The following is a 115,343-nucleotide window of genomic DNA, read 5'->3' as shown; positions in this document are numbered from 1 at the left end:
GCACCGCGGCGAGCGCGGCCGAGGCGCGTTCGAGCTGTTCGAGCACGGCCTGGGCGTGCTCGACCAGCAGGTGACCGGCGGGCGTCAGCGCGACGGTGCGGCCGGTACGCTCCAGCAGCGGCACCCCAGCCTCCCGCTCCAGGGCACTGAGCTGCTGGGACACCGCGGACGGCGTGAACATCACGGCCTCGGCGACGGCCGCGATCGTGCCCCGTCGGGCGAGTTCGCGGAGCAGGTGGAGCTTACGAGGGTCGAGCATCAGCCCAGCTTAAGCTCGACCGAAGAAATCTGCGCTGGACCTAACGGGTGCTGCCGCGTCAGGCTCGACGCATGCTGAGAGGAATCCACGTACCCCTGATCACTCCGTTCGACGTCACCGGCGAGGTCGCGTTCGGCGCGATCGAGAAGCTGGCCGGGCGCGTGCTCGACGAGGGCGCCTCCGGGCTGGTCGCGCTCGGCACCACCGGGGAGGTCGCGGCACTGACACCGGACGAGCGGGCCCGGGTGATCGAGGTGTGCGCGCGGATCTGCGGAGAGCGTGGGGTGCCGCTGACCGTGGGCCTCACGGGCAACGACACGCGTTCGACGGCCGAATCGCTCAAGGCCCTGCCGCCGGGGGTCGCCGCCGCGCTGGTGACGGTGCCGTACTTCCTGCGGCCGTCGGAGCGGGGGGTGATCGCGCACTTCGAGGCGCTGGCTGAGGAGACGCCGGTGCCGCTGGTGATCTATCACATTCCCTACCGGACGGGGCAGGCCGTGAGCGCGGCCACGCTGCGTCATCTCGGCGGGCATCCGATGATCGCCGGGGTGAAGTACGCGACGGGCGGGATCGACCAGGACGCGGTCGACCTGCTGGGCGACCTGCCCGAGGGGCTGGCGGTGCTGGGCGGGGACGACGCGTTCGTCTCGCCGCTGCTCGCGCTGGGCGCCTCCGGCGGGATCCTGGCCTCGGCGCATCTGTTCACCGGCCGGTTCGCCGAGCTGGTCGACGCCTGGCAGGCGGGCGACGTGGCCCGGGCCCGGGAGCTGGGACACCGGCTGGCCAGGGTGTCGACGGCACTGTTCGCCGAGCCGAACCCGACCGTGATCAAGGGCGTGCTGCACGCCCGGGGGCTGATCCCGACCCCGGACGTGCGGCTGCCGCTGCTGCCCGCGAGCGAGCGGGCCGTGTCACAGGCCGACCTGGTGGCGGCACATGCAGGTATGTGATCCCTGTGGCAGGCCCATGACGCCCGCTTGGATCGGCCGGTGTTCGTTCTCGTGTGCGCGGCTCGTGCAGGGGCGGTGCACCCCCGCTTGGATCAGCCGGTGTTCGATTCCGCGTGCGCGGCTCGGGTACGAGAGGCGACGAGGACGACGGCCGCTGTCGCGGCCAGGGCGGCGCTGACCCACGCGGCGTGCCGGTAGTCGTGCGTCGTCTCCGTGGCGATCCCGGCGAGCAGCGGTCCCAGGAAAGCGCCCGCGTTCAGCGCGACCGTGGCGAACGACCCGCTCAGTGATGGGGCGCGGGACGCGACGAACATGACGCGATGGACGAGCATCGATCCGATGCCGAACGACAACCCGCCCTGGATGACCGTCACGATGAACAACGGGACCGGGTGGGTGCTGGTCGCGGCCAGCACCGCCCATCCGGCGGGCAGGACGCACAGCGTGATGACCAGACCGCGCCCCAGTCGTCCGTCGCCGATCCGACCGGCCGTGGTGACCCCGATGAACGCGCCCACGCCGAACGCGGCGAGCAGCCCGGGAATCGCGCCGCCGGGCAGCTGGGTGACGTCCGTCGCGATGACGGCGAGGTAGGCGAACGTCGCGAAGGTCGCCCCGTTGACCAGGGCCGCGAGTGTCAGTGCCAGGCGTACAGGACCCGACCGTAGTTCTCCCGCCTCCTGCCTGATCGAGACGTCGTGATGACGGGCCGCGGCGGCGGGCGCCGACCGGAAGACGAGCGCCAGCGCGGGCAGGCACAGCACGGCGACCGCCCAGAACGCCGACCGCCAGCCGGACCAGTCGCCGAGCGCCGCGCCCGCGGGCACGCCGGCGACGCACGACAGCGTCACCCCGGCCAGCAGGGTCGCGGTGGCTCGGGCGTGCTTCGCCGGGGGTGTCAGCGCCGTCGCGACGGACATCGCGACCGCGAGGAACCCGGCGTTGACGATCGCGGCGACGATGCGGGTGCCGAACAGCACCGGGAAGCTCGCCGTGACCGCGCCGATCACGTGCACGACGACGAACGCGGCCAGGAAACCCGCCAACGCTCGGCGACGTGGCCAGCGGGCGCTCACGGCAGCCATGACCGGCGCTCCGGCGATCATCCCGACGGCGTACGCGGAGGTCAGGCTCGCGGCGGCTCCCACCGACACGGACAGGTCGCGCGCGATGCCGGGGACGAGCCCGGCCAGCATGAACTCGGAGGTGCCCTGCGCGAAAACGGCAAGGCTGAGGACGTAGACGAACAGAGGCAAGGGGTCGACTCCAGCGCTGAGGTACGCGGGCAGGGACATCCGCGCGCCGGGGCCTCGACCTGTCGCCAAGCGAGAGCCGTAGCCAGGCGAGAACCGGAACCAAGCGAGAACCGTAGCCAGGCGAGAACCGGAACCAAGCGAGAACCGTAGCCAGGCGAGAACCGGAACCAAGCGAGAACCGTAGCCAGGCGAGAACCGGAACCAAGCGAGGGCCGTAGCCGAGCGAGAACCGGAACCAAGCGAGGGCCGGAATCAAGCGGGCACCGGAATCAAGCGAGAGCCGGAGCCAGAAGCGGACGCGCGGGACTCGTGTCCGGTCACTGGAAGCGAGATCGACCGAGAACCGATGGGGTTACCGGTCAGCGACCGATGGGATTCCTGGTCACAGAGACCGATGGGGTACCGGTCAGCGACCGATGGGGCATCGGTCAGAGAACGACTCGCCGCCGGGCGACCGGCGGCTCGGCTCTGTCTGATTCGGGGCTGGTCACCCGAGGCACCCTACTCACGGCCCGTCCGACGATCAACCGGATTACGGCCCCCGTCCCGCACCCCGACGCCTAGGTCCCCCTGATGGCCGAGCCGACGTCGCGCACCTGGTCGGCGAGCAGGCCGAGGGCGCCGACCGCTCTGCTCATCGGGTCGTCCTCGGCGCCGCCCAGGGCCTTGGCGCGCAGGTAGGCGGCCTTGACGGCCGACCAGCGGGCCGCCTGCTCGGACGTCAGGCGGCCGCGCAACTCGGCGAGCTTGAGCAGGTTGGACTCCGCGTCCGCGGTCAGGGTCTGCGCCTCACCGAGGTAGTGGTCGTCGATCACCGCCTCCAGCTCCTCGTCGTTCATCGCGGGGACGATGCGCTCGGCCAGCTTGTTCATGTTCCGGTACGAGCCCTGCAGCCGGTACGGCGGCTCGGTGCGCGAAGCGTCGGACTGGGCGGCCGAGGCGATGTAGGCCTGGTTGTTGGCCAGCACCACCTCCTGGACGCGCACCAGTTTGCGCAGCACGCTGAGCACCTGGTCCAGCTCGGTCCTGGCGAAGGGGTGCTGCAGTTGGTCCGGTTTGACCGTCTGGTCGCCCTTCGCCAGCCGTACCAGGAGTTCGACGTCGGTGCGGGGGCGGGCGGACAGGGGAGCGAGGACGGGGTTGGAGGTCAGCGCGTTGTCGATGTAGCTGAGCGCGAACAGCTCGTCCCGGCCGGAGAGGACGTCGCCCAGGTTCCACACGTCGGCGCGGTTGGCCAGCATGTCGGGGATGCGGAAACGCCGGCCGGACTCGGTGTACGGGTTGCCCGCCATGCACACCGCGAACCTCTTGCCGCGCAGGTCGTAGGTGCGGGTGCGGCCGTTCCAGACGCCCTCGATCCGGCGCTGGGCGTCACACAGGGAGATGAACTTCTGCAGCAGCTCGGGTGAGGTGTGCTGGATGTCGTCGAGGTACAGCAGGGTGTTGTTGCCCGTCTCCAGCGCGAACGAGATCTTCTCGACCTCCTGCCGGGCCGTCGCGTCCGGCGCCTCGGCGGGGTCCAGCGAGGTCACCCCGTGGCCCAGCGCCGGGCCGTTGACCTTGACGAAGACCAGGCCGAGGCGGCTGGCGACGTACTCCATCAGGGTCGTCTTGCCGTAGCCGGGCGGGGAGATGAGCAGCAGGAGCCCCATCTGGTCGGTGCGCCTGCCATCACCGGCCGCCCCGAGCTGCTTGGCCAGGTTGTCGCCGATCAACGGCAGGTACACCTCGTCGAGCAGCCGGTTGCGCACGAACGCGCTCATGACCTTCGGCTTGTACTCCTCCAGCCGGAGCCGCGCGCGTTCGGCGTCGACCAGCCGGTTGCGGCGCCGCTGGTAGTCGCGGTACGCCGGGACCCGCTCGGCGCGGAAGCGGCGCGTCCGGGCCAGCAGCTCGTCGAGGCGCAGCTCCAGCTTGCGGCCGGCGATGCGGGGATGGCTGCCGAGCAGCCCGTCCACGGTGGCGGCGACGGTGGCGCTGGAGTCGTGCCGGGGCAGGTCGCAGAGCTGTACGGCGAGCGCCTCGGACAGGTCGGGGCCCTGGTCGTGGGCACTCAGCCAGGCGTGGGCGAGCTGGACGCGTTCCTTGAGCGGCAGTGCTTTGAGGTCGTCCTCCAACTCCCGGACCTTGGCCGGGCCGAGAGCCTGACGGAAGCGGTCGAGCAGCGTCCGCGCGGCCTTGCTGGTGACGAAACCGGCCGGGGCGCAGGCCAGCTCCTCCACCAGGTACTCGCCGGCCAGCGCCGCCGTGCTCGCCGCACCGGCCTCGGTCGCGGCCGGTGCCGCCGTGCTCGCCGCGCCGGGCTCGGTCGCGGCCGGTGCCGCCGTGGTCGGGGCGGGGGCGGGAGCTGGGGCGATCGGCGGTGTCGGCCCGAGTTCGGTCAGGAAGGTGCCGATCAGGGCGCCGAGTTCGTCCGACAGGGCGGTGACGGCGGCGGAGCCGAAGACCGTGCGGGCTCTGACCAGCGACGTCGCCCGGATGGTGAATGTTGCACGTGAAACCTCGTCCACACCGAAGGTCCAGAAGAGCTGGGCCGCCGCCCGCGCGTCCGGCGGGTAGCGGAGCAGCCCGGCTCCGTCGCGCAGGCGGACGAGGGTGTCCAGGATGGCGGCGGCGTCGTGGTCGTGGACGCCCCGCTCGTAGCCCTCGTCGTAGCGTTCCTCGGCCGCCCCGCGTACGAGATCGCCCATGGGAGCACCCGGGGTGACCCGGTCCAGGAGGACGGCCGCGAGGTGTTCGGCGCGGTAGACCTCGGGAGTCTCCGAGACGAGCAGCTGATCCCAGAAGGGGCGGGTGTCGGCGAAGGAGCCGGGGACGGGCGCGCGATAGTCGGTGCCCGTGATGGCGAACCGCATCTCGGCCGGCTCGCCATCACGGCCGGCGTGGGGCACCAGCGTGAGGTCGATGGGCTGGGTGTTGACCGCGAAGCGGTGCCGGCCGAGCCGGATGGTCTCGCCGCCGTCGCTGAAGAGGTCGAGCCGGTCCCGCAGGGCGCGCCCGGCCTCCTGCCGCGCGGCCTTGAGCCGGCCTTCCAGCTCCCCAGCCCGTACGGCGTCGCCGAGCCCGCGCAACTCGGCGGCCACCGACCGGAGCTTGGCCGGCATGGGGTCGGCGGCGAAGTAGGTGTTGACCTCGTCCAGCGAGCCGAGCGACGACAGCCGCCGCGTGACGCCGGCCAGGATGCGCTCGGCCGAGGCGAAGATCCGGTCGGCGCGGCGGGCGAGCGCGTCGAGCTGGCTCTGCTTGCGCGCCGAGAACGCCTCGTAGGCGTCGTCCCGCTTGTCCGCGAGCTGGGCGGCGAAGTCGTCGAACTCGCCGAACCGCGACTCCAGGGTCTCCACCTGGAGCATCAGCCGGCCGAGCTGTTCGTCGCACTTGTCGGGAGTGTCGGCCACCGCGAGCGCCCCGGCGATGGCCTGTCCGAGCAGCGCGAACTCGGCGGCGAACGCCGCGCGTCCCTCCGCGCCGAGCAGCTCCCGCCGCCGCGCGTCCAGCACGGCCCGCGCCCGGTTGATCCCGCCGAGCACCTCGGCGATGCGGCCCAGGATCGCGGTGCGGACGGTGGCGTCGGCGATCTCCAGCGAGCCGACGACCTCGGTGACCACCTCCAAGCCCTCGGACTGCGTGGCGAGGCGGTCGGACAGGGGGACGGCCTCGGCCGCCGTGGTGATGACGGCGGCCTCCTCGGCCAGCCGCTCGACGGCCGCGTGGTAGCCGGTGAACGCGTCGGGGCCGGACAGGAAGCCGACGGCCCGGCCACCGGCCGCGGCCAGCTCCTCGGTCAGGGTGTCGTGGAGCGCGTCGAGCCGGGTCAGGTCGATGTGCCGGACCTCGCGCAGCGTCACCAGGTGGCCCTGCGCCCGGCGCAACGTGGCCAGCAGCGTCACCCAGGCGTCGGCGGTGGCCGGTGAGTCGCCTCGGGCCTGCCGTACCAGCTGGGTGATCTCGTCCGTGGCGGTGGCCAGCTCGCGCTCGGCCCGGCGGGTGAGCTCCTCGACGTGTTCGTACTCGTCCAGGACCTGCTCGGCGGTGGCGCGTACCCCTGCGAGGGGGCTCTGCAGGCCGTGCTCGCCGAGCCAGTGGTAGTGGTCGGAGGCGCGCGTGCAGGCGGCGATCAGCGCCTCGAAGGTGGCGGCCGACGGCGCCATCTCCTCGACCATCCGCGCCACGGACAGGCAGTCGGAGATGCCGCGCACCAGCTCGGCGTTGCCGATGCGCTCCAGCGGGCCGGTGCCGGTGGGCTGCGTGGCGGCGTAGGTGTCGGAGACGTACGGCGTCTGCCAGATCTGCATCGGGTGGACCCGGGTGGGCTCCTCGGAGGTGGCCCGGAAGACCACCATCGTGCCGTCGTCGAACAGCGAGTAGCCGTGGCAGACGATGGGGTTGGCCACCTCCTTCCTGATCACGTTGTACGGCAGCAGCAGCGAGCGGCCGTCGCCCCGGGCGTGGAAGACGTACAGCACGTCCTCGCCGTTGGGGGAGCGGACCACGCGCTCGAACTCCAGGTCGGTCACGTCCGTGTCGAACGTCTTGCCGACGCCGGTGTCCAGGTAGTAGCCGCCGGGGAAGATCAGACCCTGGTCCTCGGGCAGCCGCTGGCAGGCCTGGCCGAGGCCGTCGATCCTGGTCACGGCCTTGGTCCGGGTGTTGAAGACCAGGTGGCGCCAGTCGGTCTCCTTGTACGGCCGGATCCGGAGCAGGATGAGCGGGCCGACCCTGGCGTGCTCGACGTCGGCGTCGGCCAGGCTCTGCAGGCGTTCGGTGACGGGCTCGGAGTAGACGCCCTGCCCGGTCTCGGTGTTGTTCTCGATCTTGATCGTCAGGTCGCCGTTGATCGTCTCGACGAACACCTCGTCCTCGATCGAGATGTGCGGGTGGCGGCCCGGTACGTGGTCGTCGCGGGTGGTGGGGGTCCACTCGAAGTCGTGGGAGGGCGGGAAGACGTGGTCACGTTCCCCGCGGTTGTCCTGATATTTCGCGACTCCTTGGGTGTTGACCGTCCACCGGAGGACCCGCGTGTCCGCCGGCCCGGTCTGGAAGACGGCCAGCAGCTTGCCCTCGACCCGCCTGAGCTGCTTGAGCCTGGACTCCTTGTAGTAGCGGTAGAGCTCGGCGAAGTCCTTGCGGAAGGCGGGGTCCTCCAGCGCGGGCAGGCGCTCGGCGTCGAACCTGAACGCGTCGCCGTCCCTGGTGAATCGGTGCACGGAGAAGACGTCGGCCACCGTGGTCTCGGGCTTCAGGCCGATGAAGACGTTGTAGCCGAAGAGCATGACGTCGCCCAGGGAGACGATGTCCCTGGGGACGCAGTTGTTCTCCGTGCGGATGCGCTCGGTGCCGACCAGGCGCAGCTCGGTGCCGCCGAACACGTCCAGCCGCCGGGCGTTGACCGTCTCGGCGGCCCGGGCGAGGGCCTTGGCCTGGGCTTCGAGCCGCGTCCTCAGCACCTCGTAGGTCCCGGCCGAAAGCTCCGGCGTGTCCGGGCCGGAGCCGCCGGGCGCGCTTCCCGCCGTGTCCCGCGGGGCCGGCGCGCTCAAGCCCGGCTCCGGGACGCGTGGCGAGCGGTCATCGTCACACCCTGGCCGCGGCGAGGGCGGCCACCGGGGAGTCCGCCACCCCGAGGCGGCGGGCCGTCTCCAGCAGCTCGCCGAACGCCGGCGAGTCGGGGCCGCCGCTCTGCATGAGCCGCATGAGCAGCGCCGACACGGTGAGGTTCTTCAGGTCCTCGGTGCTCACCCCGCCCACCAGCGCGGACAGGTCCGACGCCAGACTCGCCGTCCCGTTGAGGTACGGCGCCGCCAGCGCGCCGGCGACCTCCGAGTGCTCCACGAACCCGTCCACCGCCTTGCCCGCGGTGATCGAGCCCACCACCTTGTCGAAGAACATCGTGTCGCCGCCCACGATGTCGATGTTGGCCTTGGCCAGCCCCGCCGCCAGCACACTGGCCTGCGACTCGGCCACCTGCCGGGTGACGTCGATCTGCCGGAGCCGTACCTCGGTGTCGGCCTCCAGCCGCAGGCGGTACTCCTCGTGCGCCCTGCTCGCCTCGTCCAGCGCGGCCATCGCGGCGGCCTTCTCGGTCAGCCCCTCCGCCTCGGCCTTGAGCTTCTCACCGACCGCCGCCGCCGAGGCCAGCGCCATCGCCTGCTCGCCCTCCGCGCGCGCCTTGAGGCGGTCGCCGTCGACCAGGGCCATCGACCGGGCGCCCTCGGCCTCGGCGCGCAGCTTCTCGCTCAGCACCAGCGCCTCCGCGCGGCCGATCTTCTCGATCGCCTCCGCGTCGCGCTCCCGCACCTGCACCTCGGCCAGCCCGGCCGCCGCCGCCTCGGCCTGTACGCCCTCGGCCAGCCGGATCTTGGCCCGGGTCTCCAACTCGGCGGCCTGCTGCCGGGCCTCGGCCAGCACCAGCTCCTCGCGGGCCTTGAACTTGGACGCCGCCTCGGCCGCCTCGGCCGCCTTGATGTCCTTGACCAGGTTCTCCTGGGCCTCGGCCTCGGCCGCGATGATCACGGTCTGGCGGACCCGCTCGGCCTCCTCGACCGCGCGCAGCCGCTTGATGCTCTCCTCCTGCTCGGCCACCGTCCGGTCGACGGCGATGCGCTCGCGCACGACCTCGGCGATCGACCGCTTCTCGGTCTCGACCTCCTTGTCCTTGGCGATGCGCGACAGCTCGGTCTCGCGCTCACGGGCGATGACCTCGAGCAGGCGGTCCTTCTCGATGCGCTCGCTCTCGATGGCGATCACGCGCTCGCGGTTCTTCTCCGCGACGGCCACCTCGCGGGCCCGGTTCTCGTGCTGCACGCCGAGTTGCTCGTCGGTCTTGATGTTGGCGGTCTGCGCCTTCAGCCGCTCCTCGGCCTGCACGCGGGCGGTCTCCGCCTCCTCGCGGGCCTTCATGGTCTCGATCTCGCGCTTCTGCTTGATCTCGGCGTCGGCCTGGCGGCGTTGCAGCTCCAGGATGGCCTCGCGGGCATCGACGTTCTGGCGGGTGATCTCCTTCTCTTCGCTGCGCTGGAACTCGTTGGTGCGGACGTGCTCGATCGCGGTCAGCTCGGTGATCTTGCGAATGCCCTGGGCGTCGAGGATGTTGCTCTTGTCCAGGGCGTGCAGCGAGGTCTGCTCCAGGTAGTCGATGGCCGCGTCCTCCAGGCTGTAGCCGTTGAGGTCGGTGCCGATCAGCCGGATGATCTGGTCGCGGAACTCGTCGCGCTTGGTGTAGAGGTCGACGAAGTCGAGCTGCTTGCCGGCGGTCTTGAGCGCCTCGGAGAACTTCGCGCTGAACAGCTCCTGCAGCGTCGTCTCGTCGCTCGCCCGTACGGTGCCGATGGCCTGGGCCACCTTGATCACGTCCTCGGCGGTCTTGTTGACCCGCACGAAAAACGTGATCTTGATGTCGGCCCGGATGTTGTCGCGGCAGATCAGCCCCTCGCGACCGGTCCGCCCGATCTCGATGGTCTTGACGGAGATGTCCATGATCTCGGCCCGGTGGACGACCGGGAGCACGACGGCTCCTGTGAACGTCACGTCGACCTTGTTGACCTTGGAGATGATCAGCGCCTTGCCCTGTTCGACCTTGCGGAAAAGGCGGCTGACGAGAATGAGCAGCCCTATGACGATGACCAGGACGACTGCCAGGAATACGCCGAGGCCGGTCGAGATGACATCCATCAGTGCTCCTTTTCGTAGGGCATGACCCAGAAGAATTCGCCGTCCGCGTCGTACTCGAAGATCAGCGCGTTGTCGCCGCGGGTGAGGTGGTCCGTGCCGGTGGTCCGCACCTGGACGACGGCCGTCGAGCCGTCGGCGGCGGTGACCTCGGCCTGGCCGAAGTCGGCGGTCGCCTGGCCGGTGCGGATCACGCACATCTGGCCGACGAAGTCGCCACGGGAGTGCGTGCGTGGTTCGGGGACCAGTCGCCGCAGGGTGGTCAGCGCGGCTCGGACGCACGCCCACGCGCCGGCCGCCGCGACGACCGGCACGACCGTCAGCGCGGGACCGCTCACCAACTGGCCGCCGATCAGGCTGAGCAGCCAGGCCAGCGCGACCAGCAGGGAGATCGTGACGCCGGCCGGGACGCCGCCCAGCTCCAGCCAGGCGGCGTCGGCCTCGTCGAGGTCGAGCAGGCCGACGATGACGACGACCCAGTAAGCGACGACCACGACGAGCAGGAAGCTGAAAATGACAGTCGGAAAGCCCAGTACGACGTCCAAGAACTCGCTCATCAAGCCCCGTTTGCCCCGTCCCCCGCGATGTCTTGACGGACTATATCTAGATAAAGGCGGAGTAAAGGGAAAAGTTCCCGAACCGGTGAATTACGAAGTTGATGCAGCTCCGGCCGGTTGACCTCAACCATGGTTGAGGCAACAGGCTGACCCTCATGAGCGGAAATATCATGAGAGCGGCGGCCTTCGCCGCCTTCGGTGGGCCTGAGGTGCTTCAGGTGATGGAGCTGCCGGCGCCGCAGGCGGGGCCCGGTCAGGTCCGGGTACGGGTCAGGGCCGCCGGAGTGCAGCCGTACGACGCGGCGGTGCGCGCGGGCTGGACCCCGCCCGGCGTCACCGGCGACCTGCCGCGCATCCCGGGCAACGAGTTCGCGGGCGTGGTGGACCAGGTCGGGGAGGGCGTCACCGAGGTGTCGGCCGGCGACGAGGTGCTCGGCTTCTCCCAGCTCAACGCCTACGCCGAGTACATCGTGGTCCCCGCCTCCGCTGTGGCGGCCAAGCCGGACCCGGTGCCCTGGGAGGTGGCGGGCGCGCTGACCGCCGCCGTGCAGACGGCCGAGCTGGCGCTCGACGGGCTGGCGGTGGCCTCCGGCGACACGCTGCTCATCCACGGCGCGGCCGGCGCGGTGGGCACGGCCGCGGTGCAGATCGCCCTCAGCAGGGGCGCCACCGTGATCGGCACCGCCCGTGCGGAGAACCACGACCACCTGCGCGACCTCGGCGCCGTCCCGGTCGTCTACGGCGACGGGCTGACCGAACGGGTGCGCGCGCTCGCCCCCGGCGGCGTGGACGCGGCGCTCGACGGCGCCGGCGGGGTGGCGGTGGACGTCTCGCTGGAGCTGGTCAAGGATCGCGGGCGCGTCATCACGCTGGTCGAGCACGCCAAGGCCGCCGGCCTCGGCATCGGCGTGGTCCAGGGCGAGCGGTCGGCCGAGCGCCTCGGCCGCTACGCGCGCCTGTACGCCGAGGGCCGGCTGAAGTTCCCGATCCGCCGGACGTACCGGCTGGAGCAGGCGGCCGAGGCGCACCGGGAGATCGAGACCGGCCACGGCCGCGGCAAGATCGCCCTCATCGTCGGCTGAGCCACCGAGGAGCCGACCGGCGCGATGAAGCGGTCACCGGGCCGGAGCGGTCACGGGGCCGGCGGCTCCGCTCTGCGAGGAGCGGGGCCGTCCTGACAGCTCGCGAGCAGCTCGGTGAGCTCCGCGACCTCGGTGTGGTTGTCGAGCTCCGCGAAGAGCCGGCGGGCTCTGCTCCAGGCCTCGTGAGCCTGGCCGGGATCGGTGGCGGCGTAGAGGGCGCCGAGGAGCTTGAGAGTCTGCGCCTCAGGGTAAGGACTGGCGAGTTCGCGCCAGATGCCGACGGCGGCGATGGTGTGGTCGACGGCCCGGGCGAGGTCGCCCTCCGTCTGTTCGAGCTCTCCGAGGGCACGCAGTGACATGGCTTCCTGGAATCTCGCCCCCCACTGACGGGTCAGCCGGATGCTCCTTTCGAGCACCTGCCGGGCCCGGGGATCGCCGAGTTTGACGTAGATGATGCCCAGGTGCGGCAGGAGCGTGATCTCGCTGCCCAGGCTGCGGAGGGAGCGAGCGTACGCCAGGCCGCGCGTGATGTGCTCCTCCGCTTCGCGGAGCCTGCCCTGATCGCGTCGTACGATGCCGAGCATGGTGTGGATCCGGCACAGCTGTGACGTGAGAGGCACGTCCTCGGCGAGCCGCAGGGCGACCTCCAGGTGGACGGCGGCCCGCTCTTTGTCGCCCCGGATTCGGTGGCCGTACCCCAATTGCCACTCCGCTTCGACCTGCCCGAGCACATAGCCGGCGGCCTTGGCCTTCTCCAGCGCCGCGTCGAGATGCGCCACCGCCTGCCTGGAGTCTCCGCTGACCACGAACGCGGTCCCGGCCAGGATGCGCGCGTCGACCTCGCCCCGTACGTCGTCCATCAGCTCGAAGAGCTCCACCGACGAAAGCGCGTGCGCGAGGGCTTCGTCCTCGGCATGTCGTGGCGCCATGCGAAGGCATTCGGCGAGGTCACGCAGCATGAAGGCGCGCCCCCGCCGGTCGTCGGCGCGCTCGCAGGCCGCCAGCGCGATCCGGCTCATCGACTCCCAGTCGTCGTAGTAATCACGCAGCTCGAAGAAGTTGACGGCCGAGTCGGCGAGCTGCCAGCAGAGCGTGTGCGATCCGAGCGAGGCGGCCTGCGTCACCGCCGCGCGGAGCGCCCCTCTCTCGGCCTCGAACCAGGCACAGGGATCCGCGATCTCGACGCGAGGCTCGTGATGCGTGTCCTCGGCCTGCGGCGTCGGGAAGACCCTGCCTGGGAGCAGCGTGTCGGCCCGCCGCGCGAGGACCAGCCAAGCGCCGAGCGCACGGGTCACGGCCGCGTGAATCTGCCGTGGAGAGGCTTCGATGTCCGCGCGGTCGCGGGCGTGCAGGCGGATCAGGTCGTGGAACCGGTAACGCGACTGACCGGCGGCGTCCGCGCCCGCGAGGTTGAGAAGGTTGGCGCTCAGCAGCTCGCCGAGGCATCGCTCGGCCTCCTCCGGGGACGTGTCGAGCACCGCCGCCGCCACCCAACCGGCGAAGTCGGGGGTGTCCAGCTTGCTGAGCAGGTAGTAGAGCCGTTGGGACGTCGGTGACAGGGCCGCGTAACCGAGGCCGAGCGAGGCCCGTACGGTGAGGTCGCCGACTGAGAGCTCGTCGAGACGTCGTCGCTCGTCGCGCAGCAGCTCGGCGATGCGGGCGAGGGGCCAGTCGGGCCGGGAGGCCAGGCGCGCCCCGGCGGCTCGGACGGCGAGCGGCAGGTGGCCACAGAGCCGGACGACCTCGGCGGCCTCCATGGATGCGGCCCGCACCTGCTCCGAGCCGGTGATCCGGGCCAGCAGTTCGATGGCCTGCGTGGGCCGGAAGACGTCGAGGCGCAGGTGCAGGGCGCCGGCCAGGCCCATCAGCCGGTGGCGGCTGGTGGTCAGCACTGCGCAGCTGCTGGAGCCTGGTAGCAGGGGCCTGACCTGCGATTCGTCGGCCACGTTGTCAATCAGCACGAGCATCCGCTTGCCGGCCAGGAGCGATCGGTAGAGGGCGGTGCGATCGCCGATCGACTCCGGGATCGCGGCTCCGTCGACGCCGAGTGCGCGCAGCATCGCCTCCAGCGCTCGGGCGGCGGCGGCGGAGTCTTCGGCGCCGGAGAGGCCGACGTAGAGCTGGCCGTCCGGAAACGCGCCCGTCAGCTCGTGCGCCACGTGCAGGGCGAGCGTGGTCTTGCCGACCCCGCCCATGCCCGAGATGGCGCAGATCGTCAGCGCCTGGCGCCGGTCCGGGGACAGCGCGTCCCTGAGCGTCGCCACCTCGTCGTCCCGGCCGGTGAAGTCGGCGATCGTCGGCGGGAGCTGGCGCGGGACCAGCGGCGAGGGCGACTCGCCCGGACCTTCCGTCGCAGGCCACGCGCCGGGTTTCGCGGCCGGATCGATCTGCTCGTCGCCACGGAGGATCGCCTCGTGCACGCGGCGCAGGAGGGGGCCCGGCTCAAGGCCCAGCTCCTCCGCGAGCAGGTCGCGGACGCTGGTGTAGGTCTCCAGCGCCTCGATCCGCCTGCCGGACCGGTAGAGGGCGACCATCAGATGCGCGTGCAGGCTCTCCTGATAGGGGTGGGCCTGGGCCGCCTCGCGTAGGTCGCCCACCGCCTCCGCGTGCCGCCCGAGCGCCAGCTCGGTCTCCGCCCACCGCTCGTAGACGGTGAGCCGGAGTTGTTCGAGGCTCAGCGCCTCCTGCGCGATCGGCTCGGAATCGATGAACTCCGCGAACGCGGGCCCTCGCCAGAGATCCAGCGCGCGCCGGAAACAACGGCCGGCCGACTCGTGATCGTGTGCGGTGAAGGCCGCCGTGCCCTCCGCCGCGAGTTTCCTGAATTGCGCGGCGTCCACCTCGCCGTGCGTGACGAGCTCATATCCGCCCGACCTGGCGAGCAGCCGGTCGGCGCCCAGTTGAACGCGTAGCTGGTGCACATACGACTGGAGGTTGCTGCGCGCGGACACGGGCGGCTGGTCGCCCCACAGCACCGTGGTCAGAAAATCGTTGGAGACCGGCTGATCGGCCCGCGAAATGAAACCGACGAGTAGGGCGCGTAATTTCCGGGCGCTGCCGAGATGAATGCGCCGTCCGTCGTGGATCACCTGGAGTGGGCCTAGGATCTCGAAACGCATCCAGTCTTGCTCCGCCTTGGAATATGCATAGAGGAGATCGCTAGAAGTGGTCTGCCGCTCGGTCGTGCTCGCTGAGCGGCGAAGCTCGACGGGTTGGTGTGGCGATTTTAGGTCGTCACCGTGCCTGGCGCAAAGGCGGGTGGCCCGGATCCGGTTCGGCGCCCGGGACGTCCCGCCCGCGGGGGGCGATCCACCTGCTCGGTCGTACGGACGGGGCCGTCGTGCGGACGGGGACGCCCGGCCGGACAAGGGCTTCCCGGCGGCCCCGCCCGGGCCGACGTATCCGTCACACACTCGCCACTGTGGGTGATGTAGCGCCGCCATGGTGGCGGTTCGTACATTTTGGACATCCTTACGGATTCAATTCGTCGGTGCCGGAAAACACCGGAGGTGAACATGGAGAAGCAGAAGAACGAGACCAAGAAGCTTGAGCTCAAGGTCCGCAAGCTCGAGAAGATCGAGACGACCAAGATCCGCGAAGGCAGCGGCTGAGCTGGTACGACACGCCGGAGCCGATCGAGCATAAGCGATCGGCTCCGGCGTTCCATGTGACGAAAGAGTGCGCTGCGCATGCGGAAACCTCGTGTCAAACGCGTTCATCTGCCGACGGTCCTCCCGGACGGCCGGATAAGACTCGGCCTCGGTCAGTACGGCGTGGCCGCCGAATTGCAGGACGACGCCGAAGGGAACATCGCGCGAATCCTCACCCTCATGGACGGCACCCGGGACATCGAGCGGATCTGCGCCGACTTCGTGGCGAACAGCCCGGAGGTGGACCGGGAGAACGTCCGCGAGATCATCGAGGCACTCATCGACGAGGGGTTCATCGAGGACGCCGAGGCGGAGCCGCCCGGCAACCTCTCCGCACGGGAGCTGGAGAGGTACGCGCGCGCCAGCCACTTCTACTCCTGGATCGACACCGTCCCTCGGGAGTCCCCCTACACCGTCCAGTCGAAGATCAAAGAAGCTGAAGTGGGTCTGCTGGGCGTGGGCGGCACCGGATCCGCCGTCGCGGCGGGCCTGGTGGCGAGCGGCATCGGCGCGCTGCACCTGTCCGACTTCGACGAGATCCAGGAATCCAACCTGACCCGGCAGCTCCTCTACACCGAGCAGGACATCGGCGCCTCCAAGGTGGAGCGGGCGGTCGCCCGGCTACGCGCGATGAACAGTCTGGTCAAGGTGACGGGCAGCGACGTCAAGGCGACCGGGCCCGACGACCTGGCCGCGTTGATGACCGACTGCGACGTGTTCGTGCTCTGCGCCGACGAGCCCCAGCCGGACATCATGCTCTGGACGAACGAGGCCGCACTGCGTACGGGAACGCCATGGTTCGTCAGTTTCTACGCCGGGCCGATGGCGGTGGTTGGCTCCTTCCATCCCGGCGAGACGGGATGCTGGCTCTGCGCGCGTCGTGACGAGGACGCGAAGAAGGACGCCTCGGGGGAGCGACAGCTCGTCGCCGAGGGCCGACCGCCGAACGCGGTGGTCGCCGCGAGCGCCAACATCAGCGGCCACATGTGCGCGCTGGAGGTGTTGTACCACCTTGGCGGCCTGCCCACCCAGGCGCGCGGACGGATCTTCCACTGGAATTTCGCGGTCTGGGACCACGTCTACGCCGTGGACGTGGTGCGCCACGACGACTGCCCCGCCTGTGGCTCGGTGGGCGGATGACGGCACCCGCCGCCGTGGATTCGACCGGCACGCTCCTACTGCGCCCGCTCAGCATCCAGGGCGATGACGACCCGGACAGCGTCATCGTCGGGCGGCCGGAGCTCGGCGAGTTCGTCAGCCTGCCCGCCCTCTACGGCAAGGCGGTCGAGCTGCTCGGCGACGGCCTCCCGATCGGCGTGGTCCAGCGCCGGATCGAGGACGAGCACGATGTCGAACTGGATGTCGTGCAACTCGTGGAGGCACTCGTCGACCTCGGCTTCGTCGCCCAGCTGAACGGCGTGGACCTGCCGGACCCGGCGGACAAGGCCCCGCCGCCCCACCTGCCCTGGCTGGCCGAGAGGCACGTGAGGTGGATCTTCGGCCGTCCGATGGGAGTGCTGTGCGCGGTTGTGGTCGGCGCGGCGGTCGTGACCCTGTTCGGCCGGCCCGATCTGGTGCCTGTGTACCACGACTTCTTCTGGAGCGATTACATCGGGCTCACGACGCTGGTCAACACCGCGATGTTCTCGGTGGTGATCAGCCTGCACGAGCTGATGCACCTGGCGGCCGCTCGGTCGCTCGGCACTCCGGCGCGCATCGGGTTCGGCACCCGTCTGCACAACCTGGTCGTGCAGACCGACGTCACCGCTATCTGGTCGGTGCCGAGGCGCTCGCGTTACCGCGTCTACCTGGCGGGGACCTACTGCGACCTCTTCCTCTTGGCGATCCTGCTACTCGTGCTCGGCCACGCGAACCCGCCGGAGGGGCTCGCGGCGCTCCTGCGGGCCCTCGCGCTGGTCACCATGCTGAGCGTGCCGATACAACTGCACGTCTACATGCGGACCGACTTCTACTTCGTGCTCGCCGACCTCCTGCGCTGCCGCAACCTGTTCGGCGACGGGCTCGGCTACGCCCGCTACCTGCTCCGTCGAGCGGCCGCCGTCGTCAACCGGGCGCGGCCCCCCGCCGACCCGAGCGCCGAGCTGTCCGCCCACGAACGGCGGGCGGTGCGGATCTACGCGGTGCTGCTCGTCCCCGCCGCGACGGTCGCCCTCGGCACGTTCGCGATCTACACCCTGCCGATCATCGTCAGCTCCTTGTTGCAGGCGCTGGTCGCCGTCTGGGGTGGCCTGAACGGCGGCTCCGTGTTGCAGGGCGTCGACGGCGGCCTCTTCCTGCTCGTCGAGGGGGGCATCCAGACGCTTTTCGTGATCACCTTCGTCCGGTCACACCCCCACTGGTTCCGCCGCCGGTCAGTAGTGCCAGGGGTACGGTGACCAGTCGGGCTCGCGCTTCTCCAGGAACGAGTCGCGCCCCTCGGCGGCCTCGTCGGTCATGTAGGCGAGCCGGGTCGCCTCGCCGGCGAGCACCTGCTGCCCCACCAGACCGTCGTCGATCAGGTTGAAGGAGAACTTCAGCATGCGCTGCGACGTGGGCGACTTGCCGTTGATCTTGCGGCCCCACTCCAGGGCCGTGGTCTCCAGCTCGGCGTGCGGCACGACGGCGTTGACCATGCCCATCCGGTGGGCGTCGGCGGCCGAGTAGGTGTCGCCCAGGAAGAAGATCTCCCTGGCGAACTTCTGGCCCACCTGACGTGCCAGGTAGGCGGAGCCGAAGCCGCCGTCGAAGCTGGCCACGTCGGCGTCGGTCTGCTTGAAGCGGGCGTGCTCCTCGCTGGCCAGCGTCAGGTCGGCCACCACGTGCAGGCTGTGCCCGCCGCCCGCGGCCCAGCCGGGCACCACGCAGATCACGATCTTGGGCATGAACCGGATCAGCCGCTGCACCTCGAGGATGTGCAGCCGCCCGGTCGAGACCGTGCCGTCGGAGTACTGATAACCGTCCTTGCCCCTGATGCGCTGGTCGCCGCCGGAGCAGAAGGCCCAGCCGCCGTCCTTGGGCGAGGGGCCGTTGCCGGTGAGCAGCACGCACCCGACGTCGGTGGTCTGCCGGGCGTGGTCGAGCGCCCGGTAGAGCTCGTCGACCGTCCGCGGCCGGAAGGCGTTGCGCACCTCGGGACGGTCGAACGCGATGCGGACGGTGCCCTGGTCGACCGCGCGGTGGTAGGTGATGTCGGTGAAGTCGAATCCCTCGACAGCCTGCCACGCTTTGGGATCGAACAGTTCGGAGACCATGGGCGAGAGCCTACCGAATCTGCTCTTCGGCCCATTCGGCCCACTCCTGCTGCGCCCTGCTGATGCGCAGGCCGTACTCGAGGGCGATGCGGCCGTAGACGGACAGGTTGTCGGTGCCGCTCTCGACGAACCCGCGGACGCCCTCCAGGCGCTCTGCCTCCTTGCCGGACAGCTCGGCCTGGCGGTGGAGGTAGCCGCGGGCCCGCTCGGGTGAGATCTGGGCGAGGAAGAAGACCCGCAGCAGCATGTCGCTGCGCGTCGCCCTGGCCGGCTCGACGTCGGTGATCCAGCGGCGCAGCTCGGTCAGCCCCTCGGGGGTGATCGCGTATTCCTTGCGGCCGCGCGGCCCCTCCGCCACCACGTCCACGAGGCCGGCGTCGGCCAGCTTGCCCAGCTCCGCGTAGAGCTGGCTCTGCGTGGCGGGCCACGTGTTGGAGAGCGAGACCTCGAACAGCTTCATCAGGTCGTATCCGCTCGCGGGTCCCTCGGACAGGAGCCCGAGTGCGGCGTGTCGAAGACTCATATTCCTATGCTGACATATCTCGACAGGAGGTTCTAGCTTCGACCTGTCTCTATAGGAATGTTGAAGGAGCTCCGTCCGCGCCGCCGGCCGGAGTTCGGTCAGGGGACCTCGGCGCGCAGCTCCGCCAGCAGCTCGCCCTGATCGGCCAGCATGTCGGTGAGGATGCGCCGGGCCGCGCCGAGCAGGTCGGCCAGTTCGGGGGTGGCCAGGGTGTAGACGACGGTGCTGCCTTCGCGGATGGCGCTCACGATCCCGGCTCTGCGCAGGACCGCCAGCTGCTGGGAGAGGCTCGAAGCCTCGATGTCGATCTGAGTCAGAAGATCCCGGACGGGAAGCGGGCCTTCCTGGAGTAGCTCCAACACTCGGATGCGAGCGGGGTGGCCGAGAGTTCGGAAGAAATCAGCCTTGGCCTGATAGACCTCCACGTGCATACTGCCCACACTAATCCAGTTCAGTTGCATAATTCTTCAAGTCGTAAGGTTGTTGGCTAGGATGAGCGCGGGGACTAGGGAGTAGCCATGGGTCGAGGAAGAGCCAAGGCGAAGCAGACGAAGGTCGCTCGCCAGCTGAAGTACACCAATCACAACATCGACTACGACCGGCTCCGCGAGGAACTAGGCGCGGACACCGGGCGAGACGAGATGCACGCGAACGCGGGGTCCGAGCAGGAGTCCGAGCGCGCGCAATGACGCGGGCCAGCCTGGTCGGCGCGCGCAGGTGACGTGTCGGGCCGTCCGGCCTCCGGAGCCCGCTCGGGTCCCGAGGGCCGCGGACGGCTCCGCACCTCACGGCGGCGAGGCCGGCCGGCCCTCCACACCCATCGCTTCCGCGACCGTCACGCGGCGCAGGTGTCGTGGGTGGCGTCGAACCCGTCGAGCGCGTCGGTGTCACCCGTGCGCAGGGCCTTGAGCCCCTTCCAGTCGTCGCCGACGACCAGCACCAGGCGGCTGGTCCGCGCGCCGGGCACCGGCCTGGGCGTGGCGGTGATCAGATCCGTGGCCAGCGTCGGCACTCTCGTCTCGCCGTTCGGCGAGTAGAGGATCAAGGTCTTCGCCTGCGGCTTTCGCGCCGCGTCGGTGACCTTGGTGATGTGATAGCCCCGCTGCTCCAGCGCGGCGGCCACCTGCGAGCCGAGACCGCCCCGATAGGTGCCGTTGCGCAGCTCGATCTGGACCTTCGACCGGGAGACCTTCGTCTGGCCCCCCTTGACGCGCTCCGGCCCACTGTCCCTGGCGACGAGCCGGAAGAGCCGCGTCGCCTGCGGCTGGACCCACTCGACGCGGCCCGGCTGGCTCAGTGAGTAGTGCCACGGCGTGGTGATGAAGCGGATCTGCCCGGCGGTGAGGCCTTGGAGGCTGCCGGCCAGGTCCTTCATCACGCCGGGCGTGAGGCCGGGGTCGGTGGTGACGGCCTTGGTGCCGGCGTCGAGGAAGCCGAGGAGTCTGGCGGGGTTGGTCAGCGTCTCGCCGCTCATCACCTTCTGGACCATCGACGCGATGAACATCTGCTGGCGCTGGATGCGGCCGATGTCGGAGCCGTCGCCGAGGCTGTAGCGGGCTCGGACGTAGCCGAGCGCCTGCTCGCCGTCGAGCGTCTGCCGCCCGGCGGGCAGGTGGAGCAGCGCCTTGGTGTCGTCGACCCGCTCCGGCAGGCAGACCTCGACGCCGCCGACGGCGTCGACCATGCTCTTGAAGCCGGTGAAGTCGACCTTGACGAAGTGGTCGATGTGGATGCCGGTCAGCGCCTCGATCGTCTTCCAGGTGCAGGTGATGCCGCCGGAGTTGAACGACTCGTTGATCATGCCGAGGTGCGGCCGCTGGCCGGGCAGGGCGCCCTTCGCGCGGCAGAAGGGGAGCTGCACCAGCGAGTCGCGGGGGAAGCTGACCACGATCGCGGTGTCACGCCGGGACGAGACGTGCGCGAGCATGATCGTGTCGGTGCGCTCGCCCGGGGTCCGGCCGTACCTGGCGTTCTTGCCGTCACGCTGGTCGGAGCCGACGATCAGCACGTTCATCGCGGTGCCCGCCACCTTGGGCGGGCGGGTCGCGCCCAGGTCGTCCTGGGTGACCTCGATGTGCTTGACGTTGCCGGTCAGTTTGACGTAGATGACGGCCGTGGTGCCCACGACCAGCAGCACCAACGCCAGCGCGATCGCGATCGACCAGCGCAGCCAGCGCACACCGGCGCGGCGCGACGTGCTCGGTGACGGGGAAGGCGGCGCATCGACAAGCCCGCGGCTCACGTGACTCCCAAACAGGACGGGGCCGAGCGCGCCGCCCGTGGCGAGAGCCTCTCCGTGCAGATGTCGGCCGGTTGAACCTCGCCGAGTCTACTCAGGCGGTGCGCGAGCCACATGGGGACGGCGAGATCTCCCGTTAGTCCGGCACGTTCACCCGTGGGGAGACCGCGCGGGCTCTGGGTAGCCTGGTCGGGAGGGCACGACATCCCGGGAGCCGCATTGTGACGGAGCGCAGACCCCTCGGCATGCAGTTCGAGTCGTGGATAGACCGGCAGATCCGCGAGGCGGAGGAGCGTGGCGAGTTCGACGACCTGCCGGGCAAGGGCAAGCCGCTCCCCGACCGCAACGAGGCCACCGACGAGCTGTGGTGGATCAAGCAGAAGCTGGAGAGCGAGCATCTCTCCATGCCGTTGCCGCCGACGCTCGCCCTGCGCAAGGAGGCCGAGCAGGCCCTGGCCGACGCGTTGGGCGCCCGGACCGAGGCCGAGGCCAGGCGGATCGTGGAGGAGATCAACGCGAGGATCCGCGAGGCGATCAGGACAGGACTGTCCGGCCCGCCGCTCAACCTGATGCCCTTCGACGTCGAGCGCGTGGTGTCCGACTGGCGGCGCGCCCGGTAGCCCTCGGCGTCTGGACCGCCCGTGTGAGCGAGTTCACAATCGGTCCATGGGTGACGGGAGACAGATAGGCGCCAGGAAACCGCGCAGGGAGGACGCCCGGCTGCTCACCGGCCGGGCCGGATACGTCGGCAACGTACGGCTGCCGGGCATGGCCCACGCCGTCGTGGTCCGCAGCCCCATCGCCCACGGGCGGCTGGTCGGCTGCGACGCCAAGGCGGCCTGGACGGTCGAGGGCCTGCTCGACGTCATCACCCCGGCCGAGGCGGACGCCGTCCGCCTGCCCTGCGTCACCCTCGCGGCCGGCCAGCGTCACACGTCCTATCCGGTGCTGGACGAAGCGGTCCGCTACGTGGGCCAGCCGCTCGTGCTGGTGGTCGCCGAGACGCCGGAGGCCGCCGCTGACGCGGCCGGGCTGGTCGACCTGGAGTTCGACGAGCTGCCCGCGGTCATCGGGATCGAGCGGGCGCTGGATCCCGGGGCTCCGCTGCTCTATCCCGAATGGGGCACCAACCTGGTCACCGACTCCGTGCTCGGCGACCCCGACTGCGACGAGGCCATCGCGGGCGCGGAGCACGTCGTGGAGCTGACGTTCGGCTTCGGCCGGGCCACGCCCCACCCCATCGAGCCGCGCGGGATCGTCGCGTCCTTCGACGGCGATGAGCTCACCGTCCGCACGTCCACGCAGGCTCCGCACCACGTACGCGAGCACGTCGCGGAAGCGCTCGGGCTGACGCAGGACCGGGTGCGCGTGGTCAGCCGCGAGGCGGGCGGCGGGTTCGGCGGGAAGGAGCACCTCTACCCGGACGAGGCGCTCGTCTGCCTGGCCGCGATGCGGCTGATCCGCCCGGTGAGCTGGACCGAGTCGCCCGGCGACCGCCTGGTCGCCACGCTGCCGGCGCGGCCCGCCGTGCACCGGGCCCGGCTGGCGCTCGACGCCGACGGGCGGTTCGTGGCCCTGCACGCCGACGTGGTCGGCGACCTCGGCGGCCACCCGTCCAACGTCGGCATCTCGCCGTTCTCGGTTACGGCCATCACGCTGCCCGGCCCCTACCGCTTCGACCGGGTCGCGGTACGGCTGCGCGGCGTCGTCACCACGACCACGCCGACCGGCTCCTACCGGGGCTTCGGCCAGCCCGAGGCCACCTGGACCCGCGAGCGGCTGGTCGACGAGGCGGCCCGGCGGCTCGGTGTGGACCCCGTGGAGCTGCGGCTGCGCAACCTGCTCGGGCCGGACGAACTGCCCTGCACCACCAGGACCTACCAGCCGTACGACTCCGGCGACTATCCGCGCGCCCTGCGGACGCTCCGCGACCTGGTCGAGCCGCCGGCGGGAGGCGACGGGCGCCGCCGCGGGATCGGGTTCTCCTGCCACGTGGAGGCCACCGGGCTGGGCCCGTCGATGGCCATGAAGGCGACCGGCATGCTGGCGGGCGGTTACGAGACCGCGGTGCTGCGGATGGAGCCGGACGCGTCGGTCGTGGTCTCGTCGGGCGTGGCGGCCATGGGGCAGGGCATCGAGACGGCGCTGGCCCAGATCGCCGCCGACCGGGTCGGGGTGCCGTTCGAGCGGGTGCGGGTGGTGCTCGGCGACACCGCCGTCACGCCGTACTCCTCGATCGGGTCCATCGCCAGCCGTTCGCTCGCGGTGGGCGGGGGCGCGCTCACGCAGGCCGCGGCGCGGCTCCGGGACAAGATCGTGGCCATCGCGGCCCATCGGCTGGAGGCGGCCCCGGAGGACCTGGAGTTCGCGGGCTCCGCCGTACAGGTGAAGGGGGACCCGCGGGCGGCCCTGACGTTCCGGGAGATCGCGACGTCGGCGTGGCGCGGCTGGGACCTACCTGAGGGCATGTCGCCGGGGCTGGAGGAACGGGTCAGCTACGACCCCGTGGCCTACACCTTCGCCTACGGGGCGCACGCCGCGGCCGTCGCGGTCGATCCCGAGACGGGGGCCGTGGAGGTGGAGGGCTACTGGGCCGTCGGCGACTCGGGCGTGCAGGTGAACCCGGCCATCGTCGAGGGCCAGCTGCGCGGCGGCATCGCGCAGGGCATCGGCATGGCGCTGACCGAGGAGATCGTCTACACCGACGACGGGCAGCCCGTCACCGAGTACCTCCTGCCGACGACGCGCGAGATCCCCGACATCCACGTCGTGATGCTGGAGACACCCTCGCCGATCACGCCCGGCGGCATGAAGGGCGCCGGTGAGGCCGGGACGATCGGGCCGCCCGCCGCCATCGGCAACGCGGTGGCCGCCGCCCTCCCGGAGATCGCCGACCGGGTGACCAGGACGCCGCTGACCCCGGAGGCCGTCTGGTCGCTGCTGACGCATGAACCCGGGGCGACCGGGTAGCCCGGCTCGAATGGGGCTCACGGACTGGTTCCTCACTGAGGAGGAACGCGACAATCCGTCCACCCGGCTGGCCGCCTGGTCGACGGGAAACCTGGTGCGCCCGCTCGCCCACGGCGCCACGTACTTCACCGAACTTCAGGAGCGGCTCGACGGGCTCGGCCGCGACGACCTGCTGCTGTTCGCCGACTGGCGCGGCGATCCCGACGAGCGGCTGAGCGACGGCGGCCCGCGGGTGGCGAGCGCGATGGCCCGCGCGGCGGGCAAGGGAGCGCTGGTCAGGGGGCTGATCTGGCGATCGCACCTCGACCTGCTGCGGTTCAGCGCCGCCGAGAACCGGCGCCTCGGCGCGGACATCGAGGAGGCCGGCGGGCAGGCCGTGCTCGACACGCGGGTACGGCCCGGCGGCTCGCACCACCAGAAGTTCGTCGTGCTGCGCCACTCGTCGGGTTCGGCGCGGGACGTGGCCTTCGTCGGCGGCATCGACCTGTGCCACAGCCGCCGCGACGACGCCCGGCACGGCGGTGACCCGCAGGCCGCGCCCATGCCCGACGTGTACGGCGAGCGCCCGCCCTGGCACGATCTCCAGGTGGCGATCCACGGGCCGGCCGTGGCCGAGGTGGAGAAGGTCTTCCGCGAACGCTGGGAGGACCCGGCCCCCGCGACCCGCCAGCCGCTCCGGCGATTACGCGACCACTTCCAGCGGATGGACGACGTGCCGCCGCTGCCCCCTCCCGGGCCGCCGCCGGACCCGGCCGGGACCCATGCCGTGCAACTGCTGCGCACCTATCCTCACCGGCGCGGCGCCTACCCGTTCGCCCCGAGGGGGGAGCGGAGCGTGGCGCGCGCCTACCAGAAGGTGCTGCGCCGGGCGAGCACGCTCGTCTACCTGGAGGACCAGTACCTGTGGTCGACCGAGGTGATCGAGCCGTTCGCCGAGGCGCTGGAACGCGAGCCGGAGCTCCGCATGGTCATCGTGGTGCCGCGCCACCCCGACCAGGACGGCTGGCTGGCCGGCCCCGCCAGCCTGATCGGCAGGAGCGAGGCGCTCGCCCGGCTCCGGCAGGCGGGCGGCGACCGGGTCGCGGTCTACGACCTGGAGAACCACGCCGGCACGCCGGTGTACGTGCACGCGAAGGCGTGCGTGGTGGACGACGTGTGGGCGAGCGTCGGGTCCGACAACGTCAACCTGCGGTCGTGGACGTACGACTCGGAGCTGAGCTGCGCGGTCGTGGACGAGGAGCGGGACCCGCGCCCGCCCGGCGGTGCCCGCGTGTTCGCCAGGCGGCTGCGGCTCGCGCTGGCCGCCGAGCACCTCGACCGCGACCCGGACGACGTGGACGAGCTGTGCGATCCGAAGGTCGCCTTCGAGGCGTTCGCCGAGTCGGCGCGGCGCCTGGAGTCCTGGCATCGCGGTGGCCGCCGGGGGGCGCGCCCGCCCGGGCGGCTGCGCCCGCACCCTCAGCCGGAGCTGGGGCGGCTGAGGCGGGCGCTGGCCATGCCGTTGTACCGGCTCGCGGTCGACCCCGACGGCCGGCCCTCGGACCTGCGCCGGTCGCGCCGGTTCTGACGGCCGGTCTGCTCACGGTCAGCGGGTGGCCTGGAACAGGCCGTTGATGGCCAGGACGTAGCCGTACACGCCGAAGCCGACGACGATGCCGCGGGCGACCGGCGACAGGTAGGAGTGGTGCCGGAACGGCTCGCGCCGGTGCACGTTGGAGATGTGCACCTCGATCACGGGCAGCTCGACGCTCTCGACGGCGTCGTGCAGGGCGACCGAGGTGTGGGTGTAGGCCCCGGCGTTGAACACCGCGCCGATGGACCGGCCGGCCTTCACCTCGGGGCCCGCCTCCTGGATCCAGTCGATCAGCTGGCCCTCGTGGTTGGACTGACGGAAGTCGACGTCGAGCCCGAGCTTCCCGGCCTCCTGCCGGCACAGCTCCTCGACCTCGGCCAGCGTGGTCGAGCCGTAGACCTCGGGCCTGCGGGTGCCGAGCAGGTTGAGGTTGGGGCCGTTGAGTATCAGGACCGATGCCATGGGTGCCTCGATTCGGGTGGACTTCTCGGAGCTGCGCCCAATCCTCTCCGATCCGTTCCTCGTCTCCTGCCCAGCCGGGTCCGATCCGCTCCTCTTCCCCTGCCCGGCCGTACGGCGAAGCTTCCCTGCCCAGCCGTACGGCGAAGCTTCCCTGCCCGGCCGTAAGGTGAAGCCGGACCGGGGCGGTCAGTGGGCGAAGGAGAACCCGGCGGCCCGGAGCTTGGCGGAGCTCAGCGGAACGGTCGGCGTCCTGATCTCGCCGCGGAAGGTCAGTGCCGGCCACCCCTCGGCGGCGCAGATCTCGCCGAACAGCTCCTTGTTCGTCCGGGGCGTGACCGCGTCGGGGACGGCGTTGTAGATGCCGGTCAGGCCCTCGCTCACCACGAAGTCGAGCGCCGCCGCCGCGTCGCGGTAGTCGATCCGGTAGAGCAGCGCGTCGGCGGAGAAGGGGACGCTGCCGCCGAGCATCTCGTGGGCGAGCTTGACCCGGGTGGGGTAGTCGAGGTCGCGGGGGTGGCCGTAGACGTCGGGGATGCGGACGACCGCGCCGCCAGCCGTGGCGAGCACGGCCTGCTCGGCGGCGACGAAGTTGCGCGGCGAGGCGTCGGGATCGGTGGTCGTCGGCGTCTCCTCGTCCACCACGGCTCCAGTGCCGGCGCCGTACACGGAGACCGAGCTGGTGAAGATCACCCGAGGGTGCGCCTCGGCGGCGGTCCGCGCGCTCGCGGTCAGCGTGTCCGCGTATTCGGCGACGCGCTGGCCGGCGTCGAAGGAGCGGGCGAGGCGCGGGCTGACGGTCAGTACGACGGCGTCGGCCCCGTCGGTCACCCGCTCCACGGCCGGCCGGTCGCTGCCCCGCAGGACCGCCACGTCGGAGCAGACCTCCCGCAGCTCCTCGATCCGTCCGGGTGTGGTGGTGGTGCCGGTCACCTGATGGCCCGCCCCGGTCCAGCGGCGGGCGAGCTCCATGCCCACGTTGCCGCAGCCGATGATCACATAACGCACGTCACGACCTCCTAGGGAAACGCTGTTTCACTTTGCCCCAAGAGGTGCCCTCGCCGCCACCATGGAGGGGGTCGCTCCGTAGAGATCGCGTCAACTTCCTGTCGCTGCGCGTATGGAACCCGTCAAGAAGTGAAAAACCGCCCGATTCCGGGGCTTTGCTAGCCATGTCGCCACCTGTCCTGGTGGTCGACAGGCAACTCTGTCCCGAACCGAGGAGTGGGGATGACCGACGTCATCTTCGTCGCCCTGACGATCGCGGTCTTCGCGATCCTCGGGCTGGTCGTGAAGGCGGTGGAGCGCCTGTGAGCGCGATCAACGCCGCCGGTCTGGCCGTGGCCGTCGTCCTGGTGGTCTTCATGGTGGCCGCCCTGCTCTTCCCGGAGCGGTTCCAGTGAGCACGACCGTCGCCGGGATCGTCTTCATCGTTTCGCTGATCGTCGTACTGGCCCTGGTGCACCGGCCGCTGGGCGACTACATGTACCGGGTCTACACCGGCACCCGGCACAACCGGGTCGAACGCGGCGTCTACCGCCTGCTCGGCGTCCGGCCCGAGGTCGAACAGACGTGGGGCGTCTACGCGCGCAGCCTCCTGGCGTTCTCGGTGGTCTCCGTCATCGTCCTGTACGCCCTGCAGCGCCTGCAGGACAAGCTCTTCCTCAGCCTGGGTCTCGGCCCGGTGACCGACCACGTCGCGTGGAACACCGCGATCAGCTTCGTCACCAACACCAACTGGCAGGCGTACGCCGGCGAGTCCACGATGGGCCAGTTGACGCAGATGGCCGGGCTGGCGGTGCAGAACTTCGTGTCGGCCTCGGTCGGCATGGCCGTGGCGATCGCGCTCGTCCGCGGGTTCGCCCGGAACAGGACCGACCTGCTCGGCAACTTCTGGGTGGACCTGGTGCGCGGCTGCGTACGCGTCCTGCTGCCGATCGCCTTCGCGGGGGCGCTGGTGCTGGTGGCCGGCGGCGTGATCCAGAACCTCGCCGAGCCCCAGACCGTCACCACGCTGACCGGCGGCACCCAGGCGATCACCGGAGGGCCGGTGGCCAGCCAGGAGGCCATCAAGGAACTGGGCACCAACGGCGGCGGCTTCTACAACGTCAACTCGGCCCACCCGTTCGAGAACGCCACGAGCTGGACCAACTGGTTCGAGATCTTCCTCATCCTGCTGATCCCGTTCGCGCTGCCGCGCACCTTCGGCCGGATGGTCGGCCAGGTCCGGCAGGGGCACGCGATCCTCGCCGTGATGGCGACCATCGCGCTGGCCAGCGTGGTGCTGACGAACGTCTTCGAGCTGGCAGGCAACGCGACCGTGCCGCAGGCCGTCGGGGCGGCGATGGAGGGCAAGGAGGTCAGGTTCGGCGTCTCCAACTCCGCCACCTTCGCGGCGGCGACCACGCTCACGAGCACCGGCGCGGTCGACTCCTCGCACGACTCCTTCACGCCGCTCGGCGGCATGATGACGCTGACCAACATGATGCTCGGCGAGGTCGCGCCGGGCGGCGTGGGCGCCGGCCTGTACGGCATGCTGATCCTCGCCGTCGTCACCGTCTTCGTGGCCGGCCTGATGGTCGGCCGCACCCCCGAATACCTGGGCAAGAAGATCGGCGCCCGGGAGATCAAGCTGGCCTCGCTGTACTTCCTGGTCACCCCGGCGCTGGTGCTGACCGGCACGGCGCTGGCCATGGGGTCGGCCGAGCTGCGCGCGAGCATGCTCAACTCGGGGCCGCACGGGTTCTCCGAGGTGCTCTACGCCTTCACCAGCGCCTCCAACAACAACGGCTCCGCCTTCGGCGGCCTCACGGTCAACACTCCCTGGTACGACGTGGCCCTCGGACTGTGCATGGCCTTCGGCCGGTTCCTGCCGATCATCCTGGTGCTCGCCCTGGCCGGTTCGCTGGCCCGGCAGGCGCCCGTGCCGGCGTCCGCCGGAACGCTGCCCACCCACCGGCCGCAGTTCGTCGGCATGGTCGTCGGCGTCACGATCGTCCTCGTGGCCCTGACGTTCCTGCCCGCACTGGCCCTCGGTCCCCTCGCAGAAGGGCTCGTCTGACATGTCATCCCCAGTGCTCCCGGCGCCGGGACCGGCCCGGGGGCCGAAGAGGAACGGCCGGATCGGCGGTGGCCTGCTCGACCCCAAGCAAGTGATGAGGTCGCTGCCGGACGCCGTGAAGAAGCTGAACCCGGCCACGCTGTGGCGTAAGCCGGTCATGCTGATCGTGGAGATCGGCGCGGTGTTCAGCACCGCGCTCGCGATCCTCGATCCGTCGATGTTCGCCTGGGCCATCGTGGTCTGGCTGTGGCTGACCGTGCTCTTCGCCAACCTGGCCGAGGCCGTGGCCGAGGGGCGGGGCAAGGCGCAGGCCGCCACGCTGCGGGCGGCCAAGCGCGACACCATGGCACGCCGGCTCCGCCCCGGCTCCGCCGCGGGAGACGGCTCCGCGAAGGACCGCTCCGTGGGGGACGGCTCCGTGGGTGAGGGTTCCGCGGCGGAAGGTTTCACGTGGGACGTCGTCGGCGCGGGTGAGCTGAGGCCGGGCGACCGCGTGATCGTCGAGGCCGGGGAGATCATCCCGGGCGACGGCGACGTCATCGACGGGATCGCGTCGGTGGACGAGTCGGCGATCACCGGCGAATCCGCCCCGGTGATCCGCGAGTCGGGCGGCGACCGGTCGGCCGTGACCGGCGGCACCAAGGTGCTGTCCGACCGGATCATCGTCGCGATCACCCAGAACCCCGGCGAGAGCTTCATCGACCGCATGATCGCCCTGGTGGAGGGCGCGAACCGGCAGAAGACGCCGAACGAGATCGCGCTGGACATCCTGCTGGCCGCCCTGACGATCATTTTCCTGGTCGCCACCGTCACCATGCAGCCGCTGGCGATCTATGCCAAGTCCGTCAATCCCGGCATCGCGGACTCCGTGGCGCTCGGCGCCGACGGAGTCACCGGCATCGTGCTGGTCTCGCTGCTGGTCTGCCTGATCCCGACCACGATCGGGGCGCTGCTGTCGGCCATCGGCATCGCCGGGATGGACCGCCTGGTCCAGCGCAACGTGCTGGCGATGAGCGGGCGCGCGGTCGAGGCGGCGGGCGACGTGTCCACGCTGCTGCTGGACAAGACCGGCACCATCACCCTGGGCAACCGGCAGGCGTCGGAGTTCCAGGCCGCCTCCGGTGTCGCCCCGGCCGACCTGGCCGAGGCCGCGCAGCTGGCCAGCCTCGCGGACGCGACGCCCGAGGGCCGCTCGATCGTGGTCTACGCCAAGCAGGCGTACGGTCTGCGTGAGCGGCAGGCCGGCGAGCTGGCTCAGGCCGCGTGGGTGCCGTTCACCGCGCAGACCCGCATGTCGGGGGTGGACGTGGACGGACGTCAGGTGCGCAAGGGCGCAGCGACCGCCGTGATGAAGTGGATACGCGACCACGGCGGCCACCCCACCGACGAGGTCGGCCACCTCGTGGACGGCATCTCGGCGTCCGGTGGCACCCCGCTCGTGGTCGGCGAGGTCGCCGACGGCAAGGCGCGGGTGCTGGGTGTGATCCATCTCAAGGACGTGGTCAAGCAGGGCATGCGCGAACGGTTCGACGAGATGCGCCGCATGGGCATCCGGACCGTGATGATCACCGGTGACAACCCGTTGACCGCCAGGGCCATCGCCGGCGAGGCCGGGGTGGACGACTTCCTGGCCGAGGCCACGCCGGAGGACAAGCTGGCGCTGATCAGGAAGGAGCAGGAGGGCGGCCGGTTGGTCGCGATGACCGGCGACGGCACCAACGACGCGCCGGCGCTCGCGCAGGCCGACGTCGGGGTGGCGATGAACACCGGCACCTCGGCCGCCAAGGAGGCCGGCAACATGGTCGACCTCGACTCCAACCCGACCAAGCTGATCGAGATCGTCGAGATCGGCAAGCAACTGCTCATCACCCGGGGCGCGCTGACCACCTTCTCCATCGCCAACGACGTCGCCAAGTACTTCGCGATCATCCCGGCGATCTTCGCGGCGGTCTATCCCGGCCTGGACGCGCTCAACGTCATGCGCCTGGCCAGCCCCCAGTCGGCGATCCTGTCGGCGGTCGTCTTCAACGCCCTCGTGATCATCGCGCTCATCCCGCTGGCCCTGCGCGGCGTGCGCTACCGCCCGTCCAGCGCCTCCAAACTGCTCAGCCGCAACCTGTACGTCTACGGCCTGGGCGGCATCGTCGCGCCGTTCATCGGCATCAAGATCATCGATCTGTTCGTTCGATTCCTTCCGGGGATGTCATAAATGGAACGTCTACCTAGTTGGCTGCGTCTGCATCTCGCCGCGATCCGGGCGGTCGCCGTCCTCACCGTGCTGCTCGGCCTGATCTACCCGCTGGTCACCACCGGCGTCGCCCAGGCGCTGTTCAACGACAACGCCAACGGCTCGATCGTCCAGGCCCGAGGCAAGGACGTGGGCAGCGCGCTCATCGGCCAGTCCTTCACCGACGCCGACGGCAACCCGGTCCGGAAGTACTTCCAGTCGCGTCCGTCGGCCGCCGGAGACGGCTACGACCCCCTCGCGACCAGCGCGAGCAACCTGGGACCCGAGGACGTCCTGGACGTCCTGCCGGTGCCAGGCGTCGAAGAGGGCAGGCAGTCGCTGCTCACCCAGGTCTGCGCCCGCTCCAAGGCGATCGGCGAGCTGGAGGGCGTCAGCGGCGCCCGGCCGTACTGCACGCCCAGCGGGGTGGGCGCGGTGCTGAAGGTCTTCCCCGACCGGGCGGTCAGCGTCAACCAGGCCTGTCCGGAGGCTCCCTTCGTCACCACCTACGATGGCCTCAAGGTGGAATGCGGCAAGCCGGGTGAGGACTATGCGGCAGGCAGGACCGTCCCCGTCAGGGGCGACACGAGGACACCCGTGGTGCCTCCCGACGCGGTGACGGCGAGCGGATCCGGGCTCGACCCGCACATCTCGGCCGCCTACGCCGAGCTGCAGGCGGCCAGGGTGGCCGCGGCGCGCGGCCGGTCACTCGACGAGGTCAGGCGGCTCATCGAGGCCAACACCACCGGCCCGGCGCTCGGCTTCATGGGCCGGCCCGCCGTGAACGTGCTCCGGCTCAACCTGGCGCTCGACCGGTCATGACCAGGAGCCGCACGTGACCAGGGGGCGTCTGCGGGTCTACCTCGGGGCCGCTCCCGGGGTGGGCAAGACCTACGCCATGCTCAGCGAGGCCCGCCGGGCGCGCGAGCGTGGCAGGGACGTGGTCGTGGGGCTCGTCGAGACCCACGGCCGGCCCCGCACCGCCGAGCTGCTGGAGGGCCTGGAGATCGTCCCCCGCAGGAGCATGAGCCACCGGGGCGCCGTCTTCACCGAGCTCGACGTCGAGGCGGTCATCCGGCGGGCGCCCATGATCGCGCTGATCGACGAGCTGGCCCACACCAACGTGCCCGGCTCGCGCAACGTCAAGCGCTGGCAGGACATCGACGAGGTGCTGGACGCCGGGATCGACGTGATCTCCACGGTCAACATCCAGCACCTGGAGTCGGTCAACGACGTGGTGCAGGAGATCACCGGCGTTCCGCAGCGCGAGACGGTCCCCGACGAGGTGGTGCGGCGGGCCGACCAGGTGGAGCTGGTCGACATGTCGCCCGAGGCGCTGCGCCGCCGGATGTCCCACGGCAACGTCTACGCTCCCGAGAAGCTGGACGCCGCGCTCGCCAACTACTTCCGTGTCGGCAACCTCACCGCGCTGCGCGAGCTGGCCCTGCTCTGGGTGGCCGGCAAGGTCGACGACCAGCTCGACCGCTACCGCGCCGAGCACGGCATCGCCGGCACCTGGGAGACCCGCGAGCGCGTCGTGGTCGCCCTGACCGGCGGCCCCGAGGGCGACACGCTGGTACGGCGGGCCGCCCGCATCGCCGCCAGGAACAAGGGCGCCGACCTGATCGCCGTGCACGTCACCAGCGCCGACGGGCTGGCCGGAGGCGACCCGGCCCACCTGGCCCGCCAGCGCACCCTGGTCGAGAGCATGGGCGGCACCTACCACCAGGTCGTCGGCCACGACATCCCGCGCGCCCTGCTCGACTTCGCCCGAGGGGTGAACGCGACCCAGCTCGTGCTCGGCGCGTCGAGACGGGGCCGGCTGGCGCAGATCTTCTCGCGCGGGGTGGGCGTCACGACCACGGCGCTGTCCGGCTCGATCGACGTCCACATGATCACGCATGCCGAGGTGAGCAGGGCCGGCACCCGCCGGCCGCGTTCCCGGGCGGCCCTCACCCGCAGGCGGCGGCTGGCCGGGTGGATCATGGCGGTCGCCGGGATGCCCGCGCTGACCGCTTTGATGCTGCCGTTCGCCGGGATGCTGGCGCTGCCCAGCGAGATCCTGCTGTTCCTGCTCGTGGTCGTCGGGGTGGCGCTGGTGGGCGGCATGTGGCCGGCGCTGACCGCGGCCGTCGGCGGCTCGCTGCTGCTCAACTGGTTCTTCACGCCGCCGTCCGGCCAGTTCACCGTCTACGATCCGCAGAACTTCCTGGCACTGACCGTGTTCGTGCTGGTCGCCGCCGCGGTGAGCGTGATCGTGGACCTCGCGGCCCGGCGCACCCGGGAGGCCGCCCGCGCCGGCGCGGAGGCGGAGCTGCTGTCCACCCTGGCCGGGCATGTCCTGCGCGGCCAGGCCGCGGTGCCGTCGCTGCTCGCCCGGATGCGGGAGACGTTCGGGCTGGGCTCGGTGACGCTGCTGGAGCGGCTCGGCCGGCCGAGCCCGGAGGACCGCTCCGAGCCCGGGGCGTGGCGGATCGTGGCCACGTCGGGCGGCGCCCCGGCCACCTGCCCGGACACCGCCGACACCGACGTGGTGATCGACGACGACCTGGTCCTCGCGGCCCGCGGCCGGCTGACCGAGGCCGCCGACCGGCGGGCGCTGGAGGCGTTCGCCGCCGAGACCGCCGTGGCGCTGCGCCAGGAACGCCTCCAGGAGGAGCTCGACCGGGCCAAGCCGCTGGCCGTGGTGGACCGGATGCGCACGGCTCTGCTCGCGGCCGTCAGCCATGACCTGCGCACCCCGCTGGCGGCCGCCAAGGCGGCGGTCGAGAGCCTGGGCAACACCGACGTCGACTGGTCGGAGCGGGATCGCGTGGAGCTGCTGGCCACCGCCGAGGAGTCGCTGGAAAGGCTGGAGCGGCTCGTCGTCAACCTGCTCGACATGAGCCGCCTGCAGGCCGGGGTGCTGGGAGCCGACCTCCAGCCCGTGCTCGTCGAGGAGGTCCTGCCCCGGGCGATCGACGACCTCGGTCCGGTCCGCGACGAGGTCGAGGGCGACATTCCAGCCGGCCTGCCCGAGGTCCTCGCCGATCCGGCGCTGCTGGAACGGGTGCTGGTCAACCTGATGGCCAACGCGGCCCGCTTCAGCCCGCCCGGCGAACACGTGCTGATCACCGCCAGCCAGTACGCCGGCCAGGTCGAGATCCGCGTCATCGACCGCGGCCCCGGCATCCCGCCCGAGGCGCACGACCGGGTCTTCCTGCCCTTCCAGCGCCTCGGCGACCGCGACAACCATTCGGGGGTCGGCCTCGGTCTCGCGCTGTCCCGGGGGCTGGCCGAGGCCATGGGCGGCACCCTAGTGCCGGACGAGACGCCGGGCGGCGGCCTCACCATGATCCTGACGCTGCCCGTCGCGACGGAAGAAGGACTCCCATGAGCCGTGTGCCGGCCGTCGCGGCGGAAGGGGGTCTCCCGTGACCCGTGTGCTGGTCGTCGACGACGAACCCCAGATCCTGCGGGCCCTCCGGATCAACCTGGCGGCCCGGCACTACGAGGTCGCGGTCGCCGCGGACGGCGGCACCGCCCTGCGCGAGGCCGCCGACTGGCATCCCGACCTGATCATCCTCGATCTCGGGCTGCCCGACCTCGACGGCGTGGACGTCATCCACGGCCTGCGCGGCTGGACCAGCGTCCCGATCATCGTGCTGTCCGGCCGGGCCGGCGGCCACGACAAGATCGAGGCGCTCGATGCTGGGGCCGACGACTACGTCACCAAGCCGTTCGGGGTCGACGAGCTGCTCGCCCGGATCCGCGCCGTGACCCGCCGGACCAGCGCCCTGGAGCCGGAGCCCGCCCAGGTCCGGCTCGGCGAGCACGTGGTGGACCTGGCCGGCAAGACGATCTCCGGCGACGTACGGCTGACGCCCACGGAGTGGCACATCCTGGAGTTGCTGCTGCGCCACCCCGGCAAGCTGATCAGCCAGCGGCAGATCCTCACCGAGGTGTGGGGCGCGCAGTACGTCAAGGAGACCCACTACCTGCGCCAGTACCTGGCCCAGCTACGCCGCAAGCTGGAGCGCGACCCGGCGCGCCCGGTTCATCTGATCACCGAGCCGGGCATGGGCTACCGCTTCCAGCCCTGAGGGCGGTCGGTGTACGGAGGGGCCAGGTCGGCGCCGCCCGGCCGGCGGGGCCGCAGGTCGGCGGTCTGGATCACCCGGCTGATGTCGCTGGGCGTGATCAGCCCGACCAGGTGACCGGCGTCGTCGAGGACGACCGCCCGCCCGTCGGCGCTCCCGTCCATCCGCGTCAGCAGGTCGGTCAGCAGGTCGTCCGGCCGCGCCGTGGGCACGTCGCCCGGCGGGCAGGCGATGTCCCGCAGCAGGGTCGAGGCGCGCCGGTCGGCGGGCACCCGGCGGAGCCGGTTGAGCGTCACCAGGCCGGCGAAGACGCCGTGCTCGTCCACCAGCGGATAGGTGGACAGGTGCGAGACCATCACCACGTGGTCGATCAGGGTGGCCACGGTCTCGTCGGGGTGGGCCGTGACGGGGTGCGCCGACATCACCCGGCTCACCGGGAGGCCGTGCAGGGCGGGGGCGAGCACGGCCTGCTGCTCCTCGGCGCTGGCCGCGTTCACCAGGAACAGGCCGATCAGGGCCAGCCACAGCCCCTGGAAGCCCAGCCCGGTGACGAGCTGGGCGAAGCCCAGGGCGATGAGCACGTAACCGAAGATCCGGCCCGCGCGGGCGGCGGTGATCGAGGCCCTGGACTGGTCACCGTGCCACTTCCACAGCACCGCGCGCAGCACCCGCCCGCCGTCCAGCGGCGCGGCCGGGATCAGGTTGAACACGGCCAGCAGCACGTTGATCGCGGCCAGGTAGGCGAACACGCCGACGATCAGGGACGTCGCGCCGGCCACGCCGGCCAGCCAGGCCGCCAGCCCGAACACCGCCCCGGCGACCACGCTGGTGAGCGGTCCGACGGCGGCGATCCAGAGGTCGGCGCCCGGCGTGCGGGCCTGGCCGCGCAGCCGGGCCACGCCGCCGAGCAGCCAGAGCGTGATGCCCGCGACCTCGATGCCGTGCCGCTTGGCGACCAGGGCGTGGGCCAGCTCGTGGGCGAGCAGCGAGGCCAGGAACAGCACCGCGGTCACGAGCGCGGCGATCACGTAGACCGCCACCGAGTGCCCTGGAAAGGCGACCGGGAACCGGCCGAAGGCCAGTCCGACCACCAGGATCACCACGATGACGAGCACACTGACGTTGAGACCGACCGGCACTCCACCGATCCGGCCCAGACTGATGGAGGAGCGCATCATCTCTCCCGTGCTAGTTCACGCGTCCCCTTCCCTCCACCGGCATACGCACACAGATCACGCCACAAAGCTCGCCCGGCCATAATCGTTTCGTGACGGGGTACTCCAGGCGATTATTTCTCCAGCTCAGCGGTGCCGCAGCGGCTGGGGCGGCGGTCTCTGCGCAGGACCCGCGCTCCCGGGACCAGGACCTTCTGGACAAGAGCTTTCGGGGCCGGGAGGTCGGGGAGCAGGCGTTCGACCGGCTGCGTCAACGGTGGCGGGACGTGACGGCGGGGGCGGGGTTCGACGCGGCGGCGGAGCCGTACCGGACGCGGCTGGCCCGGCTGGGCTCGACGGCGGCGGCCTACCGCGACCTGATGGCGCCGGGCGGCGGGTCGCTCTGGCCCGACCTGCCCTTCCCCTCTTTCCACGACACCCCCGCCCGGCTGCGGACCATGGCGCGCGCGTTCGCCCTGCCGGGGACCGGCCTGACCGGCGACGCGGAGCTGGGCCAGGCCGTGGCGGCCGGGATCGACCACTACCGGTGGCGGGTCTACGCGGCGGGCGCGAAGGCGGCCGGCAACTGGTGGAACTGGGAGATCGGCGTCCCCAAGCGGCTGCTCGACGCGGCCGTGCTCATCGGGCCGCACCTGGCGGAACGGCAGGGCGCGGCGCTGGCGGAGGCGGTGGACCACTTCGTCCCCGAACGCCGCCTGAACGACTACCGCGGCAACAGCACCGGGGCCAACCGGGTGGACCTGTGCACGGTGCTGCTGCTGCGCGCCGTCCTCACCGTCGACCCCGGCAGGGCCGCGCGGGCCGCCGCGGGGCTCTCCCCGACCTTCCCGTACGTCTCGGAGGGCGACGGTCTCTACCGGGACGGCTCGTTCGTCCAGCACACGTTCGTCCCCTACCAGGGCACCTACGGGGCGGTGCTGCTGTCCGGGCTGGCGACGCTGTTCGCGGTGCTGCGCGGCTCGCCGTGGGAGATCACCGACCCGAACCGGCAGGTCGTGTACGACTCCGTCGAGAGGTCGTTCGCGCCGGTCGTCCACGACGGCGTGTGCATGGACCTCGTCAGCGGCCGGGCGATCGGCAGGCACCCGTACGGCGACCACCGGCGGGGACGCGCGATCGCCGCCGCGATCCTGCTCCTCGCCGAGACCGCGTCCGCCGCCGAGCGGTCCCGCTGGCGGGCCATGGTCAAGGGGTGGGCGGCGCGGAACACGCACCAGCCGATGCTCGGCGCGGCGGAGGCCACCGACCTGGGGTTCCACGCCCGGCTGGCCGCGGTCATGGACGACGGCCGGATCCCTCCGGCCGCCGAGCCCGCGGGGCACCGGCTGCTCGCGATGAGCGCCCGCGCGGTGCACCGCAGGCCGGGCTGGTGCGCGGGGCTCAGCATGGCCTCCGACCGGATCGGCCACTACGAGCACGGCAACGGCGAGAACCTGCGTGGCTGGCACACCGGCTCCGGGATGCTCTACTGGTGGACCGAGGGCCACGGCGACCAGTATTCCGACGGCTTCTGGTCCACGGTCGACCCCTACCGCCTGCCGGGCACGACGGTCTCCACCAGGCGCCTGCCCGACGGCGCCGGCGCGAGCTGGGGCGACACCTGCCCGCCGGGCCGCTGGGTGGGTGGCGCCACCGACGGCACGTACGCGACGGTCGGCCAGCACCTGAACGGCCTGGAGAGCACCGTGGAGGCGTTCAAGTCGTGGTTCTTCCTCGACGACGCCGTGGTCTGCCTGGGCGCGGGCATCAGCGGTGAGGACGGCGTGCCGGTCGAGACCATCGTGGACAACCGCCGGACCGACGCGTTCCTCGCCGTGGACGCGGCCGGGCACTGGGCGCACCTGGAGGGACACGGCGGCTACGTCCTGCCCGACGGCGACCGCCTGCGTGCCTCGCGCGAGCAGCGCGGCTCCGGGCCGGCCCGCCGCACCTACGTGACCCTCTGGTTCGACCACGGCGTCGACCCCGTCTCGGCGGGCTACGTCTACCTGCTGCTGCCGGGGGCGGACCAGGCCGAGACCAGGGCTCGGGCCGCCGACCCCGGGTGGGCGCGGGTGCTCGTCAACACCTCCCGGCGGCAGGGGGTGCACGTCCCGTCGCTCGGGATCACCGCGGTCAACTTCTGGAGCGAGGGCGCGGCCGGCGGGCTGAGCGCCGACGCGCCGTGCGCGGTGCTCGTCCGCGAACGCGGCGACGGCACGGCCACGCTGACCGTGTCGGACCCACGGCGGGACCTGAGCGAGCTGACCGTGACCTGGGACCGGCCGGTGGCGGAGGTGCTCCGCGGGCACCGGCTCCTGGCTCGCGCGACGACCGGTGCGAAGCTCACGCTCTCCTTCGGCCGGTTGTCGGATCGGGGCGGCGGCTCGGTGACGGTGACCGTACGGATCCCGCCTGGATGATCGCGATTATCCGACGCTCCAATTGACCATCTATGCTCTCGATCCATGTCATTTCAAGCACCTCCGCTGAGCAGTCCGAACGCGGACAATCACGAACCGGTGGCGCCCACAACGGCGCAACCCCAGAAAGACGAGGAACAGCCTCACGAAGAGGACAAAGCGGGTGTTCTTGACATTTTAGAGAAGCTCGGATCGGTGATCGTCCCGCTCGGCGTCACCCTGTACGCGCTGCTCTACATCGGCTACCAGGGGATCTACTCGTTCTTCGGCGTCACTCCTGAGCAGGCGGGCATCGACCAGGCCGTGCTGCTGGGGCGGCTGCTGGGCACGATCGTGCCCCTGCTGATCGTCGGCGCGCTCGTCGTCGGGTTCCTGGTCAGCCTGGGCTGGCTGCTGAACGCGATCACCCGCGGCTGGACGGGCCGAGTGACCCAGCGGGTCAGGCAGCGCCCGTGGATCATCGCGGTCATCGCCGCCATGTGGGCCGGTCTGTCCTACCTGGGGTACATGTACTTCCTGGCCGCGCTGGCCAGCAATCTCGACTCGAAGGAGCTGGAGCTCGAGGCCGCGGACCTGCTCGTCACCATCGGCCTCGGCGTGCTGGCCTACGTCGTGCCCTTCCGGCTGCTGCGCCGCAAACCGCTCGGCCGCGCGGGCCTGAAGGTGCTGGTCGGAGCGTTCACCGGAGTCGGCATCGGCTTCGCCCTCATCATCCAGATGTTCATGGGAGCGCTCCAAGTGGTGGAGAAGGGCGAATCGACCACGCTGCTGGACGCCGTGGGCTTCCAGACCCAGTGGGCCAGGCTCCAGGACAGCAGCGGCAAGCCGCTCTACGACAGCCGGTGGATGATGATCCTGGGTGAGCGTGAGGGCGGATACGCGATCTACGACTGCGACAAGGGACAGACGTTCCGCAAGTTCTCCGAGAGCACGATCCTGACCGAGCTGCAGATGTACTCGCCTGACCGCGAAGCGGATTTCACCTGCGGAAGTCTCGCGGAATAGGGCCACTGCCCGCGGGAACCGCGCCGGGGTGGTTACCCCCGCCAGACGGGGGCAGCAATCCTGTCGTGGCAGGTAGGGGCATGTTCTCCCGGTGGTCGCTGATCAGGCAGCTACGGGGCGAGGACGGCAGGAGAGACGCGGCGCGGTCGGCGCGCACCGACGCGCTGCGCCCGCGCACCGAGCGGGCCGACACGGTCGCCCGCTCCGTCTGCCCCTACTGCGCGGTCGGCTGCGGCCAGCTCGTCTACGTCAAGGACGGCCGGGTCAGCCAGATCGAGGGCGACCCCGACTCACCCATCTCGCGCGGCCGGCTGTGCCCCAAGGGCTCGGCCAGCAAGCAACTCGTCACCCATCCGGGTCGCCAGACCCACGTGCTGTACCGGCGGCCCCACGGCACCGAGTGGGAGCCGCTCGACCTCGACACCGCGATGGAGATGATCACGGATCGGGTGTTGCGGACCCGGCGCGAGACGTGGCAGCAGACCGACGAGGGCAAGGTCGTGCGTCGCACCATGGGCATCGCCGGCATGGGCGGGGCGACGCTCGACAACGAAGAGAACTACCTGATGAAGAAGCTCTACACCGCCCTCGGCGCGATCCAGGTGGAGAACCAGGCGCGCATTTGACACTCCTCCACCGTCCCCGGTCTGGGGACCAGCTTCGGGCGGGGTGGTGCCACCGGCTTCCAGCAGGACCTGGCGGAGGCCGACTGCATCGTCATCCAGGGCTCCAACATGGCCGAATGCCACCCGGTCGGCTTCCAGTGGGTGATGGAGGCCAAGGCGCGCGGGGCGAAGGTGTTTCACGTGGATCCACGCTTCACCCGCACCAGCGCGATGGCCGACGCCTACCTGCCGATCCGCGCGGGAAGCGACATCGTGCTGCTCGGCGCGCTGATCAATCACGTGCTGGGCAACGGGCTGGACTTCCGTGAGTACGTGCTGGCCTACACCAACGCCGCCACCCTCGTGTCCGAGGACTTTCAGGACACCGAGGAGCTCGACGGGCTGTTCTCCGGCTTCGACCCGGAGACGCGTACGTACGACCCCGCGAGCTGGTCGTACGACGAGGATGGCGGACCGGAGCCGGACGAGCGGCGGGAGGGCGGGCGGCGTCACGCGGAGGCCGCCGGAGCCGACCGCTACGGCTCGGGCGGAGCCGCCGCGCCCTCCAGGCCGCGGACCGACCCGACGCTGAGCGATCCGCGCTGCGTCTACCAGATCCTCAAGCGGCACTTCGCCCGCTACACCCCCGAGCTGGTGGAACGGATGTGCGGCATCCGGGAGGCCGACTTCGCCGAGCTGGCCGAGGCCATCACCGCCAACTCCGGCCGGGAGCGGACCACCGCCTGGGTGTATTCGGTGGGCTGGACCCAGCACACGGTCGGCGCGCAGTACATCCGCACCGCCTCGATCCTGCAACTGCTGCTCGGCAACATGGGCCGGCCCGGCGGCGGCATCATGGCGCTGCGCGGCCACGCCAGCATCCAGGGCTCGACCGACATCCCGACCCTGTTCAACATCCTGCCCGGCTACCTGTCCATGCCGCACGCCCACCGGCACGAGGGCCTGGACGACTACCTGGAGCACGAGGGCGGCGAGACCGGCTTCTGGGGCAACCGGCGCGCCTACCTGGTGAGCCTGCTCAAGGCGTGGTGGGGCGAGGCGGCCACCGAGGCGAACGACTTCTGCTTCGACTACCTGCCGCGCATGACCGGCGACCACGGCCACTACACGACCGTGATGAACCAGATCGACGGCACGGTGAAGGGCTACTTCGTGGTGGGGGAGAACCCTGCGGTCGGCTCCTCCGGCGGCCGGGCGCAGCGGTTCGGCCTGGCCAACCTCGACTGGCTGGTGGTGCGCGACCTGACGCTGGTGGAGACGGCGACGTTCTGGCGGGACGGCCCGGAGCTGGAGACCGGCGAGCTGCGCACCGAGGACATCGCCACCGAGGTGTTCTTCCTGCCGGCGGCGAGCCACGTCGAGAAGGAGGGCACGTTCACCAACACGCAGCGGCTGCTGCAGTGGCGCGAGAAGGCTCTCGACCCGCCCGGCGACTGCCGGAGCGACCTGTGGTTCTACTACCACCTCGGCAAGCGGATCAGGCAGCGGCTGACCGAGGACGAGATCGACCGGCCGCTGCGCGAGCTGACCTGGGACTACCCGGAGGAGGGCGAGCGCGCCGAGCCCCTGGCGACGGCCGTGCTCCGCGAGATCGGCGGCGTCGGCCCCGACGGGCGGGCGCTGTCGGCCTACACCCAGCTCAGGCCCGACGGCTCCACCCGGTGCGGCTGCTGGATCTACTGCGGGGTCTACGCCGACGAGGTCAACCAGGCCGCCCGCCGACGGCCGGGCCGCGAGCAGACCCCCGTGGCGCCCGAATGGGGCTGGGCCTGGCCGGCCAACCGGCGGATCCTCTACAACCGGGCCTCCGCCGACCCCGAGGGCCGCCCGTGGAGCGAGCGCAAGGCGTTCGTCTGGTGGGACGAGGACCGGCGTGAGTGGACCGGGCTCGACGTGCCCGACTTCGAGACGGGCAAGCCGCCCGACTACCTGCCGCCCGAGGGCGCCAAGGCACAGGACGCGCTGGCCGGGACCGACCCGTTCATCATGCAGTCGGACGGCAAGGGCTGGCTGTACGCGCCGCTGGGCCTGGCCGACGGGCCGATGCCGGCGCACTACGAGCCGCACGAGTCGCCGGTGCGCAACCCGCTCTACCGCCAGCAGGCCAACCCGGCGCGCCGGATCTACCGCCGTCCGGACAGCCCCTACAACCCGCCGGAGTCACCCCGGTTCCCGTACGTGCTGACCACGTACCGGCTCACCGAGCACCACACGGCGGGCGCCATGAGCCGGCCGCTGGCCTACCTCGCCGAGCTGCAGCCGGAGCTGTTCTGCGAGGTGTCGCCCCAGCTCGCGGCCGAGGTCGGGCTGGTCAACGGCGGCTGGGCGACGATCGTGACCAGCCGCTCGTTGATCGAGGCCAGGGTGCTGGTCACGGGCAGGGTCCGGCCGCTGCGCGTCCAGGACAGGGTGATCCACCAGGTGGGCCTGCCGTACCACTGGGGGTGGGGCAGTGGCGGTCTGGTGACCGGCGACGTCGCCAACGACCTGCTGCCGATCGTGCTCGACCCCAACGTCTACATCCAGGAGAGCAAGGCGATGACCTGTCACGTCCGGCCGGGGCGGCGGCCGAGGGGGCAGGCGCTGCTCGACCTGATGGAGGAGTACCGGTATGGCTGAGCGGATGGGCTTCTTCACCGACACCAGCGTGTGCATCGGGTGCAAGGCGTGCGAGGTGGCCTGCAAGGAGTGGAACGAGCTGCCCGACGACGGGTTCGTCTTCGAGGCGACCTCCTACGACAACACCGGGGCGCTCGGCGCGAGCACCTGGCGGCACGTGGCCTTCATCGAGCAGACGCGCGCGGTGCGGGTGGAGGGCCGCGAGGAGGACGTGGACCGCTGGCTGATGTCGTCGGACGTGTGCAAGCACTGCACGCACGCCGCCTGCGTGGACGTCTGCCCGACCGGCGCGCTGTTCCACACCGAGTTCGACACGGTGTTGGTGCAGGCGGACGTCTGCAACGGCTGCGGCTACTGCGTGCCGGCCTGCCCGTACGGCGTGATCCAGCGCAGGCAGGACGACGGGCGGGCCTGGAAGTGCACGATGTGCTATGACCGGCAGCTCGGCGGGCTGGAGCCGGCCTGCGCGAAGGCGTGCCCGACCGACTCGATCCAGTTCGGCCCGCTCGACGAGCTCCGCCAGCGGGCCGCCGACCGGCTGGCCGGTCTGCACGCCGACGGTCACACCGAGGCCCGGCTGTACGGCGAGAGCCCCGACGACGGAGTGGGCGGCACGGGCGCGTTCTTCCTGCTGCTGGACGAACCGGAGGTGTACGGCCTGCCGCCGGATCCCGTGGTCACCACCCGCGACCTGCCGTCGATGTGGCGCTGGGCCGGGGCGGCGGCGGTCTCCATGGCCGGCGTCGTGGCGGTCGCCTTCCTGGAGGGCAGGGTTTCGGGGAACAGGGTTCCGACGGGCAGGAGTCTGGTGGGCAGGGTTCTGGGACGTGGGGTTCTGGGCGGCAGGGGTCTGGGAGGTAGGAGGCGTTGGTGAGGCGGGAGCGGGCGATGGTGCCGGAGGCGGAGTTCCGGTCCTACTACGGGCGGCCGGTGATCAAGGCCCCGATCTGGCACGAACCCCACATGCCGACATATCTATACCTGGGTGGAATGTCGGGGGCGTCGTCCCTGCTGGCCGTCATGGCCAGGTACACCGGCCGCCCGAGGCTGGGCCGCACCGCCCGGATCGCGGCGGCGGCCGGCTCGGCCGCTGGCGCCGTCCTGCTCGCCGCCGAGCTGGGCAGGCCCGAACGGTTCCTCAACATGCTGCGCGTGTTCAAGGTCACCTCGCCGATGAGCGTGGGCTCCTGGATCCTGGCCGCGCAGGGTGGGCTCTCGGCGGTCGCCGCCACCTCCGAGCTGACCGGGATCCTCCCGGTGGCCGGCGACGCGGCCGTGCTGGCCACCGGACTGACCGGCCCGCTCACCGCCACCTACACGGCGGTGCTGGTCGCCGACACCGCCGTGCCCGCCTGGCACGAGGCCTACCGGGAGCTGCCGTTCCTGTTCGCCGGGAGCGCGCTGGCCAGCGCGGGAGCCGTCGGGCTGCTGGCCGCGCCCCACGCCGAGGCGGCGCCGGCCCGCCTGGTGGCCGTCGCCGGGGCTGCCCTGGAGACCGCCGCCGGCGTGGTGATGGAACGCCGGCTGGGGCTGCTCGGCGAGCCGTACCAGCTGGGGCGGGCAGGCCGCCTGATGCGCGCGGCACGGGTGCTCACGGTCGGCGGCGGGGCCCTGGCCGCGGTCAGTGGACGCGGCCGGACGCTCGCCGTGCTGTCCGGCCTGGCCCTCACCGCCGGCGCCCTGTGCACCCGGTTCGGGATCCTGGAGGCGGGCCGCGCCTCCGCCGCCGACCCGAAGTACACCGTCATCCCCCAGCGGCAACGCCTCGACGCCCGCGCCGAACCGAGCGCGGCTCCACCCGACGAGCGCGAGCCCGCGAACCTGGCGTGACCCCCGGCAACTCGTCGAGGACGATGCGGCGGCCTCGTTCATCCGTGGGGAGCGCTTCACAGGGGGTCAGCGCAGTCGCAGGGCCGCTCCGTCGAAGGGGATGAGCTCTCCGATGACGGGGGCCCCGGGGATCTCGGCGGCCACCAGCAGACCGCCGGAGGTCTGGGCGTCGGCCAGGAGCAGGACGTCCTCCTCGGCGGCGTCGCCGGCGTCGAGGTGCGGCCGCACCCAGGCCAGGTTGCGCCGGGTGCCGCCGCTGACGAAGCCGTCGCGCACCGCCTCGCGGGCCCCCTCCAGGTAGGGGACGGCGGCCACGTCGACCACCGCCGTCACACCGCTCGCGCGGGCCAGCTTGTAGAGATGGCCGAGCAGGCCGAACCCGGTCACGTCCGTGGCGCACCGCGCCCCGGCCGCCAGCGCGGCCCGGGAGGCGTCGCGGTTGAGCGTGGTCATCGAGGTCACCGCCTGCGCGAACACCTCGCCGGTCGCCTTGTGCCGGGAGTTGAGCACGCCGACGCCGAGCGGCTTGCTGAGGGAGAGCGGCAGCCCCGCCCGGCCGCCGTCGATGCGCAACAGCCGGTCGGGGTCGGCCAGACCGGTGACGGCCATGCCGTACTTGGGCTCCGGATCGTCGATGCTGTGACCGCCCGCGACGTGGCACGAGGCGGCCCGCGCCACGTCCAGTCCGCCGCGCAGCACCTCCTTGGCCAGTTCCAGCGGCAGCCGCGTCATCGGCCAGCCGAGCAGGTTGACCGCCACCAGCGGCTGCCCGCCCACCGCGTAGACGTCTGACAGGGCATTGGCCGCCGCGATGCGCCCCCAGTCGTACGGGTCGTCCACCACGGGCGTGAAGAAGTCGGCCGTGGCCACGATCGCCCGGCCGTCCTCCACACGTACCACGGCGGCGTCGTCACCGTCGTCGAGCCCGATGAGCAGATCACTCCCAGGGGAGGATCCACCGAGCAGGCCCGCCACGACGGCCTCCAACTCGCCGGGCGGGATCTTGCAGGCACACCCGCCTCCGTGGGCGAACTGCGTCATCCGGACCCGCTCGGCCCGGGGCGCGGTCTCCGTCACGCCTCCTTGGACCGAGTCCCGTCCGGCCTGCGGCGCCGTGTCCGTCACGCTTGCTCGGGCCGAGCGCCGTCCGGCTTGTGGCGCGGTCTCCGTCACGCCTGCTTGTGCCGAATCCTGTCCGGTGTGCGGCGTCATGTCGGTCCGCGCCGTGTCCAGTGTGCCCGTGTCATCGTGTCCGCCCATGTGCCTCACCGAATCGATCGTGGGAACGCCGCCGGTCGGCGTGCCACCCTCAGCCGTACCCGCCTGCGAGCGAATTGTCCCGCGATCTTCGGCAGGGCGAGTTCTGTTCCGGTACGCGGCCGTTCTATGTTCGAACAGTGGACCCTCGAAGGCATGTGCCGCGCACGGATGCCGTGCTCGCCGATCCACGCCTCGCCTCGGCGGCGGAGCGGCTCGGCAGGTCGGTCGTCAAGGACGCGGTCACCCGCGCCCAGCAGCGGGCCCGTGAGGGGGAGATCCGCCCCGAGGAGGTCGCCGACGAGGCGGTGGCGGCGCTCCCGCCGCACGCCGCGAGCCTGCGGACGGTGATCAACGCGACGGGCGTGCTGATCCACACCAACCTCGGCCGGGCGTCCCTCTCGCCCGCCGCGATCGCGGCGACGGCGGCCGCCGCCGGGCCCGCGGACGTGGAGTTCGATCTGGTGACCGGCGCTCGGGCGCGGCGCGGGCGCGGGGCGCTCGACGCGCTCGCCGCGGCCGTTCCCGACGCCGAGGGCGTGCACGTGGTCAACAACAACGCGGCGGCGCTCGTCCTGGCGGCGACCGTGCTCGCAGCCGGACGGGAGATCGTGATCAGCCGGGGCGAGCTGGTCGAGATCGGCGACGGGTTCCGCATCCCCGACCTGCTCGTCTCCACCGGGGCGCGGTTGCGCGAGGTCGGCACCACCAACCGCACCTCCTATGACGACTACGCGGCGGCCGTGGGCCCGGAGACCGGCTGCGTGCTCAAGGTGCACCCGTCGAACTTCCGGATCGACGGCTTCACCGGCTCCGTGGAGGTGCCGGAGCTCACCGGGCTCGGTGTGCCCGTCGTCGTCGACATCGGCTCCGGGCTGCTCACCCGCGAGCCGCTGCTGCCCGACGAGCCCGACGCGGCGACCGTGCTCAGGCAGGGGGCGCACCTGGTGACGGCCAGCGGCGACAAGCTCCTCGGCGGACCCCAGGCGGGGCTGCTGCTGGGCCGCGGCGACCTGGTCGAGCGGTGCCGGCGTCACCCGCTCGCCCGCGCGCTGCGGGTCGACAAGCTGACCCTCGCGGCACTGGAGGCCACGCTGCGCGGTCCCACTCCGCCGGTGCGGCAGGCACTGCACGCGGATCCGGCCGTGCTCGGCGACCGCGCCGCCGTGCTCGCCGGCAAGCTGGCCGCCGCCGGGGTCGACGCGCGGGCGGTGCCGAGCGAGGCCACGGTGGGCGGCGGCGGGGCGCCGGGCGTGACGCTGCCGAGCGCCGCCGTGAGCCTGCCCGAGCGGCTCGCGATGCCGCTCAGAACGGGCGAGCCGCCCGTCGTCGGCCGGGTCGAGGGCGGCCGGCTGCTGCTCGACCTGCGCGCGGTCCCCGCCGACCGCGACGACGACGTGATGCGCGCGATCCTCCAGGTGAGCCGCTGATGCACGTCGTCGCCACCGCCGGCCATGTCGACCACGGCAAGTCCACGCTGGTACGGGCGCTCACCGGCATGGAGCCCGACCGCCTGGAGGAGGAACGGCGGCGCGGGCTGACGATCGAGCTCGGCTACGCCTGGGCGACGCTGCCCTCGGGCCGGGTGCTCGCCTTCGTGGACGTTCCGGGCCATGAGCGCTTTCTCGGCACGATGCTGGCGGGGGTCGGCCCGGTGCCGGCCGTGATGTTCGTGGTGGCCGCCGACGAGGGCTGGATGCCGCAGTCAGAGGAGCATCTGGTGGCGCTGGAGGCCCTCGGCGTACGGCGTGGCCTGCTCGTGGTGACCCGCTGCGACCTGCGTGACCCTGCGGCGGCGATGGAGCAGGCGCGCGCTCGCCTGGCCGCCGCCGGTCTGGCCGGGGTGGAGGCGCTCGCGGTGAGCGGGCGCACCGGGCAGGGGGTCGCGGAGCTGAGCGACGCCCTGGACCGGCTGGTCGCCGCGCTGCCCCGCCCCGATCCGGCCGCTCCGGTACGCCTGTGGGTCGATCGGGCGTTCACGGTGCCGGGCAGCGGCACGGTGGTGACCGGCACCCTGCCCGAGGGCACGATCTCGGTGGGAGACCGGCTGGAGTTGGACGGTGAGACCGTCGGCGTCAGGTCGCTGGAGTCCCTGAAGGAGTCACTGACCTCGGTGGGCGGGGTGACCAGGGTGGCGGTCAACCTGCGCGGCCGGGGTCTGCCGGAGCGTGGCCAGGCGCTGGTCACTCCTGGCCGATGGACCTACACCGACCTGGTCGACGTCCGGATCCACCCGGCCGGGGGCGCGGCGGGCGACCTGCCGGTCAAGCTGACCGCGCACCTCGGGTCGGCCGCGGTGGTGTGCGAGTCACGGCCGCTCGGTCCGCGCGTCGTGCGGCTGCGGCTGGCCCGGCCGCTGCCGCTGCACCTCGGCGACGTGCTGCTGCTGCGCGACCCCGGCCGCGACCGGGGCGAGGTGCGGGTGCTGGCCGGCGCGAGCGTGCTCGACGTGCGCCCCCCGGCGCTGCGCCGCCGGGGTGCGGCGCGGGCCCGCGCGGCCCTGCTGGAGTCGGCCGCCCAGGACGCCGCCTCCGCCCTGCGCTCCCACCGGCTGCTGCGCACCAGCGATCTGCTCGCGATGGGCGCCATCCCCGGCGGAGGCTCGGGCCCCGTTTCCGGCGGAGGCTCGGGTGCCGTCCAGGGCGGAGGCTCGGGTGCCGTCCAGGGCGACGGCGTGGGGGCCGTGGCGGGGAGTGCGCCGGTGTGCGGCGACTGGCATGCCGATCCGGATTACTGGGCCGAGCTGGCGGACCGGCTGGCGGAGGTGGTGGGGCGGCACGCCGCGGAGCATCCACTGGAGCCTGGCATGCCGGTCGAGGCGGCCCGGCACGCGCTGGGCCTGCCCGACCGGCGGCTGGTCGTGGCCCTGGTCCGCGCGCCGTTCGCGGTCGTCGAGGGCCGGATCCTGAGCCGCCCGCCGGGACTGCCCACACCTGTGGCGCGGGCGGTCGAGCGGCTCGGCCTGGAGCTGGCCGCGAGTCCCTTCCAGGCGCCGGAGGCCGGGCGGCTGGCGGAGCTGGGGCTGGGCATCCGGGAGCTGGCGGCGGCCGTACGAGCCGGGCGGCTGCTGCGGGTGGGCGAGGGAGTCGTGCTGCTGCCCGGTGCCGACGCCCAGGCGGCGGAGTTGCTGCGGCACCTGCCCCAGCCGTTCACGGTCAGCCAGGCCAGACAGGCCCTCGGCACCAGCCGCCGGGTCGCGGTCCCGCTGCTCGAACACCTCGACCGCACCGGGCTCACTGAGCGGGTGGACGACGTCCACCGCCGCTGCCGGATGCCGTCGTCCGGTCTCTGAATGGCTCAAGGAAGGCCGGGTATGGTCGAAATTAAGGCATAAACCATCGTTGTCGGAGGGTTGCGATGGTTGGAGACCTGCCGCGGCGTCTCGTCGCGGAAGCCATCGGCACGATGTTGCTCGTGCTCTTCGGCGCCGGCTCGATCGTGGCGGCGCTGGTGCTCGGCGACGGCAAGCTGGACTACGCCGGACTCGGAGTGATCTCGCTGTCGTTCGCCGTGGTCGTCGCGATCGTCATCTACGCGTTCGGCAGCACGTCGGGCGCGCACATCAATCCCGCCGTCACCATCGCTCTCGCGGTGAGCCGCCGGTTCCCGTGGGCCGAGGCGCCGTTCTACATCGTCGCCCAGCTCTTCGGGGCGTTCGTCGGAGGGCTGCTCATCGTGGCCGGGTTCGGGCAGCGGGCGGTCGACCTGGCCGGGGTCGGGCTGACCAAGCTCGGCGTGGGCGTCAGCTACGGGCAGGGCATCCTGCTGGAGGCGCTCGGGACGTTCCTGCTGCTGCTCACGATCATGGCGCTGGCCGTCGACCGCCGGGCGCCGTCCGGCTGGGCCGGCCTGGTCATCGGCCTGGCCGTGGCCTGCGAGATCTTCCTGATCGGCCCGTTCACCAACGGCTCGGTCAATCCCGCCCGCACCTTCGGGCCGTACCTGACGAACAGCCTGTTCGGCGGCGACACGCCCTGGGCGCAGTTCGGCGTCTACATCGCGGGGCCGGTCATCGGCGCGATGCTCGGCGTGCTCGTCTACGACCTGGTCGCCCGCCCGGTGCGCGAGCTGCCCGAGACGGCCGAGCAGGGCACCGCCGGGGAGATCGTCGGCGAGCGAGAGCCACTCGACGGCAGCCCGGGAGGCACCGTGTGCGAGATCCCGGAGGCCCGCCTCCCGCACGAGGACCGCATCCGCGACCGCGAGGCCCACGGGGTCCGCCGTCGATGGCGTCCGGGCCACGGGAGGTGATGCCGTTTCGGTGAGACGACCGGTCAACCATCACGTCGTACGAGGGAAGGAACGTCATGCCTCGCAACAGAGCCGTCATCTACGAAGGCCCGGGCAAGGTCGAGGTGGAAGAGGTCAGCTATCCCGAGTTCGAGCTGAAGGACGGCCCAGGGGTCAACCCGGCCAATGTGGGGCGCAAGCTGCCGCACGCCGCGATCCTCAAGGCCGTCGCGACGAACATATGCGGCAGCGACCAGCACATGGTCCGCGGCCGCACCACGGCCCCGCATGGGCTCGCCCTGGGCCACGAGATCACCGGCGAGGTCGTCGAGACCGGCCCGGACGTGGAGTTCATCAAGGTCGGCGACCTCGTGTCCGTCCCGTTCAACATCTCCTGCGGCCGCTGCCGCAACTGCAAGGAGGGCAAGACCGGCATCTGCGAGAACGTCAACCCCGACCGGCCGGGTTCGGCGTACGGCTACGTCGACATGGGCGGCTGGGTCGGCGGGCAGGCCGACTACGTCCTGGTCCCGTACGCCGACTGGAACCTGCTCAAGTTCCCGGACAAGGACCGGGCCATGGAGAAGATCCTCGACCTGGCCATGCTGTCCGACATCTTCCCGACCGGCTACCACGGCTGCGTGAGCGCGGGTGTGGGGCCGGGCTCGACCGTCTACATCGCGGGCGCGGGCCCGGTGGGACTCGCCGCCGCGGCCTCCGCGAACCTGCTCGGGGCCGCCGTGGTCATCGTCGGCGACCTGAACAAGGAGCGGCTGGACCAGGCCCACAGCTTCGGCTGCGAGACCGTCAACGTGGCCGCGGGGGAGCCGAAGGACCAGATCGAGCAGATCCTCGGTGTGCCGGAGGTCGACTGCGCCGTCGACGCGGTGGGCTTCGAGGCCCGTGGGCACGGGCGCGAGTCGGAGGAGGAGCACCCGGCCACCGTGCTCAACACGCTCATGGGCGTCACCCGGGCGGGTGGCGCGCTGGGCATTCCCGGCCTGTACGTGACCGGGGACCCGGGAGCGCGTGAGGAGGCGGCCAGGCACGGGTCGCTGTCGATCCAGCTAGGTCTCGGCTGGGCCAAGTCGCTCAGCTTCGTCACCGGCCAGTGTCCCGTCATGAGGTACAACCGGCAGCTCATGACGGCGATCCTGTACGACCGGGTGCAGATCGCGAAGGCGGTCAACGCCACGCCGATCCCGCTCGACGACGCGCCGCGCGGCTATCACGAGTTCGACGAGGGAGCCGCCCGCAAGTACGTGCTCGACCCGCACGGCATGCTCGCCTCGGCGTCCTGACGACAGCGGTCCAGACGACGCCCGCGAGCGACGCGCCCGCGCCGCTCGCGGCGGGTGTCCGGACCGGTTACGGGCCGAGCGTGACGGTGCCGGCGGCGCCGTCGATGGTCACCCGGTCACCGGTGTGGATCTCCCGCGTGGCGTCGCGCACGCAGATGACGGCGGGTATGCCGTACTCGCGGGCCACCGTGGGCCCGTGGGCCATCGGCGAGCCGGTCTCGGTCACCAGCCCGGCGGCCGTCAGGAACAGGGGAGTCCAACCGGGGTCGGTGGTGGGCGCCACCAGGATCTCGCCGGGCTCCACGTGCGCCCCGGCGGGGTCGAGGATCACCCGTGCCGGGCCGCTGGCGGTGCCCGGCGCCGCCGCCAGGCCGACGAGCGTGCCCTCGGCGGGCGGCGTGTCCGGCGCGAGGGCCTCCAGGTCGGTGCCGTCGGAGAGCAGCAGCCCCGGGACGCTGCGACGGCGTGACTCCCGCTCGTACACGGCCCGGCGGGAGGCGACCAGCTCGCGGTGGTCCGTGCCCTCGGCCGCCGCGCCCGCCTCCCGGAGGTCCAGGAACATGATGTCGTCGGCCCGGTCGAGCAGGCCGCGCCCGGCCAGCTCGGCTCCGGCCAGCAGGAGCTGGCGGCGCATCTCGGCCAGTGGATACAGCCAGGCGAACTTGCCGAGCTCCCGCAGGCCGCTCAGCGCGCGGGCCCGGAGCAGGAAGAACCTGGCCAGCCGGGCCCGGACCGGCCGCCGCCGGGCCCGCCGTACCAGCTCGTCGATCTTCTGCTTGGCCTCGCGGGCCGCTCGGGCGAAGCGCCGGTCCGGCGCCTGGCCGGGGTCGGTGAGGCGGAGGTAGTTGGCGATCGCGGAGAAGAGCGGCGCCGGGTCCTCGGCCCACCGGGGCACGCCGACGTCGGCCTCGGCGGCGCCTCGCATGCCGTACTCGGCGAGGAACGCCTCCAGGCCGATCCCCGGCAGCTCACCCTCCCGGTAGCGTCGCGCGAGCTCGGTCGCGGGCGTGTCGAGCAGCAGGTCGCGATGCTCGCCGACGCTCGCCGCGAGCCGCCACAGGGTCAGGTCCATCTCGGTGGTGACGTTGTACGGCATGCCGCGCAGCACGGTCTCGATCTCGCCCTCGGCGGTGACGCCCTTGAGCAGCCGGGCGGCCAGCCGGACGGAGAGCAGTCCCGCGTACAGGGCCGACATCGACCGCATCATGCCCCCGGTCACGAAGGAACGCTGGAGGCCGGTGGCGAAGCGCACCCGCTCGGCCGCCGTGGCCCCGTGCGCGAAGCCGGAGGGCGGCGCGGCCAGCCGCCGGGCCTCCTCCGCCACCCGGAAGGCCCTCTCGCGGGCCGGAGCCGGGCGGACCAGGGCCCGTACGATCCCGGCCGTGATCAGCGGGGCGAACCGCAGCGTCATCCTGATCACCGTGCTCAGCCGGTACGGCCGGCCGGGCAGCGGCGCGAACCGGGGATCCCCTGACAACCGCTCCATCGCCACGGCGGCCCGGGGCCCGTAGATCCGCAGCACCTCGGGCAGTCGCTCGCGGCTCGCCCGGTGCCGGACGAGATCCGTCAGGTCGACGTAGAGGCGCCCGCCCACGGAGACGACCGACCTGGGTCCGTCGATCGGGTCGACCCTGACCCCGCAGACGGCGGCCAGGCCGGCGATGACCCCCTTGAACGCCGACATCCCCATGGGGGTGAACGGTCGCAGCATCCCCTCCATGTGGCTGAACTCGAAGTAGACGCGGGGCCCGGGCCGGTCGCTCTCCGGCGGGAGGGGGAAGAGCGTGGTGATGGGCCGGGACTGCAGCAGCCAGAGGGCTCCGTCGCGGTCGAAGGCCCACTCGACGTCCTGAGGCGCTCCGAAGTGCTCCTGAAGCCGCTGCCCGGCGTCGTACAGCGCGGTCAGGTGTCGCGGGCCGAGGCAGCCGTGCGCGCCGGTCGGCTCGCAGCCGTCCAGCAGGTAGTGGTCGGTGTCGGCCGACCCGTCGACCACGGCGGTGCCGAGACCGGGGGCGGCGTCGACGACCATCTGGGTGCGGGTGCCGGTGATCGGGTTGGCGGTGAAGAGCACTCCGGCGACCTCGGGGTCGACCATGCGCTGCACCACGACCGCCATGGAGACCGAGTCCTCGTCGATCCCGTTGGCCTTGCGGTAGGCGATCGCGCGTTCGGACCGCAGCGAGGCCCAGCAGGCGCGGACGGCGTCGACCAGGTCGGCGGCTCCGCTCACCCCGAGGAAGGTGTCCTGCTGTCCGGCGAAGCTGGCGTCCGGCAGGTCCTCCGCGGTGGCGCTGGACCGGACGGCCACCGGGCCGCCGCCCAGCCTGGCGTAGGCCGCGACGAGCTCGTCCTCGGGGATGACGCCCGTCGCGTGCGCCTCAGTGGTCAGGCAGAAGCCCGCGGGCACCGCCTCACCTGCCCCGATCAGCTCGCCGAGCGCGGCGGCCTTGCCGCCCACCAGCTCGACCATGCTCGCGTTCACCCGGGCGAGCTCGATCACGTTCATGGGGGTCCTCCTTGGGGCGGAGCGGGGCTCCGCGAGGTGGGGTCAAGGGCCTGCTCCATGGCGGCCCGGTATTCGGCGGCCTCGCGCGGGGTGATCATGGGGTGGGAGTGGATGTCGAGCAGGGCACGGTAGAACAGCCGCTCGCCCTCCGGGGAGAAGACGTCGGCGCCGAGGCCGCGTGACACGTGCTGGTGCAGGATGCCGACGGCCAGCCCCATCGCGGTGCCCACCGTCGCCCTGGCCTTCCGGTCGACGTCGGGAGGGTCGGGCCGGTGACGGTCGAGGTCGGCGAGCCACTCCTCGCTCATCTCGACCATCTCGTCGAACAACTGGGCGGCGCCGCCCTCGGTGAGGGAGCGCGCGAGATAGCGCTGGTAGGGCCCCATCACCCGGATGGGGCTCAGGTTTCCGGGGGTGGGCCCGGCGTGGGCCTCGGCGTTGAGCCGACGGACGATCTTCACCAGGTGGTCGTCGCACGCCTCGCGGAGCGCCTGCTTGGAGCCGAAGTGGTGGCGTACCAGCCCCGGTGACACGCCGGCCGTCTCGGCGATGGCGCGGATGGTGGCCCGCTCGAAGCCCAGCTCGCCGAAGTGCCGCAAGGCCGCGTCCCTGATGCGGGCGCGAGCGGTGAGGTCTTCGGGGTCAGGTCGGGTCATCTTCATCCTATTCACTGGTATTGCTTACTAGTCGTACACATAGCACGCTATACACGCGTATAGCGGTAAGTCCAGCCCTGGCTTGACGGTTACCGCCACGCCGTACCTATGGTCTTCATGTGAAGGCTTCTTCAACTAACGAGGTGTCCGACATCGAAAGCTGCAGCGCCCGGGTGGTGGACGCGGAGCGCGTGGCCCTGGTGTCCTCGCGGATGCCCGCCGACGGTGACCTGGCCGACACGGCCGACGTCTTCGGCCTGCTCTCCGATCCGGGCAGGCTCCGCCTCCTCCTCGCGCTGCTCGAAGGAGAGCTCTGCGTCTGCGACCTGGCCGTGGTCAGCGGGTTGAGCGAGTCCGCCACCTCGCACGCGCTGCGTCTGCTCCGGGCGCACCGCGTGGTCTCGGTACGGCGGGCCGGCCGGATGGCCTACTACCGGCTCGACGACGCGCACGTGCGGATGCTGCTCGACCTGGCCGTCGCCCACACCGAGCACACCCAGGCGGTGCATCCCGAGCGCGACTGAGCGCCCGGTGGACGGCGCATTGACAGAACCGGATTCGATCGTGCACCCTCACATATGAGCAATCATTCATGCGTTTGAGTGATGTCGTGCCCGCAGGGCAGAAGAGCAGAGAGCCTGGCCTGCGGTGACGCGCGGCTGCCCATAGGAGAGGACGCGACCATGACCGGTCATGGCCACAACGAGCACAACGGTCACGGGCACGGGCATGGTCACGCCGTCACCATCGACGCGGACCGCCGCTACCTCGGCGGCGCCCTGGCGCTGATCGTCGGGTTCATGGCGATCGAGGTCGTCGTCGGCCTGGCGGCCCAGTCGCTGGCCCTGATCTCCGACGCCGGCCACATGCTGACCGACGCGGTGGCGATCATCCTGGCCCTGGTCGCGATGCGGATCGCGGCCAGGCCCCCGCGCGGCGGCTTCACCTACGGGCTGAAACGGGCCGAGATCATCTCGGCCCAGGTCAACGGCATCACGTTGCTGCTGCTGAGCGCCTACTTCATCTACGAGGGCGTGCGCCGGGTGATCGAGCCGCCGCACGTGGAAGGTCTCTACGTGGTGGTGACCGGCCTGGCCGGCATCGTCGTCAACCTGGCCGCCACCTGGCTGCTGTCGCGGGCCAACCGGTCCAGCCTGAACGTCGAGGGCGCCTACCAGCACATCCTCAACGACCTGTTCGCGTTCACGGCCACCACGGTGGCGGGCACGGTCGTGTGGCTGACCGGCTGGGCCCAGGCCGACGCCCTCGCCGCCCTGGTCGTGGCGGCGCTGATGCTGAAGGCCGGCTGGGGGCTGGTGCGAGACTCGGGCCGGGTGTTCATGGAGGCCGCCCCGGTCGGCATGAACCCCGCCGAGATCGGGCAGCGGGCCGCCGCGCTGGAGCACGTGGTCGAGGTGCACGACCTGCACGTCTGGGAGGTGACCTCCGGCTACGCCGCCCTGTCCGCGCACATCCTGGTCACGCCGGGCGTCGACTGCCATGCCGTACGGCTGGCCGCCGAGCGGCTGCTGCACGACACGTACGGGATCGAGCACACCACGCTGCAGGTGGACCACGCCCCGGAACGGCCACTGCCGCCCGGCGAGGCGGACGTCCACTGCGCCGACCCGCACGGTCCCGCGCACCGGGGCAGCTCGGCGGTGTGAGCCCGGTTCTCCTCCGCAGAGTGGGTCACCCGAAGCGCCCGGTGATGTAGTCCTCGGTGCGCTTGTCGGTGGGATTGGTGAAGATGCGGCTGGTCTCGTCGAACTCCACCAGGCGCCCGTGCCGCTCGCCGCGCTCGTCGACGTCGGCGGTGAAGAACGCGGTGCGGTTGGAGACGCGGGCCGCCTGCTGCATGTTGTGCGTGACGATCACGATCGTGTAGTCGCGCGACAGCTCCTGCATCAGGTCCTCGATCTTGGTGGTGGCGATCGGGTCGAGGGCCGAGCACGGCTCGTCCATCAGGATCACCTCGGGCTTGACCGCGATGGCCCGCGCGATGCAGAGGCGCTGCTGCTGGCCGCCCGACAGCGACAGGGCGTTCTGCTTGAGCTTGTCCTTGACCTCGTCCCACAGGGCGGCCTGGGTGAGCGCCTCCTCGACCAGGTCGTCCATCTTGCCCTTCATGCCGTTGACCCGCGGGCCGTAGGCGATGTTGTCGTAGATGGACTTGGGGAAGGGGTTCGGCTTCTGGAAGACCATGCCGATGCGCCGCCGTACCTCGATCGGGTCGACGTGCGCGCCGTAGAGGTCCTCGCCGTGGTACATGATCTTGCCGGCCGCGCGGGCGCCGGGGATGAGGTCGTTCATCCGGTTGAAGCAGCGCAGCACCGTGCTCTTGCCGCAGCCGGACGGGCCGATCATCGCGGTGATCTCGCGGTTGCCGATGGTCAGGTCGACCTCGCGCACGGCCTCGTACTCGCCGTAGAAGACGCTCAGGCCGGCGACGGTGAAGACGGGGTCGAGGGCTTCGGCGGTGTGGGGGGCCACCGGGCCGCGGACCGTGACGTTCGGCATGGAGGTTCCTATCTCAGTCATCTTTCCCTCACCAGCGCTTCTGGTAGCGGTTACGGAGCCAGATGGCGGCGGAGTTCATCAGCAGCAGGATCACCAGCAGGATCACGATCGCCGCCGAGGCCAGGATGTGGAACCCCTCACGCGACTGGGAGATCCAGTTGAAGATCTGGATCGGCAGCACGGTGTAGCTGGCGAAGACCCCGTCCGGGTTGAACCTGATGAACGACACGGCGCCCAGCATGAGCAGCGGGGCGGCCTCGCCGATCGCCCGCGACAGGGCCAGGATCGAGCCGGTCGCGATGCCCGGGATCGAGGCGGGCAGCACCTGCCGGGAGATCGTCTGCCACTGCGTCGCGCCCAGGGCCAGCGAGCCCTCGCGGATGGACGGCGGGACCGCGCGGATCGCCTCACGCGAGGCGATGATCACGATGGGCAGCACCAGCAGCCCGAGGGTGATCGACGCGGTGATCACGCTGAATCCGAGCCCGAACGTCCGGGCGATGATGCCGAGGCCCAGGATGCCGTAGACGATCGACGGGATCGCCGCCAGGTTCTGGATGTTGAGCTCGATGACCCGGTTCCACCAGCGGTCCCTGTCCGCGTACTCCTCCAGGTAGATCGCCGCGGCGATGCCGGTGGGCAGGGTGAGGAGCGCGGTGATCGAGATGACCCACAGGGTGCCGGTGATGGCCGACTGGGCTCCGGCGATGTCCGGGTTGCGGACCGACGGCATGTTCTCCCACAGGCGGGAGTCGAGCCGCGGCCAGCCCTCGATGAGGACGTAGGAGAGCAGGGCGAGCAGGAAGACGAACGCGATCGCCAGGCTGGCGATCAGGGCGATGCGGAACAGGTGCTCCCTGAGCGGCTGCCCCTTGCTCGCCAGCTGGACGGCTGAGCGCGGCGTCGAGAGAACGGCCATTACTCGTACACCTCACGGTACTTCCGCACCAGACGGGCGCTGACGTAGTTCATCGCGAACGTCATCACGAAGAGCAGTGAGCCGACCGCGAAGATGGTGTTGTAGTCGACGGTGCCGATGGGCACGTCGCCCGAGCCCGCCTGGGCGATGAACGCGGCCATGGTCTGCATCGCCTTGCCGAGGTCGAGGGTGAAGTTGGGCTGGCCGCCGCCGGCGATGTAGACGATCATCGTCTCGCCCGCGCCCCGCGAGATCGCCAGGATGACGGCCGCGACGATGCCGGAGAAGGCCGCCGGGAGCACCACGCGGAGTGAGGTGATCATCCTGGAGGCGCCCAGCGCGTACGAGCCCTCCCGCAGCCCGCTCGGCACCGCCGTCATCGCGTCCTCGGAGAGCGAGGCGACGATCGGGATGATCATGAAGCCGACGACCAGGCCGGCGCACAGCGCGTTGAAGATCTCGATCTCGAACGGCAGGATGCCGCGCAGCAGCGGCGTGACGAAGCTCAGCGCGAAGAAGCCGAAGACCACGGTCGGGATGCCCGCCAGCACTTCGAGGACCGGCTTGCAGATCTTCCTGACCCGCGGCCTGGCGTACTCCGACAGGTAGACGGCGGCGCCCAGGCCGAGCGGCACGGCCACCACGATCGCGATGCCGGTCGTGATGAGGGTCGCGCTGACCAGCGGCAGCACGCCGTAGTGCGGAGGCTCGAACAGCGGCCCCCACTGGGTGGAGGTGAAGAACTCCACCGCGCTGATCTGGCCGAAGAACCTGATCGTGGGTTCGAGCAGCGACACCACGATGCCGATGGTCGTGGCGACGGAGACCAGGGCGGCGACCAGCAGGATCGCCTTGATGACCTGCTCGCCGTGACGCGGGCGCGACCGCGCCAGGGACATGGGTGTCCCTGGCGCGGTCGCCGACTGGCGGGGAGCCATTCAGCCCGCCTGCGTCTTGAGCGCGGCGAAGTCGGTCTTGAGCTTGGCCTCCTGCTCGGCGTTCAGCGGGACGAACTGGGCGTCCGTCGCGATTTTGTTGATGTTGGCGACGAAGAAGTCGAGGAAGGCGGCGACCTCGGGTCGCTTCGCCGCCGTGGCCGACGGGTAGACGAACAGCGCCCGGGACAGCGGGGCGTAGGTGCCGTTCTGCGCGGTCTCGACGCTCGGGGCGACGCAGCCCTCGCCGGAGTCGATCTCCACGGCCTTCAGCTTGTCGGCGTTCTCCTCGAAGTAGGTGAAGCCGAAGTAGCCCAGGCCGCCCTTGGAGCCCGTCACACCCTGGACGGTGATGTTGTCGTCCTCGCTGGGGCTGTAGTCCTTGCGGCTCGCGCCCTCCTCACCGTTGATCTCGTCGGTGAAGTAGTCGAAGGTGCCCGAGTCGGTGCCCGGACCGAACAGCTTCAGCGGCTCGTCGGGGAACTTGGCGTCGACCTGCTTCCAGGTGGTCACCTTGCCCTCGGCCGCCGGCTCCCACATCTTCCTGAGCTGGTCGGTGGTGAGACAGGTCGCCCAGGTGTTCTCCTTGTTCACCACCACGGTGAGCGCGTCGGTCGCGACGGACAGCTGGCTGTGCTTGATGCCCTTGGCGTCGCACGCGGCCTTCTCCTCGTCCTTGATCGGACGGGAGGCGTCGGCGACGTCGGTCTCGCCGTTGCAGAACTTCTCGAAACCGCCGCCGGTGCCGGAGGTGCCCACCGTGACGTTGATCTTGGGCTGCTCCTCGGCGAAGAACTCCGCGGCGGCGCTGGTCAGGGGCGCGACGGTGCTGGAGCCGTCGATCTTGACCTGCCCGGTCAGCTCGGCGCCCGCGGCCTGGGTGGCGGCAGTGGTGCCCTCCCCGGCGGGCGGCGTGGTGTTGGTGCCGCCGCATGCGGCGGAAAGGGCCACAACGACGGCGGCCGTCGCCACCGCGCTGAGGCGGCGCTGTCCACTGGTCACGGTATGCGTTCCTTCTCCGTAGTGAGCTCTGGTTGCGGTGCAACTAGATACAAACGGGAGAAAGTGAACAGACAGCGAACAGGTCATGACCGCATCTGGAAGGGGTGTGCCGAGGCGCGTGAATCTCCGCTCCACGCGCCCGGAGATTCAGGAGCGAAAGGGGCGTAGGCGAGTGCCGAAGAAGGTGACCAGTTTCGACGTCGCCCAGTTGGCCGGCGTCTCCCAGCCGACCGTGTCCCGGGCCCTGCGCGACGTCCCCGGCATCTCGCCCGAGACCCGCGAACGGGTCATGCGCGCCGCCCGCGAGCTGGCGTACATCCCGAGCGAGGCCGGCCGCACGCTGTCGATGCGCACCACCAGGCGCATCGCGGTGGTCACCGAGGAGCTGACCAATCCCTACTACCCGGAGCTGGTCGAGCCGCTGCGCCGCCACCTGGCCCGGCACGACTTCCGCACCGTGGTCGTGACCGACAACGTCGAGGGCCCCATCGGGCTGGAGGCGCTGGCCGACGGCTCCTACGACGGCGTCATCCTCACCACGACGCGACGCCGTTCCACGCTGCCCCGCGACCTCGCCGAACGCGGCATCCCGCACGTCCTGGCCAACCGGCTGCTCGACCGGGCCGAGTCCGACAGCTGCGGGTTCGACAACCAGGGCGGCGCGACGGCCATCGGCGACCTGCTGGTCGAGCTGGGGCACGAGCGCGTCGGCGCCGTCCAGGGCCCCGCGGCCACGTCCACCGGTCAGGAACGCGCCGACGGTCTCGACCGCGCGCTGCGCCGCCACGGCGTGCACCCGCGCCACGAGCTCACCAGGCGGGTCGACTTCACCCACGACGCGGGGCGAGCCGCGGCCCTTGACCTGCTCTCCCGCGCCGACCGTCCCACGGCGATCGTCTGCGGCAACGACGTGGTCGCGTTCGGCGTGCTGTCGGCGGCGCGCGAGCTGGGCCTCACCGTCCCGGCGGACCTGACCGTGATCGGCTTCGACGACATCCCGATGGCCGCGTGGCCGCTGATCGGCCTGACGACGGTGCACTGCGACCTCGACCTGCTCGCCCGGATGGCGGTCGACCTGCTGCTCCGCCACGACCGCTCGCCGGACGAGCGGCCGGTCGAGCGCCGCGTCCCCACCCGGCTGGTGCTCCGGTCCACGCACGGCCCGCCGTGACGCCGTGGCGACCTGGACCCGCACCCCGGTCGCCACGGCCGTGGCCGTGTCGGCCCTGCAGGGGCTGTCCGGCGGGCGCGCGGCGGTGGCGTTCGGGGCGATGCCCAAGGCCTGGAGCGAGGACTGGCACGGCGTCGACCACAGCAGGCCGGTCGCCCGCATGCGCGACTTCATCGGCGCGGTCCGCCAGGCCTACGAGGCTCCGGACGGCGTGCCGCGCGATCACGACGGGCCGTTCTACCGGTTCGCCGGCTACCGCCGCCTGGCGCCGCCGACCGGCCATCCGCTGCGAGTGTGGATCGCCGCCACCGGCGCCAAGATGACCGAGCTGGGCGGCGAGGCGGCCGACGGTCTGCTGATGAACGTCATGTGCTCCCCGGAATGGGTCCGTGAGACGTCGCTTCCCGCCATCGCCCGGGGCGCCGCCTCGACGCGGCGCGACTCGCCGGTCGGCCGGGCCGCCATGGTCTACACCACGATCGGCGACGACGAGCGGGAGGCGATCGACCGGGCGCGGCCGGGCATCGCCTTCTACTTCCGGACCCCGTACTTCCACGACGTCCTGCGGTGGCACGGGTTCGAACGCGAGCTCGCCGCGGGCCTCGACGCGATGGCGCGCGGCGACGAGGACGCCCTGGTGGCGTCGGTCAGCGACGAGATGGTCACCACCTTCAGCCTGGCCGGTTCGCGGCGATCCGTGCTGGACCGGCTGCGCGTGCACGCCGAGATCTACGACTGGATCGAGCTCGCGCCACCGGTCGGCCTCGACGGGCCGACGACGGTCGGGCTGCTGGAGCAGATCGTCGCCGCCATCCCCGACATGAACGACGTGTTCCGCCACTGAAGGTTCCTCCACCGAAGCCCCTCCACCGAAGCCCCTCCACCGAAAGCTCCTCCACCGAAAGCTCCTCCACCTGAAGGTTCCTCCACCGAAGCTCCTCCACCTGAAGCTCCTCCACCGAAAGGCCCTGTCATGACCGAGACCACCCCCGCCGAGCGCCAGGAACTCGACCGGCTCCGGCAGCTGATCACCACCCTGTTCGAGAACTTCGGCAACGGCGACATCGACGCCATGGAGACGTTGCTGGCCGACGACTGCACGCTGTGGGACCTGTTCGTCCCCGACCTGGTGGTGGGCCGGCAGCAGCGGCTCGACTTCCACGAGACCGACCGGGCCCAGTCGAAGGCTCGGGGCGAGTTCGCGTGGAACATCAACTTCGTCCGCGAGGAGATGTGGGGCGACGTCGCCCTCCTCTGCTACTACTTCGACTTCACCTACGGCGAGCCGAACGCCATGTCGGCGTCCGTGCGCATCACCGACCTGCTCCGCCGGCGCGACGGCGAATGGAAGATCGTCCACCACCACGAGGGCCGCACTCCGGAACCTCCGTCCTTCCCGCACTGACTCCCACCAGACCGGTCACCGCCGGACAAGTGGTCTATCCCAGGACGCGGGCGGGGCGTAAGATCAACGCCGATGTCAGGCGCGACGCCAGGTCGTCCGCGTCCCCGGCTCCCGCCCGCGCGGACCGGCGAGAAAGGCCCGTGCCTGCGACTCGTCACCCCCCAGGAGTAGCCATGCGGAAGGCAGTCGTCACCGGCAGCACCAAGGGAATCGGCTTCGCGCTCGCCCGGGAGCTGCTCCGGCGCGGGCACTCCGTGGTCGTCTCGGGCCGCACCCAGGCGGCCGTGGACGACGCCGTCGAGCGGCTGCGGCCGGAGGCGACCGGAGAGGCCACGGTCCACGGGTTCGCCGTGGACGTCACCGATGCCGAGCAGGTCGAGAAGCTGTGGACGGCGGCCGTCGACGCGCTCGGCGGGGTCGACCTGTGGATCAACAACGCCGGTGTCGCCCACACCACCCGTTCCATCGTCGAGACCACGCCCGACGACGTCCGCGCGATGGTCACCACGAACATGCTCGGCACCGTGTACGGCTCCCAGGTCGCCGTCCGGGGCATGCGAGCCCACGGCGGCGGCCAGATCTTCAACATCCTCGGCGGCGGCAGCGACGGCCGGATCCGCCCGGGCATGGGCGTCTACTCGGCCACCAAGCGCGGCCTCGACTCGTTCACCCGGGCGCTGGCCAAGGAGGTCGCCGGGACCGGCGTACGGATCGGGCAGGTCAGGCCCGGCATCCTCATCACCGAGGGCTGGCTGCGGGAGGCCGCCGTCGCCCCGGAACTGGTGGCCAAGCAGCGAAAGGCGCTCAACATCCTGTGCGACCACGTCGATGACGTCGCGCCCTACCTCGTCGACAGGATGCTGGCCAGCACCAGGAACGGCGACGCCGTCGCCTGGCTCACCACCGGCCGGATGACCAGGAAGTTCCTCGCGCCGCGCAGGCGGGACGTGCTCAGCCGCTACGGCCTGTGACGCCCGGAGCCGAAGGCGGAGGCCACCGGCTTCGACGGCAGATACCCCCTACCCGTATCATGAGGAGCCGACCACCAAGGAGGCTCCACGTGTCTCACGACAGCCACCACCCCCCTTCCCGGTCAGCCGGGTCTCATGACCATGACGCCGCCGGCCCCGGCGCGTCCTGGGCGATGGCGGCGCAGGCGACCCTGCACTGTCTGACCGGGTGCGCCATCGGCGAGGTGCTCGGCATGGTCATCGGCACCTCGGCCGGCCTGAGCAACCTCGCGACCGTTGTGCTGTCGGTGGCGCTGGCGTTCGTCTTCGGCTACGCGCTCACCATGCGCGGCGTGCTGCGCGCCGGGGTGGGGCTGCGCACCGCGCTGAAGGTCGCGCTGGCCGCCGACACCATCTCCATCGCCGTCATGGAGGTGCTCGACAACGCGGTGATGCTCGTCGTGCCCGGGGCGATGGACGCCGGCGTCACCAGCATGCTCTTCTGGGGCGCGCTGGCCGGCTCCCTGCTCGTGGCGTTCCTGCTCACCACTCCGGTGAACAAGTGGCTGATCTCACGAGGCAAGGGGCACGCCGTGACGCACCAGTACCATCACGGCCACTGACGACCGGTCGCCTCGGGGCCGTGCTCAGCCCACACGGATCGGGAGGGTGCGCGGGCCGCGCACCTGACCCGTGGCCCAGGTCACCGGCGCCGAGTCGGAGAGCCCGAAGACCGGAAACCGCTCCAGCCAGACCTCGAGGGCGACCCGCAACTCCATGCGGGCCAGGTGCGACCCGACGCAGCGGTGGATGCCGAGGCCGAACGCGGCGTGCCGGTTGACCTCGCGGTCGATGACGACGTCGGCCGCCCGGTCGAACTGCGCCGGGTCCCGGTTGGCGGCCGGGAACGACAGCAGGACCCAGTCCTCGGCCTTCATGTCGACGCCGCCCCAGTGCATGTCCTCCTTGACCAGCCGGGCCATCGTGACCGGGGCGTAGGCGCGCAGCAGCTCCTCCATCGCGGTCGGCAGCAGCTCCGGCTCGGCCACCAGCCGCTCGCGGTCGGCGGGAGTCTTCGCCAGATGCCAGAGAGAGGCGCCGATGGCGCTCCACGTCGTGTCGATGCCGGCGATGAGCAGCAGCGCCATCGTGCCGGCCACGTGTGACTGCTCCAGCTTCCGGCCGTGCAGCTCCACGTTGACGAGGTAGGTCGTGAGGTCGTCGCGCGGGTGGTCGACGTGGTCGCGGATCTGCGTGAGCAGGTAGTCGAACAGCTTCTCCATCCGGGGGATGCGCACCTCGGGCGGAGCGTTGACGCCTTCGAGCGCGTTCTCGACGAACTCGCGGAACTGCGGCCCGTCCTCGGGCGGGAAGCCGAGCATGTCGGCGATGACGCGCATCGGGATGTGCTGGGCGTAGTCACGGGCGGCGTCGACGACCTCCTGCCCCTCCAGCGCGTCGATGAGCGAGTGGCAGAACGCCCGGGTCTCCGCCTCCCGCCGGGCCACCGCGGTCTTGGTGAACGCCGGCAGCAGGAGCCTGCGCGCGTGGTGGTGGAAGGGCGGGTCGGAGGAGATCGGCGGCACGCTGCCCACCGGCGCCAGTTCGAGAGGCGGCCGGACGTTGCTCACGATGATCGCGCGCGAGGAGAAGCGCTCGGTGTCGTAGGCGATGGCCGCGACGTCCTCGTAGCGGGTCGGCAACCAGGCGCCGCCGAACCGCTCGGTGCGCGCGATCGGGCAGCGCTGCCGCAGGTCGTCCTGGATGGGGTACGGGTCGGCCGCCCATTCGGGCTCGGCGTGGGAGAAGTCGGTCGCCCAGTCGGAGACCGGGCCGGTGATGATCTCGTTGCGGATGCCGAGGGGCCGCTCCTCCAACGCCTCCCGGTAGTCCTGGCCGAAGCGATCGTCGACGGTCATGGCGGCTCCTAGAGGATCTCGATCGCTCGTTCGGGACAGTTGGACACCGCCAGGCGCGCGGGCCGCTCCTCGCCGGGCGGCACGGAGCCATCGCCGATGACCTGCCCGTAGCCCTCGTCGTCCTCGCCGAACAGGTCGGGGGCGAGGTCGTAGCAGCGGCCGTGTCCCTGGCATCGCCCGGCGTCGATCCGTACCTTCACTGCGGTGCTCCCGTCGGTGCTGTGGTGTCGGTCGGAGCGAGGGCGCCGACGATCCGGGTGAGCAACGAGGTCCACTCCTCGTCGTTCACGGCGTGCAGGTCCGGTGTGATCAGCGCGCTGCCCATCGCCAGCAGCAGGCAGAGGTGGGCGAGCGCGTCCGGCGACAGCGTGGTGTCGAGCTCGCCCGCCGCCTGGCCGACGTGGACCAGCCCGGCGAGCCAGTCGGCGCGTTCGCCGATGTAGTCGCGCATGGGCAGGGCGACGTCCTGGTCGCGCCGGGCCGCGACCAGCGCCTCGACGATGAGATAGCCGGCGGCCTCGCGGCGGTGGGGCAGCCGTCGGCCGACGTCGACGAGCAGGTCGGCGATCGGCCGGTCGGGTTCGGCGGCGAACAGCGTGGCCAGCAGGCGCGGCCCGTGCGCGCGCAGCGCGGCCACCAGCAACTCGGCCTTCGAGCCGAAGTGCGCGTACAGCGCGCCGTTGCTCACTCCGGCGGCGGCGGCGATGTCGGCCACGCGGGTGCCGTCGTAGCCGCGCTCCGCGAACCCGTCGGCGGCCGCCTGCAGCAGCCGTTCACGGGTCGCGCCATATGCGAATTAAAAGAGCGTTCATTTCCTCCGTCAAGAGCGCGACGAATACTCTATGGGTGTCTGGCGCGCTTGCAGATGTCAGTACGGCACGGGGGATGTCAGCGGACCTGGCAGCAGGCCATCGCAGATGTCAGTAGGCACGTGTACAGCAGGAGGTTCGGCCAAGGAAATGATGACGGTGCGGCCCCGGCGGCTGGCGTTGGTGGTGGCACCGGCGTCCGGCGAGTCGTTCGCGTCGTGGGTTGATCGGATGGCCCTGCGGAACGGATGTCCGGCGTGGGCGATAATCGAGGCGTTGGGGGTGGATGTACGCGCGTCGAGTGACGTCCGTTCACTGGCGTACGGCGTCGTCACGATGCCGGAGACGTGCAGGGCGATCGAGGCTGCTACAGGCGTGAGCTCCGAGGTCGTGCGTGGTATGCACCTGGAGGTGTTCGACGGCTCGGTCCTGGATCTGGCCGGCGTCCGCGTGGGCGACAAGGAGTCAGTCCGCCGGGCTGAGGGCCGTGAGTGGGTGCAGTTCTTCGGCAGCCGGGTATGCCCGACGTGCCTGGCGGCTTCGGGCGGAGTGTGGCTGGTCTGGTGGAAGCTGGGCTGGGCTGCGGTTTGTCCCGAGCATAGGACTCTGCTGGTGGATCTCTGCCCGAGATGCCGCGTTTCCGTGCGACGAGGTCCCGCCGGGCGGCCTGCGCGGCTTTCTCGCTCACGGATGCCGGCTCCGTTGCGGTGCGGTGCGCTTCTCAGTGGGGCCGTATGCGATCAGCCGATCCCGCAGATCGGTACGAGCTCGGTGAGTAGCAAATTCGCTGATCAGCAACAACTCGTGCTTGAGGTGGTGACCCATCGCCGGTCGGCGCTGATCGCAGGCCAGGTGGTGAGTGCCGGTCAGTGGTTCGCGGCCTTGAAAGCGACGGCGATGCTGGTCCGGCTGGGGGTGCCGGAGGTTCTCCCTCTGCTGGATGCGCCTCTGGATGGTCAGGGCGCGCTGGCCGCAGAGGTTGGTGGACAGCGGTGGAATCGGGCGGGGCCGGTGGGCCGCTTCGGGATGGCTCCGCGGACGGCGCTGGTGGCTGCGGGACTGCTGGCCGTGGCTTTGGAGGTGGCTGCGGCGGAAAGCGAGTCGGCGCTGGTGGCCCGGTTGATGCCGCTGGCTGCCGCCGCGCGGATGCGATGGAAGGAGCGGCGGCCGGATCTGTTGACGCAAGTGGCTACGTGCGCGCCATCAAACGTGATCAGGCTCGTTTCCGGTTCGGTGAGCAGGAGGAGCCGCCTCCGGCGCTGAGTCTGGTCCCGCCCGCCGATCAGGAGGATCCGGCGCAGGACGAGGTGGTGGACTTGTCCGAGCTGGAGGAGTTCGAGATCTGGGATCCCGGCGCACCGCGGGGGCCGGGCAGCGCATGAGGAAACGTGTCGCGCAGCCACGCACCAAGGAGCAGTGGCGCGAGTTCTGCGCTCGCCCGGCACCACCTCGGCCGGAGCTGGTCAGCCGCGGCGAGTACGACAGCTGGGCCGCCGAGCGGCAGGACCCGTTCGATGAGATGCGCAGAAGCTGCAACGCCAACCCGCCGTTCCTCAAGCATCCGCAGGTCCTGCGGGTGCTGGCCGCGCTGAAGCCGAAGCTGACCCAAGGCCGATACAGCCAGGACGCCACCTTTCACAGCGCGATCATCAACGGGCCGGGGCACTGCGGCAAGACGTCGCTGCTCAAGCTGATCGGCAAGGAGTGCGAGCTGGACTGGCGGCGCCGCCATCCCGACCTGGCCCCCGGCCCCGGGGGGTCACCGGCCGACTTTCGCGGAGACTTTCTCGGCGACCGGGTGCCGGTGATCTATGTCAGCGCCAGCACCGGGGCGACCGCCGGCATGCTGTCGCAGGCCATCGGCAAGTTCCTGCACGTCCCGAACCCCGGCCGCACCGCGACGCAGTGGACCCTCACCGACCCCGTGCTGGACGCGATCGAGGCCTGCGGCGTCGAGCTGCTGCTGCTGGACGACCTGCACATGCTGGACAAGATCCGCGACGGCGGTCAGGAGACCAACGACCACATCAAGAACCTGGCCAACCACGCCGCGGTCACCATCGTCGGCGCCGGGATCCTGCTGGAGCAGGGCAACCTGTTCACCGACGGCGCCCCGCCCCGCACCCGGCCGGGCAAGGCCGGCACCGCCCCGGCTGGGCACGAGCGTGGCCGGGCCGGCCAGTTCGGCTCCCGCTTCGCCGACCTGCAGCATCTGGCCCCGCTCACGATCGCCACCCGCGAGGAGCAGCGCACCTGGATGTCGCTGGTGCGCCACTTCGAGACCAACCTGATCCTGCTCGATCACCCGGCCGACGACCTGACCCTGCACCACTGGCGCTACCTGCACGAACGCACCTCCGGCTACATCGGCTCGCTGGCCATGCTGTTCAAAGAAGCCGCCCACCGGGCGATGGACACCGGCGTCGAAGCCCTCACCCGCACCATCCTGGACAGCGTGGTGCTCGGCCACGATGACGAGGTCGACTACGCCAAGACCCAAGCCCGCCGCCAGTCCGCCGCCCGCCGTCGCACCGCCAAGAAGGCCCCGCCCGCTTCCGGCCGGGACGCGAGTACCGGATGATCCGGCCCGACCTCGACCTCGACCTCGACCTCGACGTCGAGGAGCGGCGCCCGGACCGGCTGCCGCCGCGCCGGCTGGCCCTGGTGCCGCCACCGGTGGACGGCGAGGCGTTCCACTCCTGGTTCTTCCGCCTGGTCGAGGCGCAGCACAGCCACCGCGACACCCTCGTGTCCCTGCTCGGTCTGCCGCCCTACACCCCGCAGCGCTACACCCTGGGCGAGGACTTCCTGACCATCTTCGACGGCGAGTACGTCTTTGAGAATCTGCGGGATACCACCGGGCTGCGCGCCCGCGCCATGATGCGCATGGCGCTGTTCGGTCAGGGCGGCCAGTTCATCACCTACAGCTGGACCGGCACCACCAGCACCCGGCCCTGGCCCTGGCGCGCCGAGACCGCCGCCGTCTGCCCCCGCTGCCTGGCCGGGCCCGACCCGATCTGGCGCATCGCCTGGCACCTGCTGCCCTGCGTCATCTGCCCCCAGCACCGCGTCTATCTGACCGGCTGGTGCCCGAGCTGCCACACCCGGATCAGCGTCGGCGACACCCCCCGCTACCGGCGCGAATGCAACGGACCGTTCGGCCCGCAGGGCCGCATCGTCGGCGCCCGCAACTGCCGGCAGCAACTCGCCCGGCTGCCCTGCCAGCCGGTCGGAAACGAGCGGCTGCTGCGCATCCAGCAGGGCCTCCTGGCCCGGCTACGCCGCTCTCGCGATGGACCCATCGAACCCGTTAAGGCGTTCTGGGACCTCTATGAGCTGTTGTTCCGCCTGGCGATCTATTTCGGCACCCCGGAGATGCTCCCCGCCGACACCGACGCCCACCCGTGGTGGACCTTCCACGAGTTCTGCCACCTGCGCGACCAACTCGCCCTCACCGCCGGACCCACCGCCCGCGAACGCTGCGGCGACCTGCTCGCCTACCAGCCCGGACCGCTGCTCAGCGCCGCCGCGCTGCTCATCATCGACGAACTCAGCTTCACCGGCAGCCCGCTGGACGCGCTGCGCTACTTCATGGACCAACGCCGCTACGACCCCTGGGCCGGCACCCTCTGGCACGAATACTGCGACGACTACCACCCCACCGCCGTCACCAACCGGATCCTGAACCACCTCAAGATCAGAACCCTCGACCCGGCACTGCTCAAACCGCTCGCCCTCTCGGAACCCGGCGCGCCCCACTACCTGCACCCAGCCGAAACCGCCGAAGACCTCGACCTGCCCGAAGCCGCGCTGCTCCTGGCCGGCGAAGGCATGCGCCCCTGGCAAACCACCGCAGCTTTCCGGGCATCCCTGAAGCGAGTACAGGCCGCAACAATCACACCTTGATCGGCCTGCATCGCATTCCAAAGGTTTCCTTGACATCTGATCGTCGTTAACCCAGGATTCCAAGCATGTCTTTGGAATCCTGGAAGAAGCTGCCACGGCAGGTGGTCGACGATCCGGCCGCCATGCGGGCATTCGCCCACCCCGTCCGCCTGGCACTGCACGAGCTGCTGATGCGGGCCGGCGCCACAACTGCGGCTGACGCCGCCCGCGAGGTCGGCATCAGCCAGGCTCTGGCTTCCTACCATCTGCGGCAACTCGCCAAGTACGGCTTCGTGGAGCAGGCCGAGGCGCGCGACGAGCGGGAACGGCCGTGGAAGGCGACGTCGCTGACCCAAAACTGGTCCGATGCCGAGTCGAGCCCCGAGGCCTCGGCCGCCCGCGGCCTGCTGGAACAGGTCATCGCCGAACGGGCGCTGGCACGGCTGGCCGAGTGGCAGGAGCGCCGCATGGACGAGCCGGACCCGTGGCGAACGAGCGGCGGGATCGGTAACTCCTATCTCTATGTCACACCCGACGAGCTCGCCGCGCTCGACGCGGAGTTCGGCCGCCTGCTGGAGCCGCTGATGGCGCGGATCGCCGACCCGTCCGAGCGGCCGGAAGGGGCGCGGCCCGTCCTGCTGACCACCCTCCTGGTTCCGCTCCCGACCACCGGCACCGGTGACTGACGCCAGGGACGCCACCTTGCCGGGAGAGAAACCGGCGGGGAGGCCACGAGCGCTCGTCGAATGGAGCGATTCCGCCGGATACCCGCCCGATCTTCATCTTCTACCACGCATTTCCCGAAGAGCCCTGAGGAGCCTCTCGTGCATCACTTACAGGAACAGCTCATCCGCGCGAACTTGTCTGAGCGGCGAGCCGAGGCCGCACACCTGCGGATGATCCCGCCGCGCTCGCGTCGGAGTGTTCTTCTATGCCTCCGCTGCCGGCTCGCGGTCACTCTCCGCCGCCTCGCTGATCACCTCGAACCGGCCCTACAGTCCCGAGGTCGCCAGCCGACCCGCTGACGCCGGAATAGTCCAGGGATGACCACCCCCGATACAACGACCGTCGCATGTCTCCCTAGGCCCGAGGTGAACGATCTTCGGCTGGATACTGTCAACTTCGATAAGGTGAGCGGCGATACTTCGAGACCTATCGAAACGACAGTGCCCAGGTCGGGAACAGCTCTCACTGTCATCTTCGCTGCGTCCAGACAATGGACTGCGTGCCGCCGGTCCTCCGCCCGTCTGTCTTCGTGTCAACGCCTATGTCCGGTTACGGGTGGGCTCGTGCAGTCTCACATCCGGGATCTCAGCACGTCGACCTCGCAGCCTGGCAAGAACGGGTCGAACCCGTGCTCGACCAGCCAGCGGATCGCCAGCAGGCTTCGCGACGACCACCATCCGCGAATCACGTCGAGGTCGACATCGGTGCCATAGCCGGCGACGACGTCGCCAAGACGCTCCTCGTGTCCGAACGTCAGGATGGCCAGGTCATGCAGGGCGTCGCCCTGGCTCGCCTCAGACCAGTCGATCACGCCGGTGATCTCGTCACCGTCGACGAACACGTGGCTGACCTGCAGATCGCCGTGCGTGAACACCGGTGTCCACGGCCGGAGCGCGGCCTCGGCAACCTGACGGTTACGCGTGACCAGGTCGGCCGGAAGGACGCCGTTCGTGATGAGCCGCTCGCATTCGCCGTCGAGGCGCGACGCGACCTCCTCCAGGTTCGGGCCAGGCCAGGGCGGCAGTGGCGCCTCGTGCAACTTCCGCACGGCGGCACCCGCCGCGGCCCACGCCGCCGATGAGACGGTCGATGGCTCGCCGAGGCGGCCGAGTGCCGTGCCGGGGAGGGCGGCGAGCGCGAGCACGGGGGGCTTGCGCCACAAGACGTCCGGAGTCGGGATCGGCGCCAACGTCATCGCCTCGACCTCGACGTCGGTACGCCTCTGGTTGGTGTCGATTTTCAGAAACACGTCGCCGACGCGCAGGGTCGCGCGCTCATGATGGGCGACGACGACCTTGATCTCCTCCACGTCGGCCATTATCACGGCGTCACGCTGACGAACGCGACGGGCTCGGCGCCGTTGGCGGCGACGAGGTGGACGTTGTCGCCGTCGAGCGCGTCGGTGTCGGCTGGCATACTTCTCCGATGGGTACGCCGAGGGCTTTCTGGTCCAACACGACGCATGACTGGGGGAGCGGCGTCCACGTCGACCACCTCACGCACATCCGCCAGAGGCCGGCCACGTTCGCTCCCGGCGGCGTCCCGCACCTGATCCTGGAAGTCGTCGCCCACGCCGCCGTTGAGGCCGAGGGACGGTCGTCCACTTCCGGCCGGACCGGTCTCTGCCCACGCTCGGCGCGTTGCCGACCGACGAACTGCTACGGCTCGCCTTGTCCTGGCCGGCTCGGCGACGAGCCGACCGACGGGCACTGGTGGACCTACGCCCCGCTGCGGTTCGACGACTACCACGCCTGACGGCGCTCCGCTGGTGGTGGACGTCCAGACACTCGGCTCCGTGTCGCTCACGGTCGGCGCGGGGTACGGCGGCGACCCGGAATGGCAGCACGGGCAGTGGAAGGGCCGTGACTGGACGTCGGCCAGCGAGTACGACCTCACCGACCCCGGGATCGTCGGCCGGCTGCCGTACTCCACCGTCGGCCACATCGCCCGGGTCACCTGTGAGGGAAGCGTCGGCCATGGCATGTTCGAGCACGCCGTGATGGGCCGCCATGACCCGTCGGGGTTCAAGGGCTGGCTCGACATGGCTCCCTGACAGGCCCGGCCTGGCTCGACGACGGGGAAGGCCGTAGGCTGAGCCGCGGCGCGGACGTCGCGCGATCGTGAGGATCCTCCAGAGACATCGCCCCATGGGCTGAGGGTCGGGCCGGAGAACCGGTCGTGTCTCCCGAGCAGGGGAGGTGCGGCCGCATGGCCGAACGAAGGATCATCGCGGTGGTGTTGCTGGCCGGTGTCACGGCCGCCATGACGCTCGGGGCGTTGACCCCGTTCCTGGCACAGCTGAGCGACGAGTTCGCTCTCCCTTTCGCGACGACGGGCTGGTTGGCGTCCGGGGTCACCTTGGTGGCCGGGCTCACCTGTATGCCGGTGGGCCAGTGGGCGGACACGCGTCGATTGCGCGGGCCGTTCATCGCAGGACTCCTGATACTCGCGGCGGCGAGCATGGCGTCGGCGAGCATGAGCCACTCCGAAGCGCTGATCGTGCTCCGCGTGGGCCAGGGGGTCGGATACGCGGCCGTGGTGGTTCTGGGCCCCGCCCTGCTCGCCCGGCTGCTCCGAGCCGAGCGGGCACGGCTCGCGCTGGCGTTGTGGGGGATGTGCGTTCCGGTCGGTTTGGCCCTGGCCTCGGTGATGGGCGGGTTGCTGAGCGCTTCAGGATGGCGGGCGTCGGCGACCGCGATAGGAGGGCTGGCGCTCGTCACGGCCGGCGTGGCACGCCTGACCCTGCCGGACATCGCGGGTCGCCCCCGGCAGGCGGTGCGCGGGCGTGGCCGCGGGGTCTGGCCGCTGGCCGTGGCGTTCGCCCTGATCGCCCTGGTCGGGGTGGCCGTGGTGACCCTGTTGTCGACGTTCCTCTCCACCGTGCATGGACTGGCCGTGAGCGACGCGGGTCTGGTGACCGGGGTGGTGGCCGCGTCGAGCGCGCTCGGCAGCATGTCGGCCGGAGCGCTGCTGAACGCGGGGGTGGCGCCACAGCGGCTCCTGGCCGCGGTCATGCCCATGGCGGCGGCGTCCGCAGGTGTTCTGCTCGCCGGATCGACTGTCGTGGCAGCCCTGTCGGCGGCGGCCCTGATGGCGATGAACGGGCTGGCCGTGTCGGCGCTGTTCGCGATGGTGCCCGTGGTCGCGGGCGACCGTACGGCCTGGGCCGCCGGCGCCCTGACCCAGCTCGGCAGCCTGGGCACGCTGCTGGGGCCGCCCCTGTACGCCGCTGTCATGGAACGAAGTGGCTGGGCGGCGCTGGTCCCGGTGACGATCCTGGTCGCGGCGGTCGGACTCGGCTGTGCCGTGGCGGCCCTGCGGCAGCGACCCGGTAGACCTCGACCGTCTCCTTCGCGGCCCTGGCCCAGCTCAGCCGATCCCGGACGAACCGTTCCCCGTTCTCCGAGAGAGCACGGCGTGCGGCCGGATCGTTCATGAGGTCGATCACGGCGTCGGCGATGGAGCCGGGGTCGGCGCTCCGGGCGTACCGCACGGCGGGGGCGGCCGGGTCGCCGAGGAAGATCTGGGATGCGCCGGACCGTGGGCGCCGGACTGCGGCGAAATGCATGACTTACGGCTTTTGTGGCGTCTGGATTTCATGCAATGTCCAGTCATACTCCGAAAGCGAACTCTATTCGTTCTCTATATAGATGGGGAGTTTTTTGTGGATCTTCCTGTTGTGGCTGGCGGGATTCCCGGGGTTTCGCGTTGGCGCCGGTCCGAGCGCCGCGCAGGGGCGTGTGCCCGCCAACCGTGACGAGACCTTCGGCTCGTCGAGCGCGCCGCCTCATGGGCCGACGCGCGTCAGTCCCACCCGCCGGAGGAGCCGCTGTCCCCACCGCTGTCCCCGCTGCTGGACGATCCACCGCTGGAGTACCCGCCACTGGAGCCCCCGCGGCTGGACGATCCACCGCCCGAGTAGCCACCGCCCGAGTAGCCACCGCCTGAGTAACCGCCGCCCGAGGACCCGCTCGTTGAAGCCTCGCCGGCGGAATCGGCGTGCGGCGAGATGTCGGCGAGCCAGTCCAGGTTGCCGGCTTCCGGCTCGAACCAGCCCTTGGCGCCCTCGTCCAGGTTGCCGGCATCCGACTTGGGCCAGTCGCCGCCGCCCTCGGGGAAGTCTCGCGCCATGGACCCGGAGATCTGGTTCACCCACTGCTTCCACACCTCGGCGGCCGCCTCACCGTAGTGCCGCCGCGTCTCCGCGACGGCGGCGGGATCCCACTTGACGCGCCTGACCCGACCACGGCGCAGGGCGCGAAGTCCTGCCGTGAGCTCAAACCCGCTCACCGGCCGCGAAGCGCGGGCGGCCGCGCTGGACGGCGGCATGCTCGGGTCCGGAGTCACGTCATCCCGATAGGCGACCGCGGTGTAGGGAGAGTGGTCCGCCACTCCGTACCGCCATACCTGCTGGGCGGACACCGTCCTGAAGACCTCCTCCTGCCTGCGCCTCTCCGCCGCCAGCCTGAGCCTGATCTCCTCCTGGACGGGCTGGTACGCCTCGACCGCCCGCCGGACTCGTGCGTCATGGCGTGAAGAGATCCGACGGGTCCGCCAGCGTAGCTCCCAGGCCTTCGCCTTGTGGAGCTCATCCCTCGCCGCCGCGATCTCCCCGCGGCACTCCTGTAAGGCCGCCAGCCACGCCAGCCGCTCGTCCTCGGTCCCTGGCACCCACTGCGTCAGATCGTCATCCTCGCCGGGCCCGCCGTCCCTGCCCTGGAAGCCGCAGAAGAGAACCAGGTCCCCCTTTCCTTTCAGCCCCGTCGGTTCCACAACCGTCTCGACTTTGACCCATTCGGTCACGAGGACCGTCCCTTCCCCCGGTGAAGCCCTCCACCATGATCCCTTGGCCCTTGCCGCTATTCAATGCAAATGGCCACAAATCGATCAGCCAGTCTGTTCTTGACGTTCCAAGAATGTCGGTGACGCCTCAAAGGGGATGACGGTACTGTCCGATTTTCACGGGACAGTCGCAAGCCCTGATCGTCCACCGAACCAGGGCGACTCCACGCGGCTGAGCCGCCCGCCCGGCCCGGAGCTACAGGGTGACGACGATCCTGCCCCGGGCCGTCCCCTCGGTCAGGTAGCGGAGCGCCGCCGGTGCCTCGGCCAGGGGGAACGCGCGGTCGATGACCGGGCTGAGCTCGCCCGTCCTCAGCAGGTCCGCGAGCACGGCCATCGAGTCCTTCGTGGGAGGCGTGGCCCTGGTGGGTCTCGGCAACTGCCGCTGGAACACGGACCGGGCCATCAGACCGACGAAGCGCGGCAGACTGCCCAGCACCTTGCGGCCCGCGTCGCCGTAGCGGTCGTGGCCGATGAGGACGTACGTGCCGTCGGGGGTCAGCGCGCGGCGGCAGTCCGCGAACGAGTGGTTGCCGGGGATGTCCACGATGAGGTCGTAGCGTACGCCGCGCCGGGTGAAGTCCTCCACGGTGTAGTCGATCACGTGGTCCGCGCCGAGCGCGCTCACCAGGTCGAGCTTGGAGGTGTGCTCGACGCCCGTCACCGTCGCGCCGCGCGCCTTGGCGATCTGTACGGCGCACCCGCCCACGCCTCCGGCGGCGCCGTTGACCAGGACGTTTCCCAGCGGGCCCGGCGGGAGGTTCAGCAGGGTGATGAGCCCGGCGGTGGGCACGCACGCGGCCTGTTCGAAGCTGACGCCGCCGGGTTTCGGCGCCAGGTTGTCCGCTGGCACGGAGACGTATTCGGCGTAGGCGCCGCCGTTCTTCCACTGCCGGCCGCGGATGGTCTCGCCGAACACCTCGTCGCCGGGCCGGAACCGGGTCGCGTTCGCCCCTGCCGACTCCACCACGCCGGCCATGTCCGTGCCCGGGACGCGGTTCTTCGGCCGTCGCAACCCGGACCCCATGACGCGCAGCACGTACGGCCGGCCGCTCACGACGTGCCACACGTCGGGGTGCACGGAGGCGGCGCGCACGCGTACGAGCACCTCGTCGTCCTTGACCGCCGGAATGTCGATGTCTCGTAATTGAAGGACATTTGGTGACCCGTACGCTTCCTGGACGATTGCCCTCATGCCGTCATTCTGCGTCGGCAGCGGGCCCGGCGCTGCGCCGCGCTGGCGTACCAGCCGGTGTCCGCTACAAGTCGCCTCCAAGTGAGCCACAAACGCCAGGTGGTGGGCTTCGACCGCGAGCCGACGACGCCTGCGCACGTCGGCGAGGACGACGCCCGCGCACGTCGCCAAGGGGGCTCGCGACTCACTGAAAGGGAGGGAAGACCAGTGGACAAGAAGATCGTTCGATTGGACGACCTGAGCGACGAGCTGACCGCGATCGACGAGGTCGATCTCGGCCTCGTCACCGGTGGCCGGCCGATGGAGCGCTGCTACCACACGGCCGGCACCGAGGGCAGGCCGTCCGACGGCTGGGTTTCGGACTACTAAACCCAGGGGTCGACATGGCGCCGCGTGGGAGGGAAACGCGTCCCTCCCACGCGGCTGAGGGGGAGAGTTGCTGCTGATCCTGAGTGAACCCGGCGACGTGACGGTTCACATGGTCCTGCCCAAGCTGAAAGCCCGAGGGGTGGACGTTCTGTGGTGGGATCCCGGCGAGTATCCGGCCGACGCCCGGCTGACCGCCCGATTCGACGCGGACGGGACCCGGCTCACCCTGGCCAGAGACGGGGAGGTCGCCGACCTCTCCACGGCGACGGCCGTGTGGTTCCGACGCCCCGGGGCTCCGCGCGCCGCCGAGCAGGTCACGGCGGCCGACCTGCGGGATCGCGTCGGGGAGCTCTCGGAGTGGTTTCTCGAAGGACTCTGGGATCTGCTGGACGCGCGCTGGTTGCCCGGCAGGGAGCCGGTGCTGCGCCGGGCGCACAACAAGCTGGTCCACCTGGCCCTGGCCCGGAAACTGGGCTTCGCCGTACCACCGACCACGATCACCAACGATCCGTCCGAGCTGGCGCCCGCCTATGAGCGGGCGGGCGGACGGCTGATCGCGAAACCGATGGAGCACACCCCGTTCCAGATCGACGGCGAGGCGCACACCGTGTTCACCACCGTGGTCGAACGGAGGGATCTCGTGGGCCGGAGCCGGATCGCCCATGAGCCGACCATCCTGCAGCCGTACGTCCAGAAGGCGGTGGAGCTGCGGGTCACGGTGGTCGGCGACCAGGTCTTCACCGCCGAGATCGCCTCGCAGGACTCGCCGCGCACGCGGGACGACTGGCGGCACTATGACTTCGACCGCGCCCGGCACAGCGTGCACCACCTGCCTGATGACGTGGCTCGCCGCTGCGTCGATCTGGTCGCGGCGCTCGGCGTGTCGTTCGGGGCGATCGACCTCATCCTGACCCCCGAAGGGGAGTACGTGTTTCTGGAGATCAACCCCAACGGTCAATGGGGCTGGATCGAAGATCTGACCGGCCTGCCCATCAGCACCGCCATCGCTGACTGGCTCACGGCCGGAGAAACGGACCCGCGATGACTCAGTCCTCCCTCGGCCCTGCCCTGGAAAGCGGCGTCAACCTGCTCCGCGGGCTGACCCGGCGGCGTTCCGCGGTGGCGGAGGCACACCGCACCGCCGATGAGTGGGCCACGGCGCATCCTTCGCTCGCCGCCCAGCTCGTGGCCAGCCCGCGTCCCGGGTCATCGCTCGTCGATTACGATCTGCTGATCGAGGATCCGTCGGGCGGCACCATCATGCTCTGCGTTCAGGCGGACGACGGGGCGTCCTGGCTCGTCGACCACGCGACGCACTGGGCCGCCAGCCGGCTGCTGACCGTCGACGGCACCCCCGTCTCGGTCTCCGAGGCGATGCTCATGCTCCGTTCGCTCACCCGCCCCGGGCTGTCGCCGCAGGACGAGTTGGTGCGGTTCTGCCTCCTGCGCGACGCCGCCGCCAAGGAGCAGGTCAGCCTGTACGACATCCAGGCGGCCGCGGACGGCTTCCGCAAGCGGCGCGGCCTGACCAGCCGGGACACGATGCGGGAGTGGCTGGACCGGATGGGGTTGAGCGCCGAGGCGTTCCACGACCACATGGCTGCCAGCGCGAGGGATCACCGGTTCCGGGCCCGGATGCGTGAGGAGCTCGGCCCCGGGCATCTGGCCCGTCATCCCGAGCGGTTCGCGCGGGTATGGGCGACCTGGGTGCTGTCGGAGGAGCCGATCGACGTCGCCGAACTTGACGGCTCACTCGGCGACCGCTGGGACCTGCGACTGACCAGGGCCCGGACCTGGTCCGGCGATCTGCCCGCCCCTCTGCGCGAGACGCCGGCCGGTGGCGGTGTCGGACCGGTCTCCCACGACGGGCGTTTCCTGACCGGCTTGATCACCGAACGGCAGGAGGCCGTGGCGGACGCCGAAACACTGGAGGCCGCGGGACAGGCCGCCTTCGATCAGTGGCTGGCCGACGCCGCCAAGCGAGCCCAGATCACCTGGCACTGGCTCTGACTCTCCTCCGCTTCCGACGATCAGGAAAAGCCGTGCCCCGGGCGGCCTGCGGAGCAGAGGCGGACCCGGGGCTTACGAGACCGACCAGGTCGCTGACACCTACGCGGAGTTCGCGTTGCGGATGACCCGGGCGGGCCGCTGAGAGGGCCGGCGGCGGTCCGCGTGGTCACACAGGTCTGGGAGCGCCGCCGGTCCGACCGGGTGGCATCAGGCCGGACAGTGGCCCGCCGCGGACGTGCATGGCCCGCAGCGCGGCGGTGCCGGCCAGAACCAGGGTCGCCTCGGGGGTGAGGGGGTGGAATGGGCCGCCACGGACGTCTCGATAGGCCCGTTCCAACGGGGAGGTTCGGAAGAACGCGGCACCTCCCACGACGTCGAGAGCGAGATCGACGATGGCCTTCGCCTCGCACACGGCGTGCCGCTTGGCCACCATCAGCGTGATCAAGGTCGGCTCGTCCGCCGGGGGGTCGTCGCCGACTTCGTCGACGGCGGCGAGCAGCGCCCACCAGGCCACCCGCAGGCGGGTGGCCATCTCTCCCAGCTGACGTACCGTCGCCGGAGCCGGGTCTCCCGTACGCGAGCCGAGCACGCGGAGCGCCTCCTCGTACGCCCCCCGCGCGATGCCCAGATAGACCGCGCTCACGACGGGCGCGAAGTGAATGGCGGCGACCAGCAGCGGCCCCGCCAGCTTCCCGTACGGCCGGCGCCCGAGGATCTTGTCTGCCGGGACGAACACGTCCTCGAACACCAGGTCATGGCTCGCGGTGCCACGCATGCCGAGCGTGTCCCAGGTCTCGACCATCGAAACGCCGGGGCTGGACAGCGGTACCCCCGCGTGCAGCACTTCGGCGTCAGGGCCGGGTTCCCCGAGCACCGCGGAGGTGGAGATGACGGTGGCGACCGGCGCCTGCGAGCAGAACGTCTTCCGTCCGGTGAGCCGGAACCCGCCGTCGACCTCGACGGCCGTGGTCGTCGGGCACACCCAGTCCGATCCGCCGCTGGTGGCCATGATCAGCCCGTCCGCGGCGACCCGGCGCAGCACGCCCTGGGCATCCGGCGCGCCTCGACGGTGCCGCCAGCACTGGACGAGGGTCAGGTAGAGGTGCATGGCCGCGGACAGGGCGGCCGATCCGGCATGGCGGGCGAGCTCGCCCTCGGCCAGCACGACCTGACGTAGTGCGGCGCCCAGGCCGCCGAACTCCGTGGGCACGGCCAATCGGAGGTAGCCGTGATCCCGCATCACCTGGTAGCCCTCGGTGACGAAGGTCGCGTCCAGGTCGTGTTCCGCCTCGCTCGGCGCGCACCGCAGGCCGACTTCGGCAGCCAGCGCGACGACGTCGGCGTCGTGCCGGGCCGGGCTCATCGTGAGAGTCATGGCTCGACGGTAGGAACGCCGGGCGGCCGCCTCCAGTACGAGATCTGTACCACCAGGTGATTCCGGTGCGGAGTTACCCTGATCGTCGTGGGGTCTTCATATGGACAGTTCTGTCCTGTGGCGAAGGCGATGGAGCTGCTCGACGAGCGCTGGACGCTGCTCATCGTCCGTGAGCTGGTCACCGGCAGCCGGCACTTCAACGAGCTGCGCCGCGGGGTGCCGAGGATGTCCCCTTCTCTGCTGTCCAATCGTCTCAACCGGCTGGAACGGGCCGGCGTCCTGGAACGCCGTCCCGACGGCAACCGCGTGCTGTACCTGCTCACCCAGGCCGGGCAGGAGCTGCGGCCGGTGATCGAGGCTCTGGGCGCGTGGGGCATCCGCTGGATCCCCGAGCTGGGCGACGAGGACCTCGATCCGCAGTTGCTGCTGTGGGACATGCACCGCAACGTCGACCACGATGCCCTCCCCGAACAGCGCACGGTGGTGCAGTTCAGCTTCACCGATGTGGCGGCGCACACCCGCGACTGGTGGCTGGTCATCACCCGCGGCGACGCCGACGTGTGCGACGACGATCCCGGCCATCCGCCGACGGTGAAGGTGACCGTGGGGCTGCGGCGGATGACCGAGATCTGGCGCGGCGATCTCACCTGGCCGGACGCCCTCCGCTCCGGCGCTGTCGAGGTGCACGGCCCGGAGGCGCTACGTCGCGAAATGCCCCGGTGGTTCAGGCTGTCCAGCTTCGCCCAGGTCCCCCGGCCGCACCGGGAGAGCTGACCGCACTCGAAGCCGTTCGCACATCAGGGCCGGTTGTTCTTCCCATCCAGCCACAGCATGTTCGACTCATCCCGATGAGTCCCGGAGCTACCGACATGCTTCGAATCGAGCTCCGGACCCTTTTTGATCACGTGGACCAGCGCCATCGCATGCCCGCGGCCGAGACCATAGTCGTGCTTGAGCCATTCCACGATCACGCCCGCCTTCACCGACGCGTCATCGAACCCGCGTTCCTTCGCGAGATCGATGAACTCACGGGGCGTCAGCCCGGTCCTGTCCTCGATGTTGTCCAAGTACGCCTGAAAAGACATGTGATTCTCCTTGCCGGTCGTAGAGCCACGAGCATGTGCATGTACGTCCATACTGCGTGAAGTGGTGCAGCGCGGTCCCTGAGCACCGCGCCCGTTGCCAGGGACGGTCCGTCAGATCTGAGCGGCCTGCTTCAGCCTGAACATGGTCACCGTGATCCAGGTCCAGGCCGCGATGACGCCGACGAACATGGCGAGCGGCCCCCCTGCCGCGCCGCTCATCGCCCAGCTCAGGCCCACTGCCAGCATCACGCCGCCGGTGCGGCCGGCAACGGCCCACGACGTGCCGCTGAACCGCCGGCCCAGGACGAAACAGAACGCGATCATCGCGATGAACGACATGCTCGCCGCGGCCATGTGCGCGGCCCCGGCGGAACTCATCACTCCTGGGACATCGGGCGTTCCAGGAGGAAACGCGAAGCCTGGATCGGCCGGGAAGACGCCGGCCAGGATCAAACCGGCTCCCTGGAGGCCGAGAAGGCGAGGCCCCCAGGCGCCACCCGTACCGGCGTGCCGTAGCCCTGCCGCGCCGCACAGGGTCAGAACCCCGGCCACCACGAAACTGGAGATCTGGATCCAGCCGAGGTCCCCCAAGGAGAGCATGCTGACCGGATGCCGGGTCAGGTCGAAGCCCGTGCGAGTGGCCGCCTGGGCCACGGCGAGCAGAATCCAGAGCGGGGCTGCCAGCATGCCGGCAGTGAGCAGGAGCGGCCCGCTCCGCGTTCTCGCTTCAATGATTGTCATATCGGCAATCTTCAGAACGGCGTCGCCGAGGCACCAGAGCAAACTGAGTTCCCGGCATGCCGTCACCAGCGATAGCGTTACCGGCAACGCCATTTCCTGCTTGATGCGGCGAGGGGGAAGACGCTGAACGAGAGCCGCGAACTCCTTGGCCAGTTCCTGCGCGAACGCCGTGCCAGGATCACCCTCGGCCAGGCGGGGCTCCCCGCACGACGATCCCGCCGCGGAGGCACCCTTACGCAGGAGGACCTGGCGTACATCACGGGGTATTCCATCCGTACGATCAGCGCGCTGGAACAGGGCGCCGAACATCGCCCCACCCCCGAACTCCTCGAGGCCATCGCCTCAGCACTCCAGCTCAGCCAGGACGAGCGCAGCGTCCTGTGGTATCTCGCGAACGGCACCCCGCCGCCCGAGCCCCACGGCACCGCCGAGCCCGACCCGGCCCTGCACCGACTGGTCAACGCCCTGGAACCGCATCCCGCCTACGTGACCGACGGCTTGTGGAACTTCCAGGGGCAGAATGCCGAGTTCGCCCGCTGGATCTGCGACTTCACCGCCATGCCCGCCGACGAGCGCACGATCCTGCACTGGTTCTTCCTGCACGAGCACTCCAAGCACGTCATGGTCGAATGGGAGTACGAGGCGACGGCGCTGATGTCGCTGGTCCGCGGCTGGGCGATGCGGTCACGGCGCGGCCACGAGCTCACGGCCGTGGTGAACGACATCTGCGACCGGAGCCCCGACGCCAAACGCATCTGGGCCGGCGGCACCGATCTGCTCGTCCAAGGCCCCTCCCGGCCGATGCTCTTTCGCGAGCCCGGCTACACCGACCCCCGCCAAGCGGACGACCGGCACCATCACGTCCGGTTGACCATCACCACACTCACTCCGGTGCGGGCAGGAGAGAGTCATCGCGTGCTGGCCTTCCTCCTGCCCGAGGACTACACCGCGCCCACCGCGTCGAGCGACGCCTGCCTCGCCTGTCACGCGGCCCCCACATAGGCGCGACGTCCTACGCCGGCGGGCGGATGACCCCAGGGACGCCGTGCCCGGAGACTGGTCGTCAGGGCGTCTGACCCGGCTGGTCCACGAGTCCGGCCCCCAGGACCGACATGGCCCACTCCTCGCCATCGCGCACGCTCTTGGCGCCCAGGTAGTGATAGTCGGCCGGGTCCAGAATCGTGTAGCCCTTGCCCGCCTCACCCAGGTCCAGCACGACGCCGAGCCCGGTGCGGCCGTCGGCCGTGGACACGTTCTCCTCGATCTTGACGTTCGGGATGCGGGCCATGGCGCGGAACATGGTGGCGGCGGTGTCCGGCGGGATGATCGGGCCGAACTTCATGTACCACTGCAGGATGCCGAACGCCTTGACGTCGTCCTCGGTGCCCGCCGGGCACTCGGGCTCGCAGATCGACAGCGCGGTCCGCTCGTCCATGCCTCGCAGGTGGGCGAGGAGCGCGTCCGGGTCGGCGGGGAACGCCTCCACCTCCTGCTGCGTCTTGAGCGGGTAGGTTCGGCCCTTCTCGTCGCCGACCTTCACCTCGCCACCGTCGCCCCCGCGGGCGGCGGACCGCTTGCCGTCCATCCGCCACCAGGTCTCGAAGACCGGCATCCTGTCGAGGCTCTGCTGCTCCTTGAGGTAGAACCACTGGTCCGGACGGGGAGCGGGAACATCGGTGCGCTCGGCGACGAGCGCGGCGTTCTCCAGCACCTTCGCCGCGGTCAGACCGGTCAGACCGGTCTCCACGTCGGGCGCGGGGCCGGAGTCGAGCCGGGGCACCACCAGCACGGCGGCCGCCATGGTGGCCCCGGCCAGCGTCAAGCCCCAGCTCAGCCGTGCCACACGCTTGGGGCGGCGAGCCTGGTGCGGCGTCGCGATGGCCGCGTGCAGCCGGGCCTCCTCGGCGCGCAGGTCCTGCCGCGGCGGGACCTCGGCGCGCAGCCGGTCGAGCAGCTCCAGTTCGTTCATTGGCCGTACTCCTCGTATGAAGTGGTCGGATCGATGTCGCGCAGGGAGCGGCGCAGCTTCGCCCTGGCCCTGTTCACCCGTGAGCGGATCGTGCCCACGGCCACCCCCAGTGACCTGGCCGCTTCCTCGTAGCTCAGCTCGCCCCAGGTGACCAGCAGCAGCGCGTCGCGGTGCCCGCCGGGCAGCTTCGCCAGGGCGCCCGCGAGCGCGGCCCGCGCCCCCGACGCGGCCACCCGTGACTCCACCCCGTCGGTGAACGGTTCCGTGACGGGGTCGACGCCGGTGCGGGCGAGCGCCCGGTACAGCGCGATCTCGCCGCGGCGGTGCCGGCCGATGAGGTTGGTCGCGATGCCGTACAGCCAGGGCCGCGCGTCGGCGCGCGTCAGGTCGTAGCGGGCGCGCTGCCGGAACGCCGCCACGAACGTCTCCGCCACGACGTCCTCGGCCGCCTCGGCGCCCAGCCTGCGCACGACGTACCGCTTGAGCGCGGGGGCGTGCCGGGTGAACAGGGCGGCGAAGCGCTCGGGGTCATCCCTGGAGCGGGCGATGATGTCCGCGTCGCCCAGCGTCTCCTGGTCCATCGGTGGACTCTGTGGTCGCATCTGCTGCCTCTCCGGTATCGGCGGTTACGCAGGTATTTGCCGCCGCAGGGAGGGCCGGTTCCCGCTATCGGGCGATTTTTCAGGACTTAGGGGACGTCATGGGGGTGGCGCGCGGATGAGCCGGTTTACTCACCGCCGGAGCGGAGCACGTTCTGGCCATGAATCAGGCGACAACCGGACATGGCCACACCAGGTGCACGCCCGCACGACTGTTCGAGATCACCGTCCTGGACACCACCGGTACGGAGGCGCGGTGGCACACCGTCGGCTGGGGCATCGGCCGCCAGGACGCCGACGCCCTCGCTCGGTCTTACGTGACCCGCCCCCTGTGCCCGTACGAGCGCGCCCGGGTCACCCACAACGGCCGCCTCCTCGCCGAGCACCGCCGCCCCGCGCTCTGACCCCCGGCTTCGCGAGAAGGGAAGTGGCCGACACTTCCACGTTTCTAACGGTATCTCCGGGTTGACGACGTTAGGACACCTCTGTCATATTTCTAACGCCCAGAAGGGAAGGTATGCGTTAGATATCGACGGTGTTCGTCACGTCCACTCCGGAGATTCCGCATGAGCCCCTTCTCGGCCGCGACGGCACCCCGCTGGTCGCGCTGTGGCAGCAAAGCAGCGGCACCTTCCCCACGGCCGAGAGAGGTAGTAGACATGCTTCCCCCTGCGATCGCCCGCACCGCCCACCGTCACCTCGACGTCGGCGGGGTCCAGGTCTTCTACCGGGAGTCCCTGCCCGAGCGGCCCGACGCGCCGGTGCTGCTGCTCCTGCACGGCTTCCCCTCCGGCTCTCACCAGTTCCGTCGCCTCATCGACGTCCTCGGCTCGCGTTACCGGCTCATCGCGCCCGACTACCCCGGCTTCGGCCACACCGCGGCCCCGGACGACTTCACCTACTCCTTCGACCGGCTCGCGGACGTCACCGAGGGCCTCGTGCGCGCACTCGGTCTGACGCGGTTCGTGATGTACGTGTTCGACTTCGGCGCGCCGATCGGCTTCCGGCTCGCCGATCGGCACCCCGAGTGGATCGCGGGCCTCATCGTGCAGAACGGCAACGCCTACGACGAGGGCCTGTCGGACGGTGCCCGGGACTTCATCTCGCTACGCCCGGACACGCCCGGCGCGGAGGAGACGATCCGCGATCTGCTGACCCTTGCAGGTACGCGCATGCAGTACGAGACCGGCGTACGCGACCTCGCGGTGCTGGCCCCGGACGGTTGGCTGCTCGACCAGCACTTCCTTGACCTGCCCGGCCGCAAGGAGGCGCAGGTCGCGCTGGCCTTCGACTATCACTCGAACGTCGAGCGCTATGGCCGCTGGCAGACCTGGCTCCGCACGCACACCCCGCCCATGCTCATCACCTGGGGCGTCCGCGACCCGTTCTTCCCCGAACCCGGCGCCCGTGCCTACCTGCGGGACCTTCCCGACGCCGAACTGCACGTGTTCGACACCGGCCACTTCGCCCTGGAAACCCACCTGCCCGAGATCGCACCGCTGATCGCCGACTTCCTCGATCGCACCTGGAAATAGGGGCGCAAGCCAGGAGGAGATCGCGCGGTAACCGCCGCGCACGGACTGCCGGCCGAACCTGCCGCTCAGCCTGCCGCGCTTGCTCGGCAAGACATTTTGTTAATCTCTTCCGAGCTGGGTTGCGCTTCAAGGAAATCCTGCGTCAGAGGCAGACGTTCGCTGAAGTGCTTCTGCCAGTCCTTGCTGCTGACGTATTTTTGCAAGGCGATTCGGAGGCGTTCGCAAGTATCATGATTGCCCTTGGCTATCGCGAATCCCGTGGATTCCCGATCGCCGAAGCTGATCCCCTCGATAAGTTTAGTACCTAGTTGCTCCGCTAACTGCATGCCGGCGAGTGTCAACCGGTCTCCGACGATCGCGTCCGCGTTACGCTGATATAGCCTGGTGAGGCAGCCGCCAAGACCCTCTTCCGTGACGATCTGTGCCCCCTTTTCGACCTTCACCAAAGAGTCGGTTGTCGTCGAACCCGCAATCGTGCATACACGCCGCCCGGAAAGGTCGGGAATTTTCTCGATACCTTTTTCTTGGCGGCGAACCAATACGCCCAGTCGCGAGGACGCGAGCGGACCGACAAAGTCGACTTCTCTTTCTCTGGATGGGGTTATGCCCAGCGTGCCGGCGATGTGAACCCCGCGCGTCATCAGCGTTCTTATCGCTTCTTCTCGCGCAACCTTCTTGAATGTGATATCTCCTTCGAAGTCGGCAAAATCAAGCAATCCAGTGATTACGTCTTCGTTGTAGCTCGAATCTGCTTCGTCATTGCGATTTCCTTCGTCGTCTTTCCAGACTCCCGCCACTATGCGCGTGGCATCGAGGAATGGGTCTGGCGCCTGGGGTACGTAGGTGCTGCCCTGGAGCAAAGCGAGCGGCAACATCGCGAGCAGGGCACGGCCCGTCTTCGCCATAGCGCTCGGCGGCTTCTTGCGGGAGCGGGAAGTGGCCGGACGGGGTCCTTGTTGAGAGGACAGTCGGGGGACAGCAGGTGGGGGCGGGGGTTTGATCGGCCCCCGTGTCACGGTGAGGTTTCCGGCGGTGCCGACGGAGCGGCGTTGCGGGCGGGGGAGACCTCGGCCAACCAGTTCTTGGTCGATGTGGCGGTGGATCTGATCCAGGGTGAGCGGGCCGGGTACGCGTAGTGCGTTCAGCAACGCTCCGGTGAAGGCGGTGTTCCGGGCACCGAGTGGGGCGTGAGAGAGGGAGGTGGCAGGCGTGGACGTCAAGGTATAGGTGCCCGTCAGGTCAAGCTGCCCCAGGGCGAGGCTCCTCCGGCTGCTCATGACTGTGACGGCTTGGCCGGAGAAGCAGCAGTCCAGTAGGAGCACGCGGGCTTTGGCGCGAGCGCTACCGACCATGCGTTTGACAAGGTCGACGTGGATGGCGGAAAAGCCGACGTGCTCGGCATTCGTGCCGGTCAGAGCGAAGTGCAGCACTCCGGTGTCGTCGAGGACCCCGTGCCCGCAGTAATAGACCAGCAGCAGATCCTCCGCCTCGCGGACAGCGGCGGTCAAGGCCACGCCGACAGCGGCCTGGTCTGCGGGATCGGCCAATACCTGGCAATGATCGGCTGTGAGGAGGCCATGTACGGGATGCGTCAGCACTTGGCGCAGGTCTTCCAGATTCGTGTGCACAGCCGGGATGTCAGGCAACTCCGGGTCGCGGAAGGTGCCTGCCCCGATGAGCACCGCCCGGCTGCTCCTACCATCCAGGAGCGGCTTACGACTCACTATGCCGCTCGACAGCCGCCGGGAACTGTTCCGCCACCTCGCGCAGCACCGCCATCGGGTCCGCAGCACGATGGATATCCACCTCGATACGCCGCCCGTCGGCAGCGCTGATGGTGACCTTGACGTCGGCACGGCGGGAGGTAAGCCAGGTGCACACCGATTGGATCAGCACCACCATCGCGCCACCGGAGCCCACCGCCACCGTCAGCAACTCCACCGACGCGCCCATCTCTCCCGGCTCGGGTGCTCGCCGCTGAGGCCGTACCCGTCCTCGCAGTTCGTCCTCCAGACCAAGCCAGTTGAACAACGCCACAGTGTGGGGCGCGGCCTCTGCACCCTCGACAACTACCTGCAGGTCTACTGGATCGGACATCTCAGACACGAGGTAACGTCCTTTAAATAGCGGCTATTTGGTATCCATCATGCTAGCGGCCTGGATGTGCCCCAGACTTTCATGTCGCTAATCGGACGGCCGCAGCCTCAAGCGATCCGCGCCAGACCAGACTGAAGGCGGCCACGGCATACTTCGCCATAGGCGGCCATTTAGCGTCGCGGTTCCAGTCGAGGTCGCGACCGGTTCGCCATGGTCGCCGCCGCGTCGTTCGGGCTGATGAACGCCCTGATCGAGCAGGAACAGGGCGTGCTCGAGCCCGAGGATCCGCAACGCGTGGGAATCGTGCCGTTCGCGACGTTGCCGGGCATCGCACACTCGTGAACGGCAACCTCGTCGTGCCGGAACTGCTCGACGGGATCGTGGAGACCGCTGTCGACCAATTTGTATGTGGGGATCGGGGCGCGGTTCCCGCCACGACGATCGTCACCTATGGAGGTGACCGGGTGTTACGCACCCGACTCGCCATCACTCCGAGCTCTGATCAGTAAGGCCCGCTCATTCTCACGAATATTCTCGCCGGGCGGCCGGGCTCAAGTGGCACCGAAATCCGCGACCTCCGGCTCGACGACATCGACCTGGGCAACCCTCGCATAACCCCCACCTGCTGCTCACTCAGCACACCGCGATGGAGACCTCCCCGGTCGGCAAGCTCTGGGTCACCAACGCCGTCCGGCTCGGACTCGATCACGGCGAGGTGCGCATCCTCAACCTGGGCGACGAACTGGTCATCACCAACACTGCTCTGCCGGACGCGCTTGAAGCCGCTCTCCGCTGACACTCTTGGAGGGTGTTTCAATCCTCGACCGTCGCGAATCAACGATCGGAGTCCCTGGATCGGACTGCGAAGATCAGCCGAGCGTGAACCTCCTGGCGCGGATACGGCGCTGGCTGGGAGGGTGGATCTCATGATGGAGGACTTGCGGGACGCCGAGCGCCGACTCCAGGCCGCGCAGCTCGCTGGAGATGTCGAGGCCCTGGATCGGCTGCTGGATGATCGGCTGATCTTTACCTTCGGTGCGAACGTTGCGACCAAGGCGGACGATCTGGAGCTGCACCGCACTCGGGCGCAGGTCGTGACGAAAGTGGCCGAGGAAGAGTTGACCGTGCTCGCCGATGGGCGCACCGGGGTGACGTGGTTTCTCGGCACCGTCGAAGGGACGGTCTCCGGTGAGCCGTTCGCGGCCAGGATGCGCTACACCCGTACTTGGCTATACGGCGAGACGCACGGCTGGCGAATCATCGCCGTGCACGCCAGCGCGACCGATTGACATAGCCGACACGTTGGCGGACGACCGGCCAGCCGGATGGTCGGCGGCGAGGTTCGACCGCCCGGGGGGGCGGGCCGACGCTGGAAGCCAGGCTATCCCGGCAAGATCAAGGACTGGATCTTGATATCCCAGCTCCGGCCCATGCACGAAAGGATCAACGCCAGAGGGATCAGAGACACCCTCTTGGCGACGTTCAATGCGCTGAACCCACGAGGCAAGCAGGCCTTGAGATGCCGAACCCACGTGAGTTCCCGCTGAAGAACCTTCAGTTCGCGTGAACTCCGGGCCTTCCGGGCCTTCCCCTCGGGCAGCCGCCATGAGCCCCAAAGTAGAGCGTTGCCGCAGGTTACAGTCCCCTGATCACGATTTGGGGCATTTGCCTCGGCAGCGGCAGCGCGGCGGGGTGGAATGAAGCATGATCCGTCGTCAGCGCTCCCACCAACCGCCTGCCCGGCCGCCCGACCTGCGTCCGCCGCGCTCGATGTGGTGGTGGGTTCTCCCCGCGGCGGTGCTGATCGCCGCGGCGGCCTGGGGCACCACCGCGTGGCTGCTGCAAGACCTTGACAAGCTTTCCAGCGTCGCCGAGCAGGTCTCGGCCCGGATCGAGGCGGCCCGGACCACGCTGGCGGCCGCGGCCGGCGTCGGTGCGGCAGTGACGCTGATGCTGGCGGTGCGGCGGCAGCGGCACCAGGAGTTGGCTACCGTGCATACCACGCATGACGCCACCGAGCGCCGCGTGACCGAGCTGTACACCAAGGCCGTCGAGCAACTCGGCAACGAACAGGCCCCGGTTCGCCTCGGCGGGCTGTACGCGCTGGAACGGCTGGCGCAGGACACCCCGGCGCTGCGGCAGACGATCGTGGACGTGATCTGCTCCTACCTGCGCATGCCCTACACCCCGCCCCCGGACCAGACGCCTGCGGCCGGACCGGTGGTCCCGCGCGCCGCCATCGCCGGCGTATCCGCACCCGGCGCTGGACGCGATCCGCACGAGGAGCGCCAGGTCCGTCTCACCGCCCAGCGCATCCTGGCCGCACACCTGCGCTACAACCCGCCCCCGCCGCGCCGCTGGTCGACAACCCTCCTCTTCGTCCGGCGCTTCCTACGCCTAGACCTGCGCTACAACCCGCCCCCGCCGCGCCGCTGGTGGCCACCCCGCTTCATCGTCCTACTCATCCTGGCCGCATACCTGCGCTACGACCAGCCCCCGCCGCGCCGCTGGTGGCCACCCCGCCGCGCCGCTCCCCAGCCGAGCCACTGGACCGACATCCGCCTCGACCTCACCGGTGCCGCCCTCGTGGACTTCGACCTCAGCCACTGCCACATCGGTGACGCCCGGTTCGACCAGGCGATTTTCACCGGCAACGCCCGGTTCGCCGAGGCTACCTTCGCCGGCAACGCCTGGTTCGCCGGGGCGACCTTCAACGGCGGTGCCGAGTTCGAGGCGGCGACCTTCACCGGCGACGTCGTGTTCAACAAGACGACCTTCACCGGCCTCACCCGGTTCGTCAGGGTGACCTTCACTGGCGAGGAGTGGTTGTTCGACGACACCGTTTTTACCGGCGATGCCTGGTTCAGCGAGGCGAACTTCACCGGCTTCGTCCGGTTCGGTAAGGCGACCTTCAGTAGCTTCGCCAGGTTCGACGCGGTGACCTTCACCGACTTCGCCTTGTTCGAAGGGGCGACCTTCACCGGCTTCGCCAGGTTCGAAGGGGCGACCTTCACCGGCAACGCCTTGTTCACCGGGGCGACCTTCAACAGCAGCGCCAACTTGTTCGACGGGGCGACTTTCACCGGCAACGCCCGGTTCGACGAGGCGTCCTTGTTCGGCGGCGCCACGTTCAACGGGGCAACGTTCTGCGGCGGCGCCCAGTTCGAGGGGGCGGTGGGAATGGAGATCGCAGATTTGCGCGGTGTGCAAGTGGCGCCGGTGGCCGCGATGTCGGAGCGGCGGTGGCCGCCGGGCTGGCGGGAGGAGCTGGGCAAGCACGGGTGGCGGACCGTGTGCCAAGCCTCGGAGCCGGCAGCCAAGAAGGGGCAAGACGGCGCGTCAGCGGAGCCGGGCGGTTGACATGAGCCCAGATATCGATCACTGCGACCTGCGGAAGCGCCTTGATGATCGTTATTGCGCCGGACCTATCCCGCCATTGCCCGGGATGACCAGCGTCTCCCCGACCACTCGATAGTCACACGGCCGCGACCAACGCATCGCTAGCCGTCTTCACTGGGTGAGTAAGCCAATCGAGCAGTGGCGCCGGAAGTTTCCCTGTTCCCAAGCCGGAAGGCGCCACCAGGTCGGTCAGCGCCTGTCAGTGCTCATCCGACATCCCGGGCAAGGGCGGTGCGTGAGCATGTCCCGGGCGGCGTACCCGTCTCCGGACTCGATCACCTCGGCGGCTAGCTGGGCGTGAACGCGACTGGCCATGAGGTGCAGGCCGATGCCTTGGTGCGTTCTGGCGTGCGTGACGGCCTCGTCCCAGCGGCCGGCCCAGGCCCTGGCCGAAGACCGGTAACGACGTTAGGCCGCGGCCCGCCATCACACCGACCCGCCATCACTCTCCGGGTCTACGCTCATGTCATGCCCGGCAACCAGCGAGAGGCCGCCGACTGGTTCGCGGCCCAGGTCGAGAGCGCGTAACCCTCGTGCTCAGGCCCCCAAATATCAGCGGAGTATCACGGCTCGTTCCGGAAGCAGAAACGCAAAAGCCCCGAGCCTGTGACCTGCACATTCTCAGGGCCTTCATCGTGTCCGAGGGGCGAGCACCACTGGCCGCACATGGCCCACCGCCATCTACAACCCCATGCACCGCATCCGGGTCAGCTGACCGATGGGCATCACGTACCCGATGGCAATTGAACGGGTGACCGGCGAACGTTTCCCGGTGATCGTTGATCGCGCTGTGTAGCACGCCGCCCGTCGCTGTTGACGTAGGCAAGGTCCCGGTACCTGTCGTACTTCGGCTCGCAGCTCAGAGCCGTGCTCGTGGGCGCGTGGTCAAGAGGCGAAGCGCGTTGCAGGGTTCGAAGCGGGGCCGTGATGCCCGCGCGGGACGACGGCTGGGTTGAAGGTTTCCCAGACGAGCATGAGGGGGATGTCGGCGGCGCGGATGAGGTAGGCCTTGGACGCGGTTTCGCGCTGGTTTGCGCTCCAGCGGGCCAGGCCGGTGCAGCGTAGGTGGCGGCTGTGATCGATGTCGTGGGCGATCAGGTTGAGTCCGAGTGGGTGGGCGGGGTCGGTGGCGATGCGTTGCATGAGGGGAGTGCTCGGTGGGGTGATCACCTCGTTGCGGGAGAGTGGTGTGTCGTGGTGATCGTGTAGCAGTGAGCGGCGAATGGTGACGGTGGCGTCGCTGGTGAGCTGCAGCAGGGCTCGCACGTCGGCGGGCATGCCAGCGGCGGGTTGGTCGGTCAGGCTCTGCAGGTGGACGCTGATCGGCCCGCCGGTGAGCGCTTCGAGCAGCAGGGTGGTCGAGCCGTCGCTGGCCAGCAGCATGCAGGTGATCGCGCTGGTGAAAGAGCTGGCCGGGACCGGCAGCAGGCCTGCGGGCCGGTAGGCCGGAGAACTGGTGTGCAGCCCGTGGGGCGGGGTCGCGTGGTCGGCGGGCGCGTCCTGCGGGCCGCCCGCGTCGCGAAGAGCGTGGGCGGGCGGCGGCGAGGCTGGTGGGCTGTGCGTCATGCCGGCTGGTTGGCCAGCAATTGTCCTGGGGTGTTCGCCGAGTCGCTGACGTAGTAGTCCCTGATGGCCGCTGACCAGGCGTCGGTGGTGATACGGCCGCGCTGTCCTGCCAGCGCGGCGAAGAGCTGTCGCACGTGCGGCGGGGCGAAGCCGATGGCCGTCATGCAGGCGATGAACTCGCCCTGTTCGACCTGTCCGTCGTCGTCGGTGTCGGCCAGGGCGACCAGGGCGCGGGCGTACGGCGAGCCGTACTGGTCGAAGTGGGCGGCGTCGGGGATGGCCGCCGCGTACTCCTGGAAGGTGACGGTTGCGTCGCCGTCACGGTCGCAGGCCGCGGCCAGGCCCTGCCAGAAGGTTCTGCATCCTTGTATCAGGGCGTGGGCTTTGGCTGAGTCTCGGTCGGCGCTGAGGGAATCGAGAACGCGGTCGGCGAGCAGGGCGAAGTCGTCGCCCTGCAGGTGGCCGTTGCCGTTGGTGTCCAGCAGGGCGAAGCGGGTGCGAAGGCGGATCAAGCGATCGGTGGGGTCCGTCGGCATGTCGTGTCTCCTCGTCGGGCGGAAAGAGCGACGGAGGGTCGGCGACACCGCCTCAACCTCCATCACTCACTGAGTGTAATTTTAAAACTACTATTGGCAACGATGAGGTAATGCCTTCTGTCTGGGACACAGACCCGGACCGCAAGGGAGGAGCATCCAGGTGACCCGACCGGCTTCAGCGCCACACGATTCCCCCTATCTCCTCGGCGCCTCCAGCGCCGAACACCGGCGACTGCTGGCCCAGGGCACCCTCCTGCGCGAGGCCGCACAACACCTCCTCGGCCGCCTTCCGCTGCCCGCACCGGCCCGCGCCATCGACGTGGGCTGCGGCCCCTTGGGTATCTTGGACCTGCTCAGCGACACGGTCGGCCCGCACGGCACTGTCGTCGGCCTCGACAACAACGAGCAGATGATCATCTGGGCGCGGCAGTCCATCGCTCAACTAGGCCTGGCCAACGTCACCACCACGCTGGGCACGCTTCAGGGCGACAGCCAACCGGCCTTCGATCTGACCCACTGCCGGCTCCTGCTGATCAACAGCACCGACCCGGCGGCGATCGTGGCCTCGATGGCCGCAGCCACCCGCCCCGGCGGCTGGATCGCCGTACAGGAATACGACTGGGCCACCTGGCACTGCGACCCACCCCACCCTGCCTGGGACACGCTCAAAACCCTGCTCGCCCCGGTCTTCGGCGGGGACGTACACATCGGCGCCCGGCTGGCGAGCCTGCTGCGCGATGCCGCAGGCTGCCAGGACGTCCACACCGCGGCGCACGCCCACTACTGGCGTGCCGCCAACCCCTGCCAAAGGCTACTGCTGCACTTCGTCGACCTGTTCGACGAGCGGCTCCGCGCCTGCGGCATCGCCCCGCACACCCTGGCCACCCTGAAGCGCGAACTCGGCGACCATCTCGCCCATCCGGCCACCGTCGTGCGCGAGAGCCTGCTGGTACAGGCATGGGGCCGCAAGCCCTGACGCGATCCGTTGGCCGCCGAGTCGTCCCAGCTCAGGAGATCGATCAGCTCACAGCAGATCCGCCCCAGGCAGATCGCGTCACCCCTGGTCCGAAACGCTGCACATGATGGACGCATGAGCGAAGAATCAAAACTTCCGCTGTTGAACGCGCAGGTAAGACGCGAGCTTTATGAGCAGCGTGTTCTCGTTCTCGACGGCCCTCTCGACGATGACAACGGGACGCTGCTGGCCACGCAATTGATGACACTCGCCACGCAGGACGCGTCGACCGACATCGCATTGTGGATCCACTCCCCGGGCGGCTCGGTTCCCTCGATGCTGGCGATTCGCGACGTCATTCGACTCATTCCCTGCGACGTATCGACCCTCGTGCTGGGCATCGCCTACAGCGCCGGGCAATTCCTGCTGTCCTCGGGAGCCCGCGGGAAGCGCCGCGCCCTGCCGCACTCACGCGTCCTGATGCACCAGGGCTCGGCGGGAATCGGCGGCACCGCGGTTGACATCGAACTGCAGGCCAACGACCTTCGGCATACGCGCGACACGGTGCTCGGCCTCATCGCCGAGGACACGGGACAATCCGTCGGGCGCATATTCGAGGATTCCCTGCACGATCGTTGGTACACAGCGCAAGAAGCACTCGACTACGGCTTCATCGATGCGATCGTGCAGAACTTCGGCGAAATCGCGCCCCACCATCGCCCGCGGCCCGGATTCGGCATCACCGAAGGAGTCGGCAAGTGACCTCATATACGATCCCGAACGTAATCGCCCAGAATCCTCGCGGCGAGCGGATCATGGATGTCTACTCGCACCTGCTCACCGAGCGAATCGTTTATCTGGGCACCGCCATTGACGCGGGCGTCGCGAACGCGCTCATCGCGCAGCTGATCTTTCTGGAGTCGGACAACCCCGATGCCGAGATCCAGTTCTATATCAACTGCGAAGGCGGCGACCCGAGCGCGATGCTCGCGATCTACGACACGATGCGTCATATCCGCCCGCGGGTCTCGACCACCTGCGTCGGACAGGCCGTCGCCGTGGGCGCTGTCCTTCTCGCCGCAGGCGCCGAGGGAAAACGTGCCGCTCTCCCACACGCACGGGTGATCTTGCACCAACCGGCCGCTCAAGGGCGCGGAACGATCCCCGATCTCATCTTGCAGGCTGACGAGGTCGTACGTGTCCGGGCGGACATCGAGCGCATCCTGTCACGCCACACCGGCCAGACGATCGAGACCCTACGCGCCGACACCGATCACGATCGCGTGTTCACCGCGACCGCGGCCTTGGAGTACGGGCTCCTCGATCAGATCATCGAGGAGCACTCCTAACCCTGTGGACACCCCGGCAAGCCGCGCTATGCGGCCAGCGCGTACGCCGTCGCCGCCGAGCAGGTAGCGCCTCTCGACACGCTGTGCTGAGCGGGGCGCAGGCTCTCGGCCACGGCAAGGGTCAGATCGACCAGGGTCACATCCAGCGCTCCGGCGACCGCAGCGATCATCTCGCTCGACGGCTCTTTGAGCCCTCGTTCTATCTCGGAGAGATATTGCGGTGAGACTCCGGCGCGACTCGCCGTCTCGCTCAACTTCTCACCTCGCTCGTGACGAATGCCTCGCAGGCACTCACCGAGCACCTGCCTCCACAGGCGCTCGCGAACCGGAGAGAACTCGGGGGCGGTCCGATCGATCGCCGGACGCAGCGGCGGGATGGAGGAGGCCATGCCTACACCATAGGGAGACCTCACGTTCGAGTCCTGTCGGCTTCGCGTAGAGCAGAACCAGTCACTGGCCCCTCCGCCCGCTCACGAGTGGGCGCCGCGGCGGCGCCCACTCGGTGACACCGGTCACCCGGCCACGTGACCAGGGCGCACACCGCGCTCTGCAAAGTGAGGCGGGGTCCGGAAGCCGGGTTGCGGTCCTTCCAACGCCAGGCCGGCCACTCGTGTGAGGCGCGGGCATCGTGAACGCCATGTCCGTCGCCGGTGCTGACCGCCGTGGCCCGACCATGCCCGTGACGGTTCAGGTGGAGACTTTCCACTCATCGGTGAGCCAGGCCAGATCCGCTTGGTGGCGCTCGCGGGCGAGACGCTCACGTTCGAACAGGGCTTCGGTCTTGGTCAGTACCAGGGTGTGCGGGCGGCCCTGCCGCCTGGTCTCGTGATGGACCGGCAGCTCAGCCTCATCGATCCTGGTGTGGACATGCCTGCGCCTGTCCTTAGCGAGCGGCCAGTCGAGAGCACGTCGCCCAGGCTCTCGGAGGAACGTGCCGAGCGTCTCGCACAGCTCGCACGAGCATCCGGTGGGCAGCTCGATCGACCAGTCGCCCGGCGCGCGTCGTGGCTGCGCCAGTAACGCGCGGATTCGATCGGCACAGGAGAGGGCCAGCTCGTCGAAGCCCGCTCGGCGCATCCCGGCGGCACGCAGCGTCGCCATCGCCAGGGCGTGCGTCCGATCACCGGCCGTTCGCGCGAGCTTGTGGGCGTTCTCCAGAACGCCCGTCGATCCCAGCCCGGCCGCGGCCGCGATGATCCCGGAGCACGGCGCACCCAAGGCGGTCAGCCATGCTTCCCGCCGGGAGGTGAGCGGCCCATCGAGTGCTGGAGCGACCTGGCCCGCGAACATCGTCCATGACAGTTCGACGATGCGGCGGGCGGCTGCGGTGGACGCGTTCCCCTCCGCCGAGAGCGCGGCACACAGCCATGGGAGATCTTCGAACCACTCCAACGGTGCCTGAGCGAGGCCGTAGGAGCCGGGTCGCCAGCCCTCTGTCCAGTGGCGCAGCAGGCCGTCCGTCCAGGTGTCGCCGTAGTGCGCGGCCAGGGCCGCGAATGCCGGACCATGAGGAGGGACCAGCCGCTCCAGCGCGAACGGCCGCAACAGCATGACTGCGACCTGCGCGTCGTCCAGCTCCCTGGCCGCTTCCAGCGCCTTGCCGACCAGTTCGGTCTGGCCGGGGTAACGGCCGGCGGCGTGCCAGAAGGACTCCAGCGACCGCGCCGCCTCACGAGCCTCCCCGATCTTCCCGGCACGGGCCGTCGCGGCGAGTTCATCCAGCGCCCATCCTGGAGACGCCTCGGCCCGGCTGGCGAAGCCCTGGCCCTGGGGCCAGATGACCAGCGCCGCCCGCCGGTACCAGCGGTCCAGGGTGTTGCCGTAGTTGCCCATGTAGCCCTCGTACTCGGAGGAGTAGGGCGTCATGTCGGCCGTCGGGGTCGTCGAGGCCACCTCGGCGTCGCTGAGGTCCAGCGAGATGTCCTCCAGTCGCCCCGTTTCCGGGCCGATCCAGTGGGCGAGGGTGGTGGAGGTCTCGATCAGGTCCTGGAGGACGTACTGCTTGTCGTCCGCGCTGCCCGGGTTCTCGTAGTCGTCGGGATCCTCGTCCTCGTGGTGTCCGTACCACGCGTCCTCGTCCTCGTCGGGGTCGTAGGCGTCCCAGGTCTCCTGGATCTCCGCGAGGGCCAGAGTGATCTCACAGCCCGCCCGCTCGGCCGCGGCCCGCAGCAGGGCGCCCCGCGCGGCGTCCGATCCCTTCAGCCGGGACCAGCTCAGCCCGCGGGCGGTGTACTCGTGGTCGAGGAGGTACGCCAGCCGCGTCGGTGGTTCCCCCCGGCGGGAGCCGTAGGGCAGGACGACCGGAGTGGCGAAGTGCGTGAGAAGACCGGCCGCGAGCTCGCTGACCAGCGGATTCTTGGCCGCTGCGGCCTGGCTGTCTCCTGCCAGGAGAAGGTTGTAGGTGAGGGTGACACGGTTGCCCTTTTTGACGGGAAGAACCTGGTGCCGACAGTCGGAGTAGAAGGCCACCAGTGAGACCGCGGTCTTCAGCCCCCGGTATTTTTTGGTCTGGCCCTGATGCTCGACCACGAGCTCGCCGCCGGTATGCGCGGACGGCAGCGACACCACCAAGGTCGCGACCATGGCGTCGTCCTTCTCGGAGTCCTGGTGCGGGACGAAGAACTGCCCCGTCTCGTACAGGAGCATGGAGTGCAGCTCGGGCATGAGCCGGCAGTGCGGTGGCAGTCCCAGTTCCGCGCGCATCCCGTCGAGGACGGTCGTGAACGCTTCCGTCCACTGGACGCGCACCAGCTCCTTGGGGATCTCCCAGGTGTCGCGCACCTCTGGGTCGGTCAGGGTCTGCTCACCCCGCCCGAATTGCGCCCGGCGGCCGAGCTCGCGCAGCTGGACCGCCTGCTCATCGGCGACGGGAAACCGCAGTGGGCCGAGTCCATCGACCGCCACCGAGAGATCGGTTCCTGGAAGCTTTCGCAAGGCGCTGGCCGCAGCGAACTCCGCCGACGTGGCGAGCAACTCGGCCACTTGTTCACGAGCGATGCCGGGCACGGAATCCTCCTTCGTCGCGGCACCAACCCCCTGCGCGAAGAGAGCGCTTCCGTGGGGTGTCCAGGAATGCCGTCAGTGAATGTCGAAGACCACGATCGGAGCCTCAACGCGACTCACTGGTGCCTGCACCTGATCACGGGAGGAGGCGGCGTGCGAGTCGTTCGGCGTTGAGGGATCGGATGGCATCATCGACGGCTTGCCGGTCGGTGAGGTCGATGCCGCGGTCGGTGAGAGCGGCGGCGATCTGTTTGGCGGGTCCCCAGGAGGTGCCGTCATCGAACACCTGCCGGAAGGCGGGAAGGTGGGCGTCGACGGCGTCGACCACCGGGGTGATCCAGCGTGCATCGACGCCGCGCCGGCCGAGGGCGTAGGCCACCCACCGGCGCAGCACGTCGGGAAGGGCCGCGCGCTGGTCGGCGTCGAGAACGGCCTTGCGTGGCAGCCAGTCGGTGAGCAGCAGCATGACCTCGGCCGGGCTCCAAGCCAGCGGGCCGGAGATCATGTAGCCCTCGCCGTAGTCCAGGAACAGCTCGGCCAGTGACCTGCTCACGTCGTCGTCCAGATGGTTGGCGGTGGTGAACTCCTGGATCAGGCGGTGGCGTTCGGCTTCGGGCAGGCTGTCTCGTTTGGGCCAGACGGGCAGGTGATCGCGGCAGCGGGACCAGGCCAGCGCCCGATTGTCGACGAAGTCCTCGTCGTCGTTGCGCGGCCAGGTGATATCGGTGGTGCGCAACGCGTCGGCCAGGTCGGCGAGCACCTCAGCCACCGGAGCCTGGTTGATCGGCATGGGCACCTCGTCGGATTCGTGCCGCTGGTCCCACTGCGCGGCGGCACCGGGGTCGAGGATCGCAATCTTGCCGATCATCAGCCCACCGGGCTTGAGGACCTGGGCCATCAACGTGTGGGGGTGCGGGCCGTCGTAATCGACGAGCAGCACCTGTTCGCTGTCCCACACGTCCACCGCTCGCCACGCCGATGTCGCGGTCCATTCCGTGCCCGCGGATGCGGCGGTGTACCAGGGAGGCAGTGGCTGCGTCTCGACCAAGATGTCGATCGTCTCGGCCAGCATGGTGACGTCGGTCGCGGGTGCGACCCGCGCCAGCGCGGCGATCGCCGCCAAGCCATGCGGTGTGGGCATGGTGCATGCCCGGCCGGTCACCTCCGTGCACAACCGATGCTCGGCCTCGCGTTCGCTCAGCTCCGCGGTCACCCATGCTTGACCGAGCCAACTGCTGGCCCAGATCTCGGCCATCAGTGGATCGGCCAGGCCGGTGAGCTGCCGTGCGTCACGTAGCAGCAGGTCAGGTCGGCGTGGTGGCAAGGGCGAACGACGGACCGGCTTGCTGCTGGTGGCCTTGCGACGGCTGCGGCTCTTGGGCATGCTCCAGTTCATCACACCCGGCGACCACGCCGCAGGTGTCAGGCATGTGGGGGATACAGGCGCTCGAGTCGGTCGGTGTGGACGGCGTAGATGAAGGGGCCAGGACTGTTGGAGGCGGCGAAGACGGCCTGCTGGTTGGTGATGAAGCGTTCGGCGTAGGCGGCGGAGGTGAGATCGCCGCGGGTGATGACGAAACAGCGGGCCTGATGCTCGATGACCGCGGCGATCTCTGCTTGCCGGTAGCGGATGCGTTTGTCCTTCATGAGGACGGCCCAGCCGAGCTTGGCGCTGTCTTCGATCCAGCGGGTGTCCTCGATGGTCTCGTCCTGGGGGACGCCGTAGTGTTCGGCCAGGGTGATCAGGTCCCACCCGGCTTCACGTAGCAGTTTGGGTACGGCGACCCGGCCGAGACTGCGATCGACGAAGAACCTACGCGGCTGTTCGGGTGGCGACACGCAGGACATCCTCGATCTCGTCGCGGGTGAGCCCGTACTCCTCCGCCACGACATCGACGGGCTCTCCGGCCCGGAACAGGTCGATCGCGTCCTCTATCTTGGCGCCCCCGCGGGCGAACCGAGGCCGGCCGAAGGCGTGGCGGGCATCTATCGTGACCTCGGCGACGCGGTATTGCGGAAGCGTGATCACTTCGGCGTATCCGTCGTGTGCGAAGTGCACGCGGCGCAGATAGCTCTGCACGATCTCGGTGAAAACTCGTTGGTTGTTGCGGACGACGACCAGTTCGCGGGCCGAATCATCGCCGACGTGCTCGGCGTAGTCGTAGAGGACTTCGGCGCCGTCGGTGAAGAGCCGGCGGCTGGCCAGGGCGTGTTCCAGGCCGAGCTCGCGCTGCAACGCGTCGATTGCCGGCCGGATGCGCTGCAGCGGTACGCCCGCCTGCCGGAATGCGGCCAGGGCGTAGCCCTCGGCCAAGCCGATGAACGGCACGGACGCTTCGTTCGGCCGCTCTGCCCGGATGGCGGTGATGACCGGTTTGGCGCGGATCGCACGGCCGTCGCGCTGACGGCGTTGGTAGCCGAAGGCCCAACTGGTGAAGGTGGAGGCGGGGATCGCGAGGTAGCCGGCAGCTTCGGCGATGCCGTACAACGGCGTGGTGAACCGATCGATGGCCATGCTCACCTCCTGGATCACGTCGTTGAGCCTCTCCATGATGCCTCATGGTGTGGTGCCGTAGGTGGCGCATTCCTGCGTCAACTAGGTATGTCCTCTTTGTTCGACAGCTGGGTCCAGCACAAGGTCATCAGTCCGCGATCTCCTCGTCATCGTTCGAAGGACGGGCCGTTGCGGTTCGCCCTCTACGCGCGGACCTCCACCGCGGAATTCCAGGATCCCGTCTCCTCGTGTGGGTGGCAGCGTGAGGCGGCGCAGATCCTGGTCGCGGGCCAGGGTGTGATCGTGGCCGAGTTCGTGGATATCGGCTATTCGCGGCGGTTGCCGTGGAGCGAGCGGCCGCAGTCCGCCGAACTGCTGGCAGCTCTGACCGATTCGGACCGTGGCTGGGACGCGATCGTGGTCGGCGAGTACGAAAGAGCGTTCTCGGGGGATCAGCTCACACAGCTTCTGCCGCTCTTTCAGTCCTACGGCGTCCAGCTGTGGATGCCGGAGGCGGGTGGGCCGGTAGATCCGGAGAGTCCGATGCATCAGGCGTTGATGCTGTTGCTGGGCGGGCAATCACAGCGTGAGGTGCTGCGGGCCCGCCACCGCGTGCTGGCCGCGATGCGGAACCAGGCTGCCGATCAGGGACGCTTTCTCGGTGGACGGCCGCCGTACGGCTACCGCTTGGTAGACGCGGGCCCGCATCCGAATCGGGCGCACGCCCGCTGGGGGCGCCGTCTGCACCGGCTTGACGCCGACCCGGCCACGGCACCGCACGTACGGTGGATGTTCGCGCAGCGACTGGTGGGTGTCAGCGTGGCGCGGATCGCCCGGATGCTGAACGAACGCGGCGTACCGTGCCCCTCGGACGTGGATCGCGAGCGTAACCCGCACCGGTCTGGACATGTTTGGACGTTACGTACAGTTGCGGCGATCCTCGGCAATCCTCGCTATACCGGCCGCCAGGTCTGGAACCGCCGGAGCGGCAGCGTCAGCGATGCAACACAGCGTGGCTGGAACGCTCCCCAAGAGTGGGCGATCTCGACGAAGCCGAGCCATCCGGCACTGGTCAGCGACGACGACTTCGTCGCCGCGCAGGCGATCCGGGCTGCTCGACCCACCCAAGACGGCAGTCCGCGCGTCTATCTGCTCGCGGGCCTACTGAAGTGCGGGTTCTGCGGGCACCGTCTGGATTCGCACTGGGTGAACGGACGTCCGGGCTATCGGTGCCGCCACGGCTACACCAGCGCCAGACCTCGCACGGCGTCCGGCCCGAAGTTCCTGTACATACGTGAGGATCGGCTGCTGGCAGAGCTATCAGCGCATGTAGGCGGCAGAGGACAGGAGGGGCCAGCAGAGATCGTCTCTGCATTACGAGCCAATGGCCTGGTCATCGTCTGCCACGCGGCGACCCGCGTCGTAACTGAGCTCAATGCAGAAGAGCCCGCCCCTCAGGGCAGGCTCTTCATGGGGTAATCCTGTGTCCGAGGGGGGACTTGAACCCCCATGCCCCGCAAAGGGCACTAGCACCTCAAGCTAGCGCGTCTGCCTATTCCGCCACCCGGACGTGGTGCCTGCACGTGGGACCGTCATCCCGCGTCGGCTCCGTAAGGTTAGCAAACTCTGAGGGGTGCGTCATACCAGAACTTCGCCGGGCCGATCGGGGCGCGGTCCGTACCCGCTGTAAGAAGCGCTGAGTCCCAAGGGAGCGGGTCGCGCCGGCCAGGCCGCTGCCCATCCTGGGCTTCTCTGGGACGTCCCATGGGGCGGACCAGCGGGAGCAGGGCGATTCGCTGCGATTCGGGGTGCCGGTGCATGACCGATTCCTGGATCTCTGCTGAAAACTCCTTGTGGCAACCGTGGGTGCTGCTACGGTTACGGACCGTTGAGGGGTGAGTCCATGGACCGGCCTCACTGTGTGAGGTCGGTTCTGGAGTTCCGGGAGGTCACGTGGCACGCACGCCGATGCGGCAGCTGAGGGCGCAGCCCTCCGCCGTGCGGCGCGCGTCCATGTCCCTCCGGGCGGAGGATGTGATGACCGAGCGGGCCGCCCGGATGGCGCGGTTCGCGGCCGGCGTCCGTCAGGTCATCGCACGAGCGGTCGCGGTCGGCTTCCTGCTGGCCGCTGGTTGGCTGCTCGCCGTCCTGTTCGGGATGACCTTCGCCGCTCCCGCCGCTGCGGACTCCACCGCGGCGCCAGGAGTCGGCGCGCCTCTCACCGTCACCGGGTCCGTCATCGACGGGTTTGCCGCGGTCGACGGCACGGCCACGGCGTTGGACGACGCCGAGGCGATGGCAGGGCTGACGGTCGACGGGCTCACCAGCCAGTCCGATCCCGGCCTGCCTGCACCTTCCACCGCGAGCAAGATGCTGGACACCGACGGTCTGGTGCCCAACGGCGGTGGCAGCGGCCCGTTCGGGCCGGGCCTGGGGGACATCGCGAGGTCTGTTGACGGCCCGCGTCCCGAAGCTGTGCGCGCCCCCCTGGCGCGCGTGCTTCCCCCCGTCGTCCGCACAGCGGCGGACGACCCTTCTTTCTCACCTGACTGATCCTCGCCACAGGTTCCGGCCCTTCATGTGCCGGCGGCGGAGCGCGGCATCGATCCCCTCCGCCAGCGGGAGACACGTCAGTCATCCCTGGTTCGCCGAATCCGAGGTCCCGCTGTGCGCGGCGCCCTGCGACCTCGCACGGCCTCGGCTGTCCGCGAACTGTCAGGCAATCCCCCTAGAACCACACAGGAGCATCCATTATGCGTACGTGGGCCAAGGCTTCCACTCCCGCCGCCCTGCTGGCGGTCGCGGTCATGTCATTCAGCGGCACCGCGCTCGCTGACACGTCCGGCGACAACTCCATCGGCGGCGGCAACCAGGTCAACCTGCCGATCTCGCTGCCGATCGACATCAGCGGCAACGCCGTCGGCGTGGCCGGCGAGTCCAACGCGTCCTCCGAGGGCGGCGCGACGGTGACCAACACCGGCAAGGGCGGCATCCCCAACAAGACCTCCGGTGACCACAGCATCCTCGGCGGCAACCAGGTCAACGCGCCGATCAGCGCTCCGGTCAACGCCTGCGGCAACGCGGTGGCGATCTTCGGCAGCTCCGACGCGGGCTGCAAGGGCGGCGCCTCGGTCACCAACTCCGGCAAGGGCGGCGCGGGAGGCAACCGGACCTCCGGCGACCACAGCATCCTCGGCGGCAACCAGGTCACCGCACCCATCAGCGCTCCGATCAACGCCTGCGGCAACGCGGTGGCGATCTTCGGCGAGGCGACCGCCGGCTGCAAGGGCGGCGCCTCGGTGAAGAACACCGGTGTCGGCGCCGGGGGCAACACCACCTCCGGCCGCAGCTCCGTGCTCGGCGGCAACCAGGTCATCGCGCCGATCAGCGCTCCGATCAACGTCTGCGGCAACTCGGTCGCGGCGTTCGGCGAGGCGTTCTCCGGCTGCAAGGGCGGCTCGTCCGTCACCAACGGCGGCCGCAAGCCCGGCCACGGCTACCACGGTGGCCACGGTCGCCCCGGCTCCCGCGGCAACGACACCGACGGGCGGTTCGGCGCAGGCAGCGGCAACCAGGTCGTCGCCCCGATCAGCCTGCCCATCACCGCCTGCGGCAACTCCGTGGGCAACGCCGAAGCCGGCTGCAAGGGCGGCACGTCCGTCGACAACCGCGGCGGCGGCTCGGGCGCCGGTGGCAACACCACGTCGGGGCGGTCGGGTGTGCTGGCGGGCAACCAGGTGGTCGCGCCGATCACCGCGCCGATCAACGTCTGCGGCAACGCCGTGGCCGCGTTCGGAGAGGCGTTCGCCGGATGCCGGGGCGGCGCTTCCGTGCAGAACGGCGGCCGGGGCGCCGGTGGCAACACGACGTCGGGCCGGTCGGGCGTGCTGGCCGGCAACCAGGTCGTGGCCCCGATCACCGCGCCGATCAACGCCTGCGGCAACGCGGTCGCCGCGCTCGGCCTGGCCGAGGCCCACTGCAAGGGCGGGGCCAGCGTCTCGCCCCAGCAGGGCTCGGGCGCCGGTGGCAACACCACGTCGGGCCGGTCGGGCGTGCTGGCGGGCAACCAGGTGGTCGCGCCGATCACCGCGCCGATCAACGTCTGCGGCAACGCCGTGGCGGTCCTCGGTGACGCCGCCGCCGGATGCCTCGGCGGGGCCCGCGTCGGCCGGCCGGTCGACCACGGGCACGACCGTTTCGACCGCTACACCCAGATGAGCGGCAAGGTCGCCCAGACCAAGGGCGGCATGTCCGCGCTGCCGGTCGTCCCGGCCCTGAGCGGCCTGCAGGACGCGGGCAACGTCACGCAGTCGATGCGCGGTGGCCTGCCGGCCCTGCCGGTCGTCGGTGACGTGTCCCAGTCGTTCGGGCTCCCCGCCCTGCCCGGTCTCCCCGGCCTGCCGGCCCAGCCCGCCACTCCGGGTAAGCCGGCCAAGCGCGCCACGGCCGCCGCGTCCAGCGTCGCGGGCCCGTCCGGGCCGCTGTCCGCGGTCAGCCCGGCGACCTCGCTGGTCTCCTCGACCCCGGTGGGGGGCGCCGTGACGTCGGCCGCGGGGGCTCTGCCCATCGGGCTGATGAGCGCCGCCCAGCCCATCGGCGTCACCGGCATGAACAACGGTTCGCTGTTGGCGCTGGTCCTGGGCGGGATGTTCGCCGCCTCGGCCACGCTGTTCGCGGCGACCCGCCGGTTCCGTCTCGGCCGGAAGTAGGGTCCCCGGCCGGCACCCTGTGAGCTGCCGGCCCACGTGACGCTTTGCCCGTTCCGGGGGGCGCGGCCCCGGGACGGGCAAAGCCATGTCCATACTTGGTGGGCAAAGCATGGCGATGGTCAGAGGGTGCGCCGCACCCGCATGATCTTGCGGCGGAGCCGCACATGACGACTTCCGTCCGGATGCAGCCGCACCCGCGCGAGCTCCCAGTGGCCGTACTCCGCGTGTTCGGTCAGCAGTTGACGTGCGGCTTCACGGGACAGGTCGCGCGGAATGTAGATATCCATGTAGGAGTAGTCGAGCACAGCGATTAGTCTCCAGGGTGAGTCAGGGCGCGATGCCGCTCAGTGAGCCTTATTCTGCGTGCTGGTGGGTGGACCCGGAAGCTAGTGGGTAGCCCCGGGGGAAGGAAAAATCCGCGAGACGGGTTACCTTTCAGATCTGTGCCGGGTCCCGGCAGGGGGAATTGTTAGCGAACAGCGAGGTAGGAAGCAGCGTGCCAGCCAACAACGGCAGCGTCGGCGGAACCCGCCTGGTGATAGTCGAGTCGCCGGCCAAGGCGAAGACGATCGAGGAGTACCTCGGTAGCGGCTACGTCGTCGAATCGAGCATCGGCCACATCCGTGACTTGCCGGAGAAGGCCGACGACATCCCCGAGAAGTACAAGGGGGAGGCGTGGGCACGTCTGGGCGTCAATGTCGATCATGAATTCGAGCCGCTGTATGTCGTCAACCCTGACAAGAGGGCGCAGGTCAGCAAGCTGAAGCAGCTGCTGAAGGATGCGGACGAACTCTACCTGGCCACTGACGAGGACCGCGAGGGCGAGGCCATCGCGTGGCACCTGCGCGAGGTGCTCAAGCCCAAGGTGCCGGTGCACCGCATGGTGTTCCACGAGATCACCCCGCAGGCGATCCGCGACGCGGTCGCCAACCCCCGCGACCTCAACCTGCGCCTCGTCGACGCCCAGGAGACCAGGCGCATCCTCGACCGCCTCTACGGCTACGAGGTCAGCCCGGTCCTGTGGAAGAAGGTCAAGCCCCGCCTGTCCGCCGGCCGGGTCCAGTCGGTGGCGACGCGCCTGGTCGTGGAGCGGGAGCGCGAGCGCCTGGCGTTCACGTCGGCCCACTACTGGGACCTGCAGGCGCTGTTCGACACGGGCAAGGCCGAGGAGCGGCCACGCGACTTCAGCGCGACGCTGACCAACGTCGACGGCAGGCGTGTGGCGCAGGGCCGCGACTTCGCCAGCACCGGGCAGCTCAAGACCAATGACGTCCTGCACCTGTCTGAGGCCGCCGCCGGTGAGCTGGCCGGCCGGCTTCAGGGCTCGTCGTTCGCGGTCAAGTCCGTCGAGCGCAAGCCGTACACCCGCAAGCCCTACGCCCCGTTCCGGACGACCACCCTGCAGCAGGAGGCCAGCCGCAAGCTGGGCTTCTCCGCCAAGTACACGATGCAGGTCGCGCAGCGCCTCTACGAGGAAGGCTTCATCACCTACATGCGCACCGACAGCATCACGCTGTCGGAGACCGCGATCGCGGCCGCGCGCTCCCAGGCGATCAAGCTGTACGGCCGGGCGTACGTTCCGGACAAGCCGCGCGTCTACAGCAGCAAGGTGAAGAGCGCGCAGGAGGCGCACGAGGCGATCCGGCCGTCCGGCGAGGAGTTCCGCACGCCGGGTGAGACCAGGCTGAGCGGCGACAGGTTCCGGCTGTACGAGCTGATCTGGCAGCGCACCGTGTCGTCCCAGATGAAGGACGCGGTCGGCGAGTCGGTCACGGTCAAGGTGGGTGGCCGGTCCTCCTCGGGCGAGGAGGTCGAGTTCAGCGCCTCGGGCCGGACGATCACGTTCTACGGCTTCCTGAAGGCCTATGTCGAAGGCGCCGACGACCCGTCGACCGACCGCGACGACTCCGAGAAGCGGCTGCCCAACCTGGCCGAGGGCGACGCGCTCAGCGTCACGCGGCTCGACGTGGCCGGCCACTCGACCAAGCCGCCGGCCCGCTACACCGAGGCGTCGCTGGTCAAGGAGCTGGAGGATCGCGAGATCGGGCGTCCCTCGACGTACGCCTCGATCATCGGCACGATCCTCGACCGGGGTTACGTGTTCAAGAAGGGCACCGCGCTGGTGCCGTCCTTCCTGGCGTTCGCCGTGGTCAACCTGCTGGAGCGGCATTTCGGCAACCTGGTCGACTACGACTTCACCGCCGAGATGGAGAAGGTGCTCGACGACATCGCCAACGACCGGGCCGAGCGGGTGCCCGAGCTGCAGCGCTTCTACTACGGCGAAGACGGCGACGAGGGCCTGAAGGAGATGGTCACCGACCTCGGTGACATCGACGCCAAGGAGATCAGTTCCTTCCCGATCAGGGGCACCGACATCGTCATCCGGGTCGGGCGCTACGGCCCCTACCTCGACCGCGACGGCACCCGGGTCAACGTGCCCGAGGACATGACGCCCGACGAGCTGACCGCTGAGAAGGCGGAGGAGCTGTTCTCGCGGCCGACGGGCGACCGTGAGCTGGGCAAGGACCCGGTGACCGGCAACACGATCGTGGCCAAGGACGGGCGGTTCGGGCCGTACGTCACGGAGATCCTTCCCGTGCAGGAGGAGGAGACCCCGAAGAAGCGGACCAAGAAGGCCGACGTGGCCAAGCCGCGTACGAGCTCGCTGTTCAAGACCATGTCGCTCGACACGGTGACGCTCGACGACGCGCTCAAGCTGCTGGAGATCCCGAGGGTCGTGGGCGAGCTCGACGGCGAGCAGGTCGTCGCGCACAACGGTAAGTTCGGGCCCTACCTGAAGAAGGGCACCGACTCCCGGTCGCTGGCGTCGGAGGAAGACCTGTTCACGGTCACGCTCGATCAGGCCAAGGAGCTGTTCGCGCAGCCCAAGCAGCGGGGCAGGGGCCGGGCCGCGGCCGCCGCGCCGCTGCGCGAGCTGGGCGACGACCCCAACTCCAAGAAGCCCGTCGTGGTGAAGGAAGGCCGATTCGGCCCCTACGTCACCGACGGCGAGACCAACGCCTCGCTCCGCAAGGGCGATTCGGTCGAAGAGATCACCATCGAGCGGGCGGCCGAGCTGCTGGCCGAGCGACGTGACCGGGCGCCCGCGCCCAAGAAGGCGGCGGCTCGGAAGGCTCCGGCGAAGAAGGCGCCCGCCAAGAAGAAGCCCGCGGCCAAGTCCTGAGAGCCCTCTCAGGCGTGAGCGCCCGCCGGTGTGGCTCTGCTCGTAGCATGACGACGTGATTGTCGGCTTCGTAGGCATGGTCATCACGGTGGTCATCGCCGTGCACGTATACCTGTGGCATCGGCTGGTGCGCTCCACCACCCGGCGCGGGAGGGCGCGCAGGGCGTTGACCTGGGGGCTCGTGGGTTTGGGGGCGCTGGTGCCCGTGACGTTCGCGGGCACGCGCTCCGAGTGGGGGCACTGGCTGGCCTGGCCGGGCTACCTCTGGCTGGCGATCATGTTCTACCTGCTGGTCTACCTCGTCGTGCTGGAGATCCCGCGGGCTGTGGCGTGGCTGTTCATTCGCCGGTCCCCGCGTGCGAAGGCGTCCGAGCCGCCGGTCGCGGTCCCTGTCGCGGCACGTTCGACTGTCCCGGGTCCGCCTGTGGTGTCCGGTTCCGCTGGGGAGGGCGCACGCGACGGCTCTCCGGTGGCGTCGGACGGTCAGGACGCTCCCCTCGGAGGGGCGTCGGACGGTCAGGACGCTCCCCTCGGAGGGGCGTCGGACGGTCAGGACGCTCCCCTCGGAGGGGCGTCGGACGGTCAGGGCGTCCCTGCCGGAGGAGGGCCGGTCGGTGAGGCGATGAGCAGGCGGTTGTTCCTCGGCCGGACCACCGCCGCCATCGCGGGCGTCAGCGCGCTCGGCACGGTCGGCTACGGCATCCGCACCGCGCTCGGCGATCCGGTGATCGAGCCGGTCAAGGTCATGCTGCCCAACCTCGACCCCAGACTCGGCGGTCTGCGGTTCGCCGTGGTCAGCGACATTCACCTGGGTCCGTTGACGGGCAGGGCGCACGCCGAACGCATCGTCCGGATGATCAATTCTCTGCGGCCCGACGTGGTGACGATCGTCGGCGACCTGATCGACGGAACGGTGGCCGAGCTGGGAGCTCTGGCCAGGCCGTTCGCCGACCTGGAGGCGAGTCACGGGTCCTATTTCGTCACCGGCAATCACGAGTACTACACGGCCAACGGTCCGACGGAGTGGATCGACGAGCTCCAGTCGCTTGGGGTGCGGTCACTCCGCAACGAACGCGTGGAGATCCGTCACCAGGGCGGAGTGCTCGACCTGGCCGGGATCAACGACGTCACGGGCGCGACCATGGACGACGGGCCCGACTTCGACCGGGCGCTCGGCGGTCGCGACACCACGCGGTCCACGGTCCTGTTGGCGCACCAGCCGATCCAGGTCGAGGAGGCCGCCCGGCACAAGGTCGATCTGCAACTGTCGGGTCACACACACGGCGGGCAGATGGTGCCGTTCAATCTGGTGGTGCCGTTGCAGCAGCCGGCCGTGTCCGGGTTGTCCACGGTCGACGGGGTGCAGGTCTATGTCACGCGTGGTGCCGGGTTCTGGGGACCGCCGGTCCGGGTGGGCGCGCCGCCGGAGATCACGCTGGTCGAGCTGCGGTGACATCCCGTGCGCGACCTCACGCGCGGTGACAGGTTGGTCGATTACGTTACGTGATCTGCCCGTCACGCCGGCCCTGCTGCGGGTGCTAGTATCCAACTGGATACGCTCTCCGGAGGTGGTGATGATGATGATCTCTTCGTCGGTCCCCGATGTCACGTTCTGGGCGGAGCGAGGCGGGCTGCTGCTGAAGCAGGCCCGTCATGCGGCGAGCATGAAGCAGTCGGCGCTGGCCAGTGTCAGTGGCACGTCGAGGACGACGCTGTCGGCCTACGAGCACGGCAGAAAGTCGCCCACCCTGGAGACGGCGGGGCGCATCCTCGACGCGGCCGGGTTCCGGCTGGTGCTGGAGCCGAAGATCGAGTTCACCGCCGGCATCGCCGACGGCCGCCGGTTCTTCGTGCCCAGCAGGCTCCCGCGGTTAGCGGCGGCCCAGGCGCTGGGCGCCGTCTGGCTGCACGGCACCGCCTACGACCTGGCCGACCGTGACCAGCGTCGCGAGGCCTACACGGTGCTGCTCAGGGAAGGTGACCCGGAGCAGTTGCTCGACCATGTCGACGGGGTGTTGCTCGTCGAGCTCTGGGACGATCTGGTCCTGCCCGCCGCCGTCCGATCGGGCTGGCTGCCGCTGGTCGAGGAGGCCCGCGGAGTCCGCACTTGTGGGTAGGGAGCATCAAGGAGGCCCGCGGAGTCCGCGCTCATGTGCGAAAGAGCGTCGGGCAGGCTCGCGGAGCCCGTGCGACGAGTGTGGAGAGCTACGAGCGGGACGGGAGGTTTCATCCATGGTCTTTTCGGGGGCCTATTCAGGGTGGGTCACCTGCGCGACCGCCTGCCGACGTAATACCCTCAGCGGCGAACGGCCGGGGCATTTCCGGCTTTTCGCTAGTCTTCCAAGTTCCGGCGAGCACCTGGATACGCTGACATCATGACCGCCCCTGGCCGACGCCGAACCATCCATGTGCTGGCCAACGCTCCGTTCCGCCGGTTGTGGACGGCTATGTCGGTGTGCAGCCTGGGTGACTGGCTCAACATCCTCGCTCTGACCGCCCTTGCCGGAAACCTGACGAAGGGCGACTACCGCACCCAGTCGCTGGCCATCGGCGGCGTGTTCATCGCCAAGATGCTGCCGGCCGTCCTGCTCGGCCCGCTCGCGGGCGCGTTCGCCGACCGGTTCGACCGGCGGGTGACGATGGTCGCCGCCGACCTGTCGCGTTTCGCGGTCGTGCTGTCGATCCCGCTGGTCGGCAGCTACCAGTGGATCATCATCGCGACGGTCCTCGTCGAGTGCGTCAACCTGTTCTGGGTCCCGGCGAAGGACGCCACGGTGCCCAACCTGGTGCCCAAGGATCAGCTCGAGTCGGCCAACCAGCTCAACCTGCTGGTCACCTATGGCAGCGCGCCGATCGCGGCCCTGTTGTTCGCGGTGCTGTCCGTGGCGGCCGACCTGATGCGCAACCTCGTGCCGTTCCTGTCGGGCATGGACCCGACCGCGCCGGCGCTGATCCTCAACGCCGTCGCCTACCTGGTGTCGGCGGCGCTCATCTTCACCCTGCGCGACATCCCGCGGCGCGACGGAGCGATCTCCACCCCGTCGGTGCTCAGGCAGATCGTGGACGGGTGGCGGTTCGTCGGCGGCAACCGCCTGGTGCGCGGTCTGATCATCGGCATGCTGGGCGCGTTCGCGGCGGGCGGCGCGGTCGTGGGCGTCGCCAAGATCTACGTGGAGGCGCTCGGCGGCGGCGACGCGGCCTACGGTGTCGTGTTCGGCGCGGTCTTCGTCGGCATGGCGCTCGGCATGTTCTTCGGGCTCCGGTTCCTGCGGGAGCTGTCGCGACGGCGGTTGTTCGGGCTCGCCATCACCCTGGCCGGTCTGGTCCTGGCCGCGATCGCCGTGGTGCACAACCTGGCGATCGTGGTCATGCTGACCGTGCTGCTGGGGGCGTGCGCGGGCATCGCCTGGATCATCGGCTACACGCTGATCGGCCTTGAGGTCGAAGACGCGATGCGCGGGCGCACGTTCTCCTTCCTCCAGTCCACGGCGCGGGTGACGCTGCTGCTCGTGGTCGCCGCGGCCAACCCGCTGGCCGCGCTCGTCGGCGCCCACGTTTTCACGCTGGGCGACCTGACCTACCAGTTCGACGGCTCCAACCTGGTGCTGCTGGTAGGTGGGGTGCTGGCGGTGGCCGTGGGCATCCTGGCGCTCCGCCACATGGACGACCGCAAGGGCGTCTCACTCTCCGAGGACCTGCTCGCGGCGGTGCGGGGTGAGCGGTTCCAGCCTGAGTCGGCCGAGCGGATGCCCGGGTTGTTCGTCGCGTTCGAGGGCGGTGAGGGGTCGGGCAAGACGACCCAGTCACGGCTGCTCGCGATCTGGCTGCGAGACCAGGGTTACGACGTGGTGCAGACCCGTGAGCCCGGCTCGACCAAGGTCGGCATGCGGCTGCGGGCCATCCTGCTCGACGCGGCCGAGAAGGGGCTGTCGGCGCGCTCGGAGGCGCTGCTGTACGCCGCCGACCGGGCCGAGCACGTCGAGAAGGTCATCCGGCCGGCCCTCCAGCGGGGCGCGATCGTGGTCACCGACCGCTACGTCGACTCCTCGCTGGCCTACCAGGGGGCCGGGCGGGAGCTCGACCCCGAAGACGTGTCCAAGGTCAACGCCTGGGCCACCGGCGGGCTGGTGCCGCACCTGACCGTGCTGATCGACACCCCGCCGGAGATCGGGCTGACCCGGCTGGGCGGGGCCGCCGACCGGATCGAGGCCGAGCCGCTGGCGTTCCACGAGCGGGTGCGCAAGGAGTTCCGCGCGCTGGCGGCGGCCGCCCCCGACCGCTACGTGGTCGTCGACGGCACCCTGCCGTCCGACCAGCTCAGCCGCGCCATCCAGGACCGCGTGCGGGAGATTCTGCCCGACCCGGTGCCCTACGAGTCCGAAGACGCCACAGGCACGATGCCGGCCATCCGCGACTAGCCTGTGTCCGTGACGGTTTTCGATGACCTCGTCGGGCAGGACCAGGCCGTAGCCGCGCTGTCGCGGGCCGCGGCGGCGGCGGACGAGGTCATCGGCGGCGGCCGTGGGGCCGGCATGACGCACGCGTGGCTGTTCACCGGCCCGCCCGGTTCGGGGCGTGAGGAGGCGGCTCGCGCCTTCGCGGCGGCCCTGATGTGTCCCGACCGCGGCTGCGGCCACTGCGACCAGTGCCACCAGGTGCTGATCGGCTCACATCCCGACCTTGAG

At 70.3% G+C, this 115,343-nt stretch carries 100 protein-coding genes, 1 tRNA gene and 1 pseudogene (2 of these 102 only partly in view); 60 read left to right on the top strand and 42 right to left on the bottom strand.

All coding sequences use genetic code 11. The features are described 5' to 3' along the window. Positions 1 to 259 carry the start of a LysR family transcriptional regulator gene (locus IEY82_RS02865; RefSeq protein WP_189122321.1) on the bottom strand. The gene continues 602 nt to the left of window position 1, outside the view, so the window shows 259 of its 861 coding nt (coding positions 1-259); its start codon is at positions 257 to 259; its stop codon lies off the left edge, out of view. Between the two features lie 71 nt (positions 260 to 330). On the opposite strand from IEY82_RS02865, the gene dapA reads away from it, so the two are divergent. Continuing rightward, positions 331 to 1,209 (top strand): 4-hydroxy-tetrahydrodipicolinate synthase, encoded by an 879-nt coding sequence (gene dapA / locus IEY82_RS02860; protein WP_189122320.1) that lies wholly within the window; start codon positions 331 to 333, stop codon positions 1,207 to 1,209. A gap of 92 nt (positions 1,210 to 1,301) precedes the next feature. Here the strand turns inward: dapA and IEY82_RS02855 are convergent, their stop codons facing one another. From IEY82_RS02855 to IEY82_RS02840, 4 genes are all read right to left on the bottom strand, one after another. After that, positions 1,302 to 2,465 carry a Cmx/CmrA family chloramphenicol efflux MFS transporter gene (locus tag IEY82_RS02855; protein WP_189122319.1) on the bottom strand — a complete coding sequence of 388 codons (1,164 nt, stop codon included), beginning with the start codon at positions 2,463 to 2,465 and terminating at the stop codon, positions 1,302 to 1,304. Between the two features lie 560 nt (positions 2,466 to 3,025). Beyond that, on the bottom strand, positions 3,026 to 7,999 hold the full coding sequence (locus IEY82_RS02850; RefSeq protein WP_189122318.1) for a DNA repair ATPase: 4,974 nt from the start codon (positions 7,997 to 7,999) through the stop codon (positions 3,026 to 3,028). A gap of 34 nt (positions 8,000 to 8,033) precedes the next feature. Then, positions 8,034 to 10,130, bottom strand: a complete 2,097-nt coding sequence (locus IEY82_RS02845) for a flotillin family protein (protein WP_189122317.1) — start codon at positions 10,128 to 10,130, stop codon at positions 8,034 to 8,036. Beyond that, a complete protein-coding gene (locus IEY82_RS02840) occupies positions 10,130 to 10,684 on the bottom strand; it encodes an OB-fold-containig protein (RefSeq protein ID WP_189122316.1) in 555 nt (184 codons plus the stop codon). Before IEY82_RS02840 ends, IEY82_RS02845 begins: the two co-directional genes overlap by 1 nt. Positions 10,685 to 10,839: 155 nt before the next feature. Here IEY82_RS02840 and IEY82_RS02835 point away from each other — a divergent pair, with 155 nt between their 5' ends. Then, on the top strand, positions 10,840 to 11,766 hold the full coding sequence (locus tag IEY82_RS02835; protein ID WP_372459675.1) for an NADP-dependent oxidoreductase: 927 nt from the start codon (positions 10,840 to 10,842) through the stop codon (positions 11,764 to 11,766). Positions 11,767 to 11,816: 50 nt separating this feature from the next. On the opposite strand, the gene IEY82_RS02830 is transcribed toward IEY82_RS02835, so the two are convergent. After that, a complete protein-coding gene (locus tag IEY82_RS02830; protein ID WP_189122315.1) occupies positions 11,817 to 14,885 on the bottom strand; it encodes an AfsR/SARP family transcriptional regulator in 3,069 nt (1,022 codons plus the stop codon). A 570-nt stretch (positions 14,886 to 15,455) separates the two neighbouring features. Here IEY82_RS02830 and IEY82_RS02825 point away from each other — a divergent pair. Both IEY82_RS02825 and IEY82_RS02820 read left to right on the top strand, forming a co-directional pair. Continuing rightward, positions 15,456 to 16,556 (top strand): TOMM precursor leader peptide-binding protein, encoded by a 1,101-nt coding sequence (locus IEY82_RS02825; protein ID WP_189122314.1) that lies wholly within the window; start codon positions 15,456 to 15,458, stop codon positions 16,554 to 16,556. Continuing rightward, a complete protein-coding gene (locus tag IEY82_RS02820; RefSeq protein WP_189122313.1) occupies positions 16,553 to 17,812 on the top strand; it encodes a hypothetical protein in 1,260 nt (419 codons plus the stop codon). Before IEY82_RS02825 ends, IEY82_RS02820 begins: the two co-directional genes overlap by 4 nt. Here the strand turns inward: IEY82_RS02820 and IEY82_RS02815 are convergent. The 3 genes from IEY82_RS02815 to IEY82_RS02805 all read right to left on the bottom strand — a co-directional run bounded on the left by IEY82_RS02815 (position 17,789) and on the right by IEY82_RS02805 (position 19,621). Further along, positions 17,789 to 18,667 carry a 1,4-dihydroxy-2-naphthoyl-CoA synthase gene (locus tag IEY82_RS02815; RefSeq protein WP_189122312.1) on the bottom strand — a complete coding sequence of 293 codons (879 nt, stop codon included), beginning with the start codon at positions 18,665 to 18,667 and terminating at the stop codon, positions 17,789 to 17,791. The genes IEY82_RS02820 and IEY82_RS02815 overlap by 24 nt on opposite strands. A gap of 10 nt (positions 18,668 to 18,677) precedes the next feature. After that, complete coding sequence (locus IEY82_RS02810) at positions 18,678 to 19,190, bottom strand: PadR family transcriptional regulator (protein WP_189122311.1); 513 nt, start codon at positions 19,188 to 19,190, stop codon at positions 18,678 to 18,680. A gap of 98 nt (positions 19,191 to 19,288) precedes the next feature. Continuing rightward, the gene (locus IEY82_RS02805) at positions 19,289 to 19,621 is read right to left on the bottom strand and encodes an ArsR/SmtB family transcription factor (protein ID WP_189122310.1); all 333 of its coding nucleotides are present in this window, start codon (positions 19,619 to 19,621) and stop codon (positions 19,289 to 19,291) included. 87 nt (positions 19,622 to 19,708) lie between these two features. Between IEY82_RS02805 and IEY82_RS39785 the strand changes: the two genes are divergently transcribed. Then, positions 19,709 to 19,879: a DUF3073 domain-containing protein gene (locus IEY82_RS39785; RefSeq protein ID WP_189122309.1), complete on the top strand. Its 171-nt coding sequence runs from the start codon at positions 19,709 to 19,711 to the stop codon at positions 19,877 to 19,879. Positions 19,880 to 20,025: 146 nt separating this feature from the next. Here IEY82_RS39785 and IEY82_RS02795 read toward each other — a convergent pair whose 3' ends face one another. After that, entirely contained in the window at positions 20,026 to 21,432 is a 1,407-nt protein-coding gene (locus tag IEY82_RS02795; RefSeq protein WP_189122308.1) for an LCP family protein, read from the bottom strand. A gap of 218 nt (positions 21,433 to 21,650) precedes the next feature. Here IEY82_RS02795 and IEY82_RS02790 point away from each other — a divergent pair, with 218 nt between their 5' ends. Genes IEY82_RS02790 through IEY82_RS02780 form a run of 3 tightly spaced genes read left to right on the top strand, consistent with a single transcriptional unit; the run spans position 21,651 to position 25,966 of the window. After that, on the top strand, positions 21,651 to 22,049 hold the full coding sequence (locus IEY82_RS02790; RefSeq protein ID WP_189122307.1) for a DnaJ family domain-containing protein: 399 nt from the start codon (positions 21,651 to 21,653) through the stop codon (positions 22,047 to 22,049). Positions 22,050 to 22,095: 46 nt separating this feature from the next. Further along, positions 22,096 to 24,399, top strand: coding sequence for a xanthine dehydrogenase family protein molybdopterin-binding subunit (locus tag IEY82_RS02785; RefSeq protein WP_189122306.1), 2,304 nt, complete (start codon positions 22,096 to 22,098; stop codon positions 24,397 to 24,399). 10 nt (positions 24,400 to 24,409) lie between these two features. Next, positions 24,410 to 25,966 carry a phospholipase D family protein gene (locus IEY82_RS02780; protein WP_189122305.1) on the top strand — a complete coding sequence of 519 codons (1,557 nt, stop codon included), beginning with the start codon at positions 24,410 to 24,412 and terminating at the stop codon, positions 25,964 to 25,966. Between the two features lie 18 nt (positions 25,967 to 25,984). On the opposite strand, the gene aroQ is transcribed toward IEY82_RS02780, so the two are convergent. Both aroQ and IEY82_RS02770 read right to left on the bottom strand, forming a co-directional pair. Beyond that, complete coding sequence (gene aroQ, locus IEY82_RS02775) at positions 25,985 to 26,434, bottom strand: type II 3-dehydroquinate dehydratase (protein ID WP_189122304.1); 450 nt, start codon at positions 26,432 to 26,434, stop codon at positions 25,985 to 25,987. A gap of 186 nt (positions 26,435 to 26,620) precedes the next feature. Beyond that, on the bottom strand, positions 26,621 to 27,439 hold the full coding sequence (locus tag IEY82_RS02770) for an NAD-dependent epimerase/dehydratase family protein (protein ID WP_189122303.1): 819 nt from the start codon (positions 27,437 to 27,439) through the stop codon (positions 26,621 to 26,623). Between the two features lie 302 nt (positions 27,440 to 27,741). Here IEY82_RS02770 and IEY82_RS02760 point away from each other — a divergent pair, with 302 nt between their 5' ends. Genes IEY82_RS02760 through IEY82_RS02735 form a run of 6 tightly spaced genes read left to right on the top strand, consistent with a single transcriptional unit; the run spans position 27,742 to position 35,801 of the window. Next, entirely contained in the window at positions 27,742 to 27,834 is a 93-nt protein-coding gene (locus IEY82_RS02760) for a potassium-transporting ATPase subunit F (RefSeq protein WP_189122302.1), read from the top strand. Further along, positions 27,831 to 29,492 carry a potassium-transporting ATPase subunit KdpA gene (kdpA, locus tag IEY82_RS02755; protein WP_189122301.1) on the top strand — a complete coding sequence of 554 codons (1,662 nt, stop codon included), beginning with the start codon at positions 27,831 to 27,833 and terminating at the stop codon, positions 29,490 to 29,492. The genes IEY82_RS02760 and kdpA overlap by 4 nt, the downstream gene beginning before the upstream one ends. 1 nt (position 29,493) lies before the next feature. Further along, a complete protein-coding gene (gene kdpB / locus IEY82_RS02750) occupies positions 29,494 to 31,701 on the top strand; it encodes a potassium-transporting ATPase subunit KdpB (protein WP_189122300.1) in 2,208 nt (735 codons plus the stop codon). Beyond that, the gene (locus IEY82_RS02745) at positions 31,702 to 32,541 is read left to right on the top strand and encodes a potassium-transporting ATPase subunit C (protein ID WP_189122299.1); all 840 of its coding nucleotides are present in this window, start codon (positions 31,702 to 31,704) and stop codon (positions 32,539 to 32,541) included. Between the two features lie 13 nt (positions 32,542 to 32,554). After that, positions 32,555 to 35,095: a sensor histidine kinase gene (locus IEY82_RS02740; protein WP_189122298.1), complete on the top strand. Its 2,541-nt coding sequence runs from the start codon at positions 32,555 to 32,557 to the stop codon at positions 35,093 to 35,095. Positions 35,096 to 35,132: 37 nt separating this feature from the next. Then, entirely contained in the window at positions 35,133 to 35,801 is a 669-nt protein-coding gene (locus IEY82_RS02735; RefSeq protein ID WP_189122297.1) for a response regulator, read from the top strand. Here the strand turns inward: IEY82_RS02735 and IEY82_RS02730 are convergent. After that, positions 35,783 to 36,976 carry a site-2 protease family protein gene (locus IEY82_RS02730; protein WP_225262064.1) on the bottom strand — a complete coding sequence of 398 codons (1,194 nt, stop codon included), beginning with the start codon at positions 36,974 to 36,976 and terminating at the stop codon, positions 35,783 to 35,785. The genes IEY82_RS02735 and IEY82_RS02730 overlap by 19 nt on opposite strands. A 263-nt stretch (positions 36,977 to 37,239) precedes the next feature. On the opposite strand from IEY82_RS02730, the gene IEY82_RS02725 reads away from it, so the two are divergent. The 5 genes from IEY82_RS02725 (at position 37,240) to nrfD (ending at position 45,455) form a co-directional block, all read left to right on the top strand. Next, positions 37,240 to 39,375, top strand: coding sequence for a polysaccharide lyase 8 family protein (locus IEY82_RS02725; RefSeq protein WP_229697530.1), 2,136 nt, complete (start codon positions 37,240 to 37,242; stop codon positions 39,373 to 39,375). A 195-nt stretch (positions 39,376 to 39,570) separates the two neighbouring features. Further along, complete coding sequence (locus IEY82_RS02720) at positions 39,571 to 40,380, top strand: hypothetical protein (protein ID WP_189122295.1); 810 nt, start codon at positions 39,571 to 39,573, stop codon at positions 40,378 to 40,380. Between the two features lie 80 nt (positions 40,381 to 40,460). Beyond that, positions 40,461 to 43,625: a formate dehydrogenase gene (gene fdh, locus IEY82_RS02715; protein ID WP_189122294.1), complete on the top strand. Its 3,165-nt coding sequence runs from the start codon at positions 40,461 to 40,463 to the stop codon at positions 43,623 to 43,625. Beyond that, positions 43,618 to 44,499, top strand: coding sequence for a 4Fe-4S dicluster domain-containing protein (locus tag IEY82_RS02710; protein WP_189122293.1), 882 nt, complete (start codon positions 43,618 to 43,620; stop codon positions 44,497 to 44,499). The genes fdh and IEY82_RS02710 overlap by 8 nt, the downstream gene beginning before the upstream one ends. Then, positions 44,496 to 45,455 carry an NrfD/PsrC family molybdoenzyme membrane anchor subunit gene (gene nrfD, locus IEY82_RS02705; RefSeq protein WP_225262062.1) on the top strand — a complete coding sequence of 320 codons (960 nt, stop codon included), beginning with the start codon at positions 44,496 to 44,498 and terminating at the stop codon, positions 45,453 to 45,455. The genes IEY82_RS02710 and nrfD overlap by 4 nt, the downstream gene beginning before the upstream one ends. Positions 45,456 to 45,521: 66 nt before the next feature. On the opposite strand, the gene selD is transcribed toward nrfD, so the two are convergent. Then, the gene (gene selD / locus IEY82_RS02700) at positions 45,522 to 46,532 is read right to left on the bottom strand and encodes a selenide, water dikinase SelD (RefSeq protein WP_225262060.1); all 1,011 of its coding nucleotides are present in this window, start codon (positions 46,530 to 46,532) and stop codon (positions 45,522 to 45,524) included. A gap of 320 nt (positions 46,533 to 46,852) precedes the next feature. Between selD and selA the strand changes: the two genes are divergently transcribed. The 4 genes from selA to fdhA all read left to right on the top strand — a co-directional run bounded on the left by selA (position 46,853) and on the right by fdhA (position 52,243). Continuing rightward, positions 46,853 to 48,142, top strand: a complete 1,290-nt coding sequence (gene selA, locus IEY82_RS02695) for an L-seryl-tRNA(Sec) selenium transferase (protein WP_189122292.1) — start codon at positions 46,853 to 46,855, stop codon at positions 48,140 to 48,142. Continuing rightward, a complete protein-coding gene (locus IEY82_RS02690; RefSeq protein WP_189122291.1) occupies positions 48,142 to 50,004 on the top strand; it encodes a SelB domain-containing protein in 1,863 nt (620 codons plus the stop codon). The genes selA and IEY82_RS02690 overlap by 1 nt, the downstream gene beginning before the upstream one ends. Positions 50,005 to 50,069: 65 nt before the next feature. Continuing rightward, a complete protein-coding gene (locus IEY82_RS02685) occupies positions 50,070 to 50,963 on the top strand; it encodes an MIP/aquaporin family protein (RefSeq protein WP_189122290.1) in 894 nt (297 codons plus the stop codon). A 56-nt stretch (positions 50,964 to 51,019) separates the two neighbouring features. Beyond that, complete coding sequence (gene fdhA / locus IEY82_RS02680; RefSeq protein ID WP_189122289.1) at positions 51,020 to 52,243, top strand: formaldehyde dehydrogenase, glutathione-independent; 1,224 nt, start codon at positions 51,020 to 51,022, stop codon at positions 52,241 to 52,243. A gap of 67 nt (positions 52,244 to 52,310) precedes the next feature. On the opposite strand, the gene IEY82_RS02675 is transcribed toward fdhA, so the two are convergent. Both IEY82_RS02675 and IEY82_RS39780 read right to left on the bottom strand, forming a co-directional pair. Beyond that, complete coding sequence (locus IEY82_RS02675) at positions 52,311 to 54,749, bottom strand: PEP/pyruvate-binding domain-containing protein (protein WP_189122288.1); 2,439 nt, start codon at positions 54,747 to 54,749, stop codon at positions 52,311 to 52,313. Then, positions 54,746 to 55,405 carry a TetR/AcrR family transcriptional regulator gene (locus IEY82_RS39780; protein WP_189122287.1) on the bottom strand — a complete coding sequence of 220 codons (660 nt, stop codon included), beginning with the start codon at positions 55,403 to 55,405 and terminating at the stop codon, positions 54,746 to 54,748. Before IEY82_RS39780 ends, IEY82_RS02675 begins: the two co-directional genes overlap by 4 nt. Positions 55,406 to 55,548: 143 nt before the next feature. On the opposite strand from IEY82_RS39780, the gene IEY82_RS02665 reads away from it, so the two are divergent. Beyond that, positions 55,549 to 55,929, top strand: coding sequence for an ArsR/SmtB family transcription factor (locus IEY82_RS02665; protein ID WP_225262058.1), 381 nt, complete (start codon positions 55,549 to 55,551; stop codon positions 55,927 to 55,929). A gap of 159 nt (positions 55,930 to 56,088) precedes the next feature. Next, positions 56,089 to 57,072 (top strand): cation diffusion facilitator family transporter, encoded by a 984-nt coding sequence (locus IEY82_RS02660; RefSeq protein ID WP_189122286.1) that lies wholly within the window; start codon positions 56,089 to 56,091, stop codon positions 57,070 to 57,072. A 25-nt stretch (positions 57,073 to 57,097) separates the two neighbouring features. On the opposite strand, the gene pstB is transcribed toward IEY82_RS02660, so the two are convergent. The 4 genes from pstB to IEY82_RS02640 are packed head-to-tail and all read right to left on the bottom strand — an operon-like array spanning position 57,098 to position 60,781. Beyond that, positions 57,098 to 57,946, bottom strand: a complete 849-nt coding sequence (pstB, locus tag IEY82_RS02655; RefSeq protein ID WP_189122285.1) for a phosphate ABC transporter ATP-binding protein PstB — start codon at positions 57,944 to 57,946, stop codon at positions 57,098 to 57,100. A 7-nt stretch (positions 57,947 to 57,953) separates the two neighbouring features. Further along, positions 57,954 to 58,844, bottom strand: coding sequence for a phosphate ABC transporter permease PstA (pstA, locus tag IEY82_RS02650; RefSeq protein ID WP_189122284.1), 891 nt, complete (start codon positions 58,842 to 58,844; stop codon positions 57,954 to 57,956). Beyond that, positions 58,844 to 59,743, bottom strand: coding sequence for a phosphate ABC transporter permease subunit PstC (gene pstC / locus IEY82_RS02645; RefSeq protein ID WP_225262056.1), 900 nt, complete (start codon positions 59,741 to 59,743; stop codon positions 58,844 to 58,846). Before pstC ends, pstA begins: the two co-directional genes overlap by 1 nt. Positions 59,744 to 59,782: 39 nt before the next feature. Beyond that, positions 59,783 to 60,781 (bottom strand): PstS family phosphate ABC transporter substrate-binding protein, encoded by a 999-nt coding sequence (locus IEY82_RS02640; RefSeq protein WP_225262054.1) that lies wholly within the window; start codon positions 60,779 to 60,781, stop codon positions 59,783 to 59,785. Between the two features lie 184 nt (positions 60,782 to 60,965). Between IEY82_RS02640 and IEY82_RS02635 the strand changes: the two genes are divergently transcribed. From IEY82_RS02635 to IEY82_RS02615, 5 genes are all read left to right on the top strand, one after another. Continuing rightward, complete coding sequence (locus IEY82_RS02635) at positions 60,966 to 61,952, top strand: LacI family DNA-binding transcriptional regulator (RefSeq protein ID WP_229697528.1); 987 nt, start codon at positions 60,966 to 60,968, stop codon at positions 61,950 to 61,952. A 4-nt stretch (positions 61,953 to 61,956) separates the two neighbouring features. Next, positions 61,957 to 62,796 (top strand): LLM class flavin-dependent oxidoreductase, encoded by an 840-nt coding sequence (locus IEY82_RS02630; RefSeq protein WP_189122280.1) that lies wholly within the window; start codon positions 61,957 to 61,959, stop codon positions 62,794 to 62,796. Between the two features lie 129 nt (positions 62,797 to 62,925). Continuing rightward, positions 62,926 to 63,357: a YybH family protein gene (locus IEY82_RS02625; protein ID WP_189122279.1), complete on the top strand. Its 432-nt coding sequence runs from the start codon at positions 62,926 to 62,928 to the stop codon at positions 63,355 to 63,357. A gap of 173 nt (positions 63,358 to 63,530) precedes the next feature. After that, complete coding sequence (locus IEY82_RS02620; RefSeq protein ID WP_189122278.1) at positions 63,531 to 64,328, top strand: SDR family oxidoreductase; 798 nt, start codon at positions 63,531 to 63,533, stop codon at positions 64,326 to 64,328. Between the two features lie 89 nt (positions 64,329 to 64,417). Next, the gene (locus IEY82_RS02615; RefSeq protein WP_225262051.1) at positions 64,418 to 64,930 is read left to right on the top strand and encodes a DUF4396 domain-containing protein; all 513 of its coding nucleotides are present in this window, start codon (positions 64,418 to 64,420) and stop codon (positions 64,928 to 64,930) included. Between the two features lie 24 nt (positions 64,931 to 64,954). Here the strand turns inward: IEY82_RS02615 and IEY82_RS02610 are convergent, their stop codons facing one another. The 3 genes from IEY82_RS02610 to IEY82_RS02600 are packed head-to-tail and all read right to left on the bottom strand — an operon-like array spanning position 64,955 to position 66,992. After that, positions 64,955 to 66,226 carry a cytochrome P450 gene (locus tag IEY82_RS02610; RefSeq protein WP_189122276.1) on the bottom strand — a complete coding sequence of 424 codons (1,272 nt, stop codon included), beginning with the start codon at positions 66,224 to 66,226 and terminating at the stop codon, positions 64,955 to 64,957. Positions 66,227 to 66,234: 8 nt separating this feature from the next. Continuing rightward, positions 66,235 to 66,426 (bottom strand): ferredoxin, encoded by a 192-nt coding sequence (locus IEY82_RS02605; protein ID WP_189122275.1) that lies wholly within the window; start codon positions 66,424 to 66,426, stop codon positions 66,235 to 66,237. Next, positions 66,423 to 66,992 (bottom strand): TetR family transcriptional regulator, encoded by a 570-nt coding sequence (locus IEY82_RS02600; RefSeq protein ID WP_225262152.1) that lies wholly within the window; start codon positions 66,990 to 66,992, stop codon positions 66,423 to 66,425. Before IEY82_RS02600 ends, IEY82_RS02605 begins: the two co-directional genes overlap by 4 nt. A gap of 76 nt (positions 66,993 to 67,068) precedes the next feature. On the opposite strand from IEY82_RS02600, the pseudogene IEY82_RS40235 reads away from it, so the two are divergent. From IEY82_RS40235 to IEY82_RS02580, 5 genes and pseudogenes are all read left to right on the top strand, one after another. Then, a pseudogene (locus tag IEY82_RS40235) lies at positions 67,069 to 67,635 on the top strand (TniQ family protein); the annotation flags it as partial. 171 nt (positions 67,636 to 67,806) lie between these two features. Further along, the gene (locus IEY82_RS38840; protein ID WP_225262170.1) at positions 67,807 to 68,298 is read left to right on the top strand and encodes a hypothetical protein; all 492 of its coding nucleotides are present in this window, start codon (positions 67,807 to 67,809) and stop codon (positions 68,296 to 68,298) included. Positions 68,299 to 68,413: 115 nt separating this feature from the next. Next, positions 68,414 to 69,616 carry a TniB family NTP-binding protein gene (locus tag IEY82_RS02590; protein WP_189122273.1) on the top strand — a complete coding sequence of 401 codons (1,203 nt, stop codon included), beginning with the start codon at positions 68,414 to 68,416 and terminating at the stop codon, positions 69,614 to 69,616. Further along, complete coding sequence (locus IEY82_RS02585; protein WP_189122272.1) at positions 69,613 to 70,941, top strand: TniQ family protein; 1,329 nt, start codon at positions 69,613 to 69,615, stop codon at positions 70,939 to 70,941. Before IEY82_RS02590 ends, IEY82_RS02585 begins: the two co-directional genes overlap by 4 nt. A 65-nt stretch (positions 70,942 to 71,006) precedes the next feature. Next, on the top strand, positions 71,007 to 71,606 hold the full coding sequence (locus IEY82_RS02580) for a helix-turn-helix domain-containing protein (protein ID WP_189122271.1): 600 nt from the start codon (positions 71,007 to 71,009) through the stop codon (positions 71,604 to 71,606). Between the two features lie 611 nt (positions 71,607 to 72,217). Here the strand turns inward: IEY82_RS02580 and IEY82_RS02575 are convergent. Continuing rightward, a complete protein-coding gene (locus IEY82_RS02575) occupies positions 72,218 to 72,964 on the bottom strand; it encodes a phosphotransferase (protein ID WP_225262049.1) in 747 nt (248 codons plus the stop codon). Between the two features lie 107 nt (positions 72,965 to 73,071). Here IEY82_RS02575 and IEY82_RS02570 point away from each other — a divergent pair, with 107 nt between their 5' ends. The 3 genes from IEY82_RS02570 (at position 73,072) to IEY82_RS38835 (ending at position 75,084) form a co-directional block, all read left to right on the top strand. Next, positions 73,072 to 73,401: a hypothetical protein gene (locus IEY82_RS02570; RefSeq protein WP_189122269.1), complete on the top strand. Its 330-nt coding sequence runs from the start codon at positions 73,072 to 73,074 to the stop codon at positions 73,399 to 73,401. A 40-nt stretch (positions 73,402 to 73,441) separates the two neighbouring features. Beyond that, complete coding sequence (locus IEY82_RS02565) at positions 73,442 to 73,699, top strand: Rv3169 family protein (protein WP_189122268.1); 258 nt, start codon at positions 73,442 to 73,444, stop codon at positions 73,697 to 73,699. A 155-nt stretch (positions 73,700 to 73,854) separates the two neighbouring features. Then, positions 73,855 to 75,084: an MFS transporter gene (locus tag IEY82_RS38835; RefSeq protein ID WP_372459674.1), complete on the top strand. Its 1,230-nt coding sequence runs from the start codon at positions 73,855 to 73,857 to the stop codon at positions 75,082 to 75,084. Between the two features lie 366 nt (positions 75,085 to 75,450). On the opposite strand, the gene IEY82_RS02555 is transcribed toward IEY82_RS38835, so the two are convergent. Both IEY82_RS02555 and IEY82_RS02550 read right to left on the bottom strand, forming a co-directional pair. Then, positions 75,451 to 76,449: a hypothetical protein gene (locus tag IEY82_RS02555; RefSeq protein WP_189122266.1), complete on the bottom strand. Its 999-nt coding sequence runs from the start codon at positions 76,447 to 76,449 to the stop codon at positions 75,451 to 75,453. 235 nt (positions 76,450 to 76,684) lie between these two features. Continuing rightward, positions 76,685 to 77,683, bottom strand: a complete 999-nt coding sequence (locus IEY82_RS02550) for an NAD(P)-dependent alcohol dehydrogenase (RefSeq protein ID WP_189122265.1) — start codon at positions 77,681 to 77,683, stop codon at positions 76,685 to 76,687. A gap of 207 nt (positions 77,684 to 77,890) precedes the next feature. Here IEY82_RS02550 and IEY82_RS02545 point away from each other — a divergent pair, with 207 nt between their 5' ends. The 3 genes from IEY82_RS02545 (at position 77,891) to IEY82_RS02535 (ending at position 80,062) form a co-directional block, all read left to right on the top strand. Further along, a complete protein-coding gene (locus IEY82_RS02545) occupies positions 77,891 to 78,052 on the top strand; it encodes a hypothetical protein (protein WP_189122264.1) in 162 nt (53 codons plus the stop codon). Positions 78,053 to 78,119: 67 nt separating this feature from the next. After that, positions 78,120 to 79,097, top strand: coding sequence for an MvdC/MvdD family ATP grasp protein (locus IEY82_RS02540; RefSeq protein ID WP_189122263.1), 978 nt, complete (start codon positions 78,120 to 78,122; stop codon positions 79,095 to 79,097). Further along, positions 79,094 to 80,062: a TIGR04500 family putative peptide maturation system protein gene (locus IEY82_RS02535; RefSeq protein WP_189122262.1), complete on the top strand. Its 969-nt coding sequence runs from the start codon at positions 79,094 to 79,096 to the stop codon at positions 80,060 to 80,062. Before IEY82_RS02540 ends, IEY82_RS02535 begins: the two co-directional genes overlap by 4 nt. Positions 80,063 to 80,228: 166 nt before the next feature. On the opposite strand, the gene IEY82_RS02530 is transcribed toward IEY82_RS02535, so the two are convergent. After that, positions 80,229 to 81,437, bottom strand: coding sequence for an acyl-CoA dehydrogenase family protein (locus IEY82_RS02530; RefSeq protein WP_189122261.1), 1,209 nt, complete (start codon positions 81,435 to 81,437; stop codon positions 80,229 to 80,231). Positions 81,438 to 81,554: 117 nt separating this feature from the next. On the opposite strand from IEY82_RS02530, the gene IEY82_RS02525 reads away from it, so the two are divergent. Further along, a complete protein-coding gene (locus tag IEY82_RS02525) occupies positions 81,555 to 82,211 on the top strand; it encodes a winged helix-turn-helix transcriptional regulator (protein ID WP_225262048.1) in 657 nt (218 codons plus the stop codon). 23 nt (positions 82,212 to 82,234) lie between these two features. Here IEY82_RS02525 and IEY82_RS02520 read toward each other — a convergent pair whose 3' ends face one another. Together IEY82_RS02520 and IEY82_RS40230 are read right to left on the bottom strand one after the other, a co-directional pair. Beyond that, positions 82,235 to 82,522: a DUF4287 domain-containing protein gene (locus IEY82_RS02520; protein WP_189122259.1), complete on the bottom strand. Its 288-nt coding sequence runs from the start codon at positions 82,520 to 82,522 to the stop codon at positions 82,235 to 82,237. Between the two features lie 111 nt (positions 82,523 to 82,633). Then, entirely contained in the window at positions 82,634 to 83,209 is a 576-nt protein-coding gene (locus IEY82_RS40230) for a DUF998 domain-containing protein (RefSeq protein WP_225262150.1), read from the bottom strand. A 150-nt stretch (positions 83,210 to 83,359) separates the two neighbouring features. Between IEY82_RS40230 and IEY82_RS02505 the strand changes: the two genes are divergently transcribed. Then, complete coding sequence (locus IEY82_RS02505; protein ID WP_372459680.1) at positions 83,360 to 84,265, top strand: helix-turn-helix domain-containing protein; 906 nt, start codon at positions 83,360 to 83,362, stop codon at positions 84,263 to 84,265. 61 nt (positions 84,266 to 84,326) lie between these two features. On the opposite strand, the gene IEY82_RS02500 is transcribed toward IEY82_RS02505, so the two are convergent. After that, a complete protein-coding gene (locus IEY82_RS02500) occupies positions 84,327 to 85,232 on the bottom strand; it encodes a CU044_5270 family protein (protein ID WP_189122257.1) in 906 nt (301 codons plus the stop codon). Further along, complete coding sequence (locus IEY82_RS02495; RefSeq protein WP_189122256.1) at positions 85,229 to 85,813, bottom strand: RNA polymerase sigma factor; 585 nt, start codon at positions 85,811 to 85,813, stop codon at positions 85,229 to 85,231. Before IEY82_RS02495 ends, IEY82_RS02500 begins: the two co-directional genes overlap by 4 nt. 179 nt (positions 85,814 to 85,992) lie before the next feature. On the opposite strand from IEY82_RS02495, the gene IEY82_RS02490 reads away from it, so the two are divergent. Together IEY82_RS02490 and IEY82_RS02485 are read left to right on the top strand one after the other, a co-directional pair. Beyond that, complete coding sequence (locus IEY82_RS02490) at positions 85,993 to 86,235, top strand: hypothetical protein (protein WP_189122255.1); 243 nt, start codon at positions 85,993 to 85,995, stop codon at positions 86,233 to 86,235. A gap of 255 nt (positions 86,236 to 86,490) precedes the next feature. Further along, a complete protein-coding gene (locus IEY82_RS02485) occupies positions 86,491 to 87,366 on the top strand; it encodes an alpha/beta fold hydrolase (RefSeq protein ID WP_189122254.1) in 876 nt (291 codons plus the stop codon). A gap of 65 nt (positions 87,367 to 87,431) precedes the next feature. Here the strand turns inward: IEY82_RS02485 and IEY82_RS02480 are convergent, their stop codons facing one another. Continuing rightward, positions 87,432 to 89,048 (bottom strand): caspase, EACC1-associated type, encoded by a 1,617-nt coding sequence (locus IEY82_RS02480; protein WP_189122253.1) that lies wholly within the window; start codon positions 89,046 to 89,048, stop codon positions 87,432 to 87,434. A 31-nt stretch (positions 89,049 to 89,079) separates the two neighbouring features. Then, positions 89,080 to 89,463, bottom strand: coding sequence for an effector-associated constant component EACC1 (locus tag IEY82_RS02475; protein WP_225262146.1), 384 nt, complete (start codon positions 89,461 to 89,463; stop codon positions 89,080 to 89,082). Between the two features lie 210 nt (positions 89,464 to 89,673). Between IEY82_RS02475 and IEY82_RS39775 the strand changes: the two genes are divergently transcribed. The 4 genes from IEY82_RS39775 (at position 89,674) to IEY82_RS02460 (ending at position 92,823) form a co-directional block, all read left to right on the top strand. After that, positions 89,674 to 89,805 carry a hypothetical protein gene (locus tag IEY82_RS39775; protein ID WP_263647445.1) on the top strand — a complete coding sequence of 44 codons (132 nt, stop codon included), beginning with the start codon at positions 89,674 to 89,676 and terminating at the stop codon, positions 89,803 to 89,805. 304 nt (positions 89,806 to 90,109) lie between these two features. Further along, positions 90,110 to 90,259 carry a hypothetical protein gene (locus tag IEY82_RS02470; RefSeq protein ID WP_189122251.1) on the top strand — a complete coding sequence of 50 codons (150 nt, stop codon included), beginning with the start codon at positions 90,110 to 90,112 and terminating at the stop codon, positions 90,257 to 90,259. Positions 90,260 to 90,389: 130 nt separating this feature from the next. Continuing rightward, positions 90,390 to 90,752, top strand: coding sequence for a nuclear transport factor 2 family protein (locus IEY82_RS02465; RefSeq protein WP_225262045.1), 363 nt, complete (start codon positions 90,390 to 90,392; stop codon positions 90,750 to 90,752). Positions 90,753 to 91,167: 415 nt separating this feature from the next. Next, entirely contained in the window at positions 91,168 to 92,823 is a 1,656-nt protein-coding gene (locus IEY82_RS02460; RefSeq protein WP_189122250.1) for a pentapeptide repeat-containing protein, read from the top strand. A gap of 924 nt (positions 92,824 to 93,747) precedes the next feature. On the opposite strand, the gene IEY82_RS02455 is transcribed toward IEY82_RS02460, so the two are convergent. Next, complete coding sequence (locus IEY82_RS02455; protein ID WP_189122249.1) at positions 93,748 to 94,428, bottom strand: chorismate--pyruvate lyase family protein; 681 nt, start codon at positions 94,426 to 94,428, stop codon at positions 93,748 to 93,750. Then, positions 94,425 to 94,964 carry an EF-hand domain-containing protein gene (locus IEY82_RS02450; protein WP_189122248.1) on the bottom strand — a complete coding sequence of 180 codons (540 nt, stop codon included), beginning with the start codon at positions 94,962 to 94,964 and terminating at the stop codon, positions 94,425 to 94,427. Before IEY82_RS02450 ends, IEY82_RS02455 begins: the two co-directional genes overlap by 4 nt. Positions 94,965 to 95,124: 160 nt before the next feature. On the opposite strand from IEY82_RS02450, the gene IEY82_RS02445 reads away from it, so the two are divergent. The 3 genes from IEY82_RS02445 to IEY82_RS02435 all read left to right on the top strand — a co-directional run bounded on the left by IEY82_RS02445 (position 95,125) and on the right by IEY82_RS02435 (position 97,268). After that, entirely contained in the window at positions 95,125 to 95,940 is an 816-nt protein-coding gene (locus IEY82_RS02445; RefSeq protein WP_189122247.1) for a methyltransferase domain-containing protein, read from the top strand. Positions 95,941 to 96,054: 114 nt separating this feature from the next. After that, positions 96,055 to 96,681, top strand: coding sequence for a ClpP family protease (locus IEY82_RS02440; protein WP_189122246.1), 627 nt, complete (start codon positions 96,055 to 96,057; stop codon positions 96,679 to 96,681). Next, positions 96,678 to 97,268 (top strand): ClpP family protease, encoded by a 591-nt coding sequence (locus tag IEY82_RS02435; protein ID WP_091081201.1) that lies wholly within the window; start codon positions 96,678 to 96,680, stop codon positions 97,266 to 97,268. Before IEY82_RS02440 ends, IEY82_RS02435 begins: the two co-directional genes overlap by 4 nt. Positions 97,269 to 97,294: 26 nt before the next feature. Here the strand turns inward: IEY82_RS02435 and IEY82_RS02430 are convergent, their stop codons facing one another. From IEY82_RS02430 to IEY82_RS02410, 5 genes are all read right to left on the bottom strand, one after another. Next, positions 97,295 to 97,657: a helix-turn-helix domain-containing protein gene (locus tag IEY82_RS02430; RefSeq protein ID WP_091081204.1), complete on the bottom strand. Its 363-nt coding sequence runs from the start codon at positions 97,655 to 97,657 to the stop codon at positions 97,295 to 97,297. Positions 97,658 to 97,955: 298 nt separating this feature from the next. Beyond that, entirely contained in the window at positions 97,956 to 100,274 is a 2,319-nt protein-coding gene (locus IEY82_RS02425) for a 2OG-Fe(II) oxygenase (protein ID WP_189122245.1), read from the bottom strand. Between the two features lie 133 nt (positions 100,275 to 100,407). Next, positions 100,408 to 101,667 (bottom strand): hypothetical protein, encoded by a 1,260-nt coding sequence (locus IEY82_RS02420; RefSeq protein WP_225262043.1) that lies wholly within the window; start codon positions 101,665 to 101,667, stop codon positions 100,408 to 100,410. A 26-nt stretch (positions 101,668 to 101,693) separates the two neighbouring features. Next, a complete protein-coding gene (locus tag IEY82_RS02415) occupies positions 101,694 to 102,110 on the bottom strand; it encodes a PIN-like domain-containing protein (RefSeq protein ID WP_189122244.1) in 417 nt (138 codons plus the stop codon). After that, on the bottom strand, positions 102,085 to 102,804 hold the full coding sequence (locus tag IEY82_RS02410; RefSeq protein WP_189122243.1) for a DUF433 domain-containing protein: 720 nt from the start codon (positions 102,802 to 102,804) through the stop codon (positions 102,085 to 102,087). The genes IEY82_RS02415 and IEY82_RS02410 overlap by 26 nt, the downstream gene beginning before the upstream one ends. 150 nt (positions 102,805 to 102,954) lie before the next feature. Here IEY82_RS02410 and IEY82_RS02405 point away from each other — a divergent pair, with 150 nt between their 5' ends. Next, complete coding sequence (locus IEY82_RS02405; protein WP_225262041.1) at positions 102,955 to 104,244, top strand: recombinase family protein; 1,290 nt, start codon at positions 102,955 to 102,957, stop codon at positions 104,242 to 104,244. 5 nt (positions 104,245 to 104,249) lie between these two features. Here the strand turns inward: IEY82_RS02405 and IEY82_RS02400 are convergent. Beyond that, positions 104,250 to 104,335, bottom strand: a tRNA-Leu gene (locus tag IEY82_RS02400). Positions 104,336 to 104,718: 383 nt separating this feature from the next. On the opposite strand from IEY82_RS02400, the gene IEY82_RS02395 reads away from it, so the two are divergent. Further along, on the top strand, positions 104,719 to 105,318 hold the full coding sequence (locus IEY82_RS02395; protein WP_225262039.1) for a hypothetical protein: 600 nt from the start codon (positions 104,719 to 104,721) through the stop codon (positions 105,316 to 105,318). A 200-nt stretch (positions 105,319 to 105,518) separates the two neighbouring features. Further along, the gene (locus IEY82_RS02390) at positions 105,519 to 107,474 is read left to right on the top strand and encodes a chaplin family protein (protein ID WP_189122241.1); all 1,956 of its coding nucleotides are present in this window, start codon (positions 105,519 to 105,521) and stop codon (positions 107,472 to 107,474) included. 119 nt (positions 107,475 to 107,593) lie between these two features. On the opposite strand, the gene IEY82_RS02385 is transcribed toward IEY82_RS02390, so the two are convergent. Beyond that, positions 107,594 to 107,779, bottom strand: coding sequence for a DUF5703 family protein (locus IEY82_RS02385; RefSeq protein WP_189122240.1), 186 nt, complete (start codon positions 107,777 to 107,779; stop codon positions 107,594 to 107,596). Between the two features lie 191 nt (positions 107,780 to 107,970). Here IEY82_RS02385 and topA point away from each other — a divergent pair, with 191 nt between their 5' ends. From topA to IEY82_RS02360, 5 genes are all read left to right on the top strand, one after another. Beyond that, on the top strand, positions 107,971 to 110,658 hold the full coding sequence (topA, locus tag IEY82_RS02380) for a type I DNA topoisomerase (protein WP_189122239.1): 2,688 nt from the start codon (positions 107,971 to 107,973) through the stop codon (positions 110,656 to 110,658). Positions 110,659 to 110,713: 55 nt separating this feature from the next. Continuing rightward, complete coding sequence (locus tag IEY82_RS02375; RefSeq protein WP_225262037.1) at positions 110,714 to 112,111, top strand: metallophosphoesterase; 1,398 nt, start codon at positions 110,714 to 110,716, stop codon at positions 112,109 to 112,111. 121 nt (positions 112,112 to 112,232) lie between these two features. Further along, on the top strand, positions 112,233 to 112,775 hold the full coding sequence (locus IEY82_RS02370; protein ID WP_225262035.1) for a helix-turn-helix transcriptional regulator: 543 nt from the start codon (positions 112,233 to 112,235) through the stop codon (positions 112,773 to 112,775). Positions 112,776 to 113,033: 258 nt separating this feature from the next. Further along, positions 113,034 to 115,076 (top strand): dTMP kinase, encoded by a 2,043-nt coding sequence (gene tmk, locus IEY82_RS02365; protein ID WP_189122238.1) that lies wholly within the window; start codon positions 113,034 to 113,036, stop codon positions 115,074 to 115,076. Between the two features lie 9 nt (positions 115,077 to 115,085). After that, positions 115,086 to 115,343: the start of a DNA polymerase III subunit delta' gene (locus tag IEY82_RS02360; protein ID WP_189122237.1), read on the top strand. 918 nt of this gene lie beyond the right edge of the window; the window shows 258 of its 1,176 coding nt (coding positions 1-258); the start codon lies at positions 115,086 to 115,088; its stop codon lies off the right edge, out of view.

Source organism: Nonomuraea cavernae (genome assembly GCF_014646355.1).
GTDB lineage: Bacteria > Actinomycetota > Actinomycetes > Streptosporangiales > Streptosporangiaceae > Nonomuraea > Nonomuraea cavernae.
Note: the sequence above shows the minus strand (reverse complement) of the source record. Positions and strands in the feature narration are given on the sequence as shown.

Bases quoted from the DNA above. Each gene is read 5' to 3' on its own strand.
- IEY82_RS02495 (WP_189122256.1), bottom strand. From the start codon at position 85,813: ATGGACCAGGAGACGCTGGGCGACGCGGACATCATCGCCCGCTCCAGG.
- IEY82_RS02810 (WP_189122311.1), bottom strand. From the start codon at position 19,190: ATGAGTCTTCGACACGCCGCACTCGGGCTCCTGTCCGAGGGACCCGCG.
- IEY82_RS02825 (WP_189122314.1), top strand. From the start codon at position 15,456: ATGCGGAAACCTCGTGTCAAACGCGTTCATCTGCCGACGGTCCTCCCG.
- IEY82_RS02485 (WP_189122254.1), top strand. From the start codon at position 86,491: ATGCTTCCCCCTGCGATCGCCCGCACCGCCCACCGTCACCTCGACGTC.
- IEY82_RS02815 (WP_189122312.1), bottom strand. From the start codon at position 18,667: ATGGTCTCCGAACTGTTCGATCCCAAAGCGTGGCAGGCTGTCGAGGGA.
- IEY82_RS02450 (WP_189122248.1), bottom strand. From the start codon at position 94,964: ATGCCGACGGACCCCACCGATCGCTTGATCCGCCTTCGCACCCGCTTC.
- IEY82_RS02455 (WP_189122249.1), bottom strand. From the start codon at position 94,428: ATGACGCACAGCCCACCAGCCTCGCCGCCGCCCGCCCACGCTCTTCGC.
- IEY82_RS02785 (WP_189122306.1), top strand. From the start codon at position 22,096: ATGGGTGACGGGAGACAGATAGGCGCCAGGAAACCGCGCAGGGAGGAC.
- IEY82_RS02660 (WP_189122286.1), top strand. From the start codon at position 56,089: ATGACCGGTCATGGCCACAACGAGCACAACGGTCACGGGCACGGGCAT.
- IEY82_RS02535 (WP_189122262.1), top strand. From the start codon at position 79,094: ATGACTCAGTCCTCCCTCGGCCCTGCCCTGGAAAGCGGCGTCAACCTG.
- IEY82_RS39780 (WP_189122287.1), bottom strand. From the start codon at position 55,405: ATGACCCGACCTGACCCCGAAGACCTCACCGCTCGCGCCCGCATCAGG.
- IEY82_RS02490 (WP_189122255.1), top strand. From the start codon at position 85,993: ATGAATCAGGCGACAACCGGACATGGCCACACCAGGTGCACGCCCGCA.
- IEY82_RS02440 (WP_189122246.1), top strand. From the start codon at position 96,055: ATGAGCGAAGAATCAAAACTTCCGCTGTTGAACGCGCAGGTAAGACGC.
- IEY82_RS02585 (WP_189122272.1), top strand. From the start codon at position 69,613: ATGATCCGGCCCGACCTCGACCTCGACCTCGACCTCGACGTCGAGGAG.
- IEY82_RS02835 (WP_372459675.1), top strand. From the start codon at position 10,840: ATGAGCGGAAATATCATGAGAGCGGCGGCCTTCGCCGCCTTCGGTGGG.
- pstC (WP_225262056.1), bottom strand. From the start codon at position 59,743: ATGTCCCTGGCGCGGTCGCGCCCGCGTCACGGCGAGCAGGTCATCAAG.
- dapA (WP_189122320.1), top strand. From the start codon at position 331: ATGCTGAGAGGAATCCACGTACCCCTGATCACTCCGTTCGACGTCACC.
- IEY82_RS02520 (WP_189122259.1), bottom strand. From the start codon at position 82,522: ATGTCTTTTCAGGCGTACTTGGACAACATCGAGGACAGGACCGGGCTG.
- IEY82_RS02845 (WP_189122317.1), bottom strand. From the start codon at position 10,130: ATGGATGTCATCTCGACCGGCCTCGGCGTATTCCTGGCAGTCGTCCTG.
- IEY82_RS40230 (WP_225262150.1), bottom strand. From the start codon at position 83,209: ATGCTGGCAGCCCCGCTCTGGATTCTGCTCGCCGTGGCCCAGGCGGCC.
- IEY82_RS02460 (WP_189122250.1), top strand. From the start codon at position 91,168: ATGATCCGTCGTCAGCGCTCCCACCAACCGCCTGCCCGGCCGCCCGAC.
- tmk (WP_189122238.1), top strand. From the start codon at position 113,034: ATGACCGCCCCTGGCCGACGCCGAACCATCCATGTGCTGGCCAACGCT.
- IEY82_RS02470 (WP_189122251.1), top strand. From the start codon at position 90,110: ATGGAGACCTCCCCGGTCGGCAAGCTCTGGGTCACCAACGCCGTCCGG.
- fdhA (WP_189122289.1), top strand. From the start codon at position 51,020: ATGCCTCGCAACAGAGCCGTCATCTACGAAGGCCCGGGCAAGGTCGAG.
- IEY82_RS02420 (WP_225262043.1), bottom strand. From the start codon at position 101,667: ATGAACTGGAGCATGCCCAAGAGCCGCAGCCGTCGCAAGGCCACCAGC.
- IEY82_RS38835 (WP_372459674.1), top strand. From the start codon at position 73,855: ATGGCCGAACGAAGGATCATCGCGGTGGTGTTGCTGGCCGGTGTCACG.
- IEY82_RS02710 (WP_189122293.1), top strand. From the start codon at position 43,618: ATGGCTGAGCGGATGGGCTTCTTCACCGACACCAGCGTGTGCATCGGG.
- kdpB (WP_189122300.1), top strand. From the start codon at position 29,494: ATGTCATCCCCAGTGCTCCCGGCGCCGGGACCGGCCCGGGGGCCGAAG.
- IEY82_RS02610 (WP_189122276.1), bottom strand. From the start codon at position 66,226: ATGACCGTCGACGATCGCTTCGGCCAGGACTACCGGGAGGCGTTGGAG.
- IEY82_RS02780 (WP_189122305.1), top strand. From the start codon at position 24,410: ATGGGGCTCACGGACTGGTTCCTCACTGAGGAGGAACGCGACAATCCG.
- IEY82_RS39775 (WP_263647445.1), top strand. From the start codon at position 89,674: ATGGTCGCCGCCGCGTCGTTCGGGCTGATGAACGCCCTGATCGAGCAG.
- IEY82_RS02550 (WP_189122265.1), bottom strand. From the start codon at position 77,683: ATGAGGGCAATCGTCCAGGAAGCGTACGGGTCACCAAATGTCCTTCAA.
- pstB (WP_189122285.1), bottom strand. From the start codon at position 57,946: ATGACTGAGATAGGAACCTCCATGCCGAACGTCACGGTCCGCGGCCCG.
- IEY82_RS02730 (WP_225262064.1), bottom strand. From the start codon at position 36,976: ATGATGCGCTCCTCCATCAGTCTGGGCCGGATCGGTGGAGTGCCGGTC.
- IEY82_RS02580 (WP_189122271.1), top strand. From the start codon at position 71,007: ATGTCTTTGGAATCCTGGAAGAAGCTGCCACGGCAGGTGGTCGACGAT.
- IEY82_RS02465 (WP_225262045.1), top strand. From the start codon at position 90,390: ATGATGGAGGACTTGCGGGACGCCGAGCGCCGACTCCAGGCCGCGCAG.
- IEY82_RS02390 (WP_189122241.1), top strand. From the start codon at position 105,519: ATGCGTACGTGGGCCAAGGCTTCCACTCCCGCCGCCCTGCTGGCGGTC.
- IEY82_RS02530 (WP_189122261.1), bottom strand. From the start codon at position 81,437: ATGACTCTCACGATGAGCCCGGCCCGGCACGACGCCGACGTCGTCGCG.
- IEY82_RS02575 (WP_225262049.1), bottom strand. From the start codon at position 72,964: ATGGCCGACGTGGAGGAGATCAAGGTCGTCGTCGCCCATCATGAGCGC.
- IEY82_RS02690 (WP_189122291.1), top strand. From the start codon at position 48,142: ATGCACGTCGTCGCCACCGCCGGCCATGTCGACCACGGCAAGTCCACG.
- IEY82_RS02620 (WP_189122278.1), top strand. From the start codon at position 63,531: ATGCGGAAGGCAGTCGTCACCGGCAGCACCAAGGGAATCGGCTTCGCG.
- IEY82_RS02370 (WP_225262035.1), top strand. From the start codon at position 112,233: ATGATGATGATCTCTTCGTCGGTCCCCGATGTCACGTTCTGGGCGGAG.
- IEY82_RS39785 (WP_189122309.1), top strand. From the start codon at position 19,709: ATGGGTCGAGGAAGAGCCAAGGCGAAGCAGACGAAGGTCGCTCGCCAG.
- pstA (WP_189122284.1), bottom strand. From the start codon at position 58,844: ATGGCCGTTCTCTCGACGCCGCGCTCAGCCGTCCAGCTGGCGAGCAAG.
- IEY82_RS02625 (WP_189122279.1), top strand. From the start codon at position 62,926: ATGACCGAGACCACCCCCGCCGAGCGCCAGGAACTCGACCGGCTCCGG.
- IEY82_RS02430 (WP_091081204.1), bottom strand. From the start codon at position 97,657: ATGGCCTCCTCCATCCCGCCGCTGCGTCCGGCGATCGATCGGACCGCC.
- IEY82_RS02570 (WP_189122269.1), top strand. From the start codon at position 73,072: ATGGGTACGCCGAGGGCTTTCTGGTCCAACACGACGCATGACTGGGGG.
- IEY82_RS02745 (WP_189122299.1), top strand. From the start codon at position 31,702: ATGGAACGTCTACCTAGTTGGCTGCGTCTGCATCTCGCCGCGATCCGG.
- IEY82_RS02685 (WP_189122290.1), top strand. From the start codon at position 50,070: ATGGTTGGAGACCTGCCGCGGCGTCTCGTCGCGGAAGCCATCGGCACG.
- IEY82_RS02500 (WP_189122257.1), bottom strand. From the start codon at position 85,232: ATGAACGAACTGGAGCTGCTCGACCGGCTGCGCGCCGAGGTCCCGCCG.
- aroQ (WP_189122304.1), bottom strand. From the start codon at position 26,434: ATGGCATCGGTCCTGATACTCAACGGCCCCAACCTCAACCTGCTCGGC.
- IEY82_RS02840 (WP_189122316.1), bottom strand. From the start codon at position 10,684: ATGAGCGAGTTCTTGGACGTCGTACTGGGCTTTCCGACTGTCATTTTC.
- IEY82_RS02820 (WP_189122313.1), top strand. From the start codon at position 16,553: ATGACGGCACCCGCCGCCGTGGATTCGACCGGCACGCTCCTACTGCGC.
- IEY82_RS02475 (WP_225262146.1), bottom strand. From the start codon at position 89,463: ATGTCCGATCCAGTAGACCTGCAGGTAGTTGTCGAGGGTGCAGAGGCC.
- IEY82_RS02830 (WP_189122315.1), bottom strand. From the start codon at position 14,885: ATGCGTTTCGAGATCCTAGGCCCACTCCAGGTGATCCACGACGGACGG.
- IEY82_RS02805 (WP_189122310.1), bottom strand. From the start codon at position 19,621: ATGCACGTGGAGGTCTATCAGGCCAAGGCTGATTTCTTCCGAACTCTC.
- IEY82_RS02675 (WP_189122288.1), bottom strand. From the start codon at position 54,749: ATGAACGTGATCGAGCTCGCCCGGGTGAACGCGAGCATGGTCGAGCTG.
- IEY82_RS02590 (WP_189122273.1), top strand. From the start codon at position 68,414: ATGAGGAAACGTGTCGCGCAGCCACGCACCAAGGAGCAGTGGCGCGAG.